Annotated in this window: 89 protein-coding genes, 1 pseudogene and 1 riboswitch (1 of these 91 cut by a window edge); of the genes and pseudogenes, 29 read left to right on the top strand and 61 right to left on the bottom strand. The window is 72.4% G+C overall.

The genetic code is table 11. The annotated features are described in order from the left end of the window. Nucleotides 1-228 precede the first annotated feature (228 nt). The 3 genes and pseudogenes from ACZ4Z1_RS24010 to ACZ4Z1_RS24020 all read right to left on the bottom strand — a co-directional run bounded on the left by ACZ4Z1_RS24010 (nucleotide 229) and on the right by ACZ4Z1_RS24020 (nucleotide 2,782). A pseudogene (locus ACZ4Z1_RS24010) lies at nucleotides 229-934 on the bottom strand (SDR family oxidoreductase). Between the two features lie 416 nt (nucleotides 935-1,350). Beyond that, the gene (locus ACZ4Z1_RS24015) at nucleotides 1,351-2,499 is read right to left on the bottom strand and encodes a DUF2637 domain-containing protein (protein WP_468488666.1); all 1,149 of its coding nucleotides are present in this window, start codon (nucleotides 2,497-2,499) and stop codon (nucleotides 1,351-1,353) included. An 88-nt stretch (nucleotides 2,500-2,587) separates the two neighbouring features. After that, complete coding sequence (locus tag ACZ4Z1_RS24020; protein ID WP_468488667.1) at nucleotides 2,588-2,782, bottom strand: hypothetical protein; 195 nt, start codon at nucleotides 2,780-2,782, stop codon at nucleotides 2,588-2,590. Nucleotides 2,783-3,340: 558 nt separating this feature from the next. On the opposite strand from ACZ4Z1_RS24020, the gene ACZ4Z1_RS24025 reads away from it, so the two are divergent. Further along, on the top strand, nucleotides 3,341-5,359 hold the full coding sequence (locus tag ACZ4Z1_RS24025) for an AfsR/SARP family transcriptional regulator (RefSeq protein WP_468488668.1): 2,019 nt from the start codon (nucleotides 3,341-3,343) through the stop codon (nucleotides 5,357-5,359). Nucleotides 5,360-5,470: 111 nt separating this feature from the next. On the opposite strand, the gene ACZ4Z1_RS24030 is transcribed toward ACZ4Z1_RS24025, so the two are convergent. From ACZ4Z1_RS24030 to ACZ4Z1_RS24075, 10 genes are all read right to left on the bottom strand, one after another. Beyond that, the gene (locus ACZ4Z1_RS24030) at nucleotides 5,471-6,892 is read right to left on the bottom strand and encodes an FAD-binding protein (protein ID WP_468488669.1); all 1,422 of its coding nucleotides are present in this window, start codon (nucleotides 6,890-6,892) and stop codon (nucleotides 5,471-5,473) included. Beyond that, nucleotides 6,889-7,752 (bottom strand): helix-turn-helix transcriptional regulator, encoded by an 864-nt coding sequence (locus tag ACZ4Z1_RS24035; protein WP_468488670.1) that lies wholly within the window; start codon nucleotides 7,750-7,752, stop codon nucleotides 6,889-6,891. The genes ACZ4Z1_RS24030 and ACZ4Z1_RS24035 overlap by 4 nt, the downstream gene beginning before the upstream one ends. Before the next feature lie 99 nt (nucleotides 7,753-7,851). After that, on the bottom strand, nucleotides 7,852-10,248 hold the full coding sequence (locus tag ACZ4Z1_RS24040) for a type I polyketide synthase (RefSeq protein WP_468488671.1): 2,397 nt from the start codon (nucleotides 10,246-10,248) through the stop codon (nucleotides 7,852-7,854). Between the two features lie 59 nt (nucleotides 10,249-10,307). Beyond that, nucleotides 10,308-11,363: an aldo/keto reductase gene (locus ACZ4Z1_RS24045; RefSeq protein ID WP_468488672.1), complete on the bottom strand. Its 1,056-nt coding sequence runs from the start codon at nucleotides 11,361-11,363 to the stop codon at nucleotides 10,308-10,310. 64 nt (nucleotides 11,364-11,427) lie between these two features. Beyond that, on the bottom strand, nucleotides 11,428-12,195 hold the full coding sequence (locus ACZ4Z1_RS24050; protein ID WP_468488673.1) for a thioesterase II family protein: 768 nt from the start codon (nucleotides 12,193-12,195) through the stop codon (nucleotides 11,428-11,430). A gap of 9 nt (nucleotides 12,196-12,204) precedes the next feature. After that, nucleotides 12,205-15,006, bottom strand: coding sequence for a type I polyketide synthase (locus ACZ4Z1_RS24055; RefSeq protein ID WP_468488674.1), 2,802 nt, complete (start codon nucleotides 15,004-15,006; stop codon nucleotides 12,205-12,207). Continuing rightward, entirely contained in the window at nucleotides 14,999-15,418 is a 420-nt protein-coding gene (locus ACZ4Z1_RS24060; RefSeq protein WP_468488675.1) for a phosphopantetheine-binding protein, read from the bottom strand. The genes ACZ4Z1_RS24055 and ACZ4Z1_RS24060 overlap by 8 nt, the downstream gene beginning before the upstream one ends. A 50-nt stretch (nucleotides 15,419-15,468) precedes the next feature. Continuing rightward, on the bottom strand, nucleotides 15,469-16,887 hold the full coding sequence (locus ACZ4Z1_RS24065) for an aldehyde dehydrogenase family protein (protein ID WP_468488676.1): 1,419 nt from the start codon (nucleotides 16,885-16,887) through the stop codon (nucleotides 15,469-15,471). 1 nt (nucleotide 16,888) lies between these two features. After that, on the bottom strand, nucleotides 16,889-18,004 hold the full coding sequence (locus ACZ4Z1_RS24070) for a phenylacetate--CoA ligase family protein (RefSeq protein ID WP_468488677.1): 1,116 nt from the start codon (nucleotides 18,002-18,004) through the stop codon (nucleotides 16,889-16,891). 51 nt (nucleotides 18,005-18,055) lie between these two features. Further along, complete coding sequence (locus ACZ4Z1_RS24075; protein ID WP_468488678.1) at nucleotides 18,056-18,391, bottom strand: hypothetical protein; 336 nt, start codon at nucleotides 18,389-18,391, stop codon at nucleotides 18,056-18,058. A 327-nt stretch (nucleotides 18,392-18,718) separates the two neighbouring features. Here ACZ4Z1_RS24075 and ACZ4Z1_RS24080 point away from each other — a divergent pair, with 327 nt between their 5' ends. Beyond that, nucleotides 18,719-19,597, top strand: a complete 879-nt coding sequence (locus ACZ4Z1_RS24080) for a class I SAM-dependent methyltransferase (RefSeq protein ID WP_468488679.1) — start codon at nucleotides 18,719-18,721, stop codon at nucleotides 19,595-19,597. Nucleotides 19,598-19,736: 139 nt separating this feature from the next. Here the strand turns inward: ACZ4Z1_RS24080 and ACZ4Z1_RS24085 are convergent, their stop codons facing one another. The 3 genes from ACZ4Z1_RS24085 to ACZ4Z1_RS24095 all read right to left on the bottom strand — a co-directional run bounded on the left by ACZ4Z1_RS24085 (nucleotide 19,737) and on the right by ACZ4Z1_RS24095 (nucleotide 23,756). Next, nucleotides 19,737-20,990 (bottom strand): cytochrome P450, encoded by a 1,254-nt coding sequence (locus tag ACZ4Z1_RS24085; protein WP_468488680.1) that lies wholly within the window; start codon nucleotides 20,988-20,990, stop codon nucleotides 19,737-19,739. 67 nt (nucleotides 20,991-21,057) lie between these two features. Next, complete coding sequence (locus tag ACZ4Z1_RS24090) at nucleotides 21,058-22,296, bottom strand: cytochrome P450 family protein (protein ID WP_468488681.1); 1,239 nt, start codon at nucleotides 22,294-22,296, stop codon at nucleotides 21,058-21,060. Next, nucleotides 22,293-23,756, bottom strand: a complete 1,464-nt coding sequence (locus ACZ4Z1_RS24095) for an FAD-binding oxidoreductase (RefSeq protein ID WP_468488682.1) — start codon at nucleotides 23,754-23,756, stop codon at nucleotides 22,293-22,295. The genes ACZ4Z1_RS24090 and ACZ4Z1_RS24095 overlap by 4 nt, the downstream gene beginning before the upstream one ends. 120 nt (nucleotides 23,757-23,876) lie before the next feature. On the opposite strand from ACZ4Z1_RS24095, the gene ACZ4Z1_RS24100 reads away from it, so the two are divergent. Further along, on the top strand, nucleotides 23,877-24,857 hold the full coding sequence (locus ACZ4Z1_RS24100; RefSeq protein ID WP_468488683.1) for a LysR family transcriptional regulator: 981 nt from the start codon (nucleotides 23,877-23,879) through the stop codon (nucleotides 24,855-24,857). Nucleotides 24,858-24,921: 64 nt separating this feature from the next. Here ACZ4Z1_RS24100 and ACZ4Z1_RS24105 read toward each other — a convergent pair whose 3' ends face one another. Continuing rightward, the gene (locus ACZ4Z1_RS24105) at nucleotides 24,922-25,437 is read right to left on the bottom strand and encodes a flavin reductase family protein (protein WP_468488684.1); all 516 of its coding nucleotides are present in this window, start codon (nucleotides 25,435-25,437) and stop codon (nucleotides 24,922-24,924) included. 122 nt (nucleotides 25,438-25,559) lie between these two features. Beyond that, a complete protein-coding gene (solA, locus tag ACZ4Z1_RS24110; RefSeq protein ID WP_468488685.1) occupies nucleotides 25,560-26,708 on the bottom strand; it encodes an N-methyl-L-tryptophan oxidase in 1,149 nt (382 codons plus the stop codon). A 194-nt stretch (nucleotides 26,709-26,902) separates the two neighbouring features. Here solA and ACZ4Z1_RS24115 point away from each other — a divergent pair, with 194 nt between their 5' ends. Further along, nucleotides 26,903-27,763, top strand: coding sequence for an AfsR/SARP family transcriptional regulator (locus ACZ4Z1_RS24115; RefSeq protein WP_468488686.1), 861 nt, complete (start codon nucleotides 26,903-26,905; stop codon nucleotides 27,761-27,763). Here ACZ4Z1_RS24115 and ACZ4Z1_RS24120 read toward each other — a convergent pair. Further along, nucleotides 27,755-28,864 carry an LLM class flavin-dependent oxidoreductase gene (locus ACZ4Z1_RS24120; protein WP_468488687.1) on the bottom strand — a complete coding sequence of 370 codons (1,110 nt, stop codon included), beginning with the start codon at nucleotides 28,862-28,864 and terminating at the stop codon, nucleotides 27,755-27,757. The two genes, ACZ4Z1_RS24115 and ACZ4Z1_RS24120, sit on opposite strands and share 9 nt — an antisense overlap. Before the next feature lie 231 nt (nucleotides 28,865-29,095). On the opposite strand from ACZ4Z1_RS24120, the gene ACZ4Z1_RS24125 reads away from it, so the two are divergent. The 8 genes from ACZ4Z1_RS24125 to ACZ4Z1_RS24160 all read left to right on the top strand — a co-directional run bounded on the left by ACZ4Z1_RS24125 (nucleotide 29,096) and on the right by ACZ4Z1_RS24160 (nucleotide 38,173). After that, a complete protein-coding gene (locus tag ACZ4Z1_RS24125; protein WP_468488688.1) occupies nucleotides 29,096-30,355 on the top strand; it encodes a DegT/DnrJ/EryC1/StrS family aminotransferase in 1,260 nt (419 codons plus the stop codon). Beyond that, nucleotides 30,352-30,594, top strand: a complete 243-nt coding sequence (locus ACZ4Z1_RS24130) for a tautomerase family protein (protein ID WP_468488689.1) — start codon at nucleotides 30,352-30,354, stop codon at nucleotides 30,592-30,594. The genes ACZ4Z1_RS24125 and ACZ4Z1_RS24130 overlap by 4 nt, the downstream gene beginning before the upstream one ends. A gap of 285 nt (nucleotides 30,595-30,879) precedes the next feature. Beyond that, the gene (locus ACZ4Z1_RS24135; protein WP_468488690.1) at nucleotides 30,880-31,938 is read left to right on the top strand and encodes a ketoacyl-ACP synthase III family protein; all 1,059 of its coding nucleotides are present in this window, start codon (nucleotides 30,880-30,882) and stop codon (nucleotides 31,936-31,938) included. 49 nt (nucleotides 31,939-31,987) lie between these two features. Then, nucleotides 31,988-33,679: a (2,3-dihydroxybenzoyl)adenylate synthase gene (locus ACZ4Z1_RS24140; RefSeq protein WP_468488691.1), complete on the top strand. Its 1,692-nt coding sequence runs from the start codon at nucleotides 31,988-31,990 to the stop codon at nucleotides 33,677-33,679. 62 nt (nucleotides 33,680-33,741) lie between these two features. Further along, nucleotides 33,742-34,014 carry a phosphopantetheine-binding protein gene (locus tag ACZ4Z1_RS24145; RefSeq protein WP_468488692.1) on the top strand — a complete coding sequence of 91 codons (273 nt, stop codon included), beginning with the start codon at nucleotides 33,742-33,744 and terminating at the stop codon, nucleotides 34,012-34,014. 66 nt (nucleotides 34,015-34,080) lie between these two features. Continuing rightward, nucleotides 34,081-34,749, top strand: a complete 669-nt coding sequence (locus tag ACZ4Z1_RS24150) for an isochorismatase family protein (RefSeq protein ID WP_468488693.1) — start codon at nucleotides 34,081-34,083, stop codon at nucleotides 34,747-34,749. Next, entirely contained in the window at nucleotides 34,746-36,899 is a 2,154-nt protein-coding gene (locus ACZ4Z1_RS24155) for an anthranilate synthase family protein (RefSeq protein WP_468488694.1), read from the top strand. The genes ACZ4Z1_RS24150 and ACZ4Z1_RS24155 overlap by 4 nt, the downstream gene beginning before the upstream one ends. Beyond that, the gene (locus tag ACZ4Z1_RS24160) at nucleotides 36,896-38,173 is read left to right on the top strand and encodes a 3-deoxy-7-phosphoheptulonate synthase (protein WP_468488695.1); all 1,278 of its coding nucleotides are present in this window, start codon (nucleotides 36,896-36,898) and stop codon (nucleotides 38,171-38,173) included. The genes ACZ4Z1_RS24155 and ACZ4Z1_RS24160 overlap by 4 nt, the downstream gene beginning before the upstream one ends. Before the next feature lie 37 nt (nucleotides 38,174-38,210). Here ACZ4Z1_RS24160 and ACZ4Z1_RS24165 read toward each other — a convergent pair whose 3' ends face one another. The 5 genes from ACZ4Z1_RS24165 to ACZ4Z1_RS24185 all read right to left on the bottom strand — a co-directional run bounded on the left by ACZ4Z1_RS24165 (nucleotide 38,211) and on the right by ACZ4Z1_RS24185 (nucleotide 45,534). After that, nucleotides 38,211-41,045, bottom strand: a complete 2,835-nt coding sequence (locus tag ACZ4Z1_RS24165) for a helix-turn-helix transcriptional regulator (RefSeq protein ID WP_468488696.1) — start codon at nucleotides 41,043-41,045, stop codon at nucleotides 38,211-38,213. 200 nt (nucleotides 41,046-41,245) lie between these two features. Continuing rightward, complete coding sequence (locus ACZ4Z1_RS24170; protein WP_468488697.1) at nucleotides 41,246-42,109, bottom strand: PhzF family phenazine biosynthesis protein; 864 nt, start codon at nucleotides 42,107-42,109, stop codon at nucleotides 41,246-41,248. Between the two features lie 58 nt (nucleotides 42,110-42,167). Next, nucleotides 42,168-42,788 carry a phenazine biosynthesis FMN-dependent oxidase PhzG gene (phzG, locus tag ACZ4Z1_RS24175; protein WP_468488698.1) on the bottom strand — a complete coding sequence of 207 codons (621 nt, stop codon included), beginning with the start codon at nucleotides 42,786-42,788 and terminating at the stop codon, nucleotides 42,168-42,170. Then, a complete protein-coding gene (locus ACZ4Z1_RS24180) occupies nucleotides 42,788-43,258 on the bottom strand; it encodes a PhzA/PhzB family protein (RefSeq protein ID WP_468488699.1) in 471 nt (156 codons plus the stop codon). Before ACZ4Z1_RS24180 ends, phzG begins: the two co-directional genes overlap by 1 nt. 767 nt (nucleotides 43,259-44,025) lie before the next feature. Beyond that, nucleotides 44,026-45,534 carry a DEAD/DEAH box helicase gene (locus ACZ4Z1_RS24185; RefSeq protein WP_468488700.1) on the bottom strand — a complete coding sequence of 503 codons (1,509 nt, stop codon included), beginning with the start codon at nucleotides 45,532-45,534 and terminating at the stop codon, nucleotides 44,026-44,028. 728 nt (nucleotides 45,535-46,262) lie between these two features. Here ACZ4Z1_RS24185 and ACZ4Z1_RS24190 point away from each other — a divergent pair. The 6 genes from ACZ4Z1_RS24190 to ACZ4Z1_RS24215 all read left to right on the top strand — a co-directional run bounded on the left by ACZ4Z1_RS24190 (nucleotide 46,263) and on the right by ACZ4Z1_RS24215 (nucleotide 54,664). Continuing rightward, entirely contained in the window at nucleotides 46,263-46,460 is a 198-nt protein-coding gene (locus ACZ4Z1_RS24190) for a hypothetical protein (RefSeq protein ID WP_468488701.1), read from the top strand. A 141-nt stretch (nucleotides 46,461-46,601) separates the two neighbouring features. Further along, nucleotides 46,602-47,111, top strand: a complete 510-nt coding sequence (locus ACZ4Z1_RS24195) for a hypothetical protein (RefSeq protein WP_468488702.1) — start codon at nucleotides 46,602-46,604, stop codon at nucleotides 47,109-47,111. 254 nt (nucleotides 47,112-47,365) lie between these two features. After that, on the top strand, nucleotides 47,366-53,683 hold the full coding sequence (locus ACZ4Z1_RS24200; protein ID WP_468488822.1) for a toxin glutamine deamidase domain-containing protein: 6,318 nt from the start codon (nucleotides 47,366-47,368) through the stop codon (nucleotides 53,681-53,683). A 6-nt stretch (nucleotides 53,684-53,689) separates the two neighbouring features. Further along, nucleotides 53,690-54,046, top strand: a complete 357-nt coding sequence (locus tag ACZ4Z1_RS24205; RefSeq protein WP_468488703.1) for a toxin-antitoxin system YwqK family antitoxin — start codon at nucleotides 53,690-53,692, stop codon at nucleotides 54,044-54,046. 84 nt (nucleotides 54,047-54,130) lie between these two features. Next, a complete protein-coding gene (locus ACZ4Z1_RS24210; protein WP_468488704.1) occupies nucleotides 54,131-54,448 on the top strand; it encodes a hypothetical protein in 318 nt (105 codons plus the stop codon). An 87-nt stretch (nucleotides 54,449-54,535) separates the two neighbouring features. Next, on the top strand, nucleotides 54,536-54,664 hold the full coding sequence (locus ACZ4Z1_RS24215) for a hypothetical protein (protein WP_468488705.1): 129 nt from the start codon (nucleotides 54,536-54,538) through the stop codon (nucleotides 54,662-54,664). Between the two features lie 602 nt (nucleotides 54,665-55,266). Here ACZ4Z1_RS24215 and ACZ4Z1_RS24220 read toward each other — a convergent pair. The 7 genes from ACZ4Z1_RS24220 to ACZ4Z1_RS24250 form a co-directional block, all read right to left on the bottom strand. Next, nucleotides 55,267-56,595 (bottom strand): class I SAM-dependent RNA methyltransferase, encoded by a 1,329-nt coding sequence (locus ACZ4Z1_RS24220; RefSeq protein ID WP_468488706.1) that lies wholly within the window; start codon nucleotides 56,593-56,595, stop codon nucleotides 55,267-55,269. A gap of 182 nt (nucleotides 56,596-56,777) precedes the next feature. Beyond that, nucleotides 56,778-58,829, bottom strand: a complete 2,052-nt coding sequence (locus tag ACZ4Z1_RS24225) for an APC family permease (protein WP_468488707.1) — start codon at nucleotides 58,827-58,829, stop codon at nucleotides 56,778-56,780. Between the two features lie 275 nt (nucleotides 58,830-59,104). Further along, a complete protein-coding gene (locus tag ACZ4Z1_RS24230) occupies nucleotides 59,105-64,039 on the bottom strand; it encodes a DNA repair ATPase (RefSeq protein WP_468488823.1) in 4,935 nt (1,644 codons plus the stop codon). 382 nt (nucleotides 64,040-64,421) lie between these two features. Further along, nucleotides 64,422-66,431 carry a flotillin family protein gene (locus tag ACZ4Z1_RS24235; protein ID WP_468488708.1) on the bottom strand — a complete coding sequence of 670 codons (2,010 nt, stop codon included), beginning with the start codon at nucleotides 66,429-66,431 and terminating at the stop codon, nucleotides 64,422-64,424. Between the two features lie 94 nt (nucleotides 66,432-66,525). Continuing rightward, nucleotides 66,526-67,128 carry a hypothetical protein gene (locus ACZ4Z1_RS24240; RefSeq protein WP_468488709.1) on the bottom strand — a complete coding sequence of 201 codons (603 nt, stop codon included), beginning with the start codon at nucleotides 67,126-67,128 and terminating at the stop codon, nucleotides 66,526-66,528. A 202-nt stretch (nucleotides 67,129-67,330) separates the two neighbouring features. Then, on the bottom strand, nucleotides 67,331-68,422 hold the full coding sequence (locus ACZ4Z1_RS24245) for a PucR family transcriptional regulator (RefSeq protein ID WP_468488710.1): 1,092 nt from the start codon (nucleotides 68,420-68,422) through the stop codon (nucleotides 67,331-67,333). A gap of 117 nt (nucleotides 68,423-68,539) precedes the next feature. After that, entirely contained in the window at nucleotides 68,540-70,570 is a 2,031-nt protein-coding gene (locus ACZ4Z1_RS24250; protein WP_468488824.1) for an NAD-binding protein, read from the bottom strand. Nucleotides 70,571-70,979: 409 nt separating this feature from the next. Here ACZ4Z1_RS24250 and ACZ4Z1_RS24255 point away from each other — a divergent pair, with 409 nt between their 5' ends. Next, nucleotides 70,980-71,648 (top strand): potassium channel family protein, encoded by a 669-nt coding sequence (locus ACZ4Z1_RS24255; protein ID WP_031011502.1) that lies wholly within the window; start codon nucleotides 70,980-70,982, stop codon nucleotides 71,646-71,648. Next, nucleotides 71,645-72,313, top strand: a complete 669-nt coding sequence (locus ACZ4Z1_RS24260) for a potassium channel family protein (RefSeq protein WP_468488711.1) — start codon at nucleotides 71,645-71,647, stop codon at nucleotides 72,311-72,313. Before ACZ4Z1_RS24255 ends, ACZ4Z1_RS24260 begins: the two co-directional genes overlap by 4 nt. Nucleotides 72,314-72,421: 108 nt before the next feature. Here the strand turns inward: ACZ4Z1_RS24260 and ACZ4Z1_RS24265 are convergent, their stop codons facing one another. The 7 genes from ACZ4Z1_RS24265 to ACZ4Z1_RS24295 form a co-directional block, all read right to left on the bottom strand. Continuing rightward, nucleotides 72,422-73,270 carry a DUF3159 domain-containing protein gene (locus ACZ4Z1_RS24265; protein WP_468488712.1) on the bottom strand — a complete coding sequence of 283 codons (849 nt, stop codon included), beginning with the start codon at nucleotides 73,268-73,270 and terminating at the stop codon, nucleotides 72,422-72,424. 3 nt (nucleotides 73,271-73,273) lie between these two features. Continuing rightward, a complete protein-coding gene (locus tag ACZ4Z1_RS24270; RefSeq protein WP_468488713.1) occupies nucleotides 73,274-73,672 on the bottom strand; it encodes an OB-fold nucleic acid binding domain-containing protein in 399 nt (132 codons plus the stop codon). A gap of 80 nt (nucleotides 73,673-73,752) precedes the next feature. After that, on the bottom strand, nucleotides 73,753-74,436 hold the full coding sequence (locus tag ACZ4Z1_RS24275) for a response regulator (protein WP_468488714.1): 684 nt from the start codon (nucleotides 74,434-74,436) through the stop codon (nucleotides 73,753-73,755). A 124-nt stretch (nucleotides 74,437-74,560) separates the two neighbouring features. Further along, nucleotides 74,561-77,128 (bottom strand): DUF4118 domain-containing protein, encoded by a 2,568-nt coding sequence (locus tag ACZ4Z1_RS24280; RefSeq protein WP_468488715.1) that lies wholly within the window; start codon nucleotides 77,126-77,128, stop codon nucleotides 74,561-74,563. Nucleotides 77,129-77,492: 364 nt separating this feature from the next. Further along, a complete protein-coding gene (locus ACZ4Z1_RS24285) occupies nucleotides 77,493-78,044 on the bottom strand; it encodes an RICIN domain-containing protein (RefSeq protein WP_468488716.1) in 552 nt (183 codons plus the stop codon). A 128-nt stretch (nucleotides 78,045-78,172) separates the two neighbouring features. Then, complete coding sequence (locus tag ACZ4Z1_RS24290) at nucleotides 78,173-78,727, bottom strand: RICIN domain-containing protein (protein ID WP_468488717.1); 555 nt, start codon at nucleotides 78,725-78,727, stop codon at nucleotides 78,173-78,175. A gap of 55 nt (nucleotides 78,728-78,782) precedes the next feature. After that, on the bottom strand, nucleotides 78,783-79,142 hold the full coding sequence (locus ACZ4Z1_RS24295; protein WP_468488718.1) for a hypothetical protein: 360 nt from the start codon (nucleotides 79,140-79,142) through the stop codon (nucleotides 78,783-78,785). Between the two features lie 870 nt (nucleotides 79,143-80,012). Here ACZ4Z1_RS24295 and ACZ4Z1_RS24300 point away from each other — a divergent pair. Continuing rightward, a complete protein-coding gene (locus tag ACZ4Z1_RS24300; RefSeq protein WP_468488719.1) occupies nucleotides 80,013-80,552 on the top strand; it encodes a GNAT family N-acetyltransferase in 540 nt (179 codons plus the stop codon). 118 nt (nucleotides 80,553-80,670) lie between these two features. On the opposite strand, the gene kdpC is transcribed toward ACZ4Z1_RS24300, so the two are convergent. The 7 genes from kdpC to ACZ4Z1_RS24335 all read right to left on the bottom strand — a co-directional run bounded on the left by kdpC (nucleotide 80,671) and on the right by ACZ4Z1_RS24335 (nucleotide 87,471). Next, entirely contained in the window at nucleotides 80,671-81,324 is a 654-nt protein-coding gene (gene kdpC, locus ACZ4Z1_RS24305) for a potassium-transporting ATPase subunit KdpC (protein WP_468488720.1), read from the bottom strand. A 7-nt stretch (nucleotides 81,325-81,331) separates the two neighbouring features. After that, nucleotides 81,332-83,446, bottom strand: coding sequence for a potassium-transporting ATPase subunit KdpB (gene kdpB / locus ACZ4Z1_RS24310; protein WP_468488825.1), 2,115 nt, complete (start codon nucleotides 83,444-83,446; stop codon nucleotides 81,332-81,334). A gap of 41 nt (nucleotides 83,447-83,487) precedes the next feature. Then, on the bottom strand, nucleotides 83,488-85,164 hold the full coding sequence (gene kdpA / locus ACZ4Z1_RS24315) for a potassium-transporting ATPase subunit KdpA (RefSeq protein WP_468488721.1): 1,677 nt from the start codon (nucleotides 85,162-85,164) through the stop codon (nucleotides 83,488-83,490). Between the two features lie 8 nt (nucleotides 85,165-85,172). Then, nucleotides 85,173-85,262 (bottom strand): K(+)-transporting ATPase subunit F, encoded by a 90-nt coding sequence (kdpF, locus tag ACZ4Z1_RS24320; protein ID WP_046925563.1) that lies wholly within the window; start codon nucleotides 85,260-85,262, stop codon nucleotides 85,173-85,175. Between the two features lie 313 nt (nucleotides 85,263-85,575). Continuing rightward, nucleotides 85,576-86,358 (bottom strand): DUF3710 domain-containing protein, encoded by a 783-nt coding sequence (locus tag ACZ4Z1_RS24325; RefSeq protein WP_468488722.1) that lies wholly within the window; start codon nucleotides 86,356-86,358, stop codon nucleotides 85,576-85,578. Between the two features lies 1 nt (nucleotide 86,359). Beyond that, a complete protein-coding gene (gene dut, locus ACZ4Z1_RS24330; protein WP_468488723.1) occupies nucleotides 86,360-86,881 on the bottom strand; it encodes a dUTP diphosphatase in 522 nt (173 codons plus the stop codon). Beyond that, entirely contained in the window at nucleotides 86,878-87,471 is a 594-nt protein-coding gene (locus tag ACZ4Z1_RS24335; RefSeq protein WP_468488724.1) for a PaaI family thioesterase, read from the bottom strand. The genes dut and ACZ4Z1_RS24335 overlap by 4 nt, the downstream gene beginning before the upstream one ends. A 58-nt stretch (nucleotides 87,472-87,529) precedes the next feature. On the opposite strand from ACZ4Z1_RS24335, the gene ACZ4Z1_RS24340 reads away from it, so the two are divergent. Next, on the top strand, nucleotides 87,530-87,973 hold the full coding sequence (locus ACZ4Z1_RS24340) for a DUF3093 domain-containing protein (protein ID WP_468488725.1): 444 nt from the start codon (nucleotides 87,530-87,532) through the stop codon (nucleotides 87,971-87,973). A gap of 149 nt (nucleotides 87,974-88,122) precedes the next feature. Here the strand turns inward: ACZ4Z1_RS24340 and ACZ4Z1_RS24345 are convergent, their stop codons facing one another. The 4 genes from ACZ4Z1_RS24345 to ACZ4Z1_RS24360 all read right to left on the bottom strand — a co-directional run bounded on the left by ACZ4Z1_RS24345 (nucleotide 88,123) and on the right by ACZ4Z1_RS24360 (nucleotide 91,802). Continuing rightward, nucleotides 88,123-88,977 carry a hypothetical protein gene (locus ACZ4Z1_RS24345; protein ID WP_468488726.1) on the bottom strand — a complete coding sequence of 285 codons (855 nt, stop codon included), beginning with the start codon at nucleotides 88,975-88,977 and terminating at the stop codon, nucleotides 88,123-88,125. A gap of 15 nt (nucleotides 88,978-88,992) precedes the next feature. Next, a complete protein-coding gene (locus tag ACZ4Z1_RS24350) occupies nucleotides 88,993-89,295 on the bottom strand; it encodes a DUF4193 domain-containing protein (RefSeq protein ID WP_003982531.1) in 303 nt (100 codons plus the stop codon). 546 nt (nucleotides 89,296-89,841) lie between these two features. Then, nucleotides 89,842-91,143, bottom strand: a complete 1,302-nt coding sequence (locus ACZ4Z1_RS24355) for a sensor histidine kinase (protein WP_468488727.1) — start codon at nucleotides 91,141-91,143, stop codon at nucleotides 89,842-89,844. Between the two features lie 5 nt (nucleotides 91,144-91,148). Next, entirely contained in the window at nucleotides 91,149-91,802 is a 654-nt protein-coding gene (locus tag ACZ4Z1_RS24360; protein ID WP_360133530.1) for a response regulator transcription factor, read from the bottom strand. Nucleotides 91,803-92,164: 362 nt separating this feature from the next. On the opposite strand from ACZ4Z1_RS24360, the gene ACZ4Z1_RS24365 reads away from it, so the two are divergent. Continuing rightward, complete coding sequence (locus ACZ4Z1_RS24365; protein ID WP_398350310.1) at nucleotides 92,165-92,338, top strand: hypothetical protein; 174 nt, start codon at nucleotides 92,165-92,167, stop codon at nucleotides 92,336-92,338. An 82-nt stretch (nucleotides 92,339-92,420) separates the two neighbouring features. On the opposite strand, the gene ACZ4Z1_RS24370 is transcribed toward ACZ4Z1_RS24365, so the two are convergent. Together ACZ4Z1_RS24370 and ACZ4Z1_RS24375 are read right to left on the bottom strand one after the other, a co-directional pair. Continuing rightward, nucleotides 92,421-93,221, bottom strand: coding sequence for an inositol monophosphatase family protein (locus ACZ4Z1_RS24370; RefSeq protein WP_468488728.1), 801 nt, complete (start codon nucleotides 93,219-93,221; stop codon nucleotides 92,421-92,423). 192 nt (nucleotides 93,222-93,413) lie between these two features. Next, on the bottom strand, nucleotides 93,414-94,604 hold the full coding sequence (locus tag ACZ4Z1_RS24375; protein ID WP_468488729.1) for a ferrochelatase: 1,191 nt from the start codon (nucleotides 94,602-94,604) through the stop codon (nucleotides 93,414-93,416). A 144-nt stretch (nucleotides 94,605-94,748) separates the two neighbouring features. On the opposite strand from ACZ4Z1_RS24375, the gene ACZ4Z1_RS24380 reads away from it, so the two are divergent. Beyond that, nucleotides 94,749-96,062: an MFS transporter gene (locus ACZ4Z1_RS24380; RefSeq protein WP_468488730.1), complete on the top strand. Its 1,314-nt coding sequence runs from the start codon at nucleotides 94,749-94,751 to the stop codon at nucleotides 96,060-96,062. Beyond that, entirely contained in the window at nucleotides 95,953-97,341 is a 1,389-nt protein-coding gene (locus ACZ4Z1_RS24385) for a D-arabinono-1,4-lactone oxidase (protein WP_468488731.1), read from the top strand. The genes ACZ4Z1_RS24380 and ACZ4Z1_RS24385 overlap by 110 nt, the downstream gene beginning before the upstream one ends. Before the next feature lie 296 nt (nucleotides 97,342-97,637). On the opposite strand, the gene ACZ4Z1_RS24390 is transcribed toward ACZ4Z1_RS24385, so the two are convergent. Further along, nucleotides 97,638-98,762, bottom strand: a complete 1,125-nt coding sequence (locus tag ACZ4Z1_RS24390; protein WP_468488732.1) for a hypothetical protein — start codon at nucleotides 98,760-98,762, stop codon at nucleotides 97,638-97,640. Between the two features lie 496 nt (nucleotides 98,763-99,258). On the opposite strand from ACZ4Z1_RS24390, the gene sepH reads away from it, so the two are divergent. After that, nucleotides 99,259-100,329, top strand: a complete 1,071-nt coding sequence (gene sepH / locus ACZ4Z1_RS24395) for a septation protein SepH (protein ID WP_468488733.1) — start codon at nucleotides 99,259-99,261, stop codon at nucleotides 100,327-100,329. A 195-nt stretch (nucleotides 100,330-100,524) separates the two neighbouring features. On the opposite strand, the gene ACZ4Z1_RS24400 is transcribed toward sepH, so the two are convergent. Continuing rightward, nucleotides 100,525-101,361: a sulfurtransferase gene (locus tag ACZ4Z1_RS24400; protein ID WP_468488734.1), complete on the bottom strand. Its 837-nt coding sequence runs from the start codon at nucleotides 101,359-101,361 to the stop codon at nucleotides 100,525-100,527. Nucleotides 101,362-101,633: 272 nt separating this feature from the next. On the opposite strand from ACZ4Z1_RS24400, the gene ACZ4Z1_RS24405 reads away from it, so the two are divergent. Continuing rightward, nucleotides 101,634-102,407 (top strand): VOC family protein, encoded by a 774-nt coding sequence (locus ACZ4Z1_RS24405; RefSeq protein ID WP_468488735.1) that lies wholly within the window; start codon nucleotides 101,634-101,636, stop codon nucleotides 102,405-102,407. 87 nt (nucleotides 102,408-102,494) lie between these two features. Here the strand turns inward: ACZ4Z1_RS24405 and ACZ4Z1_RS24410 are convergent, their stop codons facing one another. From ACZ4Z1_RS24410 to ACZ4Z1_RS24425, 4 genes are all read right to left on the bottom strand, one after another. Continuing rightward, nucleotides 102,495-103,148: a thymidine kinase gene (locus ACZ4Z1_RS24410; protein WP_365845334.1), complete on the bottom strand. Its 654-nt coding sequence runs from the start codon at nucleotides 103,146-103,148 to the stop codon at nucleotides 102,495-102,497. A 158-nt stretch (nucleotides 103,149-103,306) separates the two neighbouring features. Further along, complete coding sequence (locus tag ACZ4Z1_RS24415; RefSeq protein ID WP_468488736.1) at nucleotides 103,307-104,515, bottom strand: alkaline phosphatase family protein; 1,209 nt, start codon at nucleotides 104,513-104,515, stop codon at nucleotides 103,307-103,309. Continuing rightward, the gene (locus ACZ4Z1_RS24420; RefSeq protein WP_003981824.1) at nucleotides 104,515-105,102 is read right to left on the bottom strand and encodes a DUF5998 family protein; all 588 of its coding nucleotides are present in this window, start codon (nucleotides 105,100-105,102) and stop codon (nucleotides 104,515-104,517) included. The genes ACZ4Z1_RS24415 and ACZ4Z1_RS24420 overlap by 1 nt, the downstream gene beginning before the upstream one ends. 208 nt (nucleotides 105,103-105,310) lie before the next feature. Next, nucleotides 105,311-108,352: a bifunctional acetate--CoA ligase family protein/GNAT family N-acetyltransferase gene (locus ACZ4Z1_RS24425; RefSeq protein WP_468488737.1), complete on the bottom strand. Its 3,042-nt coding sequence runs from the start codon at nucleotides 108,350-108,352 to the stop codon at nucleotides 105,311-105,313. A 246-nt stretch (nucleotides 108,353-108,598) separates the two neighbouring features. Between ACZ4Z1_RS24425 and ACZ4Z1_RS24430 the strand changes: the two genes are divergently transcribed. Continuing rightward, the gene (locus tag ACZ4Z1_RS24430) at nucleotides 108,599-108,880 is read left to right on the top strand and encodes an HPr family phosphocarrier protein (protein ID WP_030021209.1); all 282 of its coding nucleotides are present in this window, start codon (nucleotides 108,599-108,601) and stop codon (nucleotides 108,878-108,880) included. Between the two features lie 353 nt (nucleotides 108,881-109,233). Here the strand turns inward: ACZ4Z1_RS24430 and ACZ4Z1_RS24435 are convergent, their stop codons facing one another. The 4 genes from ACZ4Z1_RS24435 to ACZ4Z1_RS24450 all read right to left on the bottom strand — a co-directional run bounded on the left by ACZ4Z1_RS24435 (nucleotide 109,234) and on the right by ACZ4Z1_RS24450 (nucleotide 114,174). Further along, on the bottom strand, nucleotides 109,234-109,926 hold the full coding sequence (locus ACZ4Z1_RS24435) for a GntR family transcriptional regulator (protein WP_468488738.1): 693 nt from the start codon (nucleotides 109,924-109,926) through the stop codon (nucleotides 109,234-109,236). Between the two features lie 253 nt (nucleotides 109,927-110,179). After that, nucleotides 110,180-110,977, bottom strand: a complete 798-nt coding sequence (locus tag ACZ4Z1_RS24440; RefSeq protein WP_468488739.1) for a M23 family metallopeptidase — start codon at nucleotides 110,975-110,977, stop codon at nucleotides 110,180-110,182. Nucleotides 110,978-110,990: 13 nt separating this feature from the next. After that, nucleotides 110,991-111,179: riboswitch (cyclic di-AMP (ydaO/yuaA leader) on the bottom strand. Between the two features lie 278 nt (nucleotides 111,180-111,457). Next, on the bottom strand, nucleotides 111,458-112,825 hold the full coding sequence (locus ACZ4Z1_RS24445; RefSeq protein ID WP_468488826.1) for a M16 family metallopeptidase: 1,368 nt from the start codon (nucleotides 112,823-112,825) through the stop codon (nucleotides 111,458-111,460). A 20-nt stretch (nucleotides 112,826-112,845) separates the two neighbouring features. Beyond that, nucleotides 112,846-114,174 (bottom strand): M16 family metallopeptidase, encoded by a 1,329-nt coding sequence (locus tag ACZ4Z1_RS24450; RefSeq protein WP_468488827.1) that lies wholly within the window; start codon nucleotides 114,172-114,174, stop codon nucleotides 112,846-112,848. Between the two features lie 249 nt (nucleotides 114,175-114,423). Between ACZ4Z1_RS24450 and ACZ4Z1_RS24455 the strand changes: the two genes are divergently transcribed. Then, nucleotides 114,424-115,343: the 5' portion of a DNA gyrase/topoisomerase IV subunit A gene (locus ACZ4Z1_RS24455; protein WP_468488740.1), read on the top strand. The gene runs 1,525 nt beyond the window's last position; the window shows 920 of its 2,445 coding nt (coding positions 1-920); the start codon lies at nucleotides 114,424-114,426; its stop codon lies off the right edge, out of view.

The raw sequence follows: 115,343 nt of genomic DNA on the forward strand, positions 1-115,343 counted from the left end.
TCTCCTTCTCCCTCTCCCCCCCCCCCCCCCCCCCCCCCACCACCCCCCCCCCCCCCCCCCCCCCCCCCTCCCCTCCCCCCCCCTCCCCCCCCCCCCCCCCCCCCCCACACCGCCTGCAGGTGTCGGTGTCTCACGGTCGTGTCACTTCTTGTGGCGGCGGAAGACGAGGTGACCTCGTCCCGCGTCGCCACAAAGACTCAGGCGGGTCTCGCTGGTGCTCCCCCCGATTCAGACTGCCTTCACCGTGCCACCGTCGATGACGTGGTCCGCGCCTGTGATGTTGCCGGCGACGTCGGAGAGAAGGAATGCGATCGAGGCCGCCACTTCCTCGGGCTCGGTGATCCGACCGGTAGTGATGTCGAAGGCTTCCGGGATCTGCTGGAGGAATGCGGCGTGCTCTGCTCCGGCTCCGGCCGCCACCTTGCCGCCGAGGCCGACAGGGTCCTCCCAGGTGGAGGTGCGGACCACTCCGGGAGAGACGGTGTTCACGCGCACTCCCCGGGAGCCGAATTCCTCGGCCGGGGACTTGCCCCAACGCGGCGAGGGCTGCCTTGGTCGCGCTGTAGGCGACAGGACCGGCAGCGGGCGGCCGGGAGTTGATGGACGAGACGTCGACGATCGATCCGCGGCGTTCGATCAGGCTGGTCAGGGCCGCGCGGGCGGCACGGACGGCGCTGAGCAGGTTGAGGTCGAAGACACGTGCTCACTGAGTGTCTTCGGTGTCGCGGAGGCCGATGGGCTCCACGTCGTCCCCGGCACCGACGTTGTTCATCAGCAGGTCGGTGCCACCGAGTTCGTTGAGGACGCTGTCCATCAGGGCTGCGACGCCGTCGGCAGTGCTCAGGTCGCCTGACAGCGCGTGCGCGCCGGATTCCTTCGGCTCGGGCGTGATCGTGCGGGCGGCGCCGACGACGCGGACGTCTTCGGCGATCACGGGAAAGTGAAGCCGAGCACGAAAGGCGCGTCAACGTGGCGTGTGGACCACCGCAAAAGCCTGGTATTGCGGGTTTATCGGACTGTGGCGGGTAGCGCCGACCGTCGGCGCACGGGTTCGCGGGCCGCACCCCGAAGGCGGACACCACGACACACCACGGACGAAGCCCATGAGAGTCCTGGTCACCGGCGGCGCCGGGTTCATCGGTTCGCACTACATCCACACGCGGCAGGCACCCAGAACGTCCTCGAAGCGGCCCTGCGCACCGGCGTGCCGGGGGGAGCACCTCGACCGGCGAGGTGTATGGCCAGTACCAGCATCCGGAGAAGCTGATCCCCCGGTTCGCCACCGGTCTCCTGGAGGGCGGGACGGTCCCGCTGTACGGGGACGGCCGCCTCACCCGGCGGGACGCCGCCTCACCCGCCGGAGCGGTGGCGGTGCTGGCCCCGGGTGCTCTGCGCGTGCCGGGCGGCGGGGGGCGGGGCGGTGGCGAGGTCGAGCTGGCGTACGAACTGGTGGAAGCAGAGCAGGACGGTCAGCGGCGGCAGGCCCGCCACGGCGATGCCCGCCGGGGAGGGGTGCACCCGGGCGATGCACAGCAGTGTGGCCACGGCGGCGAAGAAGATCACGACGGCCCAGGAGTGCAGCGTACGGCGCCGGTAGGCACGGGCGCGCAGGATGGACAGGGTGGCCACGACCCAGGGGCCGTAGATCAGCAGCGGCCACAGCCCCGCGATGTCCGCCGGTGCGACACCGTCGGCGATCGCGCGCAGCGACGGGTAGGAGGCCACCGCGCCCAGCGCAGCGACGGCGACCGCGATCACTGCCGTCATCAGCACGGACGTCGCGCTCAGCAGGCGTCTCCAGGGCCAGCCGCCGGGGGCGGCGCCGTCGTCGGCGCGGTCGCCGGCACCGGCAGCGGTGCCGACTTCGGTGCGGGGGTCCGTATATGCGTCCTCGTAGGCGTCTTCGTAAGTGTCCCCGTAGGCGTCCGCGGTCCGTGCGGCCCGGTCGGCGGGGTCGAACACGGGCTCGTCCGGGTGGAAGACGGTCCCGGAGGAGTGGAAGACGGCTTCTCCGGGGTGGAAGACCGTCTCCCGACGGTGGTGGGCGGCCTCGCCCGGGTGATAGCCGATGTCGTCAGGGTGGTGGACGACGCCGTCGGGATGGAAAGCGACACCGTCGGGATGGAAGACGACACCGTCGGGGTGGAAGACGCCGTCGGGGTGGAAGACGCCGTCAGGGTGGAAGACGCCGTCAGGGTGGAAGGCGCCGTCGGCGGGCGGGAAGACGGATTCGCCGGCCGTGGAGAAAGTGGAGAAAGCGGCCCCCGGGCCGCCTGCCCCCGGCGGCTGTTCGGTGGTGTCCCACAGTTCCGCCAGTTCGGGGCCCAGTTCCTGTATGACGGCGGCGTCCCACCCGTCGTCGGCCATCTCCTGGCCCAGGGGCCCTGCGTGCGGGTACGGGATGCCGCCGGGGAAGGCGACGGACTCTTCCGTACTCTGGCGCGGCAGCCGGTGCCGGCCGGTACCGGGCGGCACGGGGACCCGCGGGGTGTCGTTCACAACAGCTCTCACAGGAATCGGTGGTGGCCGGTGGGGAAGGGGCCGGCCGACGCGCCGCCCGGTGGGGCGGCGGGCGCCGGAGGAGCCGTCAGCGGCCGTCCGCGATGCCGTCGAGCGCGGCCAGCAGCTGTTCCAGCAGGTCGCCGGTGTACTCCAGCCGGACGCGCTGCCCGGGGCGCAGCAGGTGGACGTCGGGGCGGACGTCGGGCGCGCTGCGGGGCACGGTCGAGCTCAGCTGCCAGCTGCCGAGCTGACGCGTGGGGGAAAGGATCGTCTCAGTCATACGTCGTCAACGAATGCGCCTCACAGCGGGTGACTGCGGCATACGGGCGAATGAGAATTAAGATAACTAATTCCTCATAACGGTGCTTCACCGAAGGAACCGGAAGCAGTCGCACCGGCACGAGTCGAGCAGACCGGGCACCGTACGGCCGCCTCATCGCCCTGCCGCCCGGTGACGCGTCATTGACCAGCGACAACACCATAAGGGGAGAGTCCCCGACAAAGCGTCAGGAGACCCGGCAAAACCGGCGCTTTCTCCCACACCATTCCACCGCTCCTCGCAGGCACGGACAACGGCGGCGTACGCGGAGATGGACAGTCACACATACATCTTTCACCACAGTTGAAACGGGCCAACCGCCCGGCTACTGTTCCTAGCCGCGTCTCCACCGTGATGAAAGCCCAAAAGGCCCAGACTTTCAGGAGAGTTGAACCAGGACGGCCGAGCCCCGTCCCCACGACACCTGCACGAGCACCCGTACGAGCGCCCGCGGAACTGCGCCACCCCTTTGCACCGGAGCGGACCTGTCAGCAGCGGCCGAAAGGAAGAGCGACGACCATGGAGTTCCGTATTCTGGGACCGGTCGAGGTACTCCACGAGGGCCGGCCGATGGCCATCGGCGGCACGAAGCCCAAGTCGCTGCTGGCCTCCTTACTGCTCGCCAAGGGTGAGGTGGTCTCCAACGCCGCCATCAGCGAGGTGCTGTGGGGCGGCACCCCGCCGAGCACCGAGCGCTCCCAGATCCACACCTACGTCTCCCGGTTCCGCAAGCTGTTCGGACCGTCCGCCGCGCTCGTCCGCGCCCCCGGCGGCTACGCCCTGCGGGTCGGCACCGGCCCGGTCGACTACGCGGAGTTCACCCGGCTGTCCGCGCTCGGCGGCCTCGCCCTGGCGGAGCACCGTTTCGAGGACGCCGCCGGGCACCTGACGTCGGCCCTGGAGCAGTGGCGCGGCCCCGCCCTCGGGGGCGTGACCCGCTTCCTGGCCGACAGTGAGCTGGAGTGGCTGGACGAGGCGCGGACCAACGTGCTGGAGGACAAGGCGGAGGCCGACCTCGCCCTGGGCAGGCACCATCAGGTGGTCGGGGAACTGACGCGGCTGGTCGGCGAGTTCCCCGTACGGGAGCGGCTGCGCGCGCTGCTGATGACCGCGCTGTACCGGTGCGGCCGCCAGGCGGAGGCGCTGGCGGTGTACCGCAGCGGACGCAAGGTGCTCGCCGACGAGCTGGGCGTCGCCCCGAGCCCGCTGCTGACCACCGCCTTCGAGGACATCCTGAACAACGGCTGCGGTACGGCGCCCGCGGAGGAACCGGTGCGCGGCGGGGCGGACGGCCCGTACGCGCTGCGCGTCCCGGCCATGCTGCCTCCGGACGTCGCGGACTTCACCGGACGCGCGGCGCAGCTCGACGAGATGTCGGCGTGGCTGAACGCTCCGGTTCCGGCGGGCCGCGGCGCCGGCCCGGTGGTGGTCACCGGCCCGCCGGGGTCCGGCAAGAGCGCCCTGGCGGCGCGCGCCGCGTACGCCGCGTCGGAGGCGTTCCCGGACGGGCGGCTGTACGTGGACTTCGCCTCCTCGCCGCACCATCCGCGCGCCCCGCTCGACGTGCTGGGCGAGTTCGTCCGGGCGCTGGGGTGGGACGGGCCGCTGCCGTCCACGTACGAGCAACGGGTGCAGCAGTACCGGCATCTGCTCGCCGACCGCCGGGTCCTCGTCGTCCTGGACAACGTCACCGAGGCGGCGCAGGTGCACCCCCTGCTGCCGGTCATCGGCCGCTCGCAGGCCGTGGTGACCAGCCGCCAGCAGCTCACCGCGCTGGCGGGGGTGCGGGTGCTGCGGCTGGGCGCGTTCGAGGAGCCGGACAGCCTGGCCCTGCTGGGGCGGATCATCGGTGAGCGCCGCATCGCCGCCGAGCCGGCCGCGGCCGCGCTCCTCGGTGAGCTGTGCGACCGGCTGCCGCTGGCCGTACGGGCGGTGGGGGCGCGGCTGGTGGCCAAGCCGCACTGGACGCTGGCCCGGCTGGCCGACCGGATGACGGATCCGTCGCGCAGCCGGCTCGACGAGCTGCGGACCGTCGGCCTGGACATCCGGGAGCGCTTCCACGCCTGTTACGAGCAGTTGCCGTCCCGTATGCAGGCGGCGCTGCGGCGGCTGGTGCTCTTCCGTTCGCCGTCGATCTCGGTCTGGGCCACCGCCGCGGCGCTGGACCTCTCCGAGGAGGAGGCCGAGGACGTGCTGGAGGCGCTGGTGGACGCGCACATCCTCAGTGAGAGCGGGGTGGACGAGTCGGGCAGCTTCGTCTACTCCATCCCGTCGCTGATGCTGCTGACCGTGTGGGAGAAGGCCGAGAGCGAGGAGTCGACGGCGGACCGCTCGTCGGTGCTGCGCCGGGTGCTCGGTGCCTGGCTGGCCCGGGGCGCCCGTGCGTCGCGTGGCCTGGCGGTGCTGAAGCAGGAGCATCTCCACTCGTTCTACCGGTCGTGCCGGCAGGGGCTGTTCGGGTCGGCCGGGCAGTTCTGCCAGAAGCTCTGGGATCATCTGTCGCTGCCGCAGGGGGAGCCGCAGGGCAGCCCGTCGTAGCGGCCCGGCCGGCGGGCCCCGGAGGCGGACGAGCCCCGGAAGCGGGAGGCGCGGACAGCGGTGGGGCCCGCCGCGCACGGGTGCGGCGGGCCCCTGCGGGGCGTACGGGTGTCAGGAGCCCTGCCCCGCCGGCGGGAGGTTGTAGTTGAGGCGGAAGGTGTTGCCCGGGTCGTACGTGGCCTTCAGTTCGGTCAGGCGCCGGTAGTCCTCCGGGTCGTAGGCGCTGCGCACCAGGTCGGGGGCGGCGTTGTCCTCGAAGCCCATGAAGTTGAGGAAGCGGCCGACGGTCAGTGGCGCGAACGCCTCGAACAGGCGCTGCTGCACCGGCCGGACCGTCTCGGTCGTGAAGGGCCCCACCAAGGGCGACAGCACGGCGAGCATGTACTGCGCGTCCCGGTGGCCGACGGCGTTGGGCGCGCCGGTCCGGCGGGACAGGGCGCCGCCGAGGTGCCGGGCCTCCAGGATGCACGGCACGCCCGCGTCCGGCCCGCCCAGCTCCAGCAGCGCCTTGACCGACGGCGCGTCCAATTGCTCCAGCATGATGTCGTCGCCGTACCAGGGCATCGGGACCGGCGGGTCGTTGTGGATGGACGCGGACTCGGTGTACGGCATGTCGCCGAGGGTGTCGAGCAGGCGCGGGCCCACCTCGCGCAGCGGCGCCACCAGGCGCTCGCCCTCGGCGGCGTCGCCGGTGTGGATGATGCGGATGTGGCACACGTAGCGGCCGCGCAGCGGTTCGGGGACGACCGGGGCGTCCGGGCAGGGAAACAGCGCCACCGAGGAGTTCATGCTGTCGGGGACCTCGCGGGTCCACTCCTGGTAGGCGAGCAGGGCCTGCTCGGCCAGTTCGGCGTCGAAGTAGAGGCCGCCGCCGTAGATCCGCTCGACGGGCAGCAGGCCGATCTCCAGGCCGGTGACGATGCCGAAGTTGTCGCGGCCGCCCAGCAGGGCCCAGAAGAGGTCCGGGTCGCTGTCCGGGGTGATGTGGCGCAGGCGCGCGTCGGCGGTGACGACGTCCATCGACCGTACGTGGTCGGCTGCGTAGCCGTAGGTGCGGGAGAGCAGTCCGAGGCCGCCGCCGAGGGTGTAGGAGACGGCCGCGACGTGCGGCGCGGAGCCGTTCAGCGGCGCCAGGCCGTGCACGCCCGCCTCGGGGACGACCTGCTCCCAGCGCGCGCCCGCTTCCAGGTGGGCGGTGGCGGTGGCGGCGTCGATCCGTACGCCGTCCATGCGGCGGGTGCTGACCAGTACACCGCCGTCGGCGAGGACGGCCGGGCCGTGGCCGGTGGCCTTGACCGCCACCGGCAGGCCGTGCGCGGTGGCGAACTCGACGGCCAGGCGTACGTCCTCGGCGCAGCGCGCGCCGACGATGACGTCGGGCCGGTGGCTGACGCTGCGCTGGAAGCCGGTGCGCTCCTCGTCGTACCCGTCGTCCTCGGGGCGAAAGGTTTCGCCCCGCATACGCCCGGCGAGTGTCCGCAGGTCCTCCGCGAGGCCGTGCGCGCGCGAGAACACCGCAGATGTGTCCGTCATCGTCCAGTTCCTTCCACCGGGTTCGTCAGGAGGTCCCCGGGCCCGCCGGGTGGGGCCGGGGCGTCGGCGCGCTCCCGCAGGACGCGCGCGGTGTGCTGGTCCATCGGGAAGAACAGCTCGATCGCCAGTTCCGAGAGGGTGACGTCGGCCGGTGCGCCGAAGGTGGCGATGGTGCTGAACATCGCCAGTTCGCCGTGCGGGGTGCGGAACCGCATCGGCACCACCGCTTCGCGCGGTCCGCGCTCCTGCGGCGGGGCCGGGGCCTCGTGCGCGGGCACCTCGTAGGCGCTGACCTCGTCGTACAGGGCGCTCAGCGCGGGGTCGCCGGTGGTGTGCGCCTGCTGCGACAGCCCGCCGAGCAGGTACGCGCGCACCTCCCCGTAGTCGACCGCGTGCGCCGGGAGCCCCTTGGGGTGCAGGGCCAGCCGCATCACGTTCGGTGTGGGCGCCAGCAGTTCCGCCGGTGCCACGTCGAGCATGACGCTCATCGCCCGGTTGGCGCGTACCACGTTCCACAGCCGGTCGACGACGACCGCCGGGTACGGCTCGTGCCCTTCCAGCAGCATGTCCACCGCCGAGCGCACCGCACGCATCTCCTCGCCCTCCAGCGGCCGTTCGCGGTAGACGGGCGCGTAGCCCGCGGCCATCAGCAGGCTGTTGCGCTCGCGCAGCGGTACGTCCAGGTGGTGGGCCAGGCGCAGCACCATCTTCTGGCTGGGCCGGGCGCGCCCGGTCTCCACGCAGGACAGGTGCCGCGACGAGGTGTCCGCGCGCAGGGCCAGTTCCAGCTGGCTGAGCTTGCGCCGCAGCCGCCACTCGCGCAACAGCACACCGGCCCTCGGCAGTTGATCAACTCCCATGCGGCCGACCCTACCGACGCCCGTGAAGATCGGCCATGACCTCCGAGGTCATGACGCCCGTCACCTCCCGCGGCCGCCGGCGCCGCGCCGTCGCGGGCGTCACGAGGCCAGGGCCAGGAAGGGCGTACGCCGGAACGGGTACCCGGGCAGCTTGGCGCGCTGCCGGGAACGCCCCTGGTGCACGGCCTCCCAGTCCACCTCGGCGCCCGCCAGCCACAGCCGGCCGACCGCCGTCAGCAGCACGCTCAGCTCGGGCGTCGGATCCGTCGGGTGCGGCAGGGACTGCACCGCCTCGAAGCCCTCGGCGAGCGCCGGGTGGCGGCGGGCGAGCGAGGTGAGGGTCAGGCCGGGGCCCACCTCCAGCAGGACGCCGGCCGGGCGCCGCGCGAGCGTCGCCAGGACCTGGTCGAACCGCACCGGCCGGCGCATGTGGGCGCGCCAGTAGGCGGGTGCCGTGACGGCGGACGGGCGCGCCCAGTCCCCGGTGGTGTCGGAGACCACCGGGATCTCCGGTTCCCGCAGGTCCGCCCGGGCCACGGCCTGTTCGAAGGCGTCCAGGACCGGTTCCACCAGCGTCGAGTGGCCCGCCGTGGCGATCCGCAGCAGCTTGGCCTCGACGTCCGGCCGCGGGAAGTCGCGTACGAACTGTTCGACCAGCGCGGTCGGGCCGGAGACGGCGGTCTGGTCGGGTGCGTTGACGGCTCCGACGGTCAGTCCTTCGGGCAGCAGGGCGAGCACCTCGCGTTCCGGCAGGCCGACCGCGGCCATCGAGCCGGAGGGCAGCCCTTGCAGCAGCTGTCCGCGCCGGACGACGACGGCGAGCGCGTCCTCCAGGGAGAACACTCCGGCGGTGCAGGCGGCCGCGTACGCGCCGAGGCTGTGGCCGGTCACCGCGGCCGGGCGGATCCCCCAGCGCATCAGCAGCCGCGCCAGCGCGTACTCGACGACGAAGACGGCGGGCTGGCCGACGCCGATCCGGTTCAGGGCGCGCTCCGCCTCGGCATGCGCCGCCTCGCCCTCCGGGTAGAGCACGGACCGCAGGTCCAGGCCGAGGCCCGGCCGGGCCAGGCGTGCGCAGGTGTCGATGTCGTGCCGGAACGCGGCGTCGGTCCGGTAGAGGTCCCGGGTCATGCCGACGTGCTGGCCGCCCTGCCCGGAGAAGGTGAAGACGACCGGGGCGGCTTCCTCGGGCGCCCGGCCCGTGGGCAGGCGGCGGCGCCGGCCCGCCTTGAGGGCCGCGGCGGCGTCCGCCGTGCCGTCGGTGACCAGGAAGCGCCGGTGGGTGTGGGCGGTGCGCCCGGTCTGGAGGGTCCAGGCGGTGTCGGCGAGGGCGGTGTCCGGGTGCTCGGTGAGGTGTTCGCCCAGCCTCGCGGTCAGGTCGCCGAGGGCGGCCTCGCTCTTCGCGGAGAGGGGCAGCAGGTGCCAGTCGTCCTCTGCGGTGGGTTGCTCCTCGGCCGCGGCGGGTGCCTGTTCGACGAGGGCGTGGGCGTGGGTGCCGCCCACGCCGTACGCGCTGACGCCCGCGCGCCGGGGGCCGGACTGTGCCCCGCCGTGCACCGGCGCGCCGTGCTCCACGTACAGCACCGCCCTGACGAACGCGGCGACACCGGCCACGGGGTCCGTGCCCGCGCCGCTCACCACTCCCCCGGCGGTGCCGCCGCTGCCGGCGTTCTCCCCTTCGTCCGTCCGGAAGTAGGTGACCGTGTCCGCCGCGGCATCCGCCAGGGCGCGGGCCTCGCGCTCCACGCGCTCCCGGCCCGCGTTGCCCGGCACGGTGCAGCCGGATTCCGGGTCGCCGTCGTGGCCGACGACGGAGGCGCGCAGTACGGCGTGGACGTGGTCCCCGGCTTCCAGGGCCGCCCGCAGCGGTTTGAGGACGACCACGCCGACGCCGGAGCCGTCCGCCCGTGCCCCGGTCCCGGACCGCTCCCGCGGCACACCGACCGAGACGCCGCCCGCCAGCGCCACCCCGCACTCGCCCGCGAGCAGCGCCTGCGCGGCGCTGTGCACCGCCACCAGGGAGGTCGCCCCGGCGGCCTGCACCGTGACGGCGGGGCCGGTCAGGCGCAGTTTGTACGCGGCGCGGGTGGCGAGGAAGTCGTGGGCGGTGGCGATCCTGATCTGCCAGTCGTCGACGTAGGGCATGTCGGGAAGCTGCTGCCGCAGCAGCGAGGCGTACGGGCTGGCGCCGCCGCCCGCGTAGACCCCGACGGCGTCCGGGGACCGCTCGGGGACGACGCCGGCGTCCTCCAAAGCGTGCTGGGCGCACTCCAGGAAGACCCGGTGCTGCGGGTCGGTGATCAGCGCCTCGCGCGGGGAGAGCCCGAAGAACTCGTGGTCGAAGGCGTCGGCGTCCGCCAGTCCGCCGGTGGCGGCGGACTCCCCCGCCGCCAGCCTCTCCCGGTACCGCCGTACGTCCGGGACCTGCGGGAAGCGGACGGCCATGCCGATGACGGCGATGGCGCAACCGTCGTCGGCCGGGTCGGGTGCCGTCATGGCGTGTCGCCCTTCTGCGGGTGGTGGGGTGCCGGGGGTTCGGGTGGGGCGGCCGGTCATCAGGCCACCGGTGTGGCGGGCCGGGCCACGCGGTCGGCGTCGCCGCCCAGTGCCCCGCCCAGGACGCTCGCGCCGATCTCGTGCGGCTGGCCGAGGGGGACCGCGCCGGCCCGGTCCAGGCGGGCCGTCTGGTCCGCCGTCAGCGTCACGTCCAGGGCCGCGAGGTAGCCGTCGAGCTGGGCGGTGGTGCGCGGGCCGATGACCGGCACCAGGGCGGTGGTGCTGCGGGCGGCGCGCTCGCGCAGCCAGGCGACGGCGATCTGGGGCGCCGGCAGCCCGGTCTCCTCGGCGACCGCGAGGACCGCGTCGACGACCCGGGTGCGCTGTGCGGTGTCCTCCGTACGGATGCCCCGGCCGTCCCAGTCGGTGAGCCGGCCCTGGCTGCCGGCGCGGTACTTGCCGGTCAGCAGCCCGCCGCCGAGCGGTGCCCACAGGGCGGCGCCGAGGCCCAGGCTCTCGGCCATCGGCAGCAGTTCCCGGTCGCCGCTGCGCTCGGCGAGGCTGTACTCGATCTGGACGCCGGTGACCGGGGCCCAGCCACGCAGGTCGGCGATGGCCGCCGCGCGGGAGACGCGCCAGGCGGGAAAGTTCGACAGTCCGGCGTAAAGGATCTTTCCGGCGCGTACCAGGTCGTCCAGGCCGGTGAGGATCTCCTCGACCGGGGTGAGGTCGTCGGGGAAGTGCGCCCAGTACAGGTCCACGTGGTCGGTGCCCAGCCGCTTCAGGCTGGCCTCCAGCGAACGCACCATGTTCTTGCGGCTGTTGCCGGTGCTGGAGATGCGCGGGCGGGCCGGTCCGAGGGTGTACTTGGTCGCCACCACGAAGTGGTCGCGGTCGGCGCCCAGGAACTCGCCGAGCAGCTGCTCGGCCTGGCCCACCTGGTAGCTGTCCGCCGTGTCGAGGAACGTGCCGCCCGCCTCGGCGAACCGCTCGAACATCTTGCGGGCCTCTTCCCGTTCGGCGCCGCCGCCCCAGACGGTGCCGAAGTTGGCGGTGCCGAGGGCGTACTCGGACACCCGGAGACCGGTGTTCCGGCCGAAGGGCAGATACCGCACAGCAACTCCTTGTCTTTACAGCGCTGATTGCGCGTGACAGTTCGGGTGGGTCCGGCACGCATCTTCAGGTACCGGGCGCGAGCGTGTCGCGTACGAGCCGCAGCACCGCGTCCCGCTGCTCCCGGTGGTAGAAGTGGCCGCCGGGGAACGTGCGGTACGCGAAGGGCCCTCGCGTATGCGCCCGCCACCCTCCGAGGTCCCGCTCCCCCCGCTCGTCCGCGCCGACCAGCGCGGTCACCGGGATGTCCAGCGGCTCGCCGGGTTCGTACGCGTACGTCTCGGCGATGGCCAGGTCGGCGCGGAAGCAGGCGAGGGCGAGGGCGAGGTGTTCCGGGTCGTCCCCGGCGCCGCCGGGCAGCGGGCCCCACCGGCGCTCGATCTCGGTGTGCAGCACGGCGTCCGGCAGGTCGTGCACCGGGTACGCGGTGACGTAGGGCGGCGGTGCCATGGACGACACGAACAGGTGCCGCGGCAGCTCCCGGCCGTCCGCCCGCAGCCGCCGGGTGACCTCGAAGGCGATCAGCGCGCCCAGGCTGTGCCCGAAGAACGCGTAGGGCCGCCCGTCGCGGCCGAAGGCGACGTCCCGTACGAGGTCGCCGACCAGGTCGTCCATCCGGGTGTAGGGCGCCTCGGTGACGCGTGGGGCGCGCCCCGGCAGTTTCACCGCCCACACCTGGGCCGCCGGCAGGCCGTCCGCCCAGCGGACGTACTCGCCGTGCGATCCGCCGGCCTGGGCGAAGCAGTACAGGTCGACGGCGGCGTCCGGCCGCTTGCGGCGGCAGGCGAGCCAGCGCGCCTCCGTCCACCCGGCGGTGGTGGTGTTCCGTGCCATCACGGCTCCTCAGGAGGGCTGCGGCCGCGCATCGGCGCCGGCCGTCAGCGAGTCGAGGAGTTCGGCGAACTCCACGGCGGAGGGGGCGGTGAACATCGTCTTGACCTTGATGTCCACCGGGTAGATCGCGCGGACGCGGGTGAGCAGCCGGGCGGCGATCAGGGAGTCGCCGCCGAGGTCGAAGAAGCTGTCCTCGGGGTCGACCTCGGGGAGCCCGAGGGTCTCCGCGAACAGCCGGGCCACCAGGGGAAGGGTGGAGTCCGTGCGCTCCGCGCCGCCGTCGTCCGGCGCTTCGGCCGCCCGGTCCGCCGGCTGGGCGTCCGGTGTCGCGGTCCGTTCGGAGGGTGCTGCCCCGGGCCGCTGTTCCTGGGGAGGTTCCACGACGAGGCGTTCCCGCTGGAAGGGGTACGTGGGCAACGGCACCCGGCACGGGCGGCGCTCCCCGCGTACGGCTGCCCAGGTGACCGGCACACCGGCCAGCCACAGCCGTGCCAGGGCGGCTTCGGCAGGTGCGGGCCCGTCGGCCTGGTCCCCGGTTACGTCCTGGGTGGTCAGCAGGAGGTGTTCGGGCGTGTACTCGGGCAGTTGGCGGGCGGCGGTGGTGAGCGCGCGTCCGGCACCGAGGTCGGCCAGGGCTCGGGCGGGGCCGGTGAGCAGGGCGCGCAGCGCTTCGGCCGTACCGGCGGCGGCGGTTGCGTCGCCGCGCAGCCAACGGGCCCAGTGGCCGGGGTCGGTGGCCTCTTCCGTCGTCAGCCACCGTCCGGTGTCCGCGGACAGCACGGGGACCCGCGGCGCGACCGGCTCGAAGCCGCGTACCAGCTCGGTGAAGGCTCCGATGTCCCCGGTACCAGCTTGCTCCGTCACCAGCCGTACCGCGTCCGCGACCCGGAATGTCCCGGCCACGGCGACCGCCGCGAGCAGCCCGGCGCCCGCGCCCAGTATGGCGGCGGGCCGGACGCCCCGGGCGATCCACAGCCGCGCCTGCGCGTACTCCCGGGCGAACGCGCCGAGTTCGGCGGCCGGGCCGTGAACTTCCGCTCCCAGTACGGCCTTCCGTACGTCGTCACCGGCCTCCGTACCGGCAGCGGCGCAGCACATGTCGACCGCGCGCCGGAACACCGGCTCCGTCTCGTACCAGTCCCGGGCCAGGCCGTCGTCCCGGCCGCTGTCCCCGGGGAAGAGCAGCGTGACCGGCCGCCGGGGCACCGCCCCCGCCGCTGTGAGCAGCCGTTCGTGTTCGGTGCCGGCGAGCACCGCGATGGCGTCCTCGGGGCCGCTGACCAGCGCGATCCGGCGGTGCTCGAACTCCCTGCGGCCGGTCTGCAAGGTCCACGCCACCGCGTCGGCCGACAGCTCGGGGTGGTCCTGGAGGTGGCCGGCCAGCCGTTCGGTGGCCGCGGCGAGTGCGGCGGGGGTGCGGGCCGACAGGGGCAGGAGGTGCCAGGGCCGCGTCGGGACGGTACCGTCCACTCCCCTCGTCGTGGCCTCCGGGGCGCGTACGGGGGCCTGTTCCAGGATGACGTGGGCGTTGGCCCCGCCGATGCCGAAGGCGCTGACCCCGGCCCGCCGCGGCACGCCCTCGGGCCGCCAGCTCTCCAGCCGGGTGGCGACCCGGAAGGGGCTCGCCTCCAGGTCGAGCCGCGGGTTCGGGGTGCGGAAGTGCAGGCTGGGCGGTATCTGGCCGTGCTCGACGGCCAGCACCGTCTTGATCAGCCCGGCCGCGCCCGCCGCCGCGTCGGTGTGCCCGATGTTGGACTTGACCGAGCCGATGCGGCAGAACCCCCTGCGGTCGGTGTCCTCGCGGAACGCCCGGGTCAGCGCGGCGACCTCGATGGGGTCACCGATCGGGGTGGCGGTGCCGTGCGCCTCGACGTAGGTGATGGTGCCCGCGTCCACGCCTGCCGCCAGCTGCGCCTCCCGTACGGCGGTGGCCTGGCCGTTGACGCTCGGCGCGGTGAAGCCGACCCGGTCCGGGCCGTCGTTGGTGACGGCGGAGCCGCGCAGCACCGCACGGACGGGGTCACCGTCCCGCAGGGCCTCGTCGAGCCGCTTGAGCACCACGACGCCCACCCCGTTGCTGCCGACGGTCCCCTGTCCGGCCGCGTCGAACGTCCGGCACACGCCGTCCGCCGAGAGGATGCCGTCCTCGCTGTACGGGCTCTCCTTCGGCGGCACGTGCACCGCGACGCCGCCCGCGAGGGCGAGGTCGCACTCGCCCGCCAGCAGGGCCTGCGCGGCCAGGTGGACGGCCACCAGCGCGGTGGCGCAGGCGTTCTGCACGGTGACGGCCGGGCCGCGCAGGCCCAGTTTGTGCGCGACCCTGGAGGCGAGGAAGTCGGGCGCGGTGCCCAGCAGGATGTCCTGGTCACCCACGCCGTCCAGCTCGTCGCGCCGCGCGTGCAGGATGTCGGCGTACGCGGTCTCCGTGCAGCCGCCGTACACGCCGATGCTGCCCGGGTGCCGGTCCGGGTCCTGGCCGGCGTCCTCCAGCGCCTGCACCGCGCACTCCAGGAAGACCCGGTGCTGGGGGTCGATGACGCGGGCCTCGTCGGCGGCGTAACCGAAGTACCCGGCGTCGAAGTGGCCGGGGTCCTGGAGCAGGCCGCGGGCGGGGACGTAGGAGCTGACCGACCCGCTCGCCTCGCCGGTCACCGGCCGCTCGGGGTAGCGGGTGATGGTGTCGGCGCCGTCGGCCAGATTGCGCCAGAACGTCTTTGCGTCGGGCGCGCCGGGGAAGCGGCAGGCCAGGCCGACGACGGCCAGGTGTCCTGCCCCGCTCTCCCGGTCCGCCGCGGTGTCGAGGTCACTCATACCAGTCACCCGGTTCCCCCTCACGACGCGGGCTGTCCGCGCCCTCGGTCCTCGCCCGCTCCCTGCGGGCCCGTTCGCGTCCCAGCCGGGACCGGCCGCCCGCCCGGTCCCGTGTACGGGAGGCGGTGGTGCCGGTGTCCGCCGCGTCGTCCAGGTGGCGGGCGAGGGCGCGCAGCGTCGGGTGGTTGAACAGCTCGACCACGGACAGGTCGCGCCCGAGCTGCCCGGCGATCCGTTCGCGCACCATGTGCAGCAGGACGGAGTGCCCGCCCAGGTCGAAGAAGTTGTCGCGCACACCGACCTCGGGGATCTCCAGCACCTCGCGCCAGATGCCCGCCAGTACGGCTTCGGTGCCGGCCGGCGCGGCGGGCGGTTCCGGCGCGTCCGGTGACGGCGGCAGGTGAGTGCTCACGATGGGTCTCCAATGCTCTCCGCGGCCCGGCGCCGGGGTCGGGCGGGCGCTCAGGCGCGGACGACGGTCTTCGTACGCATGAGGAAGTCGGCGAGATAGCCGTCGTGCGGCATCCCGGTGTCCGTCCAGTAGGTGGGGCGGTCGCCGATGTGCAGGTTGCTGATGCCGGGCTCGTTCAGCAGGTCGTCGATGAGCTGCTCGTCCCGTGTGCAGACGCTCATGACCAGGGTGTCGCGCAGCGGGGCGATGCCGTCGCGGCGGCTCCAGGGCGCGATCCACACGCAGGGGAACGGCAGTTCCAGCCTGGCCTGTGGGGCGTCGGCGCGCTCGAGCAGATGCACGGCGGGCCGCAGCGCCACGCTGCCGTCCGGCAGTGCGTGGGTGATGCCGTCGCCGCCCAGCAGGGCCCGGGCGCCGGCGGCCTGTTCCGTCAGGTGCTTCTCCAACGCCCTGGCCGAACGCGCCGATTGCACCGGCAGTACGGCGTTCTCGTCCTCGGGCGGCAGGGCGGGCAGCGCGGCCAGCCGCGCCGCGACGGCTTCGGCCAGCGGCACCGGGTCGCCCTCGACGAAGACCGCGGTGGCGTTCACGCAGCCGGTGCCGGCGTGGTGCGCGACCGAGCCGACGATGGTGTCCAGGTGGTCGCGCCAGTCGGTGTCGGCCGTGACCAGGATCTTCGAGCGGCCGGGGGCCAGGGGCAGGACGGCCGGGTCGTCGGCGTACTGCCGGATCACCTCGTCACTGCCGTACGCGAGGTCGGCGCCGTCGAGGACGGCCTCGGCCGCCGCGTGCCCGGTCGGCAGCAGCGCCACCTGGTCCGGGCCGAAGCCGGCCGCCCGCAGCGCGGCGACCAGGCGGTGCGGGGTGAAGGGTTCGCGGCGCGAGGGCCGGACCGCCACCCGGTAGCCGAGCGCCAGGGCCTCCGGCCACAGCGTGTGGGTGCCGGGGTGGTTGCCGGCCGCGTGGACGGCGAAGACCTCACCCCGCCGTACCCACACCGCACGGCCGGCGCGGGTCTGCGGGTCCCGCCAGTGGCCGGTGGCTCCCGCCGGGCGGGCGTGCAGCAGGCCCCGGTAGAGCTGGGACAGCCGCCGGGCCGTCGTGCGGGTGGCGGCGCGTACGACCGTGAGCGGCAGGCCCGCCACCCGGCTGACCGCGTGCTCGTACGTCTCGGTCGGTACGCCGTCCACGGGGCCGGAGGCGAAGAGCTCGCCCGCCCTGGCGATGGCGGCGACGCGCTCGTCCAGCGGCAGGGGCCGGGCCGCGCGCAGGGCGTCCATCGTGCGTGTGACCATCACCGGTGGCGCCAGGCTGAGTTCGGCGGCCGGGCGGCCCGCCACATCGTGGACCGTCTCGCGGGTGCGGGAGCGGTAGGGGCCGTTGGCGGCGAGGACGTCCAGAACAGGGAGGCTCGCCGTGTCGGGGCGGTCCGTGGCGGGCGGCAGCAGTGCCGTCTCGCGCGCCGCCATGTCAGTACACCCCTTCGATGACCGGCTCGTCCTCGAAGCGCTCCACCGGCGCGAGGTCGGCCACCGCGTCGCCGAGGTGGCCGGGCAGGGCCGGTACGCGGGTGGCGAGGTCGCGTTCCAGGTTGTTGGGCAGCAGCAGGGCCTTGCTGACGTGGTGGGTGACGACCTGGCCGCGGGCGCCGTGCTCCACGGCCCGGCCGGTCGCGGGGTCGACCACGCAGAACGTCACGTACGGCGAGTACGGGTCGAAGACGCACGCGCCGCCGTCACCGGGCCGCTCGACGCGCTGGCCGGCGACACCCATGGTCATGGTGTTCCCGTAGTGCCCGTACAGGGTGATGCCGGGGAAGACCTCGGTGCGGTAGAAATCGCGGGTGTCGGGGTCCATCTGGGTGCCGCCCCAGCGGATCGCGCGGACCTTCTCGTTGACCAGGCCGACCAGGTGCGGGCGGCGCACCAGCCGTTCCAGCAGGGCCGGGGTGATCGCCATGACGCCGATGTCCTGTGTGGTCAGCACGAGTTCGGCCTGGTCGATGACGTGTTCGGCGTACTCCCCGGCCTCGGCCGGGCGGCCCTGGGCGATGCGGCTCTTGACCCAGCGCGGGTCGAGGTCCACGAAGAAGCCGAGCCGGCCGTGGGTGGTCGCGGAGGAGCGGACGAGCTCGCCGACGATGTGCGGCCCGGTCGGTGTGAGGCCGAGCCAGTCGGTGCCGCGCGGGATGCCGTGCTCGTCCATGTGCGCGTTGCTCCAGGCGACCATCTTGTCGAACCAGTCGCGCAGGCAGAGCACCCGCTTGGGCGCGCCGGTGGTGCCGCCGCTCTCGTACACGCCGACCACGTCGGGGTGCGGCCCGTAGCCGCGCGGGACCAGGTCCCACACCGGTACGTCGCGCAGTTCGGCCGCGACGTTGGGGAAGCGCCGCAGGTCGTCGTAGGCCGTGATGTCGGTGCGCGGGTCGAAGTCGAGGGTACGGGCGCGGTCGAGCCAGAACGGCGAGCCCGTTTCCGGGGCGAAATGCCACTCCATCGCGGCCCGCAGAAAGGCTTCGGGGTCCGCCGGGGCGTCGAAGGGCTGGTCGAGCACCGGGTCGGTGGCCGGGGCGGCCGGGTTCGGCACGGTTCCTCCTGTGGAGAGGGGTCCAGTACGGGTTCGGGCGGGCCGGCGGGGTCAGGCGCCCAGCGCCGGCCCCAGCCCCGCCAGGGCCGGCAGCGTGTGCACGCCCTCGACCGTGGCCTCCACCTCGAAGCGGACGCGCTGGGCCGGCGGGTGGCCGATCAGTTCCATGGCGCGGTGCGGGGGCAGCGGCTGGTCCAGGCAGTCCGCCGATTCCCAGAGCATGACCGCCCCCCACCGGTTGTTCTCCCGGTCGGCGATCCAGAATTTCAGCAGCAGGCCCCGTACTTTCGTCCAGGGCTCGACCGCCTCGTCCCGCAGATATTCCCGCAACGAGTCGATGGTCTGCGGGGACTTCTCCAGGTCCCACCAGGAAATCGAAGCCAGCATGCCGTCTCCCTCCGCTGTTCACCGGGTCGACAGGCGACCACGGAATGGCGGGACGCGGCATGAGTAGGTGGTACTCAATCCCAGTGCGCCTGCGGTTTCCTGTCAAGCGCCGAAGAAATGCGGAAGGGCCGGGCGGGGCGGAATTCGGGGGCGGCCGTGGAGTTATAGCGAATGGTGCTGGCGGTCAGCTGTCACGGATATTGGACAGGGCTCGGGGGCGGGCCCACGATGCTCGCAAGCCACAACGGGAACGAGGGTCCGTCCCGGCCGGGTGCGGGCGCGTCCCGTACCTCCGCGACGGGCGCACCCCGCACTGAGGAGGTATGCGTGAGCGAGTCCGCCAGCACAGCCGAGATGCACCGTCTGTTCAGCGACACTGCCAAGGAGTACGACCAGACCGGTGTGGAGTTCTTCGGCCCCATCGGGCGCCGGCTGGTGGAGATCGCCGGGCTGCGTTCCGGCGACCGCGTCCTGGACGTCGGCTGCGGGCGCGGTGCCGCCCTGTTCCCGGCGGCCGAGGCGGTGGGCGGCAGCGGCGAGGTGATCGGCATCGACCTCGCCGAGGAGATGGTCGTGTACGCCGAGGAGGAGGTGCGGCGGCGCGGCCTGGAGCACGTCAGCACCCGGGTGATGAACGGGCAGCGGCCGGAGTTCCCCGCGGCGAGCTTCGATGCGATCGTGGCCAGTTTCAGCATCTTCATCTGGACCCACGGCCCGGAGGACCTGCGCCCCTACCTTCCGCTGCTGCGGCCCGGCGGCCGGTTCGCGGCCACCGCGCCGTCCTTCTTCCCCACCGCCGCCGACGACGGGAGGTGGACGTTCTTGCCCGCCGAGGTGCACGACCTGCTCATCCCGCACATGACGCAGGTCAAGCCGGGCGACCGCTACGACAGCCCGTTCAACGACATCCGCAACAACTGGCTGGTCAGCCCGCGGAGCATCGAAGCGGCCTTCACCGGCGCCGGGTTCACCGAGGTGACCGCGGTGGAGGAGGCGCTGCCGGTCGTGGTCGGCTCGGGCCGCGAGTGGGTGCAGTGGACGCGCTCGCACGGCATGCGGCGGCTGTGGCAGCGGCTCGGCGAGCAGGAGGCGGCGGAGCTGGCCGCCGAGGTCGCCCGACGGCTCGACCTGCTGCGCGGTGCGGACGGCCGGATCACCCTTCCGACTCCGATCGTCTACATGACGGCACGCGCGCCGCGGTCCTGAGGCGTCCTGGGCGTCCCCCCTGCGCCCTCGACGCGTCCGCCCCCGGTACCGGTGGTCATCCGGTACCGGGGGCGGCCTGCTGTGCGTACCCGCCGCGTCGGAAGAATGCCGGGGCCCGCGCGCGGACCCCGGCGGTGGATCAGCCCCAGAGGACGGGCAGTTCCGCCAGTCCGCGGAACGCGAATTCGCCGGGCGCGTGCCGGGGCACGTACCCGTCCGCCAGGCGAAGGTCCGGCAGTTCGGCGGCGAGCGTCTCCAGCGCGACGCGGGCCTCCAGGCGGCCCAGCCCGGCTCCGGCGCAGAAGTGGATGCCGTAGCCGAAGCCGAGGTGGCGCGGCGGCCCCTTGCGGTCGAGCCGGAAGGTGTCCGGGTCGTCGACCAGGTCCGGATCGCGCCCGGCCGCGGCGAACATCACCCGCACCTTGGCGTCCTTGGGTACCACCACCCCGCCGATCGGTACGTCCTCGCTCGTCACGCGGGGCGCGCCCTGCACCGAGGAGTCGAAGCGCAGCCCCTCCTCGACGGCGGCCTCGAAGAGGGCCGGGTCCGCCAGTACCGCCTCCCAGCGTTCGCGTTCGTTCAGGAGGTGGAACATGGTGTTGCCGATCAGGTTGGTGGTCGTCTCGTGGCCGCCGGCGATCATCACGCGCAGGGCGACGACCGCGTCCTCGGCCGTGCAGACCGGATCGTCCGCCAGGGACGCCTGGGCGAGGGCCGACAGCAGGTCGTCGGCGGGGTGCGCGGTGCGGTGCCCGATCAGTTCGCGCATGTACGTCTCGTAGGCGACCAGGCTCCGCGCGCACCGCAGCTGCTCCTCCGGGGGCAGCGGTACGACCTGCAGCGCGATCCAGTCGTCGTGCCACGCCTTGACCATGGCGCGGTCGCCGGCCGGTATGCCGATGATGTCGCAGATGACCGTCATGGGGAGCGGCAGCGCGAACTGTCCGAGCAGGTCCGCTCCGCCGTCGCCGGCGAACTCCGCGACGAGGTCCCGGGCGATGCCGCGGACGGCGGGCTCCAGGCGGCGCAGGTGGCGGGGCGCGAAGAAGTCGCCGAGCAGGGCGCGGAACCGGGTGTGGACGGGCGGTTCGGTGCTGTAGAGGGACGCGCGGAAGAACAGGGTCTCTTCCAGGACGGCCCGGCACTCGGGGGTGAAGGCGAAGGTGCCGTCGGCGTTGTAGCGGTTGGCGAAGCGCCGGGTGTCCCGGGCCACCGCCTCGATCTCGGCGCGTCCGGTGACGAACCATTCGCCGAGGGTGGGGTGGTGGGCGACGGGAGCGGCGCGCCGGGTGGCGGCGAACGCGGCGTACGGGCACTCGATGTACCGCTCGGACTGCGGGTCGTAGAGCTGCTCTACGGGCACGCTGGGGGACGCGCCGGGGGCCTTGCGCATGGATCGGTCGTTCCTTCCGCTGTCGGGTGCACTGTGGGGGGAGGCGGAATGCGGGGCGGGGCTCGGGTCACTCCTCGGCGGGGCGCAGTACGACGGGCAGTGCGCGGTAGCCGTTTGCGATCATGGAGCCGGACGGCGGCAGGGGCTCCGACGGGCGGGCGAGCCGCAGATCGGGGAAGCGCTCGAAGAGGGCCGGCAGGACGACGGACGCCTCCAGCCGGGCCAGCGGGGCGCCCAGGCAGCGGTGGACGCCGTGGCCGAAGGCCAGGTGGTCGTTGCGTTCGGTGCGGGCCGCGTCGAACTCCGCGGCGTCCGGACCGTGCTGGTCGGGGTCCCAGCCGGCGGCCGCGTACGAGACGATGACGGGCTCGCCCTTGCGGATGAGCACCCCGTCCAGGTCGATGTCCTCGACGGCGAAGCGCAGCGGCATGTGGGCCACCGGCCCGTGCAGGCGCAGCGTCTCCTCGACCACGTCCGCCCAGGTGATCCGGCCGGCCCGCAGGTCCGCGTACTGGCCGGGGTGGGTCAGGAGCGCGGCGACGGCGCTGCCCAGGAGGTTGGCGGTGGTCTCGTGCCCGGCGCCGATCATGAGCATCAGGGTGTCGACGAGTTCGCGTTCGTCGAGCCGTTCGCCGTCCTCGTCGCGCACGGTGATCAGCGCGGAGGCGAGGTCGTCGGCGGGCTCCCGGCGCTTCTGTGCGACCAGCTCGGTCAGTACGGCGTAGATGTCCTGGGCCCTGGCCTGGACGTCCTCGATGGTGCCGGGGTCGCGGAAGAACGCGTCCATGATGGTCAGCAGGCGGCTGCCGGGGCCGTCGCCCACCCCGAACAGCTCGCAGATGACCCGGAAGGGCAGCGGGTGGGTGAACCGGGCGCGCAGGTCCGTCTCCTGGCCCGCGGGCAGCGCCGCCAGGTCGTCCAGCATGGCGGCGGTGACCTTCTCGATCAGCGGGCGCAGCGCCTTGGTGCGGCGGGCGGTGAACGCCCCCGCGACCAGCCGGCGCAGTCGCGCGTGCTCCGGCCCGTAGGCGGTCAGCATGTTCTCGACCAGGACCCAGGGGTAGAGCTCCCAGTTCTCGTCGATCCGGCCGTCCTGGTAGGCGGGCCAGTGCTGCCGGGGGTCCTTGGAGATCCGGGGGTCGGTCAGCAGCCGCTGGATCTGCCGGTGCCGGGTCACCGACCAGGCGGTCACCCCGCCCGGCAGCTCCACCCGGGCGGCCGGGCCCTGCGCGCGCAGGGCCGCGGCCTCGCCGGCCAGGTCACTGCCGGTGGGTTCCAGCACGATGGGGCACTCGGACCGGTTCATCGTCGAACTCCCTTGTTCCGTTCGGGCCGTCGGCCCGTTCCTCCCGGCGCTCCGGCGCCCGGAGGGATGTTGTAGTTGAGGCGGAAGGTGTTGGCGGGGTCGTAGACGGCCTTGAGCGCGCCGAGCCGGCGGAAGTCCGCGGGGTCGTACGCGGTGTGCAGCCACTCCGCGGCGGGCCGTTCGCCCTCGTGGTAGACGAAGTTGAGCTGCCGACCGGCCGTCCACGGGGCCAGCGCGTCGAACAGCCGCTGGTGCACGGGCCGGACGACGGGCGTGGTGAAGCGGCCGGTCAGCGGGGACAGCACGCGCAGCACGCAGCATGCGTCGCGGTGTCCGACGGCGTTCGGGACGGCCGTACGGCGGCCGAGCGCGCCGCCGAGGTGGCGGATCTCCACGATGCACGGGGCGGCGGCAGCGGGCCCGGCCAGCTCCAGCACGGTGCCCGCCAGCGCCGCGTCGTGGTCGCGCAGCACGACGTTGCTCCCGTGGTACGCGTGCGGCATGCGCGGATCGTTGTGGATCTCGGCGGACTCCGCGTACGGCATGACGCGCAGGGAGTCCGCCAGCCGCGGCCCGACCGCCCGCAGCGGGGCCACGAGCCGCTCGCCCTCCTCGGCGGTGCCGGTGAAGACGACGCGCACCTGGGCCACGTACCGGCCGCGGACCGCCTTGGGCAGCTGCCGCACATAGGGGTACTGCATCAGCTGCACCGAGGAGTTCATCGCCTCCGGGACCGTGCGGGTCCAGTCCAGGTACGCCCGCAGCACCTCCTCGGCCAGCGGCGCGTCGAAGACCAGCTGGCCCCCGAAGACCCGGTCCACGGGGACGAGGCCGGTCTCCAGGCCGGTCACCACACCGAAGTTGTCCCGGCCGCCGAGCAGCGCCCAGAACAGGTCCGGCTCGGAGTCCGGTGTGACGTGCCGGAGGCGGGCGTCCGCGGTCACCACGTCCATCGCGCGGACGTGGTCGGCTGCGTAGCCGAACCGGCGGGCCAGCAGGCCCAGTCCGCCGCCCAGCGTGTACGCGACCGCGCCCACGTCCGGGGAGGAACCGTTCAGCGGCGCCAGCCCGTGCCGTGCCGCCTCCGGGATCACCTGCTCCCAGCGCACCCCCGCCTCCAGGCGGACGGTCGCCGACACCGCGTCCACCCGTACGGCACGCATCCGCCGGGTGCTGATCAGGACGCCTTCGGTGACCGCGTACGGCTGGCCGTGCCCGGTGGCCTGCACACCCACCGGCAGCCCGCGCGCGGCCGCGAACGCCACGGCCTCCTGCACGTCCTGCGCGCAGGCCGCGCCGACGACGAGGGCGGGCCGGTGCCGGGCGGCCCGCTGGAACCCGGCGCACTCCTCCTCGTACCCCTCCTCGCCCGGCAGGAGGACCGGCCCCCGGACGCGTTCCGCGAGATCCGCGGCGGCCGTCCGGGCGCCGGGGGCGCGCAGTGTCGGTTCGGTGCTCATGTCCTGTCTCCTCCAGCGGTGCTGCCGCGCGGGCCGCTCCCGGCCGCCGCGCCGTCGTCCCTGGTGACGGCCCCGGCGGTACGGCCGGGCCGTCGGCGCCTGTGGTTAGACTCGCCCGTCATGGAACTGCGCCAGCTCGAATACTTCGTGGCCGTCTGTGAGGAGTCGAGCTTCACCAAGGCAGCCGCCCGGGTGCACGTCGCCCAGTCCGGGATCAGCGCCCAGATCCGGCGCCTGGAGCGCGAACTCGGCCAGGAGCTGCTGGACCGCTCCGGGCGCACGGTGCAGCTCACGGAAGCCGGCGCGGCGGTCCTGCCGCACGCCCGGGCCGCGCTCGCGGCGGTCGCCGGTGCCCGGTCCGCCGTCGACGAACTCGCCGGGCTGGTCCGCGGCCACGTCTCCGTCGGCATGGTGGCCGCGTCCGCGCCGCTCGACATGCCCGGCCTGCTGGCCGACTTCCACCACGCCCACCCCGGCGTGGTGATCACCCTGTCCGAGGCCACCTCCGACGAGCTGACCGACGCCCTCCAGACGGGCCGCCTCGACGTCGCGGTCATCGGCCTGCCGGCCGGCCCGCCGCCCGACCTGGAGACCCTGCTCATCGCGGAGGAGCCGCTGGTCGGCGCCGTCGGACCCGACGACCCGCTGGCCACCCGGCGCGGCATCACCCTCGCCGACCTGCGCGGCCGGGCACTGATCAGCCTGCCGCGCGGCACCGGGCTGCGGACCTGCGTCGACGACGCGTGCGCCGCCGCGGGCTTCGCACCCGCCGTGGCGTTCGAGGCGAGCGATCCGGACGTACTGGCCCGGCTCGCCGCCCGCGGCCTCGGCCTGGCGATCCTGCCGGCCCGCCTGGCCAGGGCCCACGCGGACCGGCTGCACACCCTCACCATCAGCCGCCCCCGGCTGTACGGGAGGCTGGCACTGGCCTGGCGGCAGGCGGGGCCGTCCGGGCCGGCGGCGCGGGCGCTGATCGCGCATGCGCGTAGCGTGCTGCCGCGTCCGGCGGCTTCGCTGACGACGGGTACGGCCGGGAAGTCCCCGGCTCCGGCCGCCGCGGACGACGGCGGTACGGCCGGGGGCGTGCCGGGCGCGGCCTGACGCGGGTCCGCCCGCTCCCCGGACACCCTGGCCTTCTCCCGCCCCCGCACCCCGGGCCCCGCACTCACTGCGGCGTGTGGAACGCGCGCCGGTACCACAGCAGCGCCTTCCCGCCCGACGGTCCGGTCCGGACCTCTGCCACCGCGCCGATCAGCAGGTCGTGGTCCCCGGCGGACACCACGTCGTGCCGGTGGCAGCGCAGGGCCACCCCGGCGCCGGCGAGGTACGGCAGGTCCGCTCCCGGCCAGTGCGCGAAGCCGCCGTCGGCGAAGCGGTCGATGCCGTGGGTGGCGAACCGGCGGGCCACCTCGCGGTGTCCGTCGCCCAGCAGGCTGACGGTGAACTGCGGCGCGTCGCTCAGGGCGCGGTGGCAGCTGGAGGTGTGCGCGAGTCCGACGAGGATCAGCGGCGGGTCGAGCGAGACCGAGGTGAGGGAGCTGGCGGTGAATCCCCACCGCCCGTCCCGGCCGTCGGCGGTGGCGACGACCGCCACGGGGGCGGCCAGTTCGGCCATGGCGTCGCGGAACTCCTGGGCGCCGGCCAGGGCCGGGAGTCGGGTGGCTTCGGGCACGGGTGTCACGGGGCCCTTCCCTCCAAGTACGCGGGTCAGGTGTGCGGCCGGGGGCGCTGCGGCTGTGGGGCGGCCGGGTGCGCTACGGGGCGCGGCGGCTGCGGGCCGGTTCCGCCGCGGTACGGACGCGCTCAGCCGAAGCGGTCCGGGCTCAGGAACGCGGTCTCCACGCGGGGCCGCTGCCCGCGCACCAGGTCGGCGAGGAGTTCGCCGATGCCCGTGGCGTGCTTGAAACCGTGCGCGTTGCAGCCACCGGCCAGGATGATCCGCGGGTCGCCGCCCGGCCGTCCGACGACGAACTGGCCGTCCGGGGTACGGGTGAACATACAGACGGCGATCTTCGCGGGCAGCCGCTCCAGGCCGGGCAGCATCCCGGGCAGCAGGTCGCTCAGCTGCGCCCAGTCGGCCGGTGCCACGGACCGGTCGCAGGTCTCCGGGTCGAGGGGTTCGGCGGCCCGGCCCTGCTGCTCCAGGCCCAGCTTGACGTCGTGGCCGCCCTCCCTACCGTTGCCCCAGAGCACCGGCCCCTCGTCGGACTCCCGCATGAAGACCGGGAGCTGGTCGAGGCCGTACCCGTCCGGGTCGCCGTCGCCGTACGGGCGGAACCAGGTGATCGGCATCCGCAGCGTCTCCAGCGGCAGGCCGCCGTACAGCTTGGACAGCCACGAGCCGACCGTGACGACGACCTGCCGCACCCTGACCTCGCGCTGCGCGGTGCGCACCAGAGCGCCGCCGGGGATCAGTTCCACGGCCTCGACCCGGGTGCCGGTGTGCACCCGGGCCCCGGTGCGCTCGGCCAGGCCGGTCGCGGCGCGGATGGCCTCCTCGGGGCGGATGATGCCGGCGGACGGCTCCCACACCCCGATGTGGTGGCCGGGCACCCCGGCATGCCGGGGGAAGCGTTCCGCCAGTTCGGCGGCGCTCAACTCCGTCACCTCGATGCCGTGTTCGCGGGTGGCGCGCAGCGTACCGCCGGCGATCGTGCCGTCCGGCGGGCCGATCAGCAGGCCGCCGGACGGCAGGAAGAGCGGGCGTCCGGCATCCGCCTGGAGTTTCTGCCACAGCTCCAGCGACCTGCGGGCCAGCGGTACGAGCCCGGGGTGTTCGAGGCAGGTGACGCGGAACATGCGGGAACCGCCGTGCGAGGAGCCGTACGCGTGCCCGAGGTGGAACCGTTCGAAGCCGACGGTGTCCACACCGCGGCGCGCCAGCTGCCAGAGCGCCGAGGCGCCCCACGCTCCCAGTCCGACCACCGCGGCCTCCGCGTCCCACCGGGTCATGTCTCCCCCGTCCTCCGGTCGGTGCCGGCCCGGGCGGGCCGGCTGCGTGCACCACCAGACCACGTGCCCGGGCGGCGCCTCGTGAGTAGGCGGTACTCAATCTGGCGGGGGCGGCGTTTGAGTACCCCCCACTCAGGCCGTGCGCGGCGCGTTCGTGCTGTGCTCGGGGCCGGAACCGACGAGAGGGGGACCGCGTGCTGTTCCGCATTCTGGGCCCGCCCGAGGTGTGTGACGAGGTGCGGCACCGGCGGGTGACGCTGAACAGTCCCAAGCAGCGCGTGCTGATGGCCGCGCTGCTGGTCCGGCCGGGCACGCCGGTCTCCGTGGAGCAGCTCGTCACCGAACTGTGGGGCGACTGCCCTCCGGCGAAGGCCGGCAACGCCCTGCAAGCGCACGTGTCGCGGCTGCGGCAGACGCTGATCGCGCTGGAGCCCGAGCACGCCAACTCGCCGCGCCTGGTCACCCGCGGGCCGGGGTACGTCCTGCGGGCGCGCCCGGAGGACGTCGACAGCGGACGGTTCGAGCGGGCCGTGGCCGGAGCGCGGGAGCTCGCCGACACGGACCCGGACACCGCGCACGAGCAGGTGCGGCAGGCGCTCGGGTGGTGGCGCGGCAGCGCGCTGGCGGGCAGCGCCCGCGGGCCGCTGTGCGCCGCGGCGGCGGCCCGGCTGGAGGAACTGCGCGCCCAGGCGATGGAGTTGCTGTTCGACACGGGGCTGCGGACCGGCCGGCACGGCGTCCTGCTGCCGGAGATCGAGCAGGCGGTCCTCGCCCACCCCGGGCGTGACCGCTTCGCGGAGCAGCTGGCGCACGCGCTGCGCCACCGCGCCCCGGGTGCCCCCGCACCGCGTACCACGCGTCGGCCGTGCCCGGCGGAGGACGCGGACGGTACGGAACTGACCCGGCTGCGCGGGCTGGTCAGCCGGCTCGTCTGCGAACAGGAGCTGCTGCGCTGCCGCCTGGACCGGCTGACCGCGCTGGTGGCCGAGCGGGCCGGCGAGCGGGTGCCGCGCCCGCGCGAAGGGGCCGGGCGCGGCACCGTGCTCTCACGCTGACACCGTCGCCCGGACCGCCCCCGCCGTGGCGTCCCCGCCGTCCGGGAACGCGGGCATCACTTCCTCGGCGAACAGCTCCATGGCCCGTGCCGCACAGGCGAACGCCAGGCCGCCCGCGTTGAATTGCAGGCTCATCGTCAGATCGGTGCCGAATTCCTCGCGAACGGTGCTGATCTGCCGGCGTACGTCCGCCGCCGTACCGGCCAGGACCTTGTTGCCGGCCAGGGCCCGGCTGAATTCGTAGTTCTTCGCCTTGTCGAGGAATTTCTCGTATCCCGGATAGTCCGCCGAGCCGCTTCCGGTGGCGAGCGGCGCCACCGCGTCCGCCATGTGCCGTACATAGGAACGCTCGTAGAATTCCGCCTGCCGATGGGCCTCGGCGCGGTCCTCGGACAGATAGCAGGTGTACTTGATCTGGATGCGCCGCTCCCCGGGCGGGTGCCCGGCGCCGTCCCACGCGGCACGGTAGTGCTCCAGCATCGAGCGCAGCTGCTCGGGCGGTACGACGGACGGGACGACCTGGAGGTGGTGGCCCGCGGCGCCGGCCGCCGCGCAGGACTCGGCGCTGCTGGCGGAGGCGATGAAGACCGGCGGGTGCGGCCGCTGGTAGGGCCGGGGCAGCAGGGTGACCGGGCCGAACCGGTGGAAGCGGCCCTCCCAGACCACGTCCTCCTCGCTCCACAGGCGGCGGCACGCCTCGACACCCTCCGCGAACCGCGCCCGGCTCTCGTCCATCGGCACCCCGAAGGCGGCGAACTCGGCCGGCAGGAAGGCCCGCCCGAAGCCCACGTCGAGCCGGCCGTGCGAGAGGTGGTCGAGCATGGCCAGCTTGCCGGCCAGTTTGACGGGGTGGGTGAAGGCGGGCACCACGGCGCCGGTGGCGATGCGGATCCGGCTGGTGCGCGCGGCGGCCGCGGTGAGCAGGGTGACCGGGTCGGGGCTGTAGCCGCCGTACCCGGAGAAGTAGTGCTCCACGGTCTGCACATGTTCAAAATCAAGCGCTTCGGCCAGTTCGGTCAGCCGCAGGACCTCGTCGTAGTACGCGGTGGCGGTTTTTTCGCCCGGGTCCAGCACGGGAAAGAAGTTCACGCCGAATTTCATGCCCACTCCCTCTGCGGTCACGGCTGCGGATACGGCGGCTCGTCGGATGAGGCGGCTCAGTATGAACGCACGCCGGGCGCCACTGTCAAGGAAAGCCAATTCCCGCTGTCAGGGCGTCAGCCCACCGTCAGGATGACCGCCAGAAGTTCCCTGTTCCGCACCGCGGATTCTAGATTCGGCGGCGCCAGGAAATCAGCCATCAGGAATTTCCCAACCGGCCGGAGGAACGTCATGCGCGGAACGTACACCGTCCCGTACGCGAGCCGCGGCAGCATTCTCGGCAGTGCCGAGGCGGCCGCGCTGCAGCAGTTGGTCGGCTCGCACGACACACTGTCGACGGGCGCCCGGCGGCAGCTCTTCGAGGAGCGCTTCCGGCAGTACGCCGGCACCCGTCACGCGCTGTCGGTCACCAGCGGCACCGTCGCCCTCGAACTCGCCGTCCACCTGCTGGACCTGAAGCCGGGGGACGAGGTCGTCACCACGCCCCAGACCTTCCAGGCCACCGCCCAGCCGCTGCTGGACCTGGGCGTGGACGTGCGGTTCTGCGACGTGGACCCGGACTCGCTGAACCTGGACCCGGCCGCGCTGAAGTCCGTCTCCTCCGAGCGCACCCGGGCCCTGCTGCTGGTGCACTACGGCGGCTGGGCCGCGGAGATGGACGAGATCATGTCCTTCGCCCGGGACCGGAACATCCTCGTCGTCGAGGACTGCGCCCACGCGCTGGGCGCACGCTACGACGGCCGCCGCCCCGGCGCACTGGCCGACATCGGCTGCTTCAGCTTCCACTCGTCGAAGAACATCACCACCCTCGGCGAGGGCGGCATGGTGACCCTCGACCGCGACGACTGGGCGGAGCGGCTGGACCGGCTGCGCTCCAACGAGGTGGACGGCTCGTTCATCACCGAGCCCGCCTCCGCCTCCCGGCGGACCCCGGCGCTGCTGCCGTGGATGAAGTACGCGTCCTCCGCGTACGGGCAGGTCTGCGCGGGCGTGCGCAGGGCGGGCACCAACGCCACGCTGTCCGAGGCAGCGGCGGCGGTGGGCCTGGCCCAGATGGACCGGCTGGACGAGCTGGTGGCACGCCGCCGGCACATCGCCGCCCGGCTGGACGAAGTGATCACCGCGCACCCGGGGACCCGCGTGGCGCGGCCCCGCGCGGGCGTCGAACACGCCTACCACCTGTACACGTTCTTCACCGGCGGCCCGCCGGAGCTGCGCGACCACCTCGTACGCGGCCTGGACGAGCGCGGTGTCGAGGTGCAGCTGCGGTACTTCCCGCTGCACCTGCTGCCCGAGTGGCGGGAGCGCGGGCACGGCCCCGGGGAGTGCCCGGTGGCGGAGCGCTCGTGGTTCGCCGAACACGTCAACCTGCCCTGCCACCCCGGCCTGTCCGACGCCCAGGTCGACCACCTCACCGAGGCGCTGGACGCCGCGCTGGGCGAGGCCCTGGCCCGTACCGGCGCGCACCAGCTGCGCCTCACCGCTCCGTGACCACCGCACGCGTACGCAGAAAGGGCGCCACCATGCCGCTGATCGAGGTCAAGCTCTACCAGGACCGGCTGGCCGAAGGGACCGAGGCGGCGCTGATCGCCCGGCTGACGGACGCCGTGACGGAGGTGTTCGGGCCCGCGTCGCGGGACCACACCTGGATCGTCGTCCAGGGGGTACCCCGCGAACGCTGGGGCATCGCCGGCGAGCCCGGTACGACGCCGCCGGCCGCCGCGGGCTGAGCCGGGCGCAGCGGCCGGGGCCGTGCCCGCCGGGCTGTCCGCCGGGCGCCTTCCCTCGGCCGGGCACCTGGGGCGCCCGTCTGAGTGGCCGCTACTCACCGCGCCCCCGGCGCGGCCCGCACCGATCCACATCACCGCAGGTCACCAGCGGCGCGACCGCGCCCACAAGGTGAGTACCCCCTACTCAAGAGACCGCCCGCCGAAGCGTGTTGTGCTGAACGCGACCGGCCGGCGCACCGGCAGCGACCCGTGCGCGGCGGACCAGACACGAGGAGATCCGACGAGGTGAAGGTCGAGAACATCTACCTGGCGGGCGTGGGCACCTACGTCCCGCGGACCGTGCCGACCGAGCAGGCGGTCGCGGCCGGCTGGTACTCCGAAGCGGGCCGGGCCGCCTCCGGCCTGCTGTCGGTGGCGGTCGAGGACACCGTCTCCGCGCCGGACATGGCCGTCAGCGCCGCCAGGACCGCGATCCGGCGCTCCGGGCACCGGCCCGAGGACTTCGCCGCGCTGTTGCACAGCAGCACCTACCACCAGGGCCCCGAAGGCTGGTCCCCCGCGCACTACGTCCTGCTCAACACCCTGGACCAGCCGATCTCCGCCTCCCAGGTGCAGCACGGCTGCCTGGGCCTGCTGGCCGGCCTGGAGTCGGCCGTCTACCGGCTGCTGGCGACGGCGCCCTCCGGCAAGGACGCGGTCCTGCTGACCGCCGGCGACAACTTCTCCACCCCGCTGGTGGACCGCTGGAACTCCTCCCAGCTCTTCGTCCTCGCCGACGCCGGCTCCTCGATGGTGGTGTCGCGGCGCGGCGGCTTCGCCCGGCTGCTCGCCCTCGGGTCGGTCTCCAACCCGCGGATGGAGGCGATGCACCGGGGCGGCGAGTCGCTGCTGCCGCCGGGCGCACCGGTGGACCGGCTGATGGACTTCGACGCGCGCCTGGAGCACTGGCGCAACGAGTGGGCCGACGGCGGCGCCGTACCGCTCGGCGACTTCGGCGAGCTGATCGAGGGCATCGCCGAGCGCACCCTCGCGGAGGCCGGCAGCTCCATGGACCGGATCGCGCGGGTCGCGCACGTCGGCTTCAACCAGGACGTGCTGAGCACCTTCCTGCTCGAACCGCTGCAGATCGGCATCGAGCGCGGCACGTGGGAGTGCCACCGCCGGATCGGCCACGCCAGCGTCTCCGACATCCCGCTCGCCCTGGAACACCTGTGGACCACCGGGCAGGTCGGCCCCGGCGACCACGTCATGGTGATCGGCTACACCACCGGCATGGAGGCGAGCTGCGCGGTCCTGGAGATCACCGCCGCCCACGACGCGTACGACGGGGCCGGGACCCCGTGAACCGTTCCCGCCGCCCCCGCACCGCACCGAACCGCCGAGGAGACAACTGATGCTCAACGGATGCACCCCCTGGCCGCGGGACGTGGCCGAGCGCTACCGCGCCGCCGGACACTGGCGCGGTGAGAGCTTGGTCGCCCTGCTGGAGGCCGCGGTACGCCGGCACCCCGACAGGACCGCCCTGGTCCAGGAGGACCGGCGGATCTCCTACGCCGAACTCGACCGCCGCACCCGGCGGATGGCCGCCGGCTTCCAGGAGCGCGGGATCGCCGCCGACGACCGGGTGGTGGTCCAGCTGCCCAACACCCCGGACTTCGTGGTGGTCTGCTTCGCGCTGTTCCGGCTGGGCGCCAAGCCGGTGTTCGCGCTGCCCGCCCACCGCGCCAACGAGATCCGGCACCTGTGCGAGCTGTCGCAGGCGAGCGGCTACGTCTTCCCCGGCGTGCTGCGCGGCTTCGACCACCCGGCGCTGGCGCGGCGGATGCGCGACGAGGCCGGCAGCCTCAAGCACCTGTTCGTGCTGGACGGGGAGGGCGCGGGCAGCGCGTCGGAGCCGGGCGGTGACGGCGATGTCGTACCGCTGTCCGCCGTGGACGCCGAGCCCGTACCGCACCCCGCCGCCGACCCGTCCGACGTGGCGTTCTTCCTGCTCTCCGGCGGGACCACCGCCCTGCCCAAGCTGATCCCCCGCACTCACGACGATTACGCGTACCAGGCCCGGGTATCCGCCGAGGCCGCCGGGCTGACCGGGGACGACGTGTACCTCGCCGTGCTGCCGGTGGAGTTCAACTTCACCTGGGGCTGCCCCGGCGTGATCGGCGTCCTGCACACCGGCGGCACCGTGGCCTTCGCGTCCGACCCGACGCCCGAGCGCTGCTTCCCGGAGATCGAACGGCAGCGGGTCACCGTCACGTCGGTCGTCCCCAGCATCGTGCAGCTGTGGCTCGAAGGGCTGGAGTGGTCCACGGCCGACCTGTCCAGCCTGCGCACCCTCCAGATCGGCAGCGCCAAGCTGCACCGCGAAGTCGCCGAGCGCGTGCAGCCCGCCTTCGGCTGCCGCCTCCAACAAGTCTTCGGGATGGCCGAGGGCCTGCTGACCTTCACCCGGGAGGGAGACCCGGCGGAGACCGTACTGAGCACCCAGGGCCGCCCGGTCTCCCCCGCCGACGAGATCCGCATCGTCGATGAGCAGGACCGCGAGCTGCCCCCGGAGAGCATCGGCGAACTGCTCACCCGCGGCCCGTACACCCTGCGCGGCTACTACCGGGCGCCCGAGCACAACGCCAAGGCGTTCACCGAGGACGGCTTCTACCGCAGCGGCGACCTGGCCCGGCTGACCCGGGACGGCAACCTCGTCATCGAGGGCCGCATCAAGGACGTGATCATCCGCGGCGGGGACAAGATCTCGGCCGGCGAGGTGGAGGGCCATCTGCTCGCCCTGCCCGCGGTGGCCCGCGCGGCCGTGGTGCCGGTCCCCGACGAGATCCTCGGCGAGCGGTCCTGCGCCTTCCTCGTGGCGGCCGGCGAACGGCCGGCGCTGCCCGACCTGAAGGAGGCGCTGCACGCCCGCGGCCTGGCCGACTTCAAGCTGCCGGACCGCGTCGAGTACGTGGACGAGCTGCCGCTGACCGGCCTCGGCAAGGTCGACAAGAAGGTACTGGCGGCGATCGCCGCAGGCGGCCCGGTCCCCGAGGCCGCCGGCTTCGTGCCCTCCCGGGCCGGCCGCGCGCAGCAGAACAGCTGAACGGACCGGCGGACCCGCACCCGGCCGCTTCCGGCCGAACGCAGCAGAAAGGCCACCCCTTCATGGACACCAGCGCACCCCGTACCCCCGAGGAGATCCGCACCGCGGTCGCCGCCCTCGTCGGCGCGGCACCGCAGGACCTCCCGGCCGATGCCAACCTCGTACGCCACGGCCTCGGTTCGCTCGACATGATGCGGCTCGCCGGCCGCTGGCGCCGGGCCGGGGTCCCGGTCGACTTCGACACCCTGGTCAGCGACCCCACCCTGGACGGCTGGACACGCCACATCGAGCAGGTGCTGAGCGCCGCGGAAGCGGGCCCGCGGCCCGCCGGCTGAGCCCCGCACCCGTACCCCGCGCGTCCCCCGCCTCCCCGCCTTCCCGGAGAACGAGAGACCACCACCATGGCGAATCCCGTCATCCCCACGATCCGGCCCTACCCCATGCCCACCCCGGCCGAACTGCCGCCCAACACCGCCTCCTGGCAGCCCGACCCGCGCCGCGCGGTGCTGCTCGTCCACGACATGCAGCACTACTTCCTCGGCTTCTTCCCCGCCGGGCAGGCGCCGCTCGCCCCGCTGCTGGAGAACGTCCGGGCGCTGCGCGAGTCCGCGGCGGCCGCCGGAGTGCCGGTCGTCTACACGGCCCAGCCCGGCGACATGAGCGAGGCGGACCGCGGTCTGCTCAAGGACTTCTGGGGGCCCGGCATGAGCGCCGACCCCCGCCACCGGGACATCCCCGAACCCCTCACGCCACGCCCCGGCGACACCGTCCTGACCAAGTGGCGCCCCAGCGCCTTCTTCCGTACGGGCCTGCTGGACCTGCTCCGTGAGCAGGGCCGGGACCAGATCGTGCTGTGCGGCGTGTACGCGCACGTGGGGCTGTTGCAGACCGCCTGCGAGGCGATGGCCAACGACATCCAGACGTTCTTCGCGGCCGACGCGGTGGCCGACTTCTGCGCCCGGGACCACCGGATGGCGCTCGAATACGCCGCCGCCCGCTGCTCGGTGGTCGTCCCCACCGCCACGGTGCTGGACCGCTGGGCGGGCGCGCTGACCGGAGAGGCGCGATGACGGGCCCGGGGGCGGACCCGGGCGCCGATCCCCTCCTCGCCCGGCTGACCGGCCCCACACCCCCGGCCGCCTTCGCGCTGCTGCACCGCCCGGAGTCCGGGACCGGCGACGGGCTCGGTTCCGGCTCCGGCCGCGGCGACCGGATCGACCTGCTGACCGGCGGCATCAGCGAGGTGGCGGCCGTCGCGGACATCCCGCTGCCACCGCCCGGCGCCCGCGACCGGCAGGAACTGCTGGTCCTCCTGCCGTACCGGCAGATCGCCGAACGCGGCTACGACTGCCCCGACGACGGCGCCCCGCTGCTCGTCATGGACATCGCCGAGCAGGCGAGCGTGCCCGTCGACGAGGTGCTGCGGCGGCTGCCGGACGACCCCGTCGTCACCCGTGGCGGCGGCTTCGACATCGACGACGACGCGTACGCCGGTATGGTCCGGCGGGTCCTCGAAGAGGAGATCGGCACCGGCGCCGGCGCCAACTTCGTGCTCCGCCGCACCTTCGTCACCGACATCGCCGACTGGTCGCCCGCCACCGCGCTGCGGTTCTTCGCGCGGCTGCTGCGGCGCACCTCGGGCGCGTACTGGACCTTCCTGGTGCACACCGGCGACCGTACGTTCGTCGGCGCGAGCCCGGAGCGGCACATCACGCTGGACGCCGGTACGGCGGTGATGAACCCGATCAGCGGCACCTACCGTTACCCGCCGACCGGCTCGACCGCCCAGGGCGTCCTGGAGTTCCTCGCCGACCCCAAGGAGGCCAACGAGCTGTACATGGTGGTGGACGAAGAGCTGAAGATGATGAGCCGGGTGTGCGACCGGGGCGGCCGCGTCATCGGCCCACGGCTGCGGGAGATGGCCCATCTTGCGCACACCGAGTACTTCATCGAGGGGCACACCACCAGGGACGTACGGGAGATCATCCGCGAGACGCTGTTCGCGCCGACCGTCACCGGCAGCCCGCTGGAGAGCGCGTGCCGCGTCATCGCCAAGTACGAGCCGGACGGCCGGGGTTACTACGCGGGCATGGCGGCCCTGCTGGGACGCGACGCCCAGGGCGAACGCTCGCTGGATTCCGCCATCCTCATCCGCACCGCCGACATCGACGGCACCGGCCGGCTGCGGCTGGGCGTCGGCTCGACGCTGGTACGCGACTCGGACCCGCGCAGGGAGGCCGCCGAGACCCGGGCCAAGGCGGCGGGACTGCTGGCGGCGCTGCGTCCGGAGGAGAACGGCACCGGGCGTACAGCCAGGGACCGGGCCGGCTCCGGGCGTACGAGCAGCACCGGCTCCGCCCCGAAGACCGCTGCGCGTCACGTGCCCCTGGCCTCCGTACCCGAAGTCCGCCGCACGCTGGCCGCCCGCAACGCCCCGCTGGCCCCCTTCTGGCGCCAGGCCCCGGAGTCCCGCGCCCGCCACCTGCCCCATCTGGCCGGGCGTACCGCTCTCCTGGTGGACGCGGAGGACACCTTCACCGCCATGGGTGCGACCCTGATGCGCTCCCTCGGACTGCGCGTCCACGTACGCCGGTTCGACGAGGACTACCGCCTCGCCGACGCCGACCTGGTCGTCCTGGGGCCCGGTCCCGGCGACCCGCGCGACACCGCGCACCCGAAGATCGCCCACCTGCGCGCGGCCACCCGGCGGCTGCTGGAGACGGACCTCCCGTTCCTGTCGGTCTGCCTGGCCCACCAGGTGCTCAGCGGCGTCCTCGGCCTCGACCTGATACGCCGGGACGTGCCCAGCCAGGGGGTGCAGCGCGAGATCGACCTGTTCGGCCACGACGAGGCGGTGTACTTCTACAACGCGTTCAGCGCCGTCACCCCGTCCGCGTCCTTCCCCTGCCCGGTCGGCCGGGGCGGAACGGTGGAGGTGTGCCGCGACCCGGCCACCGACGAGGTGCACGCGCTGCGCGGTCCGGGCTTCGCCTCGGTGCAGTTCCATCCGGCGTCCGTGATGACGCGCAGGGGCACGGCGGTGCTCGACCGCCTCCTCTCCGGCCTGCTCAGGCCCCCGGGCGCGGAACCGTACGGGACGTACGGAGCGCACGAGCCGTACCAGCCGTACGCGGCGCACGAATCGCGCACGCCGTACGGGACCTCTTCCGCCAGCCCGGCCCCCGCCCGCCCGACGCGAGATCGTGAGGTAGCCACATGAGTTCCCCCTCGGCTCCCGCCGCCGACGCCGACGCCACCGCGCGAGCGCCCGGTGCCGCGCTCGCGGCCGCCCGTCCCGCCGCCCAGCAGCCGCAGTGGCCGGACCCCGGCCGGCTGCGCACGGTCACCGAACGGCTCGCCTCGTACGCCCCACTGGTCACCCCGGACGCCTGCGACCGGCTCACGGCCCGGATGGCGGCCGTGGCGGACGGCACGGCGTTCCTCGTCCAGGGCGGCGACTGCGCCGAGACGTTCGACGCGGTGACCGCGCGGGCCGTCGCGGGCAAGGTGGACACCCTCTTCGACATGGCGGCGGCCCTGACCGCCGCCACCTCCCTCCCGGCGGTCGTCCTGGGCCGGATGGCCGGACAGTACGCCAAGCCCCGGTCCAGCCCGGTCGAGACGCGGGGCGGCATCGGCCTGCCGGTGTACCGCGGCGACGCGGTCAACGGCCGGGAGTTCACGGCGGCGGCCCGGGCCGCGGACCCCGGGCGGATGCTGCGGGCGTACGAAGCGTCCGCCGCGACGATGCACCTGGCCCGTACGGCAGCGGCCCGGCGCCCCCGCGCCCCCGAACTCTTCTTCTCCCACGAGGGCCTGCTGCTCGACTACGAGACCGCGCTGACCCGCGACGACGCGCGTACGGGCCTGCCGTACGCATCCTCCGGCCACCTCCTGTGGATCGGCGAACGCACCCGCGACCCGCTGGGCGCCCACGTCGCGTACTGCGCCGCCGTCCGCAACCCCTTGGCGGTCAAGGTCGGTCCGAACGCGCGGCCGGACGAACTGCTGCGGCTCGTCGACCGCCTCGCCCCGGACCGCGAACCCGGCCGGCTGACCTTCGTCGTCCGTATGGGCGCGGAGCGGGTGCGCGCCGTACTGCCCGGGCTGGTGGAGCAGGTCACCGCCGCGGGAGCCCGCGTCGGCTGGGTGTCCGACCCCATGCACGGCAACACCTTCACCACGGCGGACGGCTACAAGACCCGCCACCTGGACACCGTCCTCGCCGAGCTGCGCGGCTTCTTCGAGGTGCACCGGTCCCTGGGCACGTGCCCCGGCGGCATCCACCTGGAGCTGACAGGCGACGACGTCACCGAGTGCCTGGGCGGCCACCGCGGCCCCACCACCGGACAACTCCCGCTGCGCTACGCCTCCGCCTGCGACCCCCGCCTGAACCGGACCCAGTCCCTCGAACTGGCAGCGGCGGTCGCCGAGATCGCCGGCGCGCACACGGCCGGCCGGGACCGTGCACGGCCGGCCGCGGCGCTGCGGTAGCCGCAGGCCGGCGCTCCCAGGCCCCGTACCGCGCCCGCTACACCGCCCGGCCCGCCGCGCACACCCCCCTCGACGCACCCCGGTCGGTCACGGCCGACCGGGGGTCGAGGTGCCGGGCGAGATCGGCGCGCGCGGTGACGCCCAGCTTCCCGTACACCCGGTGGAGGTGGTTCTCGACCGTACGGACCGAGACGACGAGCCGGTCGGCGATCTCCTGGTTGGACAGCCGCGCCGCGGCCAGCGACGCGACCTCCCGCTCACGGGCCGTCAGCGGCGTCCGCACCTTCGACTCCTGCCAGAAGTCCAGGTCGGCCCAGACCGGGAGCAGCCCGTCGTACCGGGCGAGGAACTCCCGGCACAGCGCCCCGGCGGCCCGGCTCTTGCGGTGCCGGCCGGCCAGCTGATGCGCCCGGCACGCCTGCGCCGACGCCTCGGCGGCCAGCGGCAGCAGCCCCATCCCGCCGAACCGCCCGGCGAGCAGGTCCAGCGCGTCCCCGTCGTTGCCGGCGAGCGCCCGGACGTGATCGGCCCGCAGCGCGGTCAGTCCCGGCTCGATCCGGCCGCGCAGCTCCGCCACCCGGTCCAGCACGGCCGGCGCCTCCCGCAGCCGGGCCACCAGGTGGAACGCCGTGACCGCCAGTGGCAGCCGCCCGCGCGCGGCGGCCCGCTCACCGACCTCCATCGCCTGCCGCACGGCCGCCACGTCGTCGCCGACCCGCGCCAGCACCTGGGCCCGTTCCATCGCGATGCCGTCCGTGGCGACCGGGTACGGCACGGCGGCATCCTGCACCGACCGGGCCTCCACGAGCGTACGCATCGCCTCGGCGTGCTCACCGGACTCGGCGAGCGCACCCGCGAGCTGCGCCAGGGCCCACGCCCGGGTGCTCAGCCAGTCACCGGTGTCCTGCAGAGCGCTCGCCTGGCGCAGCAGGCCGATCGCCTCTGGCAGCCGGCCCAGCCCTCGGTAGAGCCGGGCCCGCAAGGTGAGGCCGCCGATCCGGGCGGGACGGCCCTCGTCGCTCATGGGTACGGGACCGCTCATGGGTACGGGATCACTCATGCGTACGGGGCAGTCCTCGTCGGGCGCGGAGGGACCTTCGTCCACTCCGGCCCGGCCCGGCCGCTCCAGGAGGGCGAGCGCCGCGGCAGGGTCGCCCGCCAGGTAGGTGGCGTGGGCGAGCAGCGTCCGGTGCGTGCGCCGGGCGTCGTCGTCCCACCGCTCCGCCTCGGCGCCGCAGCCGCGCAGCAGCGCGAGCGCGGCCCGGATCTCACCGCGCTCCATACGGGCGTACGCCGCGGGCGGCAGCGTCGCCGGGGCCGCGACGGGATCGGGCGTACCGGCCCCGGCGACCGTCGCCGCGCTCTCCAGCCGGTCGTCCAGCAGCCGCATGACCGTCTGCGTGCCCAGCAGCGACGCGCGTACGGGCGCGGGCGCCACGGTGACCGCCTCGTCGACGACGGCCGTTGCCTCGGCGACCCGGCGCAGCCCCCAGGCCATGTTGTGGGCGCGCGAACGTACCGCGTCGGCCGCCCCGGACTGTCCGGACCCGGCGGCGGCCGCCAGCGCGAAGATCGACTCGGCTTCGGCGTAGCGGCCCTGCCCGGCGAGCGCTTGGCCGAGGAGGAGGTCGAGCGACGGCGCTCCCACGTCAGGCCCCGTCCCGGTTCCCGCGCCGCCCCCCACTCCGGTTGTCGTATCGCCCCCCACCTCGGCGGCCATCCGGCACAGCCGCTCCGCGAGCCGGAAGTCGTGACGCCGCAGAGCCGTACGGGCCGCCGAGCGCAGTTGTCCGGCCGGCGGGACCTGACCGGCGTCGATGCGCAGCGCGACGACCCTCGGGATGTCGTTCTCGCGGCGGCAGCCCGCGCGTTCGATGTCATCGGCGAGGCGGCGGCGCAGGCGGCGTCCGGTCAGGCCGGGCAGCGAGGCCACCACGACCGGCCCGCAGAGGGGATAGGCGAGCCGCAACCGCAGCCGGCGCCCCACGCTCTCGGCGACGATGATGCCCCGGCGGTTCAACGCCTCGGCTGCGGCGCCCAGTTCGGCCACCGACGGCAGGTCCGCCTCCAGCGGCTCCGCGAGGGCGATCATGCCGAGGAGTTCCCGCTCCTCGGGTTCGAGGTGCCCCAGGCGCAGGTGCACCAGGTCCACCAGCCGGCCGGCGGGCCGGCCACTCGGGCCCGCCCACTGCCAGACCTCCTCCACCAGCCGCAACGTACCCTCGGCCAGCGCGAAGTCGACCAGTTCCCGCAGGAACAGGGCGTTGCCGAGCGTCAGCGCCCACAGCCGCTCCAGCGCCCGCGCCGCCACATGGCCACCGAGGCGCGCGTGCAGCACCTTGGCCGTGCCCGACATGTCGAACGGACCGACCTCCACCCGCTCGATCAGCCGCTCCACCCAGAGCCGGTTGACGCCGTCGGGCGCCGACACCCCGGCCGGCGCGGCGGCGACCAGCGTGACCCGGCCGCGCCGCACCAGGCCGTGCAGCCGCATCGCGGAGACCGGGTCGACCAGGTGGGCGTCGTCCACGCCGACCACGATCCGCTCCTCGTGCGCGGGCCGGACCCCGCCCGGACCACCGTCCTGAAGGTGCTCCCCACCCGCCGCCAGCTCGTCGCGGTGTCGCTCCAGGCACTCGGACACGGACCCGCAGGCGCTCTCCCCGGCTCCGCAGACCGACAGGACGACGGCGCCGTTACGGGCCGCCCGGTCCAGCGCCGCCCGCAGCAGGCTGCTCTTCCCGACACCCGGCTCACCGATGAGCAGCACCCCGACCCCGTTGTCCAGGGAGGCCTGGATCGCGTCCAGTTCGGCCTCCCGGGCGACCGTGGGCCATGTGGGCCACTCGGTTTCCCTGTCACGTACCGCCATACTTTTCCACCACTCCTGCCTCACAGTGCCCGAAGGCAACTCCCCCGAATGCATGGCAACTTCCCCGTCCGTGTGGCCCCCGTTCGCATGGCTCCGGCCGGCCCGGCCCCCGTTCGGCCTCCGCCGGCACCGGCACGGAAAGGGGGCGAGCCGACGACTCGCCCCGCACCTTCACCGCCTCGTGACCGCGGCCCTGCGCCTCACACCAGGATCGTCCCGCGGGCGGTGATCACCCCGGCCCCGCCCACCTCTATGGACGCGATCCGGTCCGGCCCGCCGTCGACCCGGGCCAGCATCAGCGACGGCCGGCCCATCTCGACCCCTTGCAGGATCTCGATCTGTTCCCCGTACACCGCGAGCCCGTGCCGGGCCAGGTGCAGCGCGAGCGGCCCGGCGGCCGAGCCGGTCGCGGCGTCCTCGGCGACCCCGTACGCGGGGGAGAACATCCGGCTGCGCCACTTCGTCCCCGACCCCGCGAAGCAATTCGCCGCCATGTCCGGGAATTCGGCGAGCTTACGCAGGTCCGGCCGTACCGCCGACAATGCCTCGACGCTTTCGAGCCCGACGTAGACGTGCCGCGGCCCGTTCCGGTAGATCTCCACCGGCAGTACCGACGAGGCCAGCCCCAGCGCGTCGAGCAGCTGCTCCGCGTACTCGTAAGGCTCCCAGACCGGAATCGGCTGTTCCATACGCGCCGCGACCACCTGCCCGTCCACCCGGTCGAACGTGAACGGAATCGTCCCCATCGCCGTTTCGAGCCGCATCCGGTCCGCCGAGGTCCGCTCCCCGAGCACCACCGCCGTTCCCAGCATCGGATGCCCGGCGAACGGCAGTTCATTGACCGGCGTGAAAATGCGGATACGCGCGTCCCCGCCCTGTTCGGCGGGCAGCACAAAAGTGCACTCCGAAAGATTCATCTCCCGCGCGACGGCCTGCATGGTCTGCGCCGACCAGTCCTCGGCGTCGAAGAACACCGCCACCGGATTCCCCCGGAGCGGCGTATCGCTGAACGCGTCCGCCACCACATACTCATGCTTTCCGGCCGAACCGACAACGTCCGCCATCATCCCTCCCCCCTACCTGTCCGATTCCCCGCCACCGCCATCTCCCAGGCCTCCCTTCTCAGGGCTGCAACCGACGGGCGTCCCACCGGCCCTCACCCCCTCGCCGGTCGTACCGCAGCCTCCGGTGCAGCCGGTCCGCACTGGCCTGCCAGAATTCCACCGTCAGCGGATCGAGCCGATAAGCGACATACGACGCGGGACGCGGCAAGGCCCCCTGCTCCGCGAGCCGCTCGGCCTCGCCCCTCAGCGCATCCGCATCCTTCAGCGGAGCGCTCTGCTCGGACGCCACCGACATGGCGTGGGTGAACACCGGCCGCGCCGCCCACAACGCCTCGCACTCGGCCTCGGAAAGCGGCACGACCTCACCGGCCAACGTGACCTGCTGCCCGCTCTCCCGCCAGTACAACACCCCGGAAGCCCACGGATTCACCGCCAGCTCGCGGCCCTTCTGACTGCCGGCATGCGTCGTGAAGACAACACCCCGGTCGGTGATCCGGCTGACCTGGACGATACGGCTCGACGCCCGCCCCTGCGCGTCCGCCGTCGCCAAGGCCAGCGCCCCCGGCTCCCGCACCCCGCGCGCAACGGCCCCGTCGAACCACTCCCGCAACAGCGCGACAGCGTCCCCGGGCGGCACCTCGAACTCATCCACACGCACGGCCGCTTCCGCTTCCGCCATCAGGTGGGAATACCTTCCCGCTTGATCTCCGGCACCGGAATGCTCAGCGCCCGCAGCTGGTTGAACGGATTCATGAACTCCCGGTTCTGCCGGATCTTCCCGTTCTCCAGCAGGAACGAGTGCATGAAGTGGTTCTCGTAGTACCCCGGCGGATACCCGGGAAAAAGAATCTTCCCTTTCCCGTCACACTCCACCCAGAACCGGTTCGGGTCCTGCGTCTCGAACACCTCGATGTTGAACCACACCCAGTCGGGGAAGCACTTCAGCGACCACACCGCATGCTCCGCCAGCTTCTCCCGCCCGCGAATCACGATGGGCTCCCCGGTATCCGTGGTCCACAGCCCACCCTCCCCCTCGGCCACGAACAGCTCGTGCCGTCGCAGCCGGTCCTGCCCCCTGGTGTTCATATACGTTTCAACCGTCTCCCGATTGACCCGCCGCAACTCCACATCCGTCCTGAACCCAGACATACGCCACCCTTCCCACAGACAGCAGTTCAGTTCCGACCACGGACCGACCAGGAGCCACATGCACCCGCCCCCGCCCGATCCCCAGGCACCCTAGAACCGCGCCCTATATTCCCCCGACCCCCCGATCCAAGCTTTCTATACGCCCAGCAAAAACCCCCGCCACTCCCCAACCTAATCAGTTGCGCAATCCTTGAACCACCCCCACCCTTTCCTCTGCGTCGACCTACCGATATCGACGGCATCAAAGTGCATCATGGCCGTGCGACACGAAAAAGCGCGATATGCACGACCACCGCCCATGCGGATGCGACCAGTTCACCGCAGGACAAGCGGTACAGGCCCGAATGACGCGAGCACCTGCTCTCACCGCCCGGCATCACGGCCGAGACCACTACGGCACGAAGGGCGTCGCCGCGCTCGACACGGCCACTGGACCCCTACCCCTCGCAGCGACTGAAGTCCCCGGACCAGGCCTACGACTGCGACACCTCCTCGCCGCCGCGCCGGAGCCCGGGACCCTGCTGATTTCCGGCTCCGCCCCAGGACTTTGCCCAGCACATCAACCGGCCCGGCCAGTCACCGCCGATATCGCTTCCGCGCTCCCAGACGTCATCGCCGGGCCCCGGGCAGATCTTGAGCTTCCGCGTACCTGCGTGGTCGAGTGCTAGGGACACGAAGTTTGGTGCAGTCGCCCCGAGAGCCCAACAGGCCCCTCTTGTCCAGATGTCCGAGTGCGGGACAACGTTGGGGCCCGGCGCTCGTAGCGCTCAAGAGAACAGTGGATCCAGCATGGCGTCTCCGGCCATGATTCGCCACGCAGGTACCCGTACGGTTCGTGCCACCGGCCCAACTTTCGCCCCGGAGCCGCCGGACGGCAGTCCCGTCAGCAAGTCCCCGCGGGCGTGTGTCAGCCGCAGATGACGGGCCGGATCCTGGCCGTGCTCCGGCCCTGAATCGACGACCACCGCCGTGTTCGCTCCGTCCACGGTGAAGAGCAGGTCCACGGTGTGCCCGCCGACCACCGCTGCGCGCTCGAGGTCAGTGATGCCGCGGAGGCCGAGGTAATGCTGGAGCCGGTCCGTGAGCTCTTCGCGGAACGCCGGAAGGTTCTCCCTCCCGAAGGCCGTGTCTTCTCCTACCGAAGAGCCTGTGCGCAGTACGGTCGACCGCTCCGCGAGCAGCCCGGGGAGCCCGGCCTGCCCCTGCCAGAAGGCGTGGCTTCCCACTGTGATCAGCTGGGACTTCGCCCGTGTGACCGCTACGTTCCACAGGTTGACCTGACTTGCCACCCAGTGCGTCGTACGCGGCGGTGTATTGCCGGTGGCCACCGGACTCAGGACCATCACATCCCGCTGACCACCTTGGAAGGCGTGAACGGTGCCGACCCGCACCCGCTCGTCATCCGCCCACGCACGTGCAAGCGCCTCCTTCTGGGCGCGGAAGGGCGTGACCACCCCTACCGTCGCGTGATCAGGCAGCCTCGCGAGCAGCTCATCCACCGTCGCACGCACCCGCTCGGCCTCTGCCGGGTTGCGCCAGGACCGGTCACCGGAGCCCCGGGCGGACTCCCCGTGCGGCACGTCCACCCATCCCAGCACCGGAGCCGGATCGAGCGCCCCCACCGGGTCGACGGACGGGGCCTGGTCCCGCACATCGGTGAGAACGCGCAGTTCACCGGCGTAGCAATAGCCGTTGACCACGTCCGCGATAACCGGGTGACACCGGTAGTGCTCATCGAGCAGCAGCGCCGCCTCACCGTGCTGCGCGGCCGCGTGGTACGACGAGTACACGTGATAGGTGAGCCGATGGTTCTCCAGCTGTGCCGCGCTCAACCCCGCCCGTACCCTCGCCTGCCGCTCCTGCTGGGCGGTGATCCCCGGAATGTGCCCGAGCTGCATGGGATCACCGATGATCAGCGCCCGCTCGGCCCGGAACAACAGGGGCAGCACCGAGGGAATCGAACATTGGCTCGCCTCGTCGATCACGACCAGGTCGAACAGCTTTGGGGCCAGTTCGAGCTGCCGTACCGAGTGCGTGCTGACGGCCCATCCCTTCATGTGTGCCATCAGGTTGCGCTGGCTCTTCTGGAAGCCGGAGCGCCGACGGAGCGCCTGAAGCCGCTGCCCCATCAGCGAACGGCCACGGACCATAGCCTCCGCAGCCACGGCCCCGGCCAGCTCAGCAGCCACCCCCGACAAGCCGGCGGCGCTCTCCAGCCGCGCACGCTTCAGTGCTTCTTCACCCAGCCCGAGGATCTCCGGTACAAGCTCCCGCAACGTCCGTTCCAGGGCGACCAGGCCGACATTGGCGTGTGGACATCGACAGCGTGAGAAATACTATTTGCCCCGTGGTGCGCCCGCGCTCCTGACCTCACCGCTGCAAAGCGCCAGACCCATGCAATTCCCCGCCCGACAACAGCAGCTGCGCGGAAATGCGACACGGCCAGGGGACGGCATGCCGGGGTGAGGTATGCCTCAGCCTGCGGGGAGAAGGGATTCCACTCCTCTTGCCGTGGCCTCGTTCACCTCGTGCCAGGGGGCGCGGGCGCACCGCGTCAGCGGTCCGTCCCGGGGTGAGGGCGAACCTGCCCTCCGGGCCATCAGGGCTGCCGTGGACGGACAGCGTTTGCGGCAGGATGCCCCAGGTGCGGGCGGCGGGGTCGGCGCCGCTGAGCACCGCCGACCAGCGGGCCCCTGAAACCACAGCCGTCTCATCCGCGTCCGTTAAGTTGAACTCAGGCATCCGCCCAGTCGCCGCCACGCTCGTACAAGGGGGAGAAAGTTCCATGCCAGACCCGAACAACACGGGCGAAAATCCTGTGGGTAATACCGCGGGAATCCCGGGTGGTGACGCACACTCCCAGCCGCTCACCTCGCCGCCGTACCCTCCGCCCCTCCCCCCGTCCCCGCCACCGGTCGTCCCGACCGATGCCGGCCACGCCCTGGAGATCGGCCGCACGCATTTCCCCCCGGTCGGTTCCCCCAACGGCCCGCTCGGGATCTACGTGCACGAATTCGACATCGGCTACCTCATCTACGCCGGTTACCCGGCCCACGACGACCCGAACAGTCCACCGCCCTGCCCCGGCGGCAGCAACGTCGTCATCTCCAAGGCCGACGGCGAAGTGACGTTCTTGCCCAACTACCCGCGCGAGTCCGCCGTGGAGCTCTATCACCGGCTGCAGCGTCCGAGTACGCCCTGATTCGTTCCGGCACGATAAGCCTCGGTCCGGCCAGCGCGGCCACCTCTGCCGTCGCGGAAAAGGGCGGCCCTTGACGGGTGGTCAACGCGCCCCTCTAGGCTCAGCCGGCCAGAACACATCGAGTATCGACTACTGACGAGCATGACGACGGGGGACGACATGGGCGGCGCGGGCGGTTTCCAGACGGACGTGGAGTCGCTGAAGGCCGAGGGCACCAGTTTCGTGAAGCTGGGCGAGGACTTCCAGAATTCGGTCAAGCGGCTGATGGACGGACTGAGCGCGCTGGGCGCGGGGCCGCCGGGCACGCCGCCGGCGGGTGGGCAGAAGGAGCCGGAGAAGTCCTTCGGCGAGCAGTTCATGAGCGGGCTGACGTCGTTCGCCAGCAAGGCCGACATGCCGCCGTGGGGCGACGACGAGATCGGCGAGAAGTTCGGCGTCGTCTACGAGGGCGTACGCGACGGCATGTACGAGTCGATGGGGCACCTGTCCTCGAAGCTCCAGGAAATCGGCAAAGCGCTGACCTCGATGTCGAAGAACTACGCGGAGGGCGAGGACTTCAGCGAGTCGCTGATCAAACAGCACGTGCCCAACCCGCAGGCGGGCGGATCGGAAAAGTCGATCTCGCGACTGGAAGGACCCAGGCCGCACTGAGAGTGAGGCGGGCCGGTCCGCGAGGCGGCTGAGCCTGTGGGCCGGGTGGTGCCGGGGTTACGGGCCGGCGTCGGCCTCACGGGGCAGCAGCCTCGTCGTTCCACTGCTCACGGTCTCGCACGCCTCACCGATCTCCGCCTCACCGACACCGCCGCTGTCCGCATCGCCGTCAAGCATCATCACCGCCGCCGGTCTCCGGCCGGCCGTACCCACATGTGCACGTACTTTCACGGGGGAGCTCCGCCTTGTCTCTCATGCTGCCGGATCCACTGGAATGGGTCCTGGACATGCTCGGCTTCAACTGGCCGCATGCCGACGAGGACAAGCTCATCGAATGTGCCCAGGTCTGGCGCCAGTTCGCCGCCGACGTCGCCGGTCACCAGGCCTGCGGCAACACCGCCGCCGCCAATGTCCTGTCCCAGAACGCCGGCGACTCCATCGATGGCTTCAGCAAGACCTGGGACAAGTTCGCCGACGGCTCCGGCTACTTCGACGACGCCCGCCAGGCCGCCGAAATCATCGCCTCCACCCTGGAGGCCGCCGCCGCGCTGGTCATCGGCATGAAGGTTGCCGTGATCGCCCAACTGGTCATCCTGGCCGCCGAAATCATCGCCGCCCAGGTCGCCGCCCCCTTCACCCTGGGCCTGTCCGAAATCGGCGCCGCGGCCGGCACCGTGGCCACCCGCGAGATCGTGCGCCGCATCCTCAAAGAGGTCGCCAAACAACTCCTGGACGCCATCATGGAGGCGGCCAAGGAACCGGTCATCTCCGCCCTGGAAGCCATGGCCTCCGACCTCATCGCCCAGACCGTCAACCAGAACTTCGGCGCCCAGAACGGTTACGACCTCGGACGCACCACCAAAAAGGGCATCGAAGCCGGCAAGGACGCACTGAAGAACACCGGCGAGACCCTCGGCGAATCCCTGCGCGACGGCGCCGGCAGCCGCGCCGGACGCCGCGCCCGCCACGGCTTGGACTCCGCCGCCGGCCACGGTGACGACGGTGGCGCAGGCGGAGGCGGAACCGGCGGCGGCTCGGGAGGCAGTGGCGGCTCCGGCAGCGGCAGCGGTTCCGGCAGCAGTTCGGGGGCGGGTTCCGGCTCCGGCTCCGGGTCGGGCTCGGGTACGGGTACGGGAGATGCGGGCTCCGGGCCCGGTACACACGCCGGGTCCGGACCGGATTCCGGCGGGTCCGGTGGGAGCGGCGGCTCCCACGCGCCCGGCGCCGGCGCGTCCTCCGTGACCGGCCACTCCGGCGCCAACGGCTCCGACGGCACGCCCTCCCGCCCCACGGCACAGCCACTGCCGCCCCCGGACCAGCGCTCGCCTTTCGACGCCGGCTACCAGGGCACCGACCGGCACAGCCCGGACCCAGGTGACACACGCCCCGACACCATCTCCGCCCGCGATGGCTCCGGCACCACCCCGGACTCCACTTCCCACCGTTCCGCCCCGGACGCCGTCTCCACCCAGCCGGCCCCGGACCATACCCCGGATTCCGCACGCCCGAACCCGGACCACAACCCCGACAACATCACCACCCAACCGGCTCCGGACCACACCCCGGAGGCGGCCCGCCGTAACGCCGACAACGTCACCACCCAGCCCGCCCCGGACACCACCCCGGACCACGCGCGCCCCAATCCCGAGAACGTCTCCACTCAGCCCGTTCCGGGGCCACCACCCCCCACTCACCCGGACGCGGCGCCGACCCCCGTTCCGGCGCCCGAGACCGGCCCGGCCCCGGACCGTTCCGTCCCGGGCCAGTCCGCGCCGCGCCAGGACGCCCCCACCACCACGCCCTCCCCCGGGCCCGCCTCCTCCGCACCGGGCCCCATCAGCGGCAACCCGCCGAGCAACGACGGCTCCGGCTCCACTCCCAACGACAATGGCTCCGGCGGCACCGGCGGTGGCCGTCCCGCCATGCCGCACGTCAGCGCGCCGCCCCAGGGCGCCCCCGTACAGCACTCGCCGTCCTTCGGTCAGCCCATCCAGCAGCGCGACCCGGCGCCGGGCGACCCCATGCCTCACATGCGGGACGACACCGACCTGACCACCCAGTCGGCGGACACCGCCACCGCCCCGCCGCCCACCCGCACTCCGGACGCGGGACCGGCACCTACCCCCCAGCAGAACATCCCGCAGAACGCGGGGCCGGCCGTGGGCATGCCGACCGCCATGCCGCCCCAGGCCGGCCCCACCCCCGCGAACTCCAACCCACCCCGCCGCAGCACACCCTCCAACGCAAACACCACACCGCAGTCCAGCCGCCGCCCCGATGGCCGCCGCCCCATCCAGGACGCCGCCCGACAGCCCCGCTCGGAAGGCCCCCCGCACAACCCCCGCCTGGGCGGCCCGCGCCGTGGAACCCCCACCACCCCGCCGCACGACAACCGCCGCCCCGACGGCTCGCAGGTCATCCACGACCACACCCGGCAGCCCCACCCCGAGGCCCCGCCGCACAACCCGCGTCTGGACGGCCCCACGCCGGCCGACCGCACGCAGCCGATACGGGACGGCCATGCCCCCTCACACCCGGACCGAGCCGACCACCCGTCCGGTGGCACGCGCCCGCGCTCTGACAGCTCACCTTCGGAGCAGGGCCACCCCCGACCAGAACGGGACACCCCGCACTCCGAACCTCCGGCCCCTGACGCCTCGCGTCCGGACGTACGTCAGCACGCCCTGGGTCCCCAGCCGAACAACCAGTCCCCGGACTCTCACCGACCCGACAGGGCACAACCTGATGCGGCAGGCCCAGAACCGTCACGCCCCGGCCGGGACCAGTCCCGGCCGGAGGCCCAGCAACCCACCGCACCGAACTTCCCCCACCCTCACCAGCAAGCGCACCAGCCCGGGCCCCACCAGCCCAATCCGTATCACCAGCCCAACCCGTACCAGCAGCCGCAGCAACCGCAACCGCAACCGCACTATCCGAACCAGCATCAGGCAGCTCCCCAGCAGCCGCACCAAGGGCCGTACCAGCAGCATTACCAGCAGCCGCACCAGCCCCACCACACTCAGAACCAGACACAGCCTCAGCAGCACCAGCAGCCCTACCAGCAGCAGAATTCCCAGCAGCAACAGCCGCTGCCTCCCCAACACCCACCGCGCCCGAACTACCAGGACGTGCGAAACAGCCTCAACCACCAACCAAACGGCCTGTACTCGCCCTTCCCCCATGACCAGCAAGCGCTGCTGAACGTTTTCCCGCGCAATCCCGACGGCAGCCCGCAGCTGCACCCGGACCCGTTCCAGCCCTGGGCCTTCCATCAGAACGACGGCGGCACCAACGTGCCCGGGCGCTCCAACAACTGCGCGGACTGCACCCGCTCGTTCCTGGAGTCCTGGTACGGCAACCCTCAGGTCTCCGCACCGCGCACCTTCGACAAGGACCAGAACGGCAACCTCGACCGGTTCAGCGGTGAACGGGACGGCGCCCAGAACATCATGGACTGGGCGGGCACCCCTTTCCGTGACTCGGGGCCCAACGCGCAGGACAGCTATGCCCGCATCGCTGACGAGCTCCGTCAGGCCGGTCACGGCGCCGGCGCTGCCGTCCTCGTCACCTGGCCGAAGAACGCCGACGGTTCAGGCGGTGGCGCGCATGTCTTCAATGCCGTCAACCACAACGGCCGCGTCATCTGGGTTGACAGCCAGACCGGTCAAATCAGCCAGCAGCCCATCCACACCCACGCCGACCGCGTCTGGCACCTGACCCTCGACGCCAACCGCAATCCGTACGTCCCTGGTCAGGTCCAAGCCCCCGCCCCACAACCCTCGCCGCAGCCGCAGCCGCAGCCGCAGCCGCAGCCGCAGCCGCACAACCCCTATCAGCAGCTCCAGCAGCAGCCATACCCCCAGCAGCAGCCACACCAGCCGGGTCCGTACCCGCAGCAGCAGTACCAGCAGCCGAATCCGTACACCCAGCAGCCGGGGCCGTACCAGCAGCAGCCGCACCACCAACAGCCTTACCCACAGCAACCAAATCCGTACCTCCAACAGCAGCCCTACCAGCCCCACCAGCCGAGCCCATACGCGCAGCAGCCCGGTCCGCACCACCAGCAGCAACAGCCCTATCAGCCAGGCCCATACCAGCAGCAACCACACCAGGCACAGCCTCACCCCCAGCAGCAACCCCACCAGCAGCAGCCCAACCCATATATCCAGCCTCAGCAACAGCCGGGACCGTATCCCCAGCCCCACCAACAGCAGGTTCCACAAACTCAGCCGCAGCAGCAGACCATCCCTCACCACCAGCAGCCGCCACAGCAACAACCGGATCAGCAGCAGACCAACACGCATTCCCACACGCACCCCCAGCCTCAGCAGCTGCACACACCGCCCCAGCAGCAGACGTCCACTCACGAGCAGACGCCGCAGCAGGACCAGGCGCCACCTCAGGAGACCGCGCCGCATCCGGAAGACGGGCATTCGGATCCGAACCCCAACTCCCTGAATGCCATCCGGGACGATCTCCATCAGGAAACCGGCGGTCTCCTGCCGCCTGACCCGAGTGACCAGCAACTGCTGGAGAACGCCCATCCGCGGAACCCCGACGGCACGCCGCAGCGTTTCGCCGACCCTTTCGAGCCCTGGGGCCGGCTGCAGAACGACGGCGGCAGCACAGTTCCCGGTCGCGGCAACAACTGCGCCGACTGCTCCCGCTCCTTCCTGGAGACCTGGTACGGCAACCCCCAGGTCTCCGCTCCGCGTACGCCCGACACCAAGGCGGACGGCACCCCGGACACCTGGTCTCCCGAGAACAACGCCAACGAGAACCAGATCCGCTGGAGCGGCGCCCGCCACACGTACGCCGGTCGTGGCGACGATCCCCACACCGCCGCGCGGATCGCACACGATCTCCAGCAAGCCGGCCACGGTGCGGCTGCCATCGTGCAGGTCGCCTGGCCCGACAACGGTGGCGGTCACGCCTTCAACGCGGTGAATCACCACGGCAAGATCATCTGGGTGGACACCCAGACCGGTGCCGTCAGCACGGACCCGCTCCACATCTCAATCGCCGAGCACGTCTGGCACATCCCGCTCGACGCCAACCGCCAGCCGCTCCACGCCGACAAAGCCGTGGAGAAGCCCGAGGACACTTCCTCCGAACAGGCCGACGGCAAGCCGGACTCCACTACCGAGCAGACCGGGACCGACCCCGACCCCTCGCCTGCCGACAAGACTCCGGACACCTCTGCCGACAGCACTGCCGACGTCACGGACCACTCCCCGACCGTCGACGGCACAACGGAATCCCAGCACACGCCATCCGACGGACAGGCGCCAGACACCCCGCCGAGCAACCGCGAAAGTGTGCCAGCGAATCGGAGCGCGAGCATTTCGCAGTACCTCGCTGATCACCTGCGCAACAACCCCAACCCGATGATGTACGGCAGACCCACCGTCGAAACAAGCGATGGTGGAACAGCCGCGCAGGCACCGCATCCCACGGACCCGCACCCGCACCGCCCGGCCGAACCCGCCGGTGCCGATCACAAGGTCCCTGACCACACAAACGAGAACGATCCACCGGCCGCCCTTTCGGACGACAAGCCGGACCTGTCCGACGACGACCCGGGCCACGACCAGCAAGCCCACGACCAGCATCATGACGACAGCGGCAACGACCGGGGCGAGGAACAGGATCCGGCCGAGCGCTTCAAAGTACCTTCGGCCGGTGACGTCCGCGTGGACCCCCAACCCGAGTTTCCCGACCCCGTTGACCCTGGCGAAACCCCCGACACCCATGACCTCGATTCCGGGGTGGATGACAAGAGCCGTGGCGGGCTCGTGGAGCAGCTCGACCTCGACAACACCGACCGGGTGAAGGTCGACGAAGACGGCCTGATCACCAGCATCGACGGAAAATCCGTCAGGGAATACATCCAAGAAATGTCCGAGGAGCGGGCACGTCGGCATGCTCTGATGCGAGATGCCAACCTGGAGGGACCTTGCTCCGCGCTGGCGATCGATCGCCGCACCGGAATGATCACTGAGGGCCTTAATGGCCTCGCGAGCGATTTGATCGAACCTGAGAATTTGCACCCGCTGCTGCGGGACAACTACCTCGGTATGGCTGCCTGGGTGCATCCGATCATGAAGAGCGAGGACGAAGTTCGTATCGGCGACCGGCTCGGCCCGGACGGAAAGGCGGCACGGGACGAGAACGGGAACGTCATCAAAGAAGAGATGGCCCTCATTGGTCGGGCTTACTTCGACGAACCCTTGCGGCACGCCGAAGTCAAGGCCGTGAACGAACTGCTCTGGGCGCGGCAGCGACAGATGGAGAAGAGCTGGAGAGAGGAACACGGCGAGAATTCCACACCGCCCCCGCTGAGCCGTGATGTCTTGAGTGACATGCGGTTCGACCCGCGATGGATCGAAGAAGCCATTTCGAAGAACAGGAAGACCAGGGGGGCCGTCATTCATCTTCCCGGCCAGTCAGCGCCAGCCTGCCCGAATTGCCACGGCATTCTTCAGGGTGTGCCCAGCTACGCCGGGCGCCATCAGTATACAATTGGTGACTATCGACGCAGGGACAGCGAACTACCACCCGAAACGGACTGACACGGAATGACTGTACGCATCGAATACGAAGACACCTACCGGGATGATGCCGCGCGCGTGCTGTGCGAAGACGGCCCCGTCACAGGTGAAGTCGTTTCCCGCGACCAGGAAGGCCGGATCACCAGCCTCGTCTCCTACCACGAGGGAGTTCCGTCCGGACCGCAATTCGCGTGGCACCCGGACGGAACCAAAAAGCTCGAAGGGCTTACCCGATACGGCCTGGCCGTGGGCGACTGGCGCAAGTGGTATCCCAATGGCCAACTCGCCGAACATACCGTCTTCAACCAGAAAGGCAGGCGAGTGAGCCGCCAGAAATGGGACAAGGACGGCAACCTCACCGAGGACAGGACGTTCCCGGGCTGACTACCGCAGGCGCCCCCTGGCCGGCTTCCGTGACCGGGGGCGCTCGTCCGTACGGCAACCGCACTGAACAGGACGGAAACCTCCATGGCACAGGACACCCCTGTCCCCCCGACCACCCCTGAGGAAGCACTCGCCATCGTCCACAGCCGATACGCCCGGCCACGGCTGGCGGACGGCTCACCCGCCCCCATGCACGTCCACGAATTCGACATCGGCTACCTCGTCTACGCCACTTTCCCTCCCACCGAACCGGTGGACCCGGCAGCCCCGCCGACGCCTCCCCCGCCCGGCGGCGCAAACATCGTCGTAGCCAAGGACACCGGCGAAACAACCACCGTCCCCAATTTCCCTCCGGAAGCGGCCATCGCCCTGTACCGCAGCCAACTCCCGACCGACTCCTGACGAAAACACGCGACAACGCCGCTCCTCGACACAGTGACTGTGGCGATGGCGGGACGTCAGCACCATGACGGCCTACAACACGAAACCATGCGCCCTCGCAGTAGGAGCTGGCGCCACCTGCCCCGTGACCCTGAGGTCTGGAACTACCGCATCGGCGGCGTACAGATGCTCCGAAAGCAGTTCGGCTTCCGCGACCGCGAGCCCGACATCGAGTAGCAGAAACGGTTGGACGACGCCCCTGCCCACAACCTGGCGTATACGGTGGACCGTTGGCCTGATCGATCTCATGACCACTCTCGCTCCCTCACAGCCAACCGCCCGCCGAAGACGTCCCTCGCGGAGTGAACCGCCCCCACAGGAGGAAGCGGTCTAAGCGAACGCTGTCGACCGGTTGGCTGGTCATCGGTCCAGGTGCCACCACGGCTGGCCGCTGACTCGATCAGGTCCGGCAGGAACCGCGCGGAGAGAACAGGACCAGGGTTGCGCCCGTGATCTCGTGACCTGGTCGGCGAGCAAGATGCGGCTGCGATTCAGGCATCGCAGGTCACCGGTGCCACGGCGGACGGCGGTGGCCATGGCCACACCGGGGAGCAATCCGGGCGTGATGGGCCTTCGGGCACTCACCCCGGGCCAGGCGATGACGTCGACCTCGTACATGATGCGTGCCGCGCCAAGACCCGTCCGCCCCGACACTGCTCACAGCCGCTCCCACCAGTCACACCAGCACAGATCCGTGGGTGTGACGGGGCCGAGGGGCTCGACCTGCCGGATATCACAAACCAGATCGAGCGCCACCGGCGCTAGCTCTGAACCGTAAGTCAGCGACCCTTTTCAGCACGCTCAAGAATCACCACGCACTCCACATGATGCGTAACCGGAAACAAATCAAACGCCCGCATCCTCCGCGGCACATACCCCTCCCCCGCGAAGTACTTCACATCGCGCGCCAGCGCCGCCGGATCGCAAGCCACGTAAGCGATACGGCGGGCTCCCAGCGAAGCCAGATGTGCGACCGTCGCCCGCCCGGCTCCCGCTCGCGGCGGATCCAGCACGATCAGGTCCACGTCCGAGATTCCGGTTCGTGGCAGGACCTGTTCGACCTTGCCGTGCTCGATCCGGACGCGGTCGAGGTCCTGGAGATTGTGCCGGGCGTCCTCCACCGCGCGCTTGCTGGATTCGATGCCCAGGACGGCGCCCTTTTCGCCCACGCGGTCGGCGAGGGCTCCGGCGAAGAGGCCGACGCCGCAGTACAGGTCGAGGGCCATGTCGCCCTTCTTCGGCATGAGGCCCTGCATGACGGCTTCGACCAGGAGGTCGGCGGCCTTGGGGTGGACCTGCCAGAAGCCGCTGTTGCCGACGCGCCAGGTGCGGTCGGCGGCGCGTTCGCGGACGAAGGGGCGGCCGTGGACGCGGTGGATGCCGCCGTCCTTCTCGTGGACGCGGAGGACCGAGACGGGCTTGTCGAGTTCGACGATGGGGAGGCGGCCGCCGGGGCGGGGGGTCAGGACGACCTGGCGGTCGTTGGAGCCGGTGGCGGCGATGGCCTCGACGGTGGCGATCTGGGGCCAGTCGCGCTTTTCGATGCCGAGTTCCGAGACACCCGGGGCCGCGATCAGGCAGTGGTCGATGGGCTGGATGTCGTGGGAGCGGTGTTTGCGGAGGCCGGGGGTGCCATCAGCGTCCACGGCGTACTGGACTCGGGTGCGCCAGGCCGGGACCTCGCCCTTGGGGACCTTGTCGCCGGGGGCCGGTTCGACGGTGCCGTCCCAGCGGGCCTCCTCGGGGGTGAGGCCGGCCAGGCGGGAGAGCTGCTCGGTGATCACGTCGGCCTTCAGGCGGCGCTGGGCGCCGGGTGCGGCGTGCTGCCAGTCGCACCCGCCGCACTTGCCGGGACCTGAGAAGGGGCAGGGGGCCTCGACGCGGTCCTTGGAGGGGGTGAGGATCTCGACGGCGTCGGTGCGGAGGAACCGGTCGCCCTCGTCGCCGTCGGTGACGCGGGCGATGACGCGTTCGCCGGGCAGGGCATGCCGTACGAAGAGGACCTGGCCCTCGTCCGTACGGGCGATGCAGTGGCCGCCGTGCGCGACGGGGCCGACCTCGACCTCGTACTCCTCGCCTACCAGCGACTTCTTGGGTTCGGTCTGCATGGTGGGGGAGCTCCTGGGGTGGGGTGATCGGGGTGGGGTGGAGGAAGGCGGGAGTGGCCGATGCCGACCTGCAAGTCTACGGGGCGGCCGGGCGGAGTCCGAATCGGATGGGGGAGCAGAAGCACAAGGGCCCGGACCTGCCGGATGGCAGGTCCGGGCCCAGGAGCTGTACGGACGCGCTCCTACTTCCGCGTAGCCGCCTTCTCCTTCTTCGGCTGGGCCACCGGGCCTCGGCGCACCGCCCCGGGCGCGTTCCACTCGGCGCGCTTGCGTGCCCGTCGCTTGGCGGCTTCGGAGGAGTCGAGTTGCCAGGGGACGGAGGTGACCATGACGCCGGGCGTGAAGAGCAGGCGGCCCTTGAGGCGCAGGGCGCTCTGGTTGTGGAGCAGGTGCTCGTACCAGTGGCCGACGACGTACTCGGGGATGTAGACGGAGACGGCGTCGCGCGGGCTCTCGCGGCGCAGGGATTTGACGTAATCGATGATCGGGCGGGTGATCTCGCGGTAGGGGGAGGCGAGGACCTTCAGGGGTACGTCGATGCCGCGGCGCTCCCACTCCGCCTTCAGGGCCTTGGTCTCGGCGGGGTCCACGTCGACGCTGACCGCCTCCAGGGTGCCCGAGCGCATGAGCTTGGCGTAGCTCAGGGCGCGCAGGGTGGGCTTGTGGACCTTGGAGACGAGGACGATGGAATGGACGCGGGAGGGGCGTACGGCCTCGTCGCCCGGCACGTCCTCGGCGGCGATCTCCTCGGCGACCCGGTCGTAGTGGCGGCGGATCGCGGTCATGGTGGCGTAGAAGATGACCATGCCGAGGACGGCGACCCAGGCGCCGTGGCTGAACTTCGTCAGCAGGACGACGACGAGCACCAGGCCGGTGAGGGTGGCGCCGAAGGCGTTGATGGCCCTGGAGCGGTGCATCCGGCGACGCTTGGCCTGGTCCTTCTCGGTCCGCAGGTGGCGATTCCAGTGGCGGACCATGCCGACCTGGCTGAGCGTGAAGGAGACGAAGACGCCGACGATGTAGAGCTGGATCAGGCGGGTGGAGTCCGCGCCGTAGATGTAGACGAGGACGATGGCCGCGCCGGCGAGCAGCACGATGCCGTTGGAGAAGGCCAGCCGGTCGCCGCGGGTGTGCAGCTGGCGCGGCAGGTAGCGGTCCTGGGCGAGGATCGAGCCGAGCAGCGGGAAGCCGTTGTACGCGGTGTTCGCGGCGAGGAAGAGGACCAGGGCGGTGGCGGCGGCGAGCACGACGAAGAAGAACGTGCCGTCACCGAAGACCGCGGCCGCGACCTGCGAGATGACCGGGTTCTGGGTGTACTCGGGGCCGACCGGGACGCCGTTGTGCAGCAGGTCCTTGGCCGGGGTCTCCGCCATCTTCACGTCGGTGGCCATGGCCAGGCCGATGATGCCGCAGAACATGGTGACGGCCAGGCCGCCCATGAGCGCGAGGGTGGTGGCGGCGTTCTTCGACTTGGGCTTGCGGAAGGCGGGGACGCCGTTGGAGATCGCTTCGACGCCGGTGAGCGCCGCACAGCCGGAGGAGAACGCGCGCAGCAGGAGGAAGACGAGGGCGAAGCCCGCGAGGCCGCCCTGTTCGGCGTGGATGGTGAAGTCGGCGGTGGGCGCCTTCATGGTGTCGCCCATGATCGCGCCGCGCACCACACCCCAGATGATCATGATGAAGACGCCGGCGACGAAGATGTACGTCGGGATCGCGAAGAGCTTGCCCGACTCCTTGACGCCGCGCAGGTTCATCAGCGTCAGCAGCACGATCATGACGATGGCGCAGAGCGTCTTGTGCTCGGTGACGAACGGGATCGCCGAGCCCAGGTTCTCCACCCCGGAGGAGATGGAGACGGCGACGGTCAGGACGTAGTCGACCAGCAGGGCGCTGGCGACGGTCAGCCCGGCCTTGGGCCCGAGGTTGGTGTTGGCGACCTCGTAGTCACCGCCGCCGCTCGGATAGGCGTGCACATTCTGCCGGTAGGACGCCACCACCGTGAACATCAGCACCACGACCGCGACCGCGATCCAGGGGCTGAAGTGGTACGCCGACACACCCGCGACGGACAGGACGAGCAGCACCTCGCCCGGGGCGTAGGCCACGGACGAGAGCGGGTCGGAGGCGAACACGGGGAGCGCGATGCGCTTGGGGAGAAGGGTTTCTCCGAGCTTGTCGCTGCGCAGTGCGCGCCCGATAAGGATCCGTTTGGGCACGTCGGTCAGTTTGGACACGCAGAGGATGCTAAGCCTTCGTCAAGGTGGCCGCCCACCCGCCACCCGTGCGGGCGGGGGCGATGGGCCCGTATGCCGGGACCGAATTCCGCGGCCGCAGCGGCCACCAGCGCTTTCATCGTCCCTGCACAACACGGGCCGGCACTCCCCGGTCCCTTCTTCTTCTCTACGCCTTCTTAACGCCGCGGGTTTTCCGTGCCTTCATGAAGAGCGGCGTCCGGCGACCCGGGATTTCTACGGTTTCTTAACGGGCGGGGCGGTCCGTGCCTTCCCCGTCATCCGTGATCTCCCGGGTTCTCCCGGGTTCTCCACATCTCTTTCACCTCGGCCCAGCGCCGCGCCTGCTCGGGCGTGAGGCTGTCGCGCAGCTCGGCCAGCTTCAGCAGATTGGCCTCGGCGCCGGTGGTGAGGGTCTGCGCCTCGCCGCGGTAGTGATCATCGACGAGCGCCGCCAGCTCCGTGTCGTTCATCACGGGGACCAGGCGCGCCGCCATCTTGTTGGTGTTGCGGTAGGACCCCTGGAGGAGGAACGGCGGCTCCGTGCGGGTGGCGTCCGCCTGCGCGGCGGAGGCGATGTAGGCGCGGTTGACGGTCAGCGCGACCTCGCGCACCCGGAGCAGTCCGCGCAGTACGGAGACGGTCTCGCGCAGTTCGGCGGTGCCGTAGGGGTGGGCGAGCCGGTCGGCGCGTACGGAGTCGTCGCCCTCGGCCATCCGGACCAGCAGCCCGAGGTCGGCGCGGTCGCGGGCGGCGAGCGGGGCGAGGACCGGGTTGGCGGGCAGCGCGTTCTCGATGTGGGAGTGGGCGAAGAGCGCCTCCTTGCCGCTGAGCACGTCGCCGAGGTTCCACACGTCGGCGCGGTTGGCGAGCATGTCCGGCAGCCGGAAGCGCCGGCCCGACTCGGTGTACGGGTTGCCCGCCATGCACACCGCGAAGCGCTTGCCGCGCAGGTCGTACGTACGGGCCTCGCCGTCGCGTACCCCGTCCATCCGCCGCTGGGCGTCGCACAGCGGGATGAACTTCTGGAGCAGTTCCGGCGAGGTGTGCTGGATGTCGTCCAGGTAGAGGAGGACGTTGCTGCCCGCCTCCAGGGCGAAGGAGATCTTCTCGACCTCGCGGCGGGCGGCGGCGTCGGGCGCCGCGGCGGGGTCGAGGGAGGTGGTGCGGTGGCCGAGGGCCGGGCCGTCCACCTTCACCAGGAGCAGGCCGAGGCGGGCCGCCACGTACTCCATCAGCGTGGTCTTGCCGTAGCCAGGCGGCGACAGCAGCAGGAGCAGACCCTGGCTGTCGGTACGGCGCCGCTCCCCCGCGGCGCCCAGCTGCTTGGCGAAGTTGTCGCCGATCAGCGGCAGGTAGACCTCGTCGATGAGGCGGTTGCGGACGAAGCCGGACATGACCTGGGGGCGGTACGTGTCCAGGCGCAGCCGGTCGCGTTCGGCGGCGAGGAGTTCGGTGCGGCGCCGGGTGTAGGCGCGGTGTGCGGGCACGCGGGTGCGGCGGAACGTTTCGGTCCGGGCGAGCAGCTCGTCCAGCCGTACGGGGAGGGTGCCGCCGGCGGCGATCCGCGGGTGGCTGCCGAGCAGACCGCGGACGGCGGCGCCGGTGGGCGCGGCCAGCTCCCGGCGGTCCAGGGCCGGGCCGCAGACCTCGATCGCGACGGCCTCGGGCAGCGCGTCCGCGGCGGCGCCGCGCGCCTGGGTGTACGCGCCGAGCCATCCGGTGACGAGCTGGTGGCGGGCGGCCAGGTCTCCGTCGAGAGCGCGCAGGTCCTCGGCGAGTTCCTTGGCGGCGGGCGCGTCCGGTCCGCCGAGAGCGTCCCGGAAGCCGGTCAGCAGGTCGCGGGCGGCGGCGCTGGTGGCGAAGCGGGGGCGCCCGCCGCCGGCCGGTCCGGCCGGCGAGGCCGGTTCAGCCGGCTCGCCCAGCTCGGCCATGAGGTAGTCGCCCAGGCCGGAGGCAGCGGCGTCGGCGCAGTCAGGTGCAAAGGCAGCGGCGTCGGCGCAGTCGGATGAGGAGGCGGGGCCGTGCGTAGGGGCCAGGACGTGCGCGGAGAGTCCTGCCTCCCGCAAGAACCCGTACGCTGCCCCGCCCAGCTCGGCGGAGAGCGCGTCCCACCCCGTAGGCGTCCCGAACACCGACCGGGCGCGCGCCAGGGAGTGGGCGCGTGTGGCCCACAGCGCGCGGGCGCGGGCGTCGGTGCCGTACGCCCAGAAGAGCTGGGCGGCCGCGCGCAGGTGCGGCGGGTGGCGGAGCGGTCCGGCGGTGCTGTGCAGGCGCAGGAGTACGGCGAGGATCGCGGCGGCGTCATGGTCGTGGACGCCCCGGTCGTACCCCTCGTCGTAACGGGTCTCGGCCACCTGGCGGACCAGGGGCAGCAGCGTGTCCGCGGCCGCCGCCTCCCGGAGCGCGGCAAGGCCGGGAACCACTGCGTCCGTCCCCGTCCCGGCCCCCGCCAGGATCACCCCCGCCAAGTGCTCCGCCCGGTAGACCTCCGGTGACTCGGAGACCAGCGGCTGGTCCCAGAAGGCGCGGTGGGCCAGCAGCCGCGCGTCGTGGACGGGCGCGCGGTAGTCGGTGCCGGTGACGGTGTACGCGAGGTGGTCGCCGTGCGGGACCAGGGTCAGGTCGACGGGCTGGGTGTTGACGGCGAAGCGGTGGCGGCCCAGCCGGATGGTGCCGGGGGCGTCGTACAGGTCGGTGCGGTCGCGCAGGGCGCGGGCCGCTTCCTGGCGGGCGGCGCGCAGCCGCCCGTCGAGTTCGTCGGCGCGTCCGCCGTCGCCGAGGTCGCGCAGTTCGCCGGCGGTGGCGCGGACCTTCGCGGCGAGCGGGTCGGCGGCGAAGAAGGCGTTGATCTCGTCGGGGGTGGTCAGGGCGGCGGCCCGGCGGACAACGGTGGCGAGGACGCGTGCGGCGGATCCGGCGAGCCGGTCGGTGTGCCGGGCGCGCGCGTCGAGCTGGGCCTGCTTGCGGGCGGCGAACGCCTCGTGGATCTCCTCGCGCTGGGCGGCGATCCGCTCCAGGTGGGTGTCGGACGTGCCGAAGCGGGCTTCGAGGTTCTCCAGTTGCAGGAGCAGGCGGCCGAGTTCGTCGTCGCACTCCTCGGGGGTGCCGGCCGCGGCCAGCGCCCCCGCCACGGCCTGCCCGAGCAGCGCGAACTGGGCCGCGAACTCCTCGCGCCCCTCCGCGTCCAGCAGTGCGCGGCGCCGGGTGTCCAGGGTGGCGCGGGCCCGGTTGACGGCACCGAGCGCCTCGCCGGCGCGGGTGAGGACGGTGGTCCGTACGGTCGTGTCGGCGAGGTCGAGGGTGCCGACGACCTCGGTGACGACGCGCAGCCCTTCGGCCTGTTCGTCGATGCGGGCGGCGAGCGGTTCGGCGTCGGCGGCGGTGGCCACCGCGGCGGCCTCGGCGGTCAGCCCGGCGACGGCGCGGTGGGTGGCGGTGAAGGCGTCCTCGCCGCTGAGGAAGGCGATGGCCCGGCGTCCGGCGGCGGCCAGGTCGTCGGCGACGCCCGCGGAGAGTTCCGCGAGCCGGTCCAGGTCGATGTGGCGGGTCTCGCGCAGGGTCTCCAGGCGGCCCTGGGCGTGGCGCAGCGCGGTGAGGTTGCGGACCCAGGCGTCGGCGGTCGCGGGCTGTTCGCCGCGGACCCGCCGGACCAGTGCGGTGGTGCGGCCGGCGGCCTCGTCCAGTGCGGCGGCGGCCCGGCGGCGCAGTTCGGTGACGCGCGCGAACTCCTCGACGACCTGGAGAGCGGCGGCCCGTACGGCTTCCAGCGGCTCGCCCAGCGCGCCGAGCGCGGTCTCGTCCAGCCAGTGGTGGCGGTCCGCGACCCGGGCCGCGGCGGCGGCGATGGCTTCGAACACCGGGCCAGCGGGTGCCATGTCGGTGGCCATACGGGCGACCGAGAGCGCGTCGGAGATGCCGCGTACCAGCTCGGCGTTGCCGATCCGGGCCAGCGGGCCGCCCATGGCCGGCTGGGCCGCGGCGTGCGCGTCGGAGGTGAAGGGGGTGTGCCAGATCTGGACGGGGTGGACACGGCCGGGCTCGCGGGTGCCGCGCAGGACGACCAGGGTGCCGTCGTCGAGGAGCGCGTGGCCGTACGCGGTCAGCGGGGTGGCGGCTTCCTCGCGGACGATGTTGTACGGCAGGAGCAGGGTGCGGCCTTCGGCGCGGTCGTGGAACGCGTAGAGGACGTCCTCACCGTTGGGGGAACGGTGTTCGCGGTCGAAGGCGAGGCCGGTGGTGTCGGTGTCGAAGGTTCTGACGGTGCCGGTGGTGAGGTAGTGGCCGCCGGGGAAGACGATGCCCTGGTCCTCGGGCAGCGCGCGGCACGCCTGCCCGATCGCGTCGATGCGGCGCACGTCGCGGGTGCGGGTGTTGTAGACCAGGTAGCGGTCGGCGGTCTCGTTGTACGGGCGGACGCGCAGCAGGATCAGGGGGCCGACGCGGGCGTGGGCGACCTCGGCGTCGGCGAGCGACTGCAGGGGCTCGTCCACCGGCTCGGAGTAGAGGCCGTCGTCCGTCTCCGTGCCGGCTGTCTCCGTGCCGGCCTCGGCCTTCAGGGTGAGCGCGCCGCCGGCGGTCGAGAGGAACACCTCGCCCTGGACGGACAGCTGCGGGTAGCGGCCGGGTACGTGGTCCTCGCGGGTGGCCGGGGTCCACGTGAAGTCGTGGGAGGGCGGGGCGACGTGGTCGCGTTCGCCCTTGGCGTCCAGGTAGACGGGCGCCCCTTCCCCGGAGACGGAGATCTTCCAGCGCAGTACGCGGATGTCGTCGAGCCGTTCGCCGGTCCGGAAGACGGCGAGCAGCAGGGCGCCGGTGCGGTGGAGCCGCAGCAGCCGGGCCTGGCGGTAGTAGCGGTACAGCTCCTCGAAGTCCCGCTGGAAACGCGGGTCGTCCAGGAGCCCGGGTACGGCGTCGGGCTCCGCCGGTTCGAGGCGTACGGCGTCGCCGGTGGTGTGCAGGCGGTGCAGGGCGAAGACGTCCGGGACGGTGGTCGCGGGCGCGCCGGGCTCCGGGCGGCCGTTGCGGCCGGTCAGCAGCAGGCCGCCGACCTGGGCGGCGTCCCGGATCACGGAGGGGTCGGCGGTGCGCAGGCCGTCGGTGCCGAGGAGGGCGAGTTCCGAGCCGCCGAAGGTCTCGACGCGGCGGGTGTTGAGGGTACGGGCCCGGTCGGCGAGGTCGGCGGCGGCGCCCGCGAGGCGGTCGCGCAGCAGCTCGTACGTACCGTCGGCGAGGCCGTCGCCGTGGGAGGTGCCCTGGGACGGCGTGCCGTCGGGGCTGTGGCCGGTGTCCTGCGGCGGCGTGCCATCGGGGCCCTCGGGGCCGTGGCCGTGTCCGTCACGGCCACCCGTCTCCGTCACGAGGTCGTCCTGCACGAGATGCCTCTCCTGTCCCTGCGCGCGGACCGTCTCCCGGTCCGCACGGCCTCGCGCCCGCCGCCTGCGCGCGCTGGCCAACTGCCTGCTGTCACGTCTGTGTGTGGCTGCGTACGGTTATCCGCCCGTACGCAACCGGGTTGCCCGTGGCGGCCGGGCCGCGGGGCAGTGCATCCCCCCGGAAGCACTCCCCCACGGCCCGCTCCGCCCCGGGCGGCGGCTACTTCGCCGCCACCGCCGCGCCGTTGGCCAGGGAGGGCCCCCCGACCGCCTCGGCGATCCGGGTGTCCGCCAGGCCGTTGGCGTGTGCGGCGTCCAGCAGACTCTTCAGCTGCCCGGACTGCGGGCCGCCCCGGTCGATGAGCTTGGTCAGGGCCCCCGCCAGGGTCAGGTCGCGCAGTCCGGCCGCGCCGAGTCCGCCGAGCATCGTGGTCAGGTCCTTGGTGAAGGTGGACCCGTTCTCGTCCAGCCAGGGGCCGGCGGCCCTACGGACCGTCTCGGAGCGCTCGACCAGCGCGTCCAGGCCCTTGGCGGCGCCGATCGAGCCGGCCAGCCGGTCGAAGAAGACGCTCTCCCCGCCGACGATGTCGATCTTCGCGTTCTCCAGGCCGGCGGCCAGCACCTTCGCCTGCACCTCGGCGATCTGCCGCTGGGCGTCCAGGCCCGCGAGACGGACCTCCTTGTCGGCCGCGACGCGCAGCCGGTACTCCTCGTGCTCCCGGCCCGCCGCGTCCAGCGCCGCCATCGCCGCGGCCTTCTCGGTCAGCCCGGCCGCCTCGGCCTTGAGCAGCGCCTCGGCCGCCTGGGCCTCGGCCCGTCCGGCCTGCTCGACGGCGGCCGCGTTCATCTCCCGTACCTTGACCTCGGCCAGTCCGGCGGCCGCCGCCTCGGCCTGGGTGCCCTCGGCGAGCCGGATCTTGGCCTGGGCGTCCAGGTCGGCGGCCTTGCGCCGGCCCTCGGCCAGGGCCAGCGCCTCGGCGGCGCGGTGGGCTGCGGCCTGCTCGGCGGCCTCGGCCGCCTTGATGTCCTTGACCAGCCGCTGCTGCGCCTCGGCCTCGGCGCGGATGACCAGCGACTGCCGCTCGCGCTCGGCCTCCTCGACCGTACGGAGCTTCTTGATCTCCTCCTCCTGGGCGGCGACGGTCTTCTCGACCGCGATCCGCTCCCGTACGACGTCCGCGATCTCCCGCTTCTCGGCCTCGACCTCCTTGTCGGCGGCGATGCGGGTCAGCTGGGTCTCCCGCTCGCGGGCGATGACCTCCAGCAGGCGGTCCTTCTCGATGCGCTCGTTCTCGATGGCGATGACGCGTTCGCGGTTCTTCTGCGCCACGGCGATCTCGCGTTCGCGGTTCTCGTTCTGGATGCCGAGCGCCTCCTCGGTCTTCAGGTGCGCGGAGTGCGAGCGCAGCCGCTCCTCGGCCTGGACGCGGGCCGTCTCGGCCTCCTCCTTGGCGCGTACGGTGGCGATCTCGCGCTGCTGGCGGATCTCCGCGTCGGCCTGCCGGCGCTCCAGCTCCAGCACGGCTTCCCGGGCGTCGACGTTCTGCCGGGTGATCTCTTTCTCCTCGTTGCGCCGGTACTCGTTGGTGCGGACGTGCTCGATCGCGGTCAGCTCGGTGATCTTGCGGATGCCCTGGGCGTCGAGGATGTTGTCGGTGTCGAGCTGCTCCAGCGGGGTCTGCTCCAGGTAGTCGATCGCCGCGTCCTCCAGGCTGTAGCCGTTGAGGTCGGTGCCGATGACGGCGATGATGCGGTCCCGGAACTCGTCGCGCTTGGTGTAGAGGTCCTGGAAGTCGAGCTGCTTGCCGACGGTCTTGAGGGCCTCGGAGAACTTCGCGTTGAACAGCTCCTGGAGCGTGCCGACGTCGCTGGCGCGCTCGGTGCCGATGGCCTGGGCGACCTTGACCACGTCCTCACGGGTCTTGTTGACCCGTACGAAGAACGCGATGCGGATGTCGGCGCGGATGTTGTCCCGGCAGATCAGGCCCTCGTGGCCGGTGCGGCCGATCTCGATGGTCTTCACCGAGATGTCCATCACCTCGGCCTTGTGCAGCACCGGCAGCACCACCGAGCCGGTGAAGGTGACATCGACCTTGCGGTACTTGGAGACGATCAGCGCCTGGCCCTGGTGGACCTTGCGGTAGAGACGGGTGAGGGCGAGGACCGTGACGAGCACGATCAGTACGGCCACGGCGACGGTCACGCCGATTCCTACGGTGATGGCATCCATCGGTACATCAGTCCCTGCGGTGTGTCGGGGAGTGCGACGGGCGCGGCGGCGCGTTGGGCGCGGCGCGGCGCTCCGGTCGGTGGTCGGTCGGCGCTCAGGCGGCCGGGCCGTACGGGTCCAGGGCGGCGTCGAAGGGCGCGACCCGGAAGAACTCGCCGTCGGCGTCGTAGTCGAAGATCAGCGCGCTGCTGCCGGCGGTGAGACCGGTCTCCTCCGTACGGACCTGGATGACGGCCGTCGAGCCGTCGTCGGCGCGCACCTCGGCCTGGCCGAAGTCGGACGAGACCCGGCCGGTGCGGATGACGCACACCCGGCCGACGAAGTCGTTCCGGGAGGCGACCCGTTCAGGGGGCAGCAGGCGGCGGGCCAGGCGCACCGCGACGCGGGTGCCGGCCCAGGCCGCGAGCAGGGCGAGCGCCAGCGTGGCGGCGCGCAGCGACACGTTCTCGGTCAATGCGGCACCGGCCAGGGACACGGCCCAGGCGATCAGCACGCCGAGCGAGAGGGTGACCGTCACGGGCAGCCCGGCGGTGCCGGCGGAGCCGCCGTCGACACCCTCACCCCCGTCGAGGATGTCGACGCCTGCTCCGCCGATCAGCACCAGCAGCCAGTACGCGGCCACCACCAGCAGGGCGAAGGTGAAGAAGACGGCCGGGAAGGCGAGTGCGGCTCGTGTGAACGCCCCGAAGTCCCCCATGACCGTCTCCCGTTCGCGTGTGTTCCTGCCGGTTCCAGGATCGTGACAGGGCGAAGGGGGGCCGCACATTGCCGGATCCCGGCAATCTTTATGCGTTCCTGATGACCTGTTAACGGGACACGGTCTTGCTTCCGGGGGCGGCCGGGCGGTAAGAGTGCGGGCCGGAATCCGCCCCTTTGCGACAGGCTTCGCCCCTCAGGAGCTACAGCGGTCTGTCCGGCCAGCCCAGCAGCCGTGCGCCCATCGCCGCCGTCTCCAGCGTGAAGCGCTGCAGGCCGTCCGCCGGGTCGTAGCCGGTCAGGAACTTGATGCGCTCCAGGCGGTACGACAGGGTGCGCACGCTCACCTTCAGGCGGCGGGCGGCCTCGGCGTTGACGTACCCGGACGCCGCGAGCGCCCCGATCGTCTCCAGCAGCGGCCCGGCGCCGCCGCGCGACCGTGTCAGCGGCCCGAGGACCGTGTGGACGAGGTCGGCCATGGCGGCACGGTCGCGCAGCAGGACGGGGAAGACCAGCAGGTCGGCGGCGCGCAGAACCGGTTCGTCCAGCTCCAGCTGCTCGGCCAGCTCCAGCGCGCCCAGGGCCTCCTCGTACGAGTGCACCACGCCGCCCGCGCCGGAGTGCACCCGGCCGATGGCGACCCGCCGCGCGCCGGGCCGCCCCACGTCGGGCCAGCGCGCGTACGAGGCGAAAGCGTCCAGGACCGAGTGCTCGCGGCTCGCGCCGACACAGACCAGCCGGCCCTCCTTGGTGGTGATCAGTACGTCGCGGTCGCCGAACCGGCCGAGCAGTTCGCGTTCGACCCGGCGGGCGACCGGGTGGACGTCGTCGAAGGGCTCGTCGCCCTCGGCGACGGCGACGGCGTGCTCGTGGGCCAGCCGCAGCCCGAACCGCTCGGCCCGCTCGGCCAGCCGCCCCAGGTCGCTGCGGCCGTACAGCAGGTCGTCGACGAACTCGCGCCGCGCGGCCTCCTCCTGGCGTACGGCGAGCCGCTGCGCGCGCTCGTGCCCCTCGCCGAACGCGGCGATGGCGGCGTCCACCGCGCCCAGCACGGCGTCGCCGGTACGCGCCCGCTCCGCCGCGCCGGCGGCCCGCGCCACCCCGGGCAGCGTGCCCCAGACCCGCCGCGTCTCCCCCAGGAAGAGACCGACCAGTTCGCGCAGCCCGTGGCCCGACTCGGCGGCCCGCTCCCCCAGTTCCCGCAGCGCGTCCAGTTCCGCGCGCCGGGGCAGCCGTCCGGTGTCGGACACCTCGGCGAGGAGGGAGGTGTACCCCTCCAGGTACTCCGGGGACATCCCGCCGTCCTTCACCGTCCGTACTCCCTGCCGCCGCGTCGTGCACCGCCCCGGCCTTCGGGGCAGCGTCCATCCTGCCGGACGGGGCCGGGGCGTCCGACCTGGTGGGTCCGCGTCCTACGCCTCCTGCCGGACCGCTTCCGCCGCGCGCGGGTGCCGGGAGATCAGTTCACCCAGCCCCTGGCGGGTGGCGACGAGCAGGACGCGGTCCTGGGGGCGCAGTGCGTACCCGTCCCCCAGTTCCCGTACGAGCCTGGCGCGGCCGCGCTCCGGCGTTTCGTGGGCGGGGCCGGGCGCGGTGTCCGCCGGGTCGTCGGGGGCGGAGGTGTCCACGGCCAGGACGCGCAGCAGGCCGGGCCGGAACACGTCGGCGATCGTGCGGCCCTCCAGTGCGGCGTGGCCGCGCACCTCGAACCGGGCCACCAGCAGCACCCGGCGCTCGACGGGAATGGCGCCGATGATCTGGCGGCCCATCATCGCGCCCGCGAAGGCAGGCGCTGCCAGGAAGCTGACGCTGCGGCTGCGGGTGCGCGCCTGGGGGTGCGCGGCGCGCAGCGTGCGGTACACGGCGGTGGCGAAGCGGTCGTCGAACAGGCGCAGTGTCACCCGCAGCTGCGGCTTGACCGAGCGGGCGTAGAGAGCCGCCTCCAGATTGGTGGTGTCATCGCTGGTCAGGGCAAGCAGGGCGTGCGCGCGCTGAATCTTCGCGGCTTCCAGTACGCCTTCGTGCGTGACATCTCCCACCACGGTCGGCACCCGCAGTCGGCGCGCCAGCGCGATGCCGCGCGCCTCGGGGTCCGCCTCCACACACACCACGGGGGTGCCCAGCTCATGCAACTGGGTCAGCACCCGCGTACCGACCTTCCCGAGGCCCAGCAGCACCACATGCCCGGACAGCCCGCGCGGGGGACGGCGCAGCGCGGTGGCGTTACGGAAGGTGCCGAGTCCTTCCAGCGCGGCGGCCACCAGCACCGGCAGCAGCAGCAAGCCGGTGAGGCCGGACAGGAGTTGCAGCACCTTGCGGGAGACCGGTTCGCCGATCGCCGGTTCGTTGATGGCGAAGAGGTCGAGGAGGGAGAGGTAGGTGGCGTGCAGCGGGGAGTCGCCGGTGGTCAGGGAGGAGGCGACGGCCAGCGCGAGGACGGCGCCGACGACGCCGGCCAGCGACCAGCGCAGCCTGCGGGAGAAGAAGGAGCCCAACGGCACGCCCCGGCCGCGCAGGCTGCCCAGCCCCCACCGGGCGCCCGCGCCGTCACGCCGCCCCGGGCGACCGGGCTCGTGCCGTCTGCCGGGGCGCGGCTGGCGGCTCTGATAGGTGACGGTTTCCAGGACGACGGTGCCGCGCCCGGCGGCCGCCGCCGCGGTGGCCTCGTCGGGGAGCAGCTCGGGTCCGTCGTCGGCGGACGGCCCGTCCCCGCCCGGCGACGGGTCCGTCGCGTACGCGGCCACGTCCGCCGTGCCGGACAGGACGGCCAGCGGACACAGCTCGGAGGCGGCGGCCTGGCCCTGCCGGGCGGGGCTGCGTTCCACGGCGCGCAGCAGCAGGCCGTCGGCTTCGATGACCTTGCTGGTGCCCGCGACGGCGGTGCCCGCCAGCGCGGGAGCCACGGTGTCGGCGTCGGACAGGACCGTGGTGGACGCGTCGGCCCCCTCGGCGTCCAGGGCACCGACCGCAGCGGCCTGGTCGAGCAGCTGTTCCAGGTACTGGCCAAGCTTGCGGTTGTAGAGCCGGATGACCAGCCGCAGCCGGGGGTTGAGCCGCCGGGCGCGCAGCGCGGCGTGGATGTTGGTCTCGTCGTCGTCGTACACCAGCGCCAGCGCGCCGGCCACGCCGATGCCGGCCTCGGCCAGCGTGTCGTCGTCGGCCTCCGCCGCCTCCAGGACCCGTATGGGCTCGTCGGGCGGGTCCTCGGCTGCCCCGGCGTCGCCGCCGGGAGCGTCGGGTGCGCCGGTCTGCGTGCGCACCATGGCGGCCGAGACCCGCCCCAGCAGGGCCTGGGCCCGCCCCAGGGCTCCGGGGGGCGGTGGGATGCGGGGCCGGTGCGGTTCTCTGGCGGAGGGGACGACGAGCGTGACCCGCTCCCGGTAGACGTCCTTGAGTTCGGCGGCGAGGCGGCGCGCGAGCGCGTCGTCGCCGCAGACGACCATATGCGGGGCGGGTGCGCCCTGTTGGGGCTGCTGAGGCACGGTGGACACGACGCTCAGCGTGCCTCACGGAGCGGGCCCGGCGCACACGATCACGGCCGGCGGCGGGCCCCGCCCCGAAGCCGGGAAAGCCGGCCGCGGCCTTCGCCCAGAGCGAAGGGGCCGGCCCCGGACCGGCCGGGCGCGCCCGCCGTGAGCGCCCCGTCCTTGATCCACGACCAGATTCCCGGTCGTACCGCAAGGAAACTTACCCTCCCCTTATGCCCTCTTGTCGCGTTCTTAACGCCCGGGAGGGCCGTGCGGGCGGACTGCGTGGATGCAGCGGCTCCCACGCCAGGTAGCGTGGTCGCCGAACACGCCAGGTCGAAGCAGCCGGCGTCACAGCACAGGGAAAGGTGCGAGGTAGGGGCCGATGCACATCGTCATCATGGGGTGCGGGCGGGTGGGTTCCGCGCTCGCACAGACTCTGGAGAGCCAGGGTCATACGATCGCGGTGGTCGACCAGGACCCGACCGCCTTCCGCCGCCTGGGCTCCGGCTTCGGCGGCCGCCGGGTCACCGGGGTCGGCTTCGACCAGGACACGCTGCGCGAAGCCGGCATCGAGGAGGCGGGCGCCTTCGCCGCCGTCAGCAGCGGCGACAACTCCAACATCATCGCGGCCCGGGTGGCCCGCGAGATGTTCGGCGTGGAGAACGTCGCGGCCCGGATCTACGACCCGCGCCGCGCCGAGGTCTACCAGCGCCTGGGCATCCCCACGGTCGCCACCGTGCGCTGGACCGCCGACCAGATGCTGCGCCGGCTGCTGCCCTCCGGGGCCGAGCCGCTGTGGCGCGACCCGAGCGGCGGCGTCCAGCTCGCCGAGGTGCACACCTCGCCGGCCTGGGTGGGCCGCAAGATCAGTCAGCTCCAGGAGGAGACCGGCGTCCGCGTCGCCTTCCTCACCCGCCTGGGTGAGGCGATGCTGCCGACGTCGCAGACCGTGCTGCAGGAAGGCGACCTGGTGCACGTGATGATGCGCACCGACGAGGTCGAGAAGGTGGAAGCGGTGTTCGCCGAAGGGCCCGAGGAGGCGCACGCATGAGGGTCGCGATCGCGGGCGCGGGCGCGGTGGGCCGGTCCATCGCGGGCGAGCTGCTGGAGAACGGGCACGAGATCCTGCTCATCGACAAGGCGCCGACGGCGATCTCGGTCGAGCGGGTGCCGCTGGCGGAGTGGCTGCTGGCCGACGCCTGCGAGATCACCTCGCTGGACGAGGCCGCGCTGCAGCGCTGCAACGTCGTCATCGCGGCTACCGGCGACGACAAGGTCAACCTCGTCGTCTCGCTGCTCGCCAAGACCGAGTACGGCGTGCCGCGGGTGGTGGCCCGCGTCAACAACCCCAAGAACGAGTGGCTGTTCAACGAGGCGTGGGGCGTGGACGTCGCCGTCTCCACCCCGCGCCTGATGTCGGCGCTGGTCGAGGAGGCGGTGAGCGTCGGCGATCTCGTACGGCTGCTGCGCTTCAGCCACGGCGACGCCAACCTCGTCGAGCTGACGCTGCCCCCGGAGGCGGCGCTGGCCGGCACCCGCGTCGGGGACGTCGAGTGGCCGGAGGACACCTCCCTGGTCACGATCATCCGCGGGAACCGCGTGCTCACCCCCAACCAGGAGGACGCGCTGGAGGCCGGTGACGAGCTGCTGTTCGTCGCGGCCCAGTCGCGCGAGGAGCAGCTGGAGGACCTGCTGTCGGTACGCCGCGAAGCGTGACCGCGGGCGGGTGACACCTGCGAGCCGGTGTCACCACACAGGCTCTGACGCCGAAGGGCCCGGGAACCGAGCGGTTCCCGGGCCCTTCGGCGTGCGTACGGTCCGGCGTCAGCCCCGGTGCTGCGAGGTACGGGGCTGCTCGGCGGCCAGCGCCTGCGGTGTGACGTCCGCGGCGAGGTCGGTGGCCACCCCGTCCAGAATGCCGTTCTCCCGCTCGCGCCGCGCCTTCGCCTCCTCCTCGGCCTTCTCCTTGGCCTCCGTCTCCGCGAAGACGTCGATCGGCGCCGGCGCCTTGGCCAGGAACAGCCAGGTCAGCCAGACCGCCAACAGGAACGGCGGGATCTTCAGCGCGATCAGCACCCAGCCCAGGTGCGTGGTGTCCGCCCACCAGTACAGCGGGAAGAGGACCGCGCACTTGGCGAGCAGGATCGCGCCCCAGGCGTAGCTGGCCTTGGCGTACGCCTTCTTGCGGCCCGGGTTGCGGGTGCGCCAGGAGAGGTTCTCCTTGAACACCGGCCCCAGGATCAGGCCGATCAGCGGCGCGCCGGCCAGCGTGGTGACGATGTAGGCGACGCCCAGGCCCAGGGTGTAGAGCATCCCGGGCAGGTAGAAGTCCTTGGCGTTGCCGGTCATCATCGCGAAGACCACGCCGAAGGCCACCCCGAAGACGCCGCTGAAGGCGTGCTTGACGGTGTCCTTGCGCACCAGGCGGGCGACGGCCAGCACCAGCGAGACCGCCAGGGCGGCGATCGCGGAGATGTGCAGGTCCTTGTTGACCGTGTAGATCGTGACGAACAGCAGGCCGGGCAGCACGGTCTCAACCATGCCGCGCACGCCGCCGAAGGCCTCGAACAGGGCGGCCTCGGTGACGGCTCTGCCGTCCGGGGCGGCGTCCTGCTCCTGGGCCGGCTCGCCGGCCGGTCCGTTGGTTCGGTTCGGTCGGTCGTCAGACGTCACCGGCTACTCCTGTCCGAGTGGTCGGAGTTCGTATTTCGGATTGAACAGCACCCGGCGGCCGTGGCTCATGGAGATCCGGCCGGAGGCGATGAGCTTGCGGCCCGGCTCTATGCCGGTGATGGCACGCCGGCCGAGCCACACCACGTCCAGTGCGGCGGAGCCGTCGAACAGCTCCGCCTCCAGGGCAGGTACACCGGCGCGCGGCCGCAGCGTCACATGCCGCAGGGTGCCGGTGACCTTGACTATCTGCCGGTCGTCGCAGTCGCAGATCCGGGTACAGCCCGTGTTCTGCGCGTCCTGCTGCAGCTCGGCGGAGTCCAGCTCCTCCTCGGAGGAGGACAGCCTGTCGAGCATCCGGCGGAAACGGCCTGCCGGCTTCTCGGATCGGGTCCCAGCGCTCATGAACCCAGCGTACCGGTGCGCGGGGCCCCGGATCACGGCCCCGCACGGCGCCGTACCGCCCGGTCTTCCGGGCCTCGCGGTCACTGCTCGAAGCGGTAGCCCATCCCGGGCTCGGTGATGAAGTGCCGGGGGTGCGAGGGGTCGCCCTCCAGTTTCCGGCGCAGCTGGGCCATGTAGACCCGCAGGTAGTTGGTCTCGGTGCCGTACGAGGGCCCCCAGACCTCCTGGAGGAGCTGCTTCTGGCTGACGAGACGGCCCGTATTGCGGACCAGGACTTCCAGCAGATGCCACTCGGTCGGCGTAAGGCGCACGTCCCGGCCGTCGCGGTTGACCTTCTTCGCGGCCAGGTCGACGGTGAAGCCCTCGGTCTCCACGACCACCTCGTCCTCGACCGGCCCGGTCGGCTCGGCGCGGCGCACCGCGGCCCGCAGCCGGGCCAGCAGCTCGTCCATCCCGAACGGCTTGGTGACGTAGTCGTCCGCGCCGGCGTCCAGCGCCTCGACCTTCTCGTCGGAGGTCTGCCGGGCGGAGAGCACCAGGATCGGCACCCGGGTCCAGCCGCGCAGCCCCTTGATCACCTCCACGCCGTCCATGTCGGGCAGGCCGAGGTCCAGGACGATCACGTCGGGGTGGCGGGCGGCGGCCAGCTTGAGGGCGGTGGCCCCGTCGGGGGCGGCGTCGACCTCGTACTTGCGCGCCTTCAGGTTGATCACGAGGGCCCGTACGATCTGCGGCTCGTCATCGACCACAAGCACCCGGTTCACTGTCGTTCTCCTCGTGGTGGGGAAACCCGCCGGGCCGCGCCCGCGGGGTGTCGGCTGGATGGCGGCTCCAGTGGGCCGGGAAGCGGCACGCGCGGTGCCGCTCCGTGGGCGGCGGGGCACCCGTTCACGTCGTCGCCTGGGCCGGGAGGTCGGGCCGCGCCGGCGGACCGCCGGGCGCGGCACACAGGGTGAGGACCATGGTCATGCCGCCTCCGGGGGTGTCCTCGGCGGCGAGGGTGCCGCCCATCGCTTCCGCGAAGCCGCGGGCGACGGCCAGGCCCAGCCCCACACCCGCGCCGCGCGGGGCGTCACCGTACCGCTGGAAGGGCTCGAAGATGCGGCCCTTGGCGCTGTCCGGCACGCCGGGGCCGCGGTCGGCGATGCGCAGCTCGACGCGGTCGCCGAGGGCGCTGGCGGAGACGAGTACGCGCTCGCCCTCCGGGCTGTACTTGACGCCGTTCTCCACCAGGTTGGCGACGGATCGCTCCAGCAGGCCCGGGTCGACGGCGACGATCGGCAGTTCCTCGGGGATGTCGAGGGTGACGCTGCCCTCGGGGACGCCGCCGAGCGCCATCGGCACCACCTCGTCCAGGTCGATCTCGCGGATCAGCGGGGTGACCGTGCCGGTCTGCAGGCGGGACATGTCCAGCAGGTTGCCGACCAGGTGGTCCAGCCGGTCGGCGCCCGCCTCGATGCCCTCCAGCAGCTCCGCCTCGTCCTCCTCGGACCAGGCGACGTCGTCGGAGCGCAGCGAGGTCACCGACGCCTTGATGCTCGCCAGGGGCGTCCGCAGGTCGTGGCTGACGGCGGCCAGCAGCGCCGTACGGATCCGGTTGCCCTCGGCCAGCTCGCGGGCCCGCTCGGCCTCGCCGACCAGCCGCTGGCGGTCCAGTACGACGGCGGCCTGCGCGGCGAAGGCGGCCAGCACACGGCGGTCCTCGGCGGGCAGTACCCGGCCGGTCAGCGCCAGCGCCATGTGGTCGCCGACCGGCATGTCCACGTCCGCGTCCTCGGGCCGTTGCAGCGGTCTGGCGTCCGGGGCGCCGTCCGCGGGGCCGCCGACGCGGCCCGCGCAGGTCCACGGCTCGACGTCGCCGGCCCGCTCCAGCAGCGCGACCGAGTCCATGCCGAAGGTCTCCCTTACCCGTTCCAGCAGCGCGTCCAGCGTCGTCTCGCCGCGCAGCACGCTGCCCGCCAGGAAGGAGAGGATCTCCGACTCGGCGCGCAGCCGCGCCGCCTGGTGGGTGCGGCGGGCGGCCAGATCGACGACGGAGGCGACCGAGACGCCGACCGCGAAGAAGATCAGGATGGCGACGATGTTCTTGGGGTCGGCGATGGTGATCGAGTGGGTGGGCGGGGTGAAGTAGAAGTTCAGCAGCACCGAGCCGACGGCGGCCGCGGCCAGGGCGGGCATCAGCCCGCCGAGCAGCGCGGCGGCGACGGTCAGGAAGAGGAAGAGCAGGACGTCGTTGGCCAGGCCCGGGCCGTTGTCGATGGCGGTGAGCAGCAGCGACAGCAGGACGGGCGCGATGACGCCGACCAGCCAGCCGGTGATGATCCGGGCCCGCCCGAGCCGGGCGCCGCGCGCCACCGGCAGGCCGCGCCCCTTGGCGACCTCGTCATGCGTGACGATGTGGACGTCGAGGTCGGGCCCCGAGTCGCGGGCGACGGTGACGCCGACACCCGGCCCGAAGATGTACTGCCACGTCTTGCGGCGGCTGGAGCCCAGCACGATCTGCGTGGCGTTGACACCGCGCGCGAACTCCAGCAGCGCGTTCGGTATGTCGTCGCCGATGACGTGGTGGAACGTGCCGCCGAGGTCCTCGACGAGGGTGCGCTGCACGGCGAGTTCCTTGGGCGAGGCGGAGGTCAGCCCGTCGCTGCGCGCTATGTAGACGGCCAGCACCTCGCTGCCCGAGCCCTTGGCCGCCATCCGGGAGGCGCGGCGGATGAGCGTACGGCCCTCGGGGCCGCCGGTGAGGCCGACGACGATGCGCTCGCGCCCCGCCCAGATCTTGGAGACGCTGTGCTCGGAGCGGTACTGCTGGAGGTACTCGTCGACCCGGTCGGCGACCCACAGCAGCGCCAGTTCTCGCAGGGCGGTCAGGTTGCCCGGCCGGAAGTAGTTCGACAGGGCGGCGTCCACCTTGTCCGGCTTGTAGATGTTGCCATGCGCCATGCGGCGCCGGATCGCCTCGGGCGACATGTCGACCAGCTCGATCTGGTCGGCCCTGCGGACGATCTCGTCCGGCACGGTCTCACGCTGCCGCACCCCCGTTATCGACTCGACGACGTCGCCCAGCGATTCGAGGTGCTGGATGTTGACCGTGGAGATCACGTCGATCCCGGCCTCCAGCAGCTCCTCGACGTCCTGCCAGCGCTTGGTGTTGCGGGAGCCGGGCACGTTCGTGTGCGCGAGCTCGTCGACCAGCGCAACGGCCGGCGCGCGGCGCAGCACCGCGTCCACATCCATCTCGGTGAAGGCCGAGCCGCGGTACTCCAGTTCCGCGCGCTCGGTCTGCTCCAGGCCATGCAGCATGACCTCCGTACGGGGCCGGTCGTGGTGCTCGACGAACGCCACCACGACGTCCGTACCGCGCTCCACCCTGCGGTGCGCCTCGGACAGCATCGAGTACGTCTTGCCGACGCCCGGTGCAGCGCCGAGATAGATCCGTAGCTTGCCGCGTGCCATGGCCCCATTGTCTTACGTGAAGGCTGCCCCCGCCGGGCTGAACCTGAGCCGACCCTACCGACCCCACACCCCCGAGAAAGCCGCAGGTGACGGCTCCGGGGCAGGTCTTTACGGGACTCTGATACGGGGTACGGCGGCGAGGGCGGCCGGCTGGGCCGGTGCCGCCCGGGGGCGGCACCGGCCGAGGACGCCGTGCGCGGTGGCCGTCGCGAGTCGCTGCTCGCAGGCGTGCAAGGGGCCGAGCGGTGGGCGGCGGGCGAAGGAAGGCACGAAACACGAAAAGGGACAGTGCCGTCCGTACGGCACTGTCCCTTGACGGCTCACGACGTGAGTCCGCCGCCTTCGCACATCAGGCGGCGGAAACTCACTTGACCGGCTCGAACTGCCAAAGCTGGGCGTCGGTCTGATTGCAGTACCACTGCTGGGCCTTCGCGCCGTCCGTCATCTTGGCGTCGTCGATGTCCAGGCATCGCTTCTCGACGTGCATGGGACGCAGCTGGAAGAGATGCTTCACCGGGTCGACCAGGAAGAACCGCCACCGCATGTTGGGGCCGCCGCTGCACGCCCACTGTTGGATACGGGCGCCGACCTGCTTGCCGCTGTTCTCGACCTCAAGGCACTTCCCACTGGCCACGGACCGCAGTTCGAAGGCGGAATTCGCGACGGGAACCACACGCCACTGCTGGGCGATGGTCCCATCGCAGGTGTTCTGCCGGACCCCCGCACCGTTCTCCTTCTTCGCGTGGTCGAGGTCCAGGCATTTGCCGCTGTGCGCCACCTTCAACTGCACGACCGTTCCCTCGTCGGCGGCGGCAGGCCGGGGGGAGGCAGTCTCTGCGTGGGCGGTGGTCACGCCGCCGGCCAGCGCGGCGACGCTGCCGGCGATGGCCAGCGTGGCTCGAATGGTCCGAGACATCGTGGAATCCGTCTCCTTTGATAGTCGTTGTTGCCCGCGACAGCTGGGCATGATGCTCTGCCTGGCGCTGCAGAGCCGATTTCCGAGGCGACCGGCTCTGCGCGTTTCAGGAATACCGGGTGGGGCCTTCAGGCCTTTACCGGCAGGATGCGCCACCGCTGGGCGTTGGTCCCATTGCAGGTGTACTGCTGTGCGTTCGCGCCGTCGTTCGTCTTGGCGTGGTCGATGTCCAGGCAGCGGTCAGAAACGTGCGTGGGGCGCAGTTCGTAGAGTTCCTTGGCCATGTCGACCATGTTCATCTCCCAGAGCATCTGGGGATTTCCGGTGCACCACCACTGCTGGACGTTGGCACCGGGCTGTTGGCCGCTGTTCTCCACTTCGAGGCACTTGCCACTGTGACGGGCCCGCACCTCGAAGCTGGCCGACCCGGTGGGCACCAGCTCGAAGACCTGGTTGTCCAGGTCGTCGGCGCAGGTCTGCTGCACCGCGTTGGCGCCGTTGGCAAAGCTGCCCTTGTCGATGGTGAGGCACTTGCCGCTGTGCGCGGCCTGCAGCTGCACGAAGGTGGGCGCGGAGGCGGCGGCGCGGGGCGTGGCCTGGTCTGCGTGGGCGGTGGTCACGCCGCCGGCCAGCGCGGCGACGCTGCCGGCGATGGCCAGCGTGGCTCGGATGCTCCGAGACATGGTGGGGTTCATCTTCTTCCTCAGTCAGTGACGTGGGTGGGTTCAGCGGCAGTGGTCAGCGGGCGAGCGGGGTGGAGATCTTCCACGTCGCGTCGCGGGCGAAGTCCTTGGCGGTGACGCGGCTGGTCCGGCGGGTGTACCGGCCGCGCAGTGCGGAATGACCACCGGTCCGCCGGGACACAACTGTTCCCGGCCCCCGGGCGGCCTCGAACAGCTCCATCCCGTGAGCGTCAGCGGGGGCGAGGCGGATCAGTTCGCGTACGAAGTCATGGCCACTGAGCAGGAGGACGTCCGCGCTCGGGTCGGGGTGCGAGAGGGACGCGGCGTCGGTCCGCTGCTCGTCGCTGATCTCGGCACCGACTGACAGTCCCGGGGCGGAGGCCGTGTCGATTCCGCGCGTGCTGACCGTCCTCATACACGCGAAGGTGCTGTCGTCTGTGCTCATTTCGGTGTGCAGGAACCCCTCTAGCCCCCCGTACGGGCAACCCAAATATGCACGAGATGGATAAGTCGTGAAGTCTTAACGATCCGGCAGGTAGCCGTCAACTCGGTACGAGCCGGGCTTGATCTGTCGCCAGCACATTCCTTCACCGCATCGTTATATTCCGGTGCTGCCGCTGTGATGAGGATGCGACTCATGCATGCCGGTCAGGACGGTCGAGTGCCGGTGCCTTACACTCCCAAAAGGCAGCCCTTTTCTGGCAAGTGGTGTACGGACAGCACACGGAACCGCCAGCGAGGCGGAGGCATTCGCAGGAGCGACAGCCGATCCGGACGACGACCCGCCCAGTGCCGACCGGAACCTTCGCGCGTCCCCTTCAACACTGCACGGAACCGGTACGAGCAGAGCGAATCATCCCCGCTGTGCCGGATGTGACGCTGCCGATGGGCGCCCGACATCGGACGCCTTTGCATCTGCGACGCAACGTACACACAGTGACAGCGGGGGCACCACCGCGAACGTGTCGCCGTAGCGGCCGGATCGAGCCGACAATCCCGAGCCATGGCCGAGCGCCTGCCCCGACGCGCTCTCCCCGCGGCACTCAGAAATACCTGGGCAAGTCCCCCGTTGCCCAATCGCCACTCTCTCCCGGGATCGCCAAGAAATCCACACCCGGTATCTCGACGAGGCCGAGACGAATGAGCCGGGAGCCCGTTCCTGCTGTCGCAGTACCAGGCGGTTCCGTTCGAACCACACCGCGGAGCAGTACATGACAACGCGCCCCGGGCCGCCCGACCGCTGCCCTGACGGCACTCCCCCGCCAACTCCACGATCATGGCAGCCATGACCGACACACACACCCACCTCACCCACACCGCGGAACTCGACGCCCGTACCCGCGTCGCGGCCAAGGCGCTCCTCCACGACGTCTTCGAGGGCGACTTGACCGAGGAGGACTGGGACCACGCGCTGGGCGGCGTGCACGCCCTGGTCTGGGAGGGCGACGAGCTGATCGGCCACGCCTCCGTCGTACAGCGCCAGATGCTGCACGCCGGCCGGCCCCTGCGGTGCGGCTACGTGGAAGGCGTCGGCGTCCGCGCGGACCGGCGCGGCCGGGGCCACGGCGCCGCCATGATGACAGCCCTCGAACAGGTCGTACGCAGCACCTACGACCTGGGCGCCCTCAGCGCCTCCGACACCGCCGCCGACTTCTACGCCGCCCGCGGCTGGCGGCTCTGGCGGGGTCCGTCCGCCACCCTCAGCCCGACCGGCCTGCACCTCACCACGGAGGAGGACGGCGCCATCTACGTCCTTCCGGGCGACGCCCCGCTGGACCTCACGGGGCAACTGGCGTGCGACTGGCGGAGCGGGGACGTCTGGTAGCCGCCTCTCCGGTCCGGTCCAGTGCCGGGGAGCGTGGCCGGAAACGGCGACGGCCCGCCCGTTCCGTACGGGCGGGCCGGTCGCTCGGGCCCCGGCCGTGTGCCAGCGCCGGGCCTGATTACTTGGTCAGCTCCCGCAGCCCCATGTTCAGCTTCAGCACATTCACCCGGGGCTCCCCCATGAACCCCAGCACCCGCCCCTCCGTGGTGTCCTCCACCAGGCGTTCGACCTTGGCGCGGTCCAGGTGGTTCTCCTTCGCCACCCGGGCGGTCTGGAGTTTCGCGTACGCCGGGGAGATGTCGGGGTCGAGGCCGGAGCCGGAGGAGGTGACGGCGTCGGCCGGGACCTCGGACTGGGGGACGCCGTAGGTTTCGGCGACCCACTTCTTGCGTTCCTCGACCGCGGCGATCAGGTCGGTGTTGGTGGCGCCCTGGTTGGTGGCGCCGGAGACCTGGAGGTCGTACTGCGGGTTGACGCCGTTGGTCCGGTTGCTGCCCAGGCCGGCGGACGGGCGCGGCTGGAAGTACCGCAGGTCCGGCACCGGGTTGCCGTCCTTGTCCGTGCCCTTGTCGTAGCGCTGGCCGAGGAGTTCGGAGCCGACCACCTTGCCGTTCTGCCGTACCTCGGAGCCGTTGGCCTTGTCGTGGAAGGCTGCCTGGGCGACGCCGGTGACGACCAGGGGGTAGAGCACGCCGCAGACCACGGTCAGGGCGAGCAGGGCGCGCAGTCCGGCGCCGAGGAGGCGGGCGGTGTTGCGTACCGAGTTGTTCATGAGGAAGTCACCCGATCCCGGGGATCGCAGAGATGAGCAGGTCGATGAGTTTGATGCCGACGAAGGGGGCGACCAGGCCGCCCAGTCCGTAGATGCCGAGGTTGCGGCGGAGCATCCGGTCCGCGCTCACCGGGCGGTAGCGCACGCCCTTGAGGGCCAGCGGTACCAGCGCGACGATGATCAGTGCGTTGAAGATGATCGCGGACAGGATCGCGGACTGCGAGCTGTGCAGCCGCATGATGTTGAGGGTGTCCAGGCCCGGGTAGGCCACCGCGAACATCGCCGGGATGATCGCGAAGTACTTCGCGACGTCGTTGGCGATCGAGAAAGTGGTCAGCGCGCCCCGGGTGATCAGCAGTTGCTTGCCGATCTCGACGATCTCGATGAGCTTGGTCGGATTGGAGTCCAGGTCCACCATGTTCCCGGCCTCCTTGGCGGCCGAGGTACCGGTGTTCATGGCCACGCCGACGTCCGCCTGGGCCAGGGCCGGCGCGTCGTTGGTGCCGTCGCCGGTCATGGCGACCAGCTTGCCGCCCGCCTGCTCGCGCTTGATCAGCGCCATCTTGTCCTCGGGGGTGGCCTCCGCGAGGAAGTCGTCCACGCCCGCCTCGTCGGCGATGGCCTTGGCCGTCAGCGGGTTGTCGCCCGTGATCATGACGGTCTTGATGCCCATCTTGCGCAGCTCGACGAAACGCTCGCGCATGCCGTCCTTGACGACGTCCTTGAGGTGGATGACGCCGAGCACACGGGCGCCCCGCGCGTCCTCCAGGGCGACCAGCAGCGGCGTGCCGCCGGCCTCGGAGATGGCGTTGGCCAGCCGGTCTGCGTCGTCGGGGACGGTGCCGCCCTGCTCCTCGACCCAGGCGATGACCGAACCGGTCGCGCCCTTGCGGACCTTGCGCACGGAGCCGTCCTCGGTCACGTCCACGCCCGACATGCGGGTCTGGGCGGTGAACGGCACCCACTCGGCGTCGGCCAGCTCACCCTGGTGACGCTCGCGCAGCCCGTACTTCTCCTTGGCCAGGACGACGATCGAGCGGCCCTCGGGGGTCTCGTCGGCGAGCGAGGACAGCTGGGCGGCGTCCGCGACCTCGGCCTCGGTCACGCCCTTGACGGGCACGAACTCGGCGGCCTGGCGGTTGCCCAGGGTGATGGTGCCGGTCTTGTCCAGCAGCAGCGTGGAGACGTCGCCGGCGGCCTCGACCGCGCGCCCGGACATCGCCAGCACGTTGCGCTGGACCAGGCGGTCCATGCCCGCGATGCCGATGGCCGACAGCAGCGCGCCGATCGTCGTCGGGATCAGGCAGACCAGCAGCGCCAGCAGTACGATCATGGGCTGCTCGGCGCCCGCGTAGATCGCGAACGGCTGGAGGGTGACCACGGCCAGCAGGAAGACGATGGTGAGCGAGGCGAGCAGGATGTTCAGCGCGATCTCGTTCGGCGTCTTCTGCCGGGCGGCGCCCTCGACCAGGTTGATCATCCGGTCGATGAAGGTCTCGCCGGGCTTGGTGGTGATCTTGACGACGATGCGGTCGGAGAGCACCTTCGTACCGCCGGTGACCGCGGACCGGTCACCGCCGGACTCGCGGATGACCGGGGCCGACTCGCCCGTGATGGCGGACTCGTCGACCGACGCGACGCCTTCGACCACGTCGCCGTCGCCCGGGATGATGTCACCGGCCTCGCAGACGACGAGGTCGCCGATGCGCAGGTCGGTGCCGGGGACGCGGGTCTCCGTACCGCCCTCCAGCCGCCGCGCCACGGTGTCCGTCTTGGCCTTGCGCAGCGTGTCCGCCTGGGCCTTGCCGCGGCCCTCGGCGACCGCCTCCGCCAGGTTGGCGAAGATCACGGTGAGCCAGAGCCAGACGGCGATGGCCCAGCCGAACCAGTCCGAAGGGGACGCGACGGCGAAGCAGGTGGTCAAAACCGAACCGACCTCGACCACGAACATCACCGGGGACTTGATCATCACCCGGGGGTCCAGCTTGCGCAGCGCGTCCGGCAGCGACTTGACCAGCTGCTTGGGGTCGAAGAGACCGCCACCGACACGGCCGCCGCCGTCCGGCGCGTGCCCGCTCGGTACGTCCTGATGGGGCGCGCGGGTCGGGGTTGCGGTGGACATGGAGCGGTGCTCCTCTTGCTGTGCGTTGTTGACGTCGGTGCTCATGACAGCCCTTCCGCGATCGGGCCGAGGGCCAGTGCCGGGAAGTACGTCAGGCCGGTGATGATCAGGATCGTGCCGACCAGCAGCCCCGCGAAGAGCGGCTTCTCGGTACGGAGCGTGCCCGCCGTCTCCGGGACCGGCTGCTGCTCGGCGAGCGAGCCGGCCAGGGCGAGGACGAACACCATCGGCAGGAAGCGGCCGAGCAGCATCGCCAGCCCGATCGTGGTGTTGTACCAGGGGGTGTTCGCGTTCAGGCCGCCGAAGGCCGAGCCGTTGTTGTTGGCGCCGGAGGTGAACGCGTACAGCACCTCGGAGAAGCCGTGCGAACCGGCGCCCAGCGCCTTGGTGTTGAGCATCGAGCCCAGCGCGTCCGGCAGCACCATCGAGACGGCGGTGAAGCCGAGCACGAGGGTCGGGGTGACGAGGATGTAGCAGGCCGCGAGCTTGATCTCGCGGGTGCCGATCTTCTTGCCCAGGTACTCGGGCGTACGGCCCACCATCAGGCCGGCGATGAACACCGCGATCACGGCCATCACGAGCATGCCGTACAGGCCGGATCCGACGCCGCCGGGGGCGATCTCGCCCAGCATCATGCCCAGCAGCTGGATGCCGCCGCCGAAGGCCGTGAAGGAGTCGTGGAAGGCATCCACGGCGCCGGTCGAGGTGAGCGTGGTGGCGACCGAGAAGATCGACGAACCGCCGATGCCGAAGCGGTTCTCCTTACCCTCCATCGCTCCGCCGGCCGCCTGCAGCGCCGGACCGCCGTGCGCGAACTCGGTCCACATCATCAGGGCGGTGAAGCCGAGCCAGATGATCCCCATCGTGGCGAGGATCGCGTAGCCCTGCCGTACGTTGCCGACGAGCCGGCCGAAGGTACGGGTCAGCGCGAGCGGGATGACCAGGATGAGGAAGACCTCGAAGAGGTTGGTGAAGCCGTTCGGGTTCTCGAAGGGGTGGGCCGAGTTGGCGTTGAAGTAGCCGCCGCCGTTGGTGCCCAGCTCCTTGATGACCTCCTGGGAGGCGACCGCGCCACCGTTGGTCTGCTGGGTGCCGCCCATGAACTGCCCGAGCCCGTGGATGCCGGAGAAGTTCTGGATCGCACCGCACGCGACCAGCACGAGCGCGCCGATGACGGCGATCGGTATCAGGATGCGCACGGTGCCGCGCACCAGGTCGGCCCAGAAGTTGCCCAGGTCGCCGGTACGGGTCCGGGAGAAACCGCGTACGAGGGCGATGGCCACCGCCATGCCCGTCGCGGCCGAGACGAAGTTCTGCACCGCCAGGCCGGCCGTCTGCACGACGTGGCCCATGGCCTGCTCACCGCTGTACGACTGCCAGTTGGTGTTCGCGACGAACGACGCCGCCGTGTTGAACGCCTGGTCCGGACTGATCGACGCGAAACCGAGCGACAGCGGCAGGCCGCCCTGCAGGCGCTGCAGCAGGTAGAGGAAGAGCACGCCGGCCACGGAGAAGGCGAGGACGCCGCGCAGATAGGCGGGCCAGCGCATCTGCGCGTCCGGGTCGGCGCCGATGCAGCGGTAGATCACCTTCTCGACGCGCAGGTGCTTGCGCGAGCTGTACATGGCGGCCATGTGGTCGCCGAGGGGACGGTACGCCAGGGCGAGCGCCGCGACGAGCGCGGTGAGCTGGAGCACGCCGGCCAGGATGGGGCTCATCGGGACGCTCAGAACCTCTCCGGGAAGACGAGGGCGAGGACCAGGTAGCCGAGCAGGGCGACGGCGACGATCAGTCCGACGATGTTCTCGACGGTCACAGCCTCGTCACCCCCTTGGCGACAAGGGCCACCAGCGCGAAGACCGCGAGCGTGGTGACGACGAAGGCCACGTCGGCCATCGTGTGCTCCTAGTGGTTTCGGTGAAACGGACCCCTAGAGCAAACCTCCAACCTGACCGTTTCCGACCACCGTTGACGCCTCCCTTACGGCCATTAGCACCCCGTTGACGATTCTCATACGCCCCCTGACCTGACCTGCAAAAACACCGATGGGCCGCACCCCTCGAAAGAAGGTGCGACCCATCAGGACGCGGATTTTCGGCCGCGCGGGCGCTCCGGGGGAGCGCCGCGCGTCAGCGGATTTCGGTGATTTCGGGGCCGCGTTCGAGGCGTTCCACGCCGCCGCCGAAGCGGGAGGTTTCCGCGGGCTCCTGCTGGACGCCGTCGGGGACCATCTGGGCGTCCTGGGGGAGCTTGAGGACGATGGGGTCGCGGGGGGCCATGGGGGCCTCGCCGCGGACGACCACGGTGTCCTTGAAGATGTGCTCCAGGATGCCGGCGGCCTCGGGCTGGACCGCGCCCTGGCCGGAGATGACGCCGCGCAGGAACCAGCGCGGGCCGTCGACGCCGACGAAGCGGACGACCTGGACGCCGTTGGTGCCGTCCGGGAGCTGTACGGGGACCTGCGCGCGCAGTTCCCAGCCCAGCGGGCCCTCGACCTCGTCGATGATGCCGCCCTGCTGGGTGATCCCGGCGCCGATCTCCTCGCGGACCTCGCCCCAGATGCCCTCCTTCTTGGGGGCGGCGAACGCCTGGAGCTGTACGGCACTGTCCTGGAGGACCACGGTCGCCGCGACGATCGCGTCCCCCGCGACCTCCACGCGCAGCTCCATGCCCTCGACGCCCGGCACGAACATGCCGCCCAGGTCCACCCGCCCCTCGGCGGGGTCCGTGACCTCGGAGAGGTCCCAGGGGCCGTCGGGACGGGGGGCCGGGGGCAGGTTCACCCGCCGCTCGTCCTCGCCGGACCCGGCACCCTCGTCCGCAAAGGTCTCGTCCGAGGCCGTCTCGTCGGCTGCTTCCGCCGGCCGGGCCGACTCTGCGGGAGCCTCGTTCTTCTTGCGACGACCGAACACGTCACTGTCCTTCCCGGTCGGCACCGACCGATGCGTATCCATTCCCACCCGTGGAGCCGTCCACCGCCGCATGACCGCCGGTGGAACCGAATCCCCCCTCGGCCCGCGCCGAGCCGGGAAGTTCCGCCACCTCGTGGAAGCGCACCTTCTCGACCTGCTGGACGACCAGTTGGGCGATCCGGTCGAACCTCTCGAACCGCACGCTCTCGCGCGGGTCCAGATTGACCACGATCACCTTGATTTCCCCACGGTACCCGGCATCCACCGTCCCGGGGGCATTCACGAGCGCCACTCCGCACCGGGCCGCCAGGCCCGAGCGGGGGTGCACGAACGCCGCGTACCCGTCGGGCAGGGCGATGGACACTCCGGTGGGGAGCACCGTCCGCTCCCCCGGCGCGAGTTCCGCCGCCTGGGTGGTCACCAGGTCGGCGCCCGCGTCACCGGGGTGACCGTACGCGGGAAGCGGCACCTCCGGGTCCAGACGCCGGATCAGCACATCCACCGGATTGCGTACCTGACTCACGGGTTCACCTCAAAAGCACGAGCTCGTCTGACCTGGTCCGGATCGGCCATGGCGGCCTGGATCTCGGCCGGCCGTCCGTTGTCGATGAAGTGGTCGACCTTGACCTCGACGAAGACGGCGTCGGCGCGCACCGCGACCGGGCCTTCGGGGCCGCCGATGCGGCCCACCGCCGTCGAGTAGATCTTCCGGCCGTGGACGGCGGTCACCTCCGCGTCCAGGTGCAGCACCGTGCCGACCGGTACGGGCCGCAGGAAGTCGGTCTCCAGGCGGCCGGTCACCGCGATCACCCGGAGCAGCCAGTTCAGCGAGCCCAGCGTCTCGTCCAGGGCAGTGGCCAGCACGCCTCCGTGTGCGAGGCCGGGCGCGCCCTGGTGGGCCTCCTTGACCGTGAACTCGGCGGTCACCCGTACGCCGTCCTCGGCGCGGGTCTGCAGCTGGAGGCCGTGGGCCTGTGCCGCGCCGCAGCCGAAGCAGTGGTCGTAGTGCGCGCCGAGGAGTTCTCCGGGCGCGGGGGCGTCGGGGTGCCGCACCGGGGCGACGGCGTCGGCCGGTGGCGTCAGCCGCGTCGGGGCCTTGTCGGTTCCACTCACGAGTGCAGACCCTACCCGCGCGCGTAACCGGTCCGCGCCGCCGTGCCAAGCTGGAGCCATGCAGTCGTACGAAGAACGCCTCACCGCGCCCCGGTCCTGGTGGGTGATCGCCGGCCTGATCGGCGTGGCCTGTGCCCTGATGCTGCTCCCGCTGGGGACGCTGCCGATGCTCGGCGGGCTGATCGGCGGCGCGGCGCTGTCCGCGGTGGCGGTCAGCTCGTACGGCTCGGTGCGGATCCGCGTGGTGGGCGACTCGCTGATCGCGGGCGACGCCCGGATCCCGGTCTCGGCGCTGGGCGAGGCACAGCCGCTGGACCCGGAGGAGGCGTTGGCGTGGCGTACGCACAAGGCGGACACGCGCGCCTTCATGCTGCTGCGCAGCTACGTACGGACCGCGGTGCGGATCGAGATCACCGACCCGGCGGACCCGACTCCGTACGCGTATCTCTCGACCCGTGACCCGGAGCGCCTGGTGGCCGCGCTGACGGCCGTACGGGCCTGAAGCGTCCCGGAGGGGTCGCGGGGGCGGACCGGACGCCGACGGGCGGCACAGCGGCCTTGGCGGCCTTCCTGGAGGTGCCGCGGGGGCGTTGCGGCGGCCCGGGGCGCGTCAGCCGGTCTCCGGCGGCCGTTCGGCGCCTCGTCGGGCCTTCAGGCGGCGCTCCCCGGCGGCCGCGGCCTCGTACCGGTGTCCGGCGGCGCACCGGCGTCCGGCAGGGCGTCCCACGGCACCTGTCTGGCGCGCAGGTCCTTGCGGATCTTGTCCGCGAGCTTCTTGGTGTCCCGCCGGTTCATGACCGCGCCGACCGCGGCGCCGACCATGAACGGTGTCAGGTTGGGCAGGTTGCGCAGCGTGCGCTTCATGATCTGCTGGCGCAGTTCGCGCTTCATCTGGCCGCCCAGCGCCGCGTTGACCGTCGTGGGCTTGGTGACGTCGATGCCGCGTTCCTCGGTCCACGCCGTCAGGTAGGCGGTGGTGCGCTGCCTGAGGTTGCCGGGCGGACGCAGGCCGTAGACCTCGTGGAGCTCGGCGATGAGCTTGATCTCCACGGAGGCCACTCCGACGATCTCGGCGGCCAGCTCGGCCGGCATGGCGGGCGGTACCGGCAGCATCGCCGCCGCGCCCACCCCCGCGCCCACGGTGGCGGTGCCCCGCGCGCCACCGGCGACCAGTTTGTCGGCCAGTTCCTCGGGGGTCAGTCCGGGGAACTGCCGGCGCAACGTCGCCAGGTCGCGGACCGGGATCCGCGGGGCGTTGTCGATGATGCGCTCGGCGACCGCCGCCAGGCCCTTGCGGGCGCCCGCGCGGCCCTTCCTGGTGCCGCGGCCCACAGCCGCCGCGAGCGAGGCCGCACGGCCTCGCTCCTCCAGTGCACCGGTCGTCCGCTCCGGGGGCAGGGCGGTCGGGTCGGCGGGCACGGGCGCGTTTTCGTCGCGTGATCGTGCGCCGGCCGCCGGGCCTTTCTCGCCCTTGCGTCCCTTACGGAACGGGTTCACGCCTGCCACGGCGTCGACCGGTCCTCAGGCCGCGCAGTCGCGGCAGATCGGCTGGCCGTTCTTGTCCTCGGCGGCCAGCTGGCTGCGGTGGTGGACCAGGAAGCAGCTCATGCACGTGAACTCGTCCTGCTGCTTGGGCAGCACCCGGACGGCGAGCTCTTCGTTGGAAAGGTCGGCGCCGGGCAGTTCCAGGCCCTCGGCCTGCTCGAACTCGTCGACGTCGACGGCCGAGGCGGACTTGTCGTTCCGCCGCGACTTCAGTTCCTCGATGCTGTCCTCGTTGAGGTCGTCATCTGTCTTGCGTGGGGTGTCGTAATCCGTAGCCATGTCGCTCTCCCCCTCTGGGTGTCTGCGGTGTCTCCAGCGCACGTAACGCGTGAGAGGCCGGACTTGTGCCCGACCTGAGGCGGAGATTTTGCCTCACATCAAGGTCTGTTACTCAATCGACACCCAACCGCACCCCTGAAGAGGTGATCGGTTTGGATGGCGATCAGGACCGTACACGGTCCGAATGTCGCACCTCGCGCACGCCATCACGTGTACTTCCCGTGATCAAGGCCCCTGGAAACCCGGATTTTCCCGGCCTTCCGCCGACCCCTTCGATCACGGAGAGTGGGTGGCTCGAATCTCGCGCCTGTGAGGGATCACACACGGACGGGCCGCCGGGCGGACCGTAGGAATTCAGCGCAAAGCGAACTCGGCGAAGGATCCATGGCCGCCCGCCGTCACGTCAAGCCGGGGTGGTCGGCGTGCGGAGGGCGACCAAGAGTGCCAAGAGGTCGGGTCCCGGGTCAAAAAGGACATCAGGACGGGCCGGGAGCCACGACGGAGGCGGTACCCCTCGTCCCGTGGCTCCCAGCCTGCCTGCGGCCCTCACAGCGGCAGGACGACCCGCATCTCCAGACCGCCGCCCTCGCGGGGCGTCGCCGTGATGCTGCCGTCGTGTGCGCGAACCACGGACCGCACGATGGACAGGCCGAGGCCGACGCCCTTGTCGCTGCCGGTCCGCTCCGTACGCAGGCGCCGGAACGGCTCGAAGAGGTTCTCCACCTCATAGGCCGGGACGGCCGGACCGGTGTTGGAGACCACCAGCACCGCACACCCCTGCTGCGGCTCGGTGGTGACCTCCACCCAGCCCTCCCGTCGCCCACCGCCACCCTCCACCGCAAGCGCTTCGCGCCGCCCCTCCTGCGGCACGTTGTAGCGCACCGCGTTCTGCACCAGATTGAGCGCGATGCGCTCCAGCAGCACCCCGTTGCCCTGGACGAACGCCTGCCGGCGTACGCCGCGGATCTCCACACCCTTGGCCTGCGCCTCGGCACGGGCCTGGTCGACGGCCTGCGAGGCCACCTCGGCCAGGTCCACCGGCTTCTTGTCCACGATCTTGTTCTCGCTGCGGGCCAGCAGCAGCAGGCCCTCGACCAGCTGCTCACTGCGCTCATTGGTCGCCAGCAGCGTCTTGCCCAGCTGCGCCAGCTCCGGCGAAGCATCCGGATCGGCGAGCTGGACCTCCAGCAGCGTGCGGTTGATCGCCAGCGGTGTGCGCAGCTCGTGCGAGGCGTTGGCCACGAAACGGCGCTGCGACTCAAAAGCCCGGTCCAGCCGGTCGAGCATCTCGTCAAAGGTGTCGGCCAGCTCCTTGAGCTCGTCGTCCGGACCACCCAGCTCGATGCGGCGGTGCAGGTCCGAACCGGCCACCCGCTGCGCGGTACGGGTGATACGGCCCAGCGGCGACAGCACCCGGCCCGCCATCGCGTACCCGAAGGCGAACGCCACGACGGTCAGGCCCAGCAGCGCCAGCAGGGAACGGTTGAGCAGGGTGTTCAGGGCCTGCGCCCGCTGGTGCTGGAGGCAGCTCTGGATCGCCTGGGTGAAGATCTCCCCGGAGGACTGGCTGGGCAGGTCGCAGACGTTGCTGGTGGCCGCGAAGTTGCCCCGGAGGATCTTGACGGGCAGCTCGCTGCCTTCCTGGAGCGCGTTGGCGGCCAGCATGTAGATGATCGTGAGCAGCACGATGCCGGCCATCAGGAACATGCCGCCGTACAGCAGCGTGAGCCGTATCCGGATGGTGGGGCGCAGCCAGGGGAAGGGCCGGACGTTGACCGGTTTGGGATCCCAGGTGGGCATGGGCGGGGTGGCGGCCGGCGGGGTGGGCGCCTTGGACGAAGCGGGCATCGGCGTCAGATCCGGTAGCCGGAGCCCGGCACCGTGACGATCACCGCGGGCTCGCCCAGCTTGCGGCGCAGGGTCATGACCGTGACCCGTACGACGTTGGTGAAGGGGTCGGTGTTCTCGTCCCAGGCCTTCTCCAGCAGCTGCTCGGCCGAGACGACCGTGCCCTCGCTGCGCATCAGGACCTCCAGCACCGCGAACTCCTTCGGCGCGAGCTGAACCTCCTTGCCGTCGCGGAAGACCTCCCGGCGGTTCGGGTCCAGCTTGATGCCGGCCCGCTCCAGGACGGGCGGCAGGGCGACCGTCGTCCGGCGTCCCAGGGCCCGTACGCGGGCGGTCAGCTCGGAGAAGGCGAACGGCTTGGGCAGGTAGTCGTCGGCGCCGATCTCCAGGCCCTCGACGCGGTCGCTGACGTCACCGGAGGCGGTGAGCATCAGGACGCGGGTGGGCATCCCCAGCTCGACGATCTTGCGGCAGACGTCGTCGCCGTGCACCAGGGGGAGGTCCCGGTCCAGGACCACCACGTCGTAATCGTTGATCTCGATGCGTTCCAGGGCGGCCGCGCCGTCGTACACCACGTCGACGGCCATGGCCTCCCGGCGCAGCCCGGTGGCCACCGCATCGGCGAGCAGCTGCTCGTCCTCGACGACGAGAACACGCACGTCGCAAATCCTTCCTCACGGCCCTGGAAGTTCCGGGGCACGGCACAATCGGAGCCCCTCCATCCTGCCCCGAACAGCTGTAAACCGGCAGTAAGAGGGGTGGACACCGTCCCGTGGCCGCGGTCCCCGGGCTCCCGGGGCGTCGGGGCGCGGCCCCGGAACGGCGCCTTCCGGGCGGTTTTCGAATTCCCGTGCTGCTTGAGGTTTCCGTGAGGTTGCCCATGGGGAGGACGTCTGCACATCCGCGATCACGCCCTGTACGGCGCCATGCCGCGCTCCGATCCATTCGCAGGGACCACGCCGTGATCGCCCCGCCCGTCGGCACACCCCCGTGCCACCGACCCACGACGAGGGGGCGCACCATGGACGCGTTCACCGCAGGCATTCTGCAGCGCATACGGAACACCGAAGCCGACCTGGACCGGGCCCGCGAGTCGGGCGACGACTTCCTCGTCGAGGTGGAGCAGGCCGAGCTGGAAGACCTGCAGCGCCTCGCTGCCGAGCACGGCGTGCAGGTCACGGCAGCCAGCGCCTGACCATCTCCCGGCCGCGTACGACGGCAGCGCCCCGGACCCGCGCAGGGTCCGGGGCGCTGTCGCGTTCCCGTGGGGCGGGCGCTCAGTCGTGCCAGGCGCCCAGCTCCTCCAGCAGGGGCTGAAGCGTCGCGAACACCTCCGGCGAGGCGGCCACGGTCAGCTCGTTCGAGGCGGGCTCGCCGGGGCGGCCGCCGGTCGGCGCGCCGGCCTCGCGGGCGATCAGGGCGCCGGCCGCCATGTCCCACGGGTTCAGCCCGCGCTCGTAGTAGCCGTCGAGCCGGCCGCAGGCGACGTCGCACAGGTCGATCGCGGCCGAGCCGCCGCGCCGGATGTCGCGGACCTGCGGCAGCAGGGCGCGCACCACCTCGGCCTGGGCGGCGCGGCGCTCGGCGGTGTAGGCGAAGCCCGTACCGATCAGGGCCTGGGACAGCGGCGGCGCGGGGCGGCAGTGGACCGGCTCCCCGTTGCGGAACGCGCCGCCGCCCAGGACGGCGTGGTACGTCTCGCCGCGCATCGGCGCCGCGACGACCCCGACGACGGCCTCGCCGTCCTTCTCCGCGGCGATGGACACGGCCCAGGAGGGCAGTCCGTACAGGTAGTTGACCGTACCGTCGACCGGGTCGATGACCCAGCGCACCCCGCTGCTACCCGCGCTGCTGGCGCCCTCCTCCCCCAGGAAGCCGTCGGCGGGGCGGTGCTCGGCGAGGAAGCCGGTGATCAGCTTCTCGCTGGCGATGTCCATCTCGGTGACGACGTCGATGGGGCTGGACTTCGTGGCGGCCACACCGAGGTCGGCGGGGCGGCCGTCGCGCAGCAGCTCGCCCGCGCGGCGGGCGGCCTCCAGGGCGAGGCCGAGAAGTTCATCCTGCAGCGGATCGGACACGGTGCTCCTTGCTCGTACGGGCGGCCGCTCATGGGCAGCCGTGCGGGGCGGCCGCTGGTGACGGCCGTGCGGGGCGGCCGCTGGTGACGGCCGTGCGGGGCGGCCGCTGGTGACGGCCGTGCGGGGCGGCCGCTGGTGACGGCCGTGCGGCGCGGCGCGGCGCCGTATGTCGTCTGCGTACGGACCCGGGCCCTACCCCTGGACCTCCGCCACCGGGCCCGTCCAGTCCGCGCCGGCGGCGGCCGGGCGCGGGGCGCGGGCCGGGCAGCAGCCGACCGGGCACAGGTCGTGGCTCGGCCCCAGCTCGCCGAGGGCACAGCGCGCCGGGGCGCCGCCCCGCTCGGCGGCGGCGCGCTCCAGGACCAGGTCGCGGACGGCCGCGGCGAAGCGCGGGTCGGCGCCGACGGTGGCGGAGCGGGCGACCGGCAGGCCCAGTTCGGCGGCCTTGGCGGTGGCTTCGGTGTCGAGGTCGTACTTGACCTCCATGTGGTCCGAGACGAAGCCAATGGGGGCCATGACGACGGCGGGGACGCCCGCGCCGTGCACCTCTTCGAGGTGGTCGCAGATGTCCGGCTCCAGCCAGGGGATGTGCGGGGCGCCGCTGCGGGACTGGTAGACCAGCCGCCACGGGTGGTCGACGCCGGTCTCCTCGCGGACCGCTTCCGCGATCACCCGGGCCACGTCCAGGTGCTGGGCGACGTACGCGCCGCCCTCACCGTCCTCGCCGCCCTCGGTATGGTCCTCCGGACGGCCGGAGGTGTCGGCGGCCGCCGTCGGGATGGAGTGGGTGGTGAAGGCTATGTGGGCGCGGTCGCGGACGTCGGCGGGCAGTTCGGCGAGGGAGGCGAGCACGCCGTCGACCATCGGGCGCACGAAGCCGGGATGGTTGAAGTAGTGGCGGAGCTTGTCCACCTGGGGCACCGGCAGGCCGTCGGCTTGGAGGGTGGCCAGCGCGTCGGCCAGGTTCTCGCGGTACTGGCGGCAGCCCGAGTACGAGGCGTAGGCGCTGGTGGCCAGGACGGCGATGCGGCGGCGGCCGTCGCGGACCATCTCGCGCAGCGTGTCGACCAGGTAGGGCGCCCAGTTGCGGTTGCCCCAGTAGACCGGCAGGTCCAGGCCGTGTTCGGCGAAGTCCTTGCGCAGCGCGTCCAGCAGCTCCCGGTTCTGCGCGTTGATCGGGCTGACGCCGCCGAACAGGAAGTAGTGCTGCCCGACCTCCTTCAGGCGCTCGCGGGGGATGCCGCGGCCGCGGGTGACGTTCTCCAGGAAGGGGACGACGTCGTCCGGGCCTTCGGGGCCGCCGAAGGACAGCAGCAGCAGGGCGTCGTAGGGACCGGGGGTCCCCCCGGCGGTCGGAAGGGGCGGATCGCACTGTTCGGGCATGTCTTCGATCCTGCCACCAGCCACTGACAGGCGGAAAACCGGAGGCGGCCACCCGGACAGCACGCGTAAGCTGTGTCGGCCTCAGACATGCCTTACCGATCTCCGGAACGCCCGGCATCGGCTCTTCACCGGCGGAGCTCCCCCATGCCAAGCCCGTACCGCGCGCTCTTCGACACGCCCGGCACCAAGTCGTTCACCGCCGCCGGCTTCCTCGGCCGTATGACGCTGTCGATGACCAGCATCGGCATCGTCACCATGGTCTCCCTGCTGACCGGCCGGTACGGCCTGGCGGGCGTCCTGGCGGCGACCATCGCGATGTCCGCCGCGATGCTCAGCCCGCTGATATCCCGGCTGGTGGACCGGCACGGCCAGCGCCGGGTACTGCGCCCGGTCACCCTGGTCTCGGCGGCCGCCATCGCCGGTCTGCTGGTCAGCGCGCAGCAGGGCTGGCCCGACTGGACGCTGTTCGTCTTCACGGCCTGCGCGGGCTGTGTGCCCAGCGTCGGCTCGATGGTGCGGGCCCGCTGGGCGGCCGTCCACCACAGCTCACCGCGCCTGCTGCACGCCGCGTACTCGTGGGAGTCGATCGTCGACGAGGCGTGCTTCATCGTCGGGCCGATCCTCTCCATCGGCCTGTCCACCTCCTGGTTCCCCGAGGCGGGCCCGCTGCTGGCGACCGTCTTCCTGGTGGCGGGGGTCTTCTGGCTGACGGCGCAGCGCGCGACCGAGCCGGCGCCGCATCCGCGCGAACACCACGCCAAGGGCTCGGCGTTGCGCTCGCGCGGCCTCCAGGTGCTGGTGGTCACGTTCGTGGCGACCGGCGCGATCTTCGGCGCGATCGACGTGGTGACGCTGGCGTTCGCCAAGGAGGAGGGCCACCAGGGCGCCGCCAGCCTGGTGCTGGCGACCTACGCGCTCGGCTCGTGCGCGGCCGGCGTGGTCTTCGGGACGATCCACTTCAAGGGCCCGGCCGCCCGCCGGTGGCTGGTGGGCGTGTGTGCGATGGCCGTGAGTATGATCCCGCTCCAACTGGTCGGGAACCTGCCGTTCCTGGCCGTGGCGCTCTTCTTCGCGGGTCTGGCCATCGCGCCGACGATGGTGACCACCATGGCCCTCGTCGAGCAGCACGTACCGCGCGCGAACCTGACCGAGGGCATGACCTGGACCAGTACCGGGCTCGCGGTCGGGGTGGCGCTCGGCTCGTCGGCCGCCGGATGGGTGGTGGACGCGGCCGGGGCCGGCCGCGGCTACCTGGTGCCGGCCGTGGCGGGGGCGCTCGCGGCGGCGGTGGCGTTCCTCGGATACCGCCGGCTGCGGCCGGCGGCGCAGCGGGAGGGGACGGGCGCGGATGACCGAGGCACACAGGACGACCGGCAGGAACAGGACAGCCGTACGGACGGGGGCGGCCCGCACGGTCCGGGCGATACGGGGGACCAGGCCCCGGCCCGCCTGGCGTAACTGGGCGGGCACCGTCGCCGTGCGGCCGGCGCGGAGCGTCGCGCCGGCCTCCACCGGTGAACTGGCCGCGGCGATCCGCGGGGCGGCGGCCGACGGGCTGACGGTCAAGGCAGCCGGGACCGGCCACTCCTTCACCGCGGCCGCCGCCACCGACGGGCTTCTCATACGGCCGGAGCGGCTGACCGGCATACGGGAGGTGGACCGCGCCGCCGGCACGGTGACCGTGGCCGCCGGCACCACGCTCAAGCACCTGAACCTGGTGCTCGCCTCGCACGGCCTGTCGCTGGCCAACATGGGCGACATCATGGAGCAGACGGTCTCCGGGGCGGCGAGCACCGGCACCCACGGCACCGGCCGCGACTCGGCCTCCATAGCCGCCCAGATCACCGCGCTGGAGCTGGTCACGGCGGACGGCGAGGTGCTCACCTGCTCCGCCACCGAGAACCCGGAGGTCTTCGCGGCGGCCCGGGTCGGGCTGGGCGCGCTGGGCGTGATCACTTCCGTCACCTTCGCCGTGGAGCCCCAGTTCTGGCTCTCGGCCCGTGAGGAACCGATGTCCTTCACCCGGGTGACGGCCGAGTTCGACCAGCTCGTGGCCGAGAACGAGCACTTCGAGTTCTACTGGTTCCCGCACACCGGCAACTGCAGCACCAAGCGCAACAACCGCAGCCAGGGCCCCGCCGCCCCGCTCGGTCGGGTCAGCGGCTGGGTCGACGACGAACTGCTGTCCAACGGGGTCTTCCGCGCCGCGTGCGCCGTCGGCCGGGCGGTGCCCGCCACCGTTCCGGGCATCGCACGGCTCTCCAGCCGCGCGCTGTCGGCCCGTACGTACACCGACATCCCGCACAAGGTCTTCACCAGCCCGCGCCGGGTGCGCTTCGTGGAGATGGAGTACGCGCTGCCGCGGGAGGCCGCCGTCGAGGCGCTGCGCGAGCTGCGGGCGCTGGTGGAGCGCTCGGACTTCCGGGTGAGCTTCCCGGTGGAGGTGCGGACCGCGCCGGCCGACGACATCCCGCTGTCCACCGCCTCCGGGCGGGACACCGCCTACATCGCCGTACACATGTACCGGGGGACGCCGTACCGGGCGTACTTCACCGCGGCCGAGCGGATCATGACGGCGCACGGCGGGCGGCCGCACTGGGGGAAGCTGCACAGCCGCGACGCCGCTTACCTGGCCGGCGTGTACCCGCGCTTCGGCGAGTTCACCGCGCTGCGCGACCGGCTGGACCCGCAGCGCCTGTTCACCAACGCCTACCTGCGGCGCGTGCTGGGCGAGTGAGCCCGGACCGGGACGGCAGGACCGCCCGGACGGCTGAAACGCTCATTCGGCCCAACGTTCCGCAGGGATGAACGGCCCGGTGGGCCCGCGGGCCCGGCAGCGGACCGGCCCGGACCCGGCGCACTGCCGGGTCCGGGCCGGTTCGCCCGCCGCCCGCGCGGGGCGGCATGGTCGGTTCTCCCGCGGAAAGGGATTCGGTCCCCGGACGGGACGGAAATTCCGCGCCGCTTAAGGGGATTAGGTCCCCGGGCGGGGCGGCATTACGTCCCGCCCGGGTGCGGATTTCCGTCCCGCGTTCACGAGGATTTCGGGTCCGGGGCCTGCTGTCCGCCGGGCTCCTGCTTGTTCCGGTCGCCGGAATCGCCCTGGGAGTCGTCACCGCCCTTGCCGGTGTCGTTGCCGGTGCCGCCGCCGGACTTCGACGGCTGCGGGCTCGGCGGCGGGGTGGGCTTGCCGCTCCGGCTCGCGTCCGGGCTCGGCGTCGGCGTGGACGGCTTGCCCGTACCGCCGGTGCCGCCGTCCTCGCCGGTGCCGGTGGAGCCGCTGGGGCCGGGCGACGGCGTGCCGCCGGTGCTGCCCGTCGTGCCGTCGCCGTGGGAGGTGCCGGGGGACGGCGAGTCCGTGGCGGGCGGGGTCTTCGGCTCGGACTTGTGCCCGTTGCCCGTGAAGACGTTGCCCACCGAGGTGCCCTGGCCGCCCGACGCGTTCTGCCCGGAGAGCAGCTCGACGCAGGTGACGGCGCCCATCGACAGCACGAAGATCGCCAGCGCCGCCAGCGCCGGCCGCTTCCAGCCGCGCAGCCGGGTGCCGTACGTGGCGGTGCTGACCTCGTCGGCCGTCCGCGGCACCGCGGTGGCGCCGACCGGCGGGTGGCCGGGGCGGGCCTGCCCCAGGGCCATGGTCCGGTCGTCGAGGCGCGGCACCAGCTGCGTCTTGTCGGCGGCCCCGGGGTCCGCCCCGTCGGCCTGCGGAAGCAGTTGCGTACGGTCCGTGTCCCCGGCCTGCGGGAGCAGCTGCGTACGGTCGGTGTCGCCGGTGCGGCCCCGGTCCTGGGCCGCGACGGACGTGACCTCGTCCTCCGCGCCGTGCCGGTCGAAGGTGGGCAGCACCATGCCGGTGCCGGACCCGGTGCCCGGCGGTCTGCGGGAGCCCGAGGACCGGCGCGGCTTCGGCCGGGTGCCGACGGTGGCGGCTTCCTTGAGCTGTTCGCCGGTACGCCGGAAGAGGTGCTGGAAGATCGAGCCACCGGTCGTGGCCACGACACTCACCACACCCGCGCCGATGATGGTCCCGTACACGCCGAGCTGCCCGGCGAGAAAGGCGGCGACCGCGGCCGCCAGGGCAGAGCCCGCGACCTGAGGAACGCTCAGGTCGAGCCGTTTCTCCTTGTTTTTCGTGTCGGTATCGCTTTTGTTGTCCATCTCCAGCCTTTGATCGCCCCTTCGATCCATCTTGCACGGACAAGTGACCTATGGGCGAAGCCGGTAGTTCCGATTCTGCGGATTCTGTGAACCTCGCCACCCGTCACACCGTGTAGAGAGATCGACAAGGCGACCAACTCCCTTGGCGCAGGTGAACTTCGGCGGCGCGGCGGTCCACCTCCGTGGCCCGAATGGAGTACTGTGGCGAGCCCTGGCCCCGGAATCCCGTCCGGCTGCCCGGATACACGGGAGGGGGCCGGAAGGTGGCACTCACCCCCGGGTGCCGCCACCGGGCACGGGTGACTGGGAGCAGGAACAGGACATGGTCACTGAGCGTTGCGAACAGGTAACCGTGTCATAACGGCGTTTCTGGGCCAAGCCTCGACACGCCGGGTAACTCGGCAATGTTGTGGCAGGCTGCACCCGGGCAGGCCACACTCGACTAGCGGAAGCAGCGACGCACGTGACGTCGGCAGGCACCACCCGGGAGGTCCCCATGCCCGAACTGCGTGTCGTGGCCGTCTCCAACGACGGCACACGGCTGGTGCTCAAAGCTGCGGACAGCACCGAGTACACGCTTCCGATCGACGAGCGGCTGCGCGCCGCGGTCCGCAACGACCGCGCGCGGCTCGGCCAGATCGAGATCGAGGTCGAGAGCCACCTGCGGCCGCGGGACATCCAGGCCCGTATAAGGGCCGGTGCCTCCGCCGAGGAGGTCGCCCAGCTCGCCGGCATCCCGGTCGACCGGGTGCGGCGCTTCGAGGGCCCGGTGCTCGCCGAGCGCGCCTTCATGGCCGAGCGGGCCCGTAAGACGCCCGTGCGCCGCCCCGGGGAGAACACCGGTCCGCAGCTCGGCGAGGCCGTCGCGGAGCGGCTGCTGCTGCGCGGCGCCGACAAGGACTCCGTGCAGTGGGACTCCTGGCGGCGCGACGACGGCACCTGGGAAGTCCTGCTGGTCTACCGCGTCGCGGCCGAGCCGCACTCGGCGAGCTGGACCTACGACCCGCCGCGGCGGCTCGTCCAGGCCGTCGACGACGAGGCGCGGGCGCTGATCGGCGAGACCGACGACACCCCGGAGCCCAGCTTCCCGTTCGTGCCGCGTATCGCGCGGCTGCCGCGCGACCGGCCGCTGGACCGCGCCCTGGACCGCCAGACGGCCCAGGACCGCGACCGGGACCGGGACCGTACGGGCGGCGAGGACGACGAGCAGGCGCGGGCCGAGGACGGCTCCGGCGAGCGGGAGCGCGACTCGCTCACCAGCCTCCTGGAGGCGGTGCCCAGCTTCCGGGGCGACATGGTCGTACCGGAGCCGGCGAAGGCTCCGGCGCAGGAGGAGTCCGCCGAGGACGAGGAGCTGGAGGAGCCGGCCGCGCCGGCGGCCAGCGCGGGGGCCGGCTCGGCCTACGCCGATGTGCTCATGCCACGGGCGGTGGCCGGCCACCGGGACCGCCTCACGGGGACGACCGACCGGCAGGCCGAGGCCGACGGCGTACGGCCGGGCCGGCGCGCCGCCGTACCGAGCTGGGACGAGATCGTCTTCGGGACGCGGCGCAAGAAACCGGAGTAGCGACGGGACGCCTACGGCGGCCTGGCGGCGGGGACACTGCCGGCTGCCAGGCCGACGCCCGTCCTGCACGCCCCACGTCCGGCCGTACGCCGTTGCTCCTGTACGGCCGTACGTATGCGGTTGCTCCCGTACGCCGTCGCTCCGTACGCCCGCCCGTCCTCACGAACGGGCGTACCGAACGTTTCCGGCCAGCTGTCAGCCCGCCTCCGCGCCGGTGGCCACCGGGCGCGTCGGGTCGCTGGACCACTCGCTCCAGGAGCCCACGTACAGCGCCGCGGGGACGCCCGCGATCGTCAGGGCCAGCACCTCCTGCGCGGCGGAGACGCCCGAACCGCAGTAGACCCCGACCTCGGCGTCCGCGGTGGCCCCGAGGGCGCTGAAGCGGGCGGTCAGCTCCTCCGGCGGCAGGAAGGTACCGTCCTCGGTGAGGTTCTCCGTCGTCGGCGCGGACAGCGCGCCCGGGATGTGCCCGGCCACGCGGTCGATGGGCTCCACCTCGCCCCTGTAGCGCTCCCCCACCCGCGCGTCCAGGAGGACGCCGCGCCGGGCCAGGGCCGCGGCCTCGTCCGCCGTCAGCAGCGGCAGCGCGCCGGGCGCCGCGGCGAAGTCGCCGGGCGCCGGGGACGGTACGTCGGTGCCGAGAGCTCCGCCGGACGCCGTCCAGGCGGCCAGGCCGCCGTCCAGGACCCGTACCGAGGGGTGCCCGGTGTAGCGCAGCATCCACCAGGCACGGGCGGCTGACCAGCCTTGCCCTCCGTCGTACACGACGACCGGGCGGTCCGCCGAGACCCCGGCCCGGCGCATCGTCTCGGCGAAGGCGTCGAGATCCGGGAGGGGGTGGCGGCCGGCGGGGCCCGCCGGACCCGCGAGTTCGGCGTCCATGTCCACGTAGACGGCGCCGGGTACGTGCCCCGCCTCGTACTCGGGGCGGCCGGGCGGGCCGCCGAGCCGGTAGCGGACGTCGAGGAGGACCGGCGGGGTTCCGGAGGCCAGTTCGTCCGCCAACTCGGCGGCGGTGATGATGGCGTTCATGGACCTCATCCTCGCGCAGGCGGGCCCGGTGGTGAAGCGGTGTCCCAGCCCGTGCGGGGCTCGTCCGGACGTACACGTCGCGCGTCCCCGAACGGCAACGTCGCCGAAACGGGTGCGAAACATCAAATCGGGCATTCTCCCATGGGAACGCGCCGAAGACGGCGCGGCCGGGGCGCGCAGCGGATGAGGGGTGCGAGCATCTGCACGGGACGGCGCACTCGCGCCCGGTCCCCGCACGGCCACCACCCCGATGGTCCGAGGAGAGAGTGACGATGACGACCGAGGCAACGACTCGGCGGACGCCCGGCGCGCCTTGCTGGGTGAGTCTCATGGTGCACGACCTGGCCACGACGGAGCAGTTCTACAGCGCGCTGTTCGGCTGGGAGTTCAAACCGGGACCGCAGCACTTCGGTCCGTACGTCCGGGCGTATCTCCACGGGCGGGAGGTGGCCGGGATCGGGGAACTGGCTCCCGACCGCCACCTGCGTGTCGCGTGGACGACCTACCTGGCCAGTGACGACGCGGACGCGGCGGCCGAGCAGATCCGCTGCTGCGGCGGCACGGTCGCCGTCGGGCCGCTGGACGCGGACGACGAGGCGGGGCGGATGGCGATCGCCTCGGACCCGCAGGGTTCGGTCTTCGGGCTGTGGCAGGGCAAACAGATGGTGGGCGCGGCGCTGGTCGGCGTGCCGGGGGCGCCGGTGTGGAACGAGCTGGTGACCCGGGAGACGGGCGTGACCGCCTTCTACGAGGCGGTGTTCGGCTACGAGACCCGGCCGGAGGGCACGGTCCCCGACTACCTGACGCTGCACCTGAAGGGGCGGCCCGTGGCGGGCGTCCACGCCGTCGGCGAGGCGCTGCCGCGGGAGCTGGGGCCGCACTGGGTGACGTACTTCGCCGTCTCGGACACCGATGCCGCGGTCCGGCGCGTGGTGGAGCTGGGCGGCCAGGAGGTGCGGTCCGCCCAGGACACCGCGTACGGGCGCGTGGCGACGGTCGCCGACCCCGAGGGTGCCGTGTTCGCCGTGCTCCAGCAGCCGGGCTGAGCAGCGGGCCGGACCGGCGCGCGGGCGTCGGCCGGTAAGGGCGCGCGGTGCCTGCGCAGCGCGCCCCTCCGCCTCCGCCGGCCGGTGCTACTCGGCGGTGTACACCGGCAGGACGTCCGGGGAGAGCGCCGCGGCGTGGGCACTGGCGGAGGTCTGGCGGCGCCGGTGGTGGCGGCGGCAGAGCACCTCGTAGCCGACCTCCGCGGGAGCGCTGTGGACGTCACCGATGACGACCTGCGCACCCTCGACGACCATCTGGCCGTCGAGGGTGCGGGCGTTGTGGGTGGCGCGGGCACCGCACCAGCACAGGGCCTCGACCTGGAGGACCTCTATGCGGTCGGCCAATTCGACCAGGCGCTGAGAGCCGGGGAAGAGCTTGCTGCGGAAGTCGGTGCTGATGCCGAAGGCGAAGACGTCCAGCTCCAGGTCGTCGACGACGCGCGCGAGCTGGTCGATCTGGTCCGGGGCGAGGAACTGGGCCTCGTCGGCGATGACGTAGTCCACCCGGCCGCCGGAGCTCAGGGCGGCGACGATGTGCGCGTAGAAATCCATCTCGTCCGTGGCCTCGACGGCCTCGGTGACCAGCCCCAGGCGCGAGGAGAGCTTGCCGCGGCCCGCCCGGTCGTCGCGCGTGTAGATCATTCCTTGCAGGCCGCGGGCCGAGCGGTTGTGCTCGATCTGCAGAGCGAGGGTGCTCTTTCCGCAGTCCATCGTTCCGGAGAAGAACACCAGCTCGGGCATGGGAGAACGCGGGCCTTTCGGGCTCGTATCGAGTGGGGGACGGTCGGCGGCGGGCGTGGGGGCGCGCTCGCCGGACGGCGGGGCGGGCAGGTGGTGGGGCGGGGCTCAGGTGCTCACGGCTCGGGTACGGAACTCAGGGCGGGGCTCGGGTACGAGGCTCAGGTGCGGACTTCGAGGAGCGGGACGAGCTGTTCGACCGGAGTCATCGAGCCGTGCATGCCGACCATCGCGGACTCGCGCGGCTCCGTCTCGCTCGCCACGATCACCATGTCGGCGTGCGCGGCGGCGACGACGTCACCGATACGGGCCCGGACCCGGTCGTCGACCCGGGGGCCGAACCACCCGGCGGCGATGGCCTCGTCGCGGCCCGCCACCCACATATGTTCCCCGACCACCTCCCGCCATACCGCGAGCACGTCACCGGCCGCGCCGGGATGGGCGTACAGATGCCGCGCGCGTCCCTCGCCGCCCAGCAGCCGCACTCCGGCGCGCAGTTCCCAGTCCTCGTCGAAGTCGACGCGGTGCTCGGGACCGAACGGAATGTCGATCATGCCGTGGTCGGCGGTGACGTACAGGGCGCTGCGCGGCGGCAGTTGCTCGGCGAGGCGCTGGGCAAGGCGGTCGACGTACATCAGCTGGCCGCGCCAGGCGTCGGAGTCGACGCCGTAGCGGTGCCCGGCGCCGTCCACCTCGGCGTAGTACGTGTAGACCAGCGAGCGGTCGCCGGCGGCCAGCTGCTCGGCCGCCAGGTCCATGCGCTCCTCGCCGGCGAGCCGGCCGTGGAACGTGCCGCCGCTGAGCGCGACGTCGGTGAGCGGGGTGCGCTCGAAGTTCGGCGAGGAGACCTGGCAGGTGTGGATGCCGGCGGCGTGCGCCTGCTGGAAGACGGTCGGATACGGCTGCCAGGCGTGCGGGTCGGTCCACGGGTACCAGCGGAGCTGGTTCATCAGCTCGCCGGTGTCCGGGTTCAGGCAGGTGTACCCCGCCAGGCCGTGGGCGCCCGGCGGCAGACCGGTGCCGACCGAGGCGAGCGAGGCCGCGGTGGTGGCCGGGAAACCGGCGGTGATCGGACGGCCGGTGCGGTTGAACGAGCTGTCCAGGAGGGACGTCAGGAACGGCGCCTCCTGCGGGTGGGCGCGCAGCAGTTCCCAGCCGAGGCCGTCGACGAGGAAGACGCAGACGCGGTCGGCGGGGTCCAGGTCCATGCCCGGCGCGCCCGCCCGCCCGGCGCCGGGCAGGGTCAGGCCCTGGCCGGCGGTGACGGTGGGCAGCAGGTCGGCGAGCGAGCCGGTGCCGTAGCGGGGCACCGGCGCGCCGGCCAGGTCGAGGGGTTCCGGTTCCGGCCAGGCGGGGACGGCGTGCGCCATCAGCGGGTGGTCGCCGCGGTGGCTTCGGACAGCGCCTGGGCGAAGGCGAGGGTCTGCCGCACGGTGTCCGGGCCGTCGCCGGCCTCGCTGACGCGCAGCGACAGGTCGTCGGCCGTCGAGGAGCCGGTGTAGCCGTGGTCGGCCTCGCAGTTGGGGTCGCCGCAGGTGGCGGGCTCCAGGTCCAGCCGGGCGACCGCGCCCCAGCCGATGGTCAGCACGACCTCGCGGGGCAGCCGGCCCGGGGTGTACGACTCGGGGTTGGCGACCACCCGGCTGAGCACGACGGAGGAGATCCGGCCCAGCTTCACGGACTCGGTGGAGGTCGTCGCGTACGGCGAGGGGGAGGTGTCGTCGGCGGACTGCTCGTCGGTGTGGCTGACGATGAAGCGGGTGCCCGTCAGGACCAGGACCGTGACGTGGCGGCGGACCTCGTTGGCGTCGAAGGTCGTCTCCTGGTGGACCAAGTACGACACCACCGGCTCGCCGCCGACCGCGGCCTGCACCGCCTCGGCCACCAGGGCCGGGTAATAGCCGCTGCGCTCGATCGCCGCGCGCAGCCCTTGGGTCGTCGTACCGGTCTTAGCCATGCGGCCATCTTACGGGGCGTACCGGCCGGGGCGGGTCCGAGAGGGCACGTCCGGGGGCCGGGGGGCCGGGCGGGGGCTGTGGGCGCACGTCAGGGCTCTGCGGCCGGGGCCCGGACGCCCGGCAGCGACACCGGGCGGACTTTCGTGCCCCGGCAGCCCCACACCCGGTACGGTCCGCGCCCGGCAGGAACGGCCCCGCGACCGGCTGTCAGTACGTGGACATCCGGCGCGGGCCCAGGTCGGTGGTGGCCGGCGGGCGGGCCAGGCGGACCGTGGCGTCCAGGACGGCGAGGCCGTGCGGGGCGACCACGACCGGCTCCAGGTCGACGCCGACGACCTCGGGGTGGTCGTCGACCAGCCGGGAGACCCGCAGCAGCAGATCCTCCAGGGCAGCGGTGTCCACCGGCTGGCTGCCGCGCCAGCCGAACAGCAGCGGAGCCGTGCGGATGGACCGTATCTGTTCGGCGACGTCCCGGTCCGTCGCGGGGATGAGGCGGTGTGCCGTGTCACCGAGCAGCTGCGAGGGGGCGCCGGCCAGGCCGAAGGACAGGACGGCGCCGGCGGCCGGGTCGATGGCGGCGCGGACGACCGTGTCGACGCCGCGGGGCACCATCGGCTGGACGACCAGGCGCAGCTCCTCGGGCTTGCCGAGGAAGTCGGTCAGCTCGGCGTAGGCGCGGCGCAGCTCGGCCTCGCCGGTCAGGTCGAGGCGGACGCCCCCGAGGTCGGGGCGGTGCCGCAGGTGCGGTGCGGTGGTCTTCAGGGCGACCGGGTACCCCAGGCGGGCGGCGGCCCGTACGGCGGTGTCCGGGTCGGGCGCCGGATGGGCGGGGCGTACCGGGATGCCGTACCGGGCCAGGAGGGCGTGGGCGTCCTCGGCGGGCAGCGCAACGGAGCGGGTGATGTCGGCGTGCCGGGCCAGGTCGTCGAGCAGCCGGTCGATGTCGGCGCCGGCGGCGGCCTCCTCGATGTCCTCGTACTCGGGCACCCGGCCCGGATCGGCGGCGTCCCGGCGCCATTTCGCGTACCGCACCGCCTGGGCGAGCGACCTGACGGCGCGCTCGGCGGCGGGGAAGGCCGGTATCAAGGGGGCGGCCGGGGAGCCGGTGGGCATGCTGCCGTCGGACGGGCCGGATGTGCCCGGCGTGCCGGGCGGGGGCGTGGCGGGCTCCTGCGGGGCCTTGGAGGTGGCGCCGGGGGCCACGGGGCCCCCGGGGCGGGCCGGGGCGCCGTGGGAGGGCGGCGGGGCGTTGTGGGACGGCTGCGAGGCGTCGTCGTAGGACTGCGAGGTGCGGTGTGGCGGCTGCGGACCTCCGCCGTACGGCTGTGAGCCGTCGTCGTACGGCCGCGGGGCGTCACCGGACGGCGGCGGGGCCGCCAGCGAGTCGGCGAGGGCGTCCATGGCGAGGTGCACGACGGTGACCGGCTTGGCGGGCGCGGCGGACGATGTCGCTTCGCGCAGCGCGGCGGCGAGGTCGGCGCCCTCGCCCGGGGATGCCACACCCTCCTCCCCCACCCAGGGGATGGCCGTGACGACGACGGCGTCGCACAGCCCGTTGGCCAAAGCCGCGGCCAGCGCCGTACGGAAGTCCTCCGGGGTGGCCGCGGCGGCGAGGACGTGCGGCCGCAGCGGGCGCAGCCCCTCGGTCAGGCAGGCGTCGTACGTCAGCAGGGCGAGGGACTCGGAATTGCCGAGGATGGCGACGCGCGGGCCGTTCGGCAGCGGCTGGGATGCGAGCAGCAGGCCGGCGTCGATCAGCTCGGTGACCGTGTCGACCCGGATCACGCCGGCCTGGCGCATCAGGGCGGAGACCGTGCTGTCGGGGATGCGGACCGTGGGGACGGTGTGGCCGAGCGGCGCGGTGCCGGTGTGGCGGGCGCCCTTGGCGACGACGACGGGCTTGACGGCGGCCGTACGGCGGGCGAGCCGCATGAACTTGCGCGGGTCGCCGATGGACTCCAGGTACAGGATCGCGACGTCGGTGGCCGGGTCGTCGTACCAGTACTGGAGGAGGTCGTTGCCGGAGAGGTCGGCGCGGTTGCCGGCCGACAGGAAGGTGGAGATGCCGGCGATCGAGCCGTCCCCGGGGCCGCGCCGGTGCAGGCCGCTGAGCAGGGCGATGCCGATCGCGCCGGACTGCGTGAACAGGCCGATGCGCCCGGCGCCGGGCATCTGCGGAGCGAGGGAGGCGTTCAAGCGGACGTCCGGCGCGGTGTTGATCAGGCCGAAGGCGTTCGGTCCGATGAGCCGCATGCCGTACGAGCGGGCCTGGCGCAGCAGGGCGCGCTGCCGCTCCCGCCCTTCGGGGCCGGACTCGGCGTACCCGGAGGAGAGGATCACCAGGCCGCGCACGCCGTGCGCACCGCAGTCGCGGACCACGTCGGGGACCTGGGCGGCGGGGACGGCGAGCACCGCGAGGTCCACCGGCTCGGGGATCTCGGGCACCGAGCGGTGGCCGGGCACGCCCTCCGGGTCGAGGCGGGTGCCGCCCTCGGGGAAGGCGTGGTTGACCGCGTACACCTGGCCCGGATAGCCGGAGTCGAGGAGGTTGCGCAGGACGGAGCGGCCGACGCCGCCGGGGGCGCGGCCGGCGCCGATGACGGCGATCGAGCCGGGCGCCAGCAGGCGCTGCACGGAGCGGGCCTCGGCGCGCTGCTCGCGGCCGCGCATGACGGCCATGGACTGCTCGGTGGGCTCCAGGTCGAACTCCAGACGCACCACGCCGTCTTCGAAAGTGCGCTGCTGGGTGTACCCGGCGTCCGTGAAGACTTTGATCATCTTGGTATTGGCGGGCAGCACCTCGGCCGCGAACCGGCGGATGCCGCGCTCCCGGGCGACCGCTGCGACGTGCTCCAGGAGCGCGGAGGCCACCCCGCGGCCCTGGTGGGCGTCCTGGACGAGGAAGGCGACCTCGGCCTGGTCGGCGCCGGGCTCCTTGGCCGGGCGGCCGCGGTCGTCGATGCGGTCGTAGCGGACCGTGGCGATGAACTCGCCGCCCACGGTGGCGGCCAGGCCGACCCGGTCGACGTAGTCGTGGTGGGTGAAGCGGTGCACGTCGCGGTCGGACAGGCGCGGGTAGGGCGCGAAGAAGCGGTAGTACTTCGACTCGTCCGAGACCTGTTCGTAGAACGAGATCAGGCGCTGGGCGTCGTCGGGGGTGATGGGGCGGATGCGCGCGGTGCCGCCGTCGCGCAGCACGACATCGGCTTCCCAGTGGGCCGGGTAGACGCTGTCCGACGGGCTCTGCATGGGGGACAGCGTACGGTCCGCCACCGACAACCGGCTCGGTGTGCACGGCCGTGGGAGGCCGGGCAGGCTGGGACGTGGCGATGGACGTGGCGACGGGTCCCGGATGACGGACGGTCCGGCCGTGCGCCCGTGACCTGCCGGTAGCGTGCCGACGACCCGCGACGGGCACCGCCGCGGGCTGCCGGAGCACTCCCGGCGACATGAGACACTGGTCTAGACAACCTCAACGACTTGAAGGGCAACACCATGGCTGAGCGCCGCGTCAATGTCGGTTGGGCCGAGGGTCTGCACGCCCGCCCCGCCTCGATCTTCGTCCGTGCGGCCACCGCCGCCGGGGTTCCCGTGACGATCGCCAAGGCCGACGGCAACCCGGTCAACGCGGCCTCCATGCTGGCCGTGCTGGGCCTGGGCGCCCAGGGTGGCGAGGAGATCGTGCTGGCCTCCGACGCCGAGGGCGCCGACGCCGCGCTCGACCGCCTCGCGAAGCTGGTCGCCGAGGGCCTTGAGGAGCTCCCGGAGACCGTCTGAACCGCTGAGCGGGTCACAGTGTTCGCGGCTCCGCCGCGGTAGCCGGGGTTCCGGCTACCGGGCGGGGCCGTTCTTCGTCGGCCGTCGCGTACGCCCTGACAGGGCGGAGGCTGCACCGCCACAGGATGGAGACCGCACCGCCGCGCCACGCAGCTTTCCCGCACGTGTCGCGCAGCTTCACCGACCGCGCCGCCCGCGCGAAATCGGGCAGGCCCGGCCGGAGAATTCCGTACGCCACAACGCGGGGACGCACAATTCCCGGGCCACTCCCCGCTAATTCCGGGCCGCTTTCCCACCCGCCCCATTTTGGAGGTCCGGGAGAGACCGCATACCGCTTGTATACGGCCCCCCTGTTAATTCCGCTCGCGCGCCGTGTTTACGGTCTGTTTCGGATTCCTCACGGCCGGCCCGGGAACCACGGGGCGCAGCCGGTACGCCGGGCGCGAGCGCTCGATGTGCGCCGCCATCAGCGCGCGGGCCCGCTCGGCGTCCCCGCGGCTCACCGCGTCCAGCACCGCCCCGTGCTCCTCCCAGGAGCGCTCGTCGCGGGCCGGGAGGTCGACCGCGTACATCCAGTCGATCTTGCGCCGCAGCTGGGTGAGGAGCGCTGCCATGCTGGCGCTGCCGGCCGCCTGGGCGAGCGTCTCGTGGAACCAGCCGTCGAGTTGGCGCAGCTCGGCGCGGTGGCCGTGCCGGGCGCGCTCACGGCCCAGCCGTACGACGCCGCGCAGCACCTTGAGGTGCGCCGCGGTGCGGCGGGCGGCGGCCCGCGCGGCGCCCAGCGGCTCCAGCAGCCCCCGCATGTCCAGGACGTCGGCCGCCTCGCGCTCGGTCGGCTCGGCCACGCAGGCGCCCGCGTGGTGCCGGATGGTCACGAAGCCCTCGGACTGCAGCGTACGCAGCGCCTCGCGCACGGGAACGCGGGAGACGCCGTAACGGCCGGCCAGCAGCTCCTCGATCAGCCGGCTGCCCGGCGGGAGAACGCCGGATACGATCTCGTCGCGGATCGCCGTGCACACCACATGCGCGGAAATGGGGCCTCGCATCGCCTGTGCCTCCGCCGTAATCCCGTGGGAACATCCGGAAATGCCACCGGGCGGCGGCATTCGACGTGACTCTATTCGACGGTAAGGCGTTGTCCGGTGGCCACGGCGAATTCATGGATATATTTTGGCCAGGAACGCGCGGGGCGGCATACGGGCAGGACCGTCCGCCGGGACCGGGCCCGGATTCGCGGACCCGCACACGCAGACGCCCCGGCCACGCGGGCCGGGGCGCCGTACGGGGGACGGGTGTGCGTCAGACGTTCACGCCGTGCGAGCGCAGGTAGGCGACCGGGTCGATGTCCGAGCCGTACTCCGCGGAGGTACGGGCCTCGAAGTGCAGGTGCGGCCCGGTGGTGTTGCCGGTGTTGCCCGACAGGGCGATCTGCTGGCCCGGGGTGACGGTCTGGCCGACCGAGACGCTGATGGACGACAGGTGGCCGTACTGGGTGTAGGTGCCGTCGTTCATCTTGATGACGACGTTGTTGCCGTACGCGCCGCCCCAGCCTGCCTCGACGACGGTGCCCGAGCCGACGGCGTGGACGGTGGTCCCGGAGGCGGCGTGGAAGTCGACGCCGGTGTGGCTGCCGGAGGACCACAGACCGCTGGAGGCCTTGTAGCTGGTGGACACGTAGGAGCCGTCGACGGGGGCGACGTACATCAGCAGGCGCTTGCGCTCGGCCTCGCGGGCGGCGCGCTCCTTGGCCTCGCGCTCCTTCTTCGCCTCGGCCTCGGCCTGGCGCTTGGCCTCCTCGGCCTGCTTGCGCGCCTCGGCCTCGGCCCTGGCCTGCGCGGCGGCGGCCTCGGCGGCCTCCTGCTGCGCGTCGGCCTGTGCCTCGATCTGCTCGGCGAGCTCGTCACCGAGGACGACGGCCTGGTGGAGGCCGGTGTCGTGGGTGCTCGCGTCGTCCGGGTTGCCGGCCGCCAGTGCCGGGGAGGCGACGGAGGCGATGACGCCGGACGCGGCGAGCGTGGCTATGCCGGCGAGGTTACGGGTCGTCCGCGCGCTGCGGCTCGGACCACGGTGCTTCCCGGTGGCACGGGTGAACGCCATGAGCTGGCTGTGTCCTTTCCTTCCCTCTCGCCTACCGGGTTAGCTGACGGGTTCGGAGCAGGAAGGTCTCCTACGGACGCCTCCGGGAAGGCGTCCGATTCACCCCAAGGAACGGGCCCCTCCCGCGTCGAAGTCGGCGACAGGAGGGTGGGTCCCCGGCTCCCCTGGCTCGCGCCGTACGGGGACTCGGCGATGACTGTCCGTGCCGCGGTTGCGGCGGTCATCCGCAGACAGCCGGATCGACGCTAAACGGGGCAACTTTCGATCGGCAAACAGAACCCCGGTTTTGTGCCGTACGCCACACGGGCACCGCGCAACCACCCACAACAATTGGGACATAAAGAAGACCCAGTGGCGCCTGCGCGCCACTGGATCCCTTATGTGACCGCTCGTCACTCACGCGGGTCACAGCACGCGGGTCACAGGCCGTCGGGCCGCGGGACGGCCGCCGACGGCCGCCCCGCGCCCGGTGAAGTCCCGTCAGCCCTTGACGACCGTCACCTCGCCGATGCCGAGCGCCTTGACGGGCTCCTCGATCTCGGCGGCGTCGCCCACCAGGACCGTCACCAGCCGGTCGCCCGGGAAGGCGTTGACGACCGCGGCGGTCGCCTCGACCGTGCCGGTGCGCGCCAGCCGCTCGTACAGCCGGGCCTGGTAGTCGTCCGGGAGCTGCTGCTCGACCTGGTCGGCGAGGGTGCCCGCGACGGCCGCCGCGGTCTCGTACTTCAGCGGCGCGACCCCGACCAGGTTCTGTACGGCCACGTCGCGCTCGGCGTCGGTCAGGCCCTCCGCCGCGAGGGTGCGCAGCACCTTCCAGAGGTCCTCCAGCGCCGGACCGGTGGAGGCGGTGTCCACCGAACCGCTGATGGCGAGCATCGCGGCACCGTCGCCGTCGGCCGAGGAACGCAGCACCTGCCCGAAGGACCGCACCCCGTAGGTGTAGCCCTTCTCCTCGCGCAGCACCCGGTCCAGACGGGAGGTGAGGGTGCCGCCCAGGCAGTACGTGCCGAGCACCTGGGCGGGCCAGACACGGTCGTGCCGGTCGGCGCCGATCCGGCCGATCAGCAGCTGGGTCTGTACGGCGCCGGGGCGGTCGACGATCACGACGCGGCCGGTGTCGTCGGCGGTGATCGGGCTGGCCTTCACCGGTTCGGCGGGCGAGCCCGTCCAGGCGCCCAGGGTCTTGGCGAGGGCCGCGTCCAGGTCGATGCCGGTGAAGTCGCCGACGATGACGGCGGTGGCCGTGGCGGGGCGCACATGCGCCTCGTAGAAGGCACGTACGGCCGCCGCGTCGATACGGGAGACGGTCTCCTCGGTGCCCTGGCGCGGCCGCGACATCCGGGAGTCGGCCGGGAACAGCTCCTTCGAGAGGGCCATCGCGGCACGGCGCGCCGGGTTGGCGAGCTCGTGCGGGATCTCGTCGAGGCGGTTGCGCACCAGGCGCTCCACCTCGCTGTCGGGGAAGGCCGGGGCGCGCAGGGCGTCGGCCAGCAGGCCGAGCGCCTTGTCCAGCCGGGAGGCCGGGACCTCCAGGGAGACGCGGACGCCGGGGTGGTCGGCGTGCGAGTCCAGGGTGGCGCCGCAGCGCTCCAGCTCGGCGGCGAACTCCTCGGCGTCGTGCTTGTCGGTGCCCTCGGACAGGGCACGCGCCATGATCGTGGCGACCCCGTCCAGACCCACGGGCTCGGCCTCCAGGGGCGCGACGATGTCGATCTCGACGGCGACCACCTGCTGGCCGGGGCGGTGGCTGCGCAGGACCGTCAGGCCGTTGGGCAGCTGCCCGCGCTCGGGGGCCGGGAAGGCCCACGGCCTGGGGTCGCCGCCGGACGGCTGCGGGTGGAAGGTCATCGGGGTGCTGACGGCGTCGCTCACTGGGCCGCCTCCTCGTCGTTGTCCTCGGCGGCGGTCGGCTCGTACACGAGGACCGCGCGGTTGTCGGGGCGCAGCCGGGCCTGGGCGACCTCCTGCACCTCCTGCGGGGTGATGTCCAGGACGCGCTGCACGGCGGTCAGGGCGAGCTGCGGGTCGCCGAACAGGGCCGCGAACCGGCACAGTTCGTCGGCGCGGCCGGCGGCCGTGGCGAGCCGGTCCAGCCACTCGCGCTCCAGCTGGGCCTGCGCGCGCTCCATCTCCTCCGGGGTGGGCCCCTCGGCGGCGAAACGGGCCAGCTCCTCGTCGACGGCGCTCTCGATGGCGGGCACCTCGACGCCGCCGGAGGTCTTCACGTCCAGCCACCCGAGCGAGGGCGCGCCGGCCAGGCGCAGCAAGCCGAAGCCCGCCGCCACGGCCGTGCGGTCGCGGCGCACCAGCCGGTTGTACAGGCGCGAGGACTCGCCGCCGCCGAGCACCGTCAGCGCCAGGTCGGCCGCGTCGGCCTCACGGGTGCCGTCCTGCGGGAGGCGGTAGGCGGCCATCAGCGCGCGGGAGGGGACGTCCTCCTCGACGATCTCGCGCAGCTCCTTGCCGATGACGTCCGGCAGGGAGCCGTCGCGCGGCGGCTGCTTGCCCTCGTGGCCGGGGATGGAGCCGAAGTACTTCTCCACCCAGGCGAGGGTCTGCTCGGGGTCGATGTCGCCGACGATCGACAGCACCGCGTTGTTGGGCGCGTAGTACGTACGGAAGAAGGCCCGCGCGTCCTCCAGGGAGGCGGCGTCCAGGTCGGCCATCGAACCGATGGGGGTGTGGTGGTACGGGTGGCCCTCCGGGTAGGCCATGGCCGTCAGCCTCTCGAAGGCCGTGCCGTAGGGGACGTTGTCGTAGCGCTGCCGGCGCTCGTTCTTGACGACGTCGCGCTGGTTCTCCAGGGACTCCTCGTCGAGCGCCGTCAGAAGGGAGCCCATGCGGTCGGCCTCCAGCCACAGCGCGAGCTCCAGCTGGTGGGCGGGCATGGTCTCGAAATAGTTGGTGCGCTCGAAGCTGGTGGTGCCGTTCAGGGAGCCGCCGGCGCCCTGGACCAGTTCGAAGTGACCGTTGCCCTTGACCTGGGCGGAGCCCTGGAACATGAGGTGCTCGAAGAGGTGGGCCAGGCCCGTACGGCCCTTGACCTCGTGGCGCGAGCCGACGTCGTACCAGAGGCAGACCGCGGCGACCGGGGTCAGGTGGTCTTCGGAGAGCACCACACGCAGGCCGTTGGCCAGCCGGTGCTCGGTCGCTGTCAGGCCGCCGGAGCCGGCTTGTTCTGTGGCCGTGTGACCCATGGGCATGTACGTCCCTTCGATCCGCTTGCGAGGAAGTTCTGTCACTGTATGCAAGCGCGCCGAGGTATGGCGAAGTTCCCGACCGGGCTGCCTCGTACGAGCGGACTTCACCGCCACCCCGTCCGGGGGCTCCGGGGAGGGTCGCGGTCGGCGTTGTCAGTGGGGCGGGCCACAATGGTCCGCGAAAGACCCGAACGTTGATCCCGCATCGGCAAGCAGCAGGACGCAAGCGAAGGAGCCGCAGCCGCGATGGCCCGCCGTAGCACGAAGACCCCGCCGCCGGACGACTTCGAGGAGAGGATCCTCGACATCGACGTCGTCGACGAGATGCAGGGTTCCTTCCTTGAGTACGCGTACTCGGTCATCTACTCCCGCGCCCTCCCGGACGCCCGCGACGGCCTCAAGCCCGTGCACCGCCGCATCCTCTACCAGATGAACGAGATGGGCCTGCGCCCCGAGCGCAGCTACGTCAAGTGCGCCCGCGTCGTCGGTGAGGTGATGGGTAAGCTCCACCCGCACGGTGACGCCTCCATCTACGACGCCCTGGTGCGGATGGCGCAGTCCTTCTCGATGCGGCTGCCCCTGGTGGACGGCCACGGCAACTTCGGCTCGCTCGGCAACGACGACCCGCCCGCCGCCATGCGGTACACCGAGTGCAAGATGGCCTCGGCCACGTCCCTGATGACGGAGTCCATCGACGAGGACACGGTCGACTTCGCACCGAACTACGACGGCCAGGAGCAGGAACCGGTCGCCCTGCCGGCCGCCTACCCGAACCTCCTCGTCAACGGCGCGTCCGGCATCGCGGTCGGCATGGCGACGAACATGCCGCCGCACAACCTCGGCGAGGTGATCGCCGCGGCCCGCCACCTGATCAAGCACCCGAACGCGGACCTCGACACGCTGATGAAGTACGTGCCGGGCCCCGACCTGCCGACCGGCGGCCGGATCGTGGGCCTGGGCGGCATCCGCGACGCGTACGAGTCCGGCCGCGGCACGTTCAAGATCCGCGCCACGGTCTCGGTCGAGAACGTCACCGCCCGCCGCAAGGGCCTGGTCGTCACCGAACTGCCGTTCGCCGTCGGCCCCGAGAAGGTCATCTCCAAGATCAAGGACCTGGTGGGCGCGAAGAAGCTCCAGGGCATCGCCGACGTCAAGGACCTCACCGA

The organism is Streptomyces sp. NPDC030165 (assembly GCF_055573595.1).

Coding starts and splice junctions, on each gene's coding strand:
- ACZ4Z1_RS24120 (WP_468488687.1), bottom strand. CDS start 28,864: ATGAAATTCGGCGTGAACTTCTTTCCCGTGCTGGACCCGGGCGAAAAA.
- ACZ4Z1_RS24145 (WP_468488692.1), top strand. CDS start 33,742: ATGGACACCAGCGCACCCCGTACCCCCGAGGAGATCCGCACCGCGGTC.
- ACZ4Z1_RS24245 (WP_468488710.1), bottom strand. CDS start 68,422: ATGTCCCCGGAGTACCTGGAGGGGTACACCTCCCTCCTCGCCGAGGTG.
- ACZ4Z1_RS24090 (WP_468488681.1), bottom strand. CDS start 22,296: ATGAACCGGTCCGAGTGCCCCATCGTGCTGGAACCCACCGGCAGTGAC.
- ACZ4Z1_RS24390 (WP_468488732.1), bottom strand. CDS start 98,762: ATGGACAACAAAAGCGATACCGACACGAAAAACAAGGAGAAACGGCTC.
- ACZ4Z1_RS24440 (WP_468488739.1), bottom strand. CDS start 110,977: ATGGCGTTCACCCGTGCCACCGGGAAGCACCGTGGTCCGAGCCGCAGC.
- ACZ4Z1_RS24180 (WP_468488699.1), bottom strand. CDS start 43,258: ATGTCTGGGTTCAGGACGGATGTGGAGTTGCGGCGGGTCAATCGGGAG.
- ACZ4Z1_RS24050 (WP_468488673.1), bottom strand. CDS start 12,195: ATGGCACGGAACACCACCACCGCCGGGTGGACGGAGGCGCGCTGGCTC.
- ACZ4Z1_RS24365 (WP_398350310.1), top strand. CDS start 92,165: ATGGACGCGTTCACCGCAGGCATTCTGCAGCGCATACGGAACACCGAA.
- ACZ4Z1_RS24420 (WP_003981824.1), bottom strand. CDS start 105,102: ATGGCTAAGACCGGTACGACGACCCAAGGGCTGCGCGCGGCGATCGAG.
- ACZ4Z1_RS24260 (WP_468488711.1), top strand. CDS start 71,645: ATGAGGGTCGCGATCGCGGGCGCGGGCGCGGTGGGCCGGTCCATCGCG.
- ACZ4Z1_RS24095 (WP_468488682.1), bottom strand. CDS start 23,756: ATGAGCACCGAACCGACACTGCGCGCCCCCGGCGCCCGGACGGCCGCC.
- kdpB (WP_468488825.1), bottom strand. CDS start 83,446: ATGTCCACCGCAACCCCGACCCGCGCGCCCCATCAGGACGTACCGAGC.
- ACZ4Z1_RS24435 (WP_468488738.1), bottom strand. CDS start 109,926: ATGCGAGGCCCCATTTCCGCGCATGTGGTGTGCACGGCGATCCGCGAC.
- ACZ4Z1_RS24340 (WP_468488725.1), top strand. CDS start 87,530: ATGCAGTCGTACGAAGAACGCCTCACCGCGCCCCGGTCCTGGTGGGTG.
- ACZ4Z1_RS24410 (WP_365845334.1), bottom strand. CDS start 103,148: ATGCCCGAGCTGGTGTTCTTCTCCGGAACGATGGACTGCGGAAAGAGC.
- ACZ4Z1_RS24375 (WP_468488729.1), bottom strand. CDS start 94,604: ATGCCCGAACAGTGCGATCCGCCCCTTCCGACCGCCGGGGGGACCCCC.
- ACZ4Z1_RS24055 (WP_468488674.1), bottom strand. CDS start 15,006: ATGAGTGACCTCGACACCGCGGCGGACCGGGAGAGCGGGGCAGGACAC.
- ACZ4Z1_RS24425 (WP_468488737.1), bottom strand. CDS start 108,352: ATGCAGAGCCCGTCGGACAGCGTCTACCCGGCCCACTGGGAAGCCGAT.
- kdpA (WP_468488721.1), bottom strand. CDS start 85,164: ATGAGCCCCATCCTGGCCGGCGTGCTCCAGCTCACCGCGCTCGTCGCG.
- ACZ4Z1_RS24100 (WP_468488683.1), top strand. CDS start 23,877: ATGGAACTGCGCCAGCTCGAATACTTCGTGGCCGTCTGTGAGGAGTCG.
- ACZ4Z1_RS24280 (WP_468488715.1), bottom strand. CDS start 77,128: ATGGCACGCGGCAAGCTACGGATCTATCTCGGCGCTGCACCGGGCGTC.
- ACZ4Z1_RS24240 (WP_468488709.1), bottom strand. CDS start 67,128: ATGGGGGACTTCGGGGCGTTCACACGAGCCGCACTCGCCTTCCCGGCC.
- ACZ4Z1_RS24210 (WP_468488704.1), top strand. CDS start 54,131: ATGGCACAGGACACCCCTGTCCCCCCGACCACCCCTGAGGAAGCACTC.
- ACZ4Z1_RS24300 (WP_468488719.1), top strand. CDS start 80,013: ATGACCGACACACACACCCACCTCACCCACACCGCGGAACTCGACGCC.
- ACZ4Z1_RS24445 (WP_468488826.1), bottom strand. CDS start 112,825: ATGACCTTCCACCCGCAGCCGTCCGGCGGCGACCCCAGGCCGTGGGCC.
- ACZ4Z1_RS24040 (WP_468488671.1), bottom strand. CDS start 10,248: ATGACGGCACCCGACCCGGCCGACGACGGTTGCGCCATCGCCGTCATC.
- ACZ4Z1_RS24140 (WP_468488691.1), top strand. CDS start 31,988: ATGCTCAACGGATGCACCCCCTGGCCGCGGGACGTGGCCGAGCGCTAC.
- solA (WP_468488685.1), bottom strand. CDS start 26,708: ATGACCCGGTGGGACGCGGAGGCCGCGGTGGTCGGACTGGGAGCGTGG.
- ACZ4Z1_RS24205 (WP_468488703.1), top strand. CDS start 53,690: ATGACTGTACGCATCGAATACGAAGACACCTACCGGGATGATGCCGCG.
- ACZ4Z1_RS24150 (WP_468488693.1), top strand. CDS start 34,081: ATGGCGAATCCCGTCATCCCCACGATCCGGCCCTACCCCATGCCCACC.
- ACZ4Z1_RS24085 (WP_468488680.1), bottom strand. CDS start 20,990: ATGCGCAAGGCCCCCGGCGCGTCCCCCAGCGTGCCCGTAGAGCAGCTC.
- ACZ4Z1_RS24155 (WP_468488694.1), top strand. CDS start 34,746: ATGACGGGCCCGGGGGCGGACCCGGGCGCCGATCCCCTCCTCGCCCGG.
- ACZ4Z1_RS24295 (WP_468488718.1), bottom strand. CDS start 79,142: ATGAGGACGGTCAGCACGCGCGGAATCGACACGGCCTCCGCCCCGGGA.
- ACZ4Z1_RS24255 (WP_031011502.1), top strand. CDS start 70,980: ATGCACATCGTCATCATGGGGTGCGGGCGGGTGGGTTCCGCGCTCGCA.
- ACZ4Z1_RS24030 (WP_468488669.1), bottom strand. CDS start 6,892: ATGACGGACACATCTGCGGTGTTCTCGCGCGCGCACGGCCTCGCGGAG.
- ACZ4Z1_RS24400 (WP_468488734.1), bottom strand. CDS start 101,361: ATGAACGCCATCATCACCGCCGCCGAGTTGGCGGACGAACTGGCCTCC.
- sepH (WP_468488733.1), top strand. CDS start 99,259: ATGCCCGAACTGCGTGTCGTGGCCGTCTCCAACGACGGCACACGGCTG.
- ACZ4Z1_RS24065 (WP_468488676.1), bottom strand. CDS start 16,887: ATGGCGGCGCGCGAGACGGCACTGCTGCCGCCCGCCACGGACCGCCCC.
- ACZ4Z1_RS24170 (WP_468488697.1), bottom strand. CDS start 42,109: ATGGCGGACGTTGTCGGTTCGGCCGGAAAGCATGAGTATGTGGTGGCG.
- ACZ4Z1_RS24415 (WP_468488736.1), bottom strand. CDS start 104,515: ATGGCGCACGCCGTCCCCGCCTGGCCGGAACCGGAACCCCTCGACCTG.
- ACZ4Z1_RS24250 (WP_468488824.1), bottom strand. CDS start 70,570: ATGGTCGTCTGCGGCGACGACGCGCTCGCGCGCCGCCTCGCCGCCGAA.
- kdpC (WP_468488720.1), bottom strand. CDS start 81,324: ATGAACAACTCGGTACGCAACACCGCCCGCCTCCTCGGCGCCGGACTG.
- ACZ4Z1_RS24270 (WP_468488713.1), bottom strand. CDS start 73,672: ATGAGCGCTGGGACCCGATCCGAGAAGCCGGCAGGCCGTTTCCGCCGG.
- ACZ4Z1_RS24235 (WP_468488708.1), bottom strand. CDS start 66,431: ATGGATGCCATCACCGTAGGAATCGGCGTGACCGTCGCCGTGGCCGTA.
- ACZ4Z1_RS24125 (WP_468488688.1), top strand. CDS start 29,096: ATGCGCGGAACGTACACCGTCCCGTACGCGAGCCGCGGCAGCATTCTC.
- ACZ4Z1_RS24025 (WP_468488668.1), top strand. CDS start 3,341: ATGGAGTTCCGTATTCTGGGACCGGTCGAGGTACTCCACGAGGGCCGG.
- ACZ4Z1_RS24075 (WP_468488678.1), bottom strand. CDS start 18,391: ATGCTGGCTTCGATTTCCTGGTGGGACCTGGAGAAGTCCCCGCAGACC.
- ACZ4Z1_RS24380 (WP_468488730.1), top strand. CDS start 94,749: ATGCCAAGCCCGTACCGCGCGCTCTTCGACACGCCCGGCACCAAGTCG.
- ACZ4Z1_RS24220 (WP_468488706.1), bottom strand. CDS start 56,595: ATGCAGACCGAACCCAAGAAGTCGCTGGTAGGCGAGGAGTACGAGGTC.
- ACZ4Z1_RS24350 (WP_003982531.1), bottom strand. CDS start 89,295: ATGGCTACGGATTACGACACCCCACGCAAGACAGATGACGACCTCAAC.
- ACZ4Z1_RS24165 (WP_468488696.1), bottom strand. CDS start 41,045: ATGGCGGTACGTGACAGGGAAACCGAGTGGCCCACATGGCCCACGGTC.
- ACZ4Z1_RS24035 (WP_468488670.1), bottom strand. CDS start 7,752: ATGGGAGTTGATCAACTGCCGAGGGCCGGTGTGCTGTTGCGCGAGTGG.
- ACZ4Z1_RS24160 (WP_468488695.1), top strand. CDS start 36,896: ATGAGTTCCCCCTCGGCTCCCGCCGCCGACGCCGACGCCACCGCGCGA.
- ACZ4Z1_RS24355 (WP_468488727.1), bottom strand. CDS start 91,143: ATGCCCGCTTCGTCCAAGGCGCCCACCCCGCCGGCCGCCACCCCGCCC.
- ACZ4Z1_RS24405 (WP_468488735.1), top strand. CDS start 101,634: ATGACGACCGAGGCAACGACTCGGCGGACGCCCGGCGCGCCTTGCTGG.
- ACZ4Z1_RS24215 (WP_468488705.1), top strand. CDS start 54,536: ATGCGCCCTCGCAGTAGGAGCTGGCGCCACCTGCCCCGTGACCCTGAG.
- ACZ4Z1_RS24450 (WP_468488827.1), bottom strand. CDS start 114,174: ATGGGTCACACGGCCACAGAACAAGCCGGCTCCGGCGGCCTGACAGCG.
- ACZ4Z1_RS24290 (WP_468488717.1), bottom strand. CDS start 78,727: ATGTCTCGGAGCATCCGAGCCACGCTGGCCATCGCCGGCAGCGTCGCC.
- phzG (WP_468488698.1), bottom strand. CDS start 42,788: ATGGCGGAAGCGGAAGCGGCCGTGCGTGTGGATGAGTTCGAGGTGCCG.
- ACZ4Z1_RS24195 (WP_468488702.1), top strand. CDS start 46,602: ATGACGACGGGGGACGACATGGGCGGCGCGGGCGGTTTCCAGACGGAC.
- ACZ4Z1_RS24285 (WP_468488716.1), bottom strand. CDS start 78,044: ATGTCTCGGACCATTCGAGCCACGCTGGCCATCGCCGGCAGCGTCGCC.
- ACZ4Z1_RS24200 (WP_468488822.1), top strand. CDS start 47,366: ATGCTGCCGGATCCACTGGAATGGGTCCTGGACATGCTCGGCTTCAAC.
- ACZ4Z1_RS24385 (WP_468488731.1), top strand. CDS start 95,953: ATGACCGAGGCACACAGGACGACCGGCAGGAACAGGACAGCCGTACGG.
- ACZ4Z1_RS24430 (WP_030021209.1), top strand. CDS start 108,599: ATGGCTGAGCGCCGCGTCAATGTCGGTTGGGCCGAGGGTCTGCACGCC.
- ACZ4Z1_RS24020 (WP_468488667.1), bottom strand. CDS start 2,782: ATGACTGAGACGATCCTTTCCCCCACGCGTCAGCTCGGCAGCTGGCAG.